This window comes from Amycolatopsis sp. N2S4-7 (assembly GCF_058119595.1).
This window is the reverse complement of record NZ_CP172299.1, coordinates 2665903-2779332: the sequence shown is the minus strand read 5'-3', so window position 1 is coordinate 2779332 and position 113430 is coordinate 2665903. Positions and strand designations below refer to the sequence as shown.

The 113430-nt window shown below is 70.9% G+C and carries 108 protein-coding genes and 5 pseudogenes (2 of these 113 cut by a window edge); 66 read left to right on the top strand and 47 right to left on the bottom strand.

What is annotated here, in order from left to right:
• On the top strand, positions 1–2028 hold the 3' portion of the coding sequence (locus tag ACH54P_RS12860) for an AfsR/SARP family transcriptional regulator (RefSeq protein ID WP_489912605.1). 771 nt of this gene lie to the left of the window's left edge; the window shows 2028 of its 2799 coding nt (coding positions 772–2799); its start codon lies beyond the left edge, outside the window; the stop codon is at positions 2026–2028.
• A gap of 320 nt (positions 2029–2348) precedes the next feature.
• On the top strand, positions 2349–3143 hold the full coding sequence (locus ACH54P_RS12855) for a hypothetical protein (RefSeq protein ID WP_489912604.1): 795 nt from the start codon (positions 2349–2351) through the stop codon (positions 3141–3143).
• Positions 3144–3151: 8 nt separating this feature from the next.
• Here ACH54P_RS12855 and ACH54P_RS12850 read toward each other — a convergent pair whose 3' ends face one another.
• The 5 genes from ACH54P_RS12850 to ACH54P_RS12830 all read right to left on the bottom strand — a co-directional run bounded on the left by ACH54P_RS12850 (position 3152) and on the right by ACH54P_RS12830 (position 7494).
• The gene (locus ACH54P_RS12850) at positions 3152–3529 is read right to left on the bottom strand and encodes a hypothetical protein (RefSeq protein WP_489912603.1); all 378 of its coding nucleotides are present in this window, start codon (positions 3527–3529) and stop codon (positions 3152–3154) included.
• Between the two features lie 70 nt (positions 3530–3599).
• Positions 3600–4016, bottom strand: a complete 417-nt coding sequence (locus ACH54P_RS12845) for a MarR family winged helix-turn-helix transcriptional regulator (RefSeq protein WP_489916408.1) — start codon at positions 4014–4016, stop codon at positions 3600–3602.
• A 42-nt stretch (positions 4017–4058) separates the two neighbouring features.
• Entirely contained in the window at positions 4059–5108 is a 1050-nt protein-coding gene (locus ACH54P_RS12840; RefSeq protein WP_489912602.1) for an LD-carboxypeptidase, read from the bottom strand.
• A gap of 407 nt (positions 5109–5515) precedes the next feature.
• The gene (locus ACH54P_RS12835; RefSeq protein ID WP_489912601.1) at positions 5516–6940 is read right to left on the bottom strand and encodes an amidase family protein; all 1425 of its coding nucleotides are present in this window, start codon (positions 6938–6940) and stop codon (positions 5516–5518) included.
• An 11-nt stretch (positions 6941–6951) separates the two neighbouring features.
• Positions 6952–7494 (bottom strand): DUF302 domain-containing protein, encoded by a 543-nt coding sequence (locus tag ACH54P_RS12830; protein WP_489912600.1) that lies wholly within the window; start codon positions 7492–7494, stop codon positions 6952–6954.
• 92 nt (positions 7495–7586) lie between these two features.
• Between ACH54P_RS12830 and ACH54P_RS12825 the strand changes: the two genes are divergently transcribed.
• A complete protein-coding gene (locus tag ACH54P_RS12825; RefSeq protein ID WP_489912599.1) occupies positions 7587–8195 on the top strand; it encodes a TetR/AcrR family transcriptional regulator in 609 nt (202 codons plus the stop codon).
• Positions 8196–10723: 2528 nt separating this feature from the next.
• Here the strand turns inward: ACH54P_RS12825 and ACH54P_RS12820 are convergent.
• Positions 10724–11410 (bottom strand): dienelactone hydrolase family protein, encoded by a 687-nt coding sequence (locus ACH54P_RS12820; protein WP_489912598.1) that lies wholly within the window; start codon positions 11408–11410, stop codon positions 10724–10726.
• Positions 11411–11631: 221 nt separating this feature from the next.
• Here ACH54P_RS12820 and ACH54P_RS12815 point away from each other — a divergent pair, with 221 nt between their 5' ends.
• The 8 genes from ACH54P_RS12815 to ACH54P_RS12780 all read left to right on the top strand — a co-directional run bounded on the left by ACH54P_RS12815 (position 11632) and on the right by ACH54P_RS12780 (position 16557).
• Positions 11632–11781 (top strand): hypothetical protein, encoded by a 150-nt coding sequence (locus ACH54P_RS12815; RefSeq protein WP_489912597.1) that lies wholly within the window; start codon positions 11632–11634, stop codon positions 11779–11781.
• Positions 11782–11895: 114 nt separating this feature from the next.
• Positions 11896–12417, top strand: a complete 522-nt coding sequence (locus tag ACH54P_RS12810; RefSeq protein WP_489912596.1) for an aldo/keto reductase — start codon at positions 11896–11898, stop codon at positions 12415–12417.
• 219 nt (positions 12418–12636) lie between these two features.
• Complete coding sequence (locus ACH54P_RS12805; protein WP_489912595.1) at positions 12637–13860, top strand: cytochrome P450; 1224 nt, start codon at positions 12637–12639, stop codon at positions 13858–13860.
• Between the two features lie 215 nt (positions 13861–14075).
• Positions 14076–14390 (top strand): STAS domain-containing protein, encoded by a 315-nt coding sequence (locus ACH54P_RS12800; protein WP_489912594.1) that lies wholly within the window; start codon positions 14076–14078, stop codon positions 14388–14390.
• On the top strand, positions 14387–15325 hold the full coding sequence (locus ACH54P_RS12795) for an anti-sigma factor RsbA family regulatory protein (RefSeq protein WP_489912593.1): 939 nt from the start codon (positions 14387–14389) through the stop codon (positions 15323–15325). Before ACH54P_RS12800 ends, ACH54P_RS12795 begins: the two co-directional genes overlap by 4 nt.
• Before the next feature lie 96 nt (positions 15326–15421).
• On the top strand, positions 15422–15862 hold the full coding sequence (locus ACH54P_RS12790) for an ATP-binding protein (protein WP_489912592.1): 441 nt from the start codon (positions 15422–15424) through the stop codon (positions 15860–15862).
• 116 nt (positions 15863–15978) lie between these two features.
• The gene (locus ACH54P_RS12785) at positions 15979–16137 is read left to right on the top strand and encodes a hypothetical protein (protein ID WP_489912591.1); all 159 of its coding nucleotides are present in this window, start codon (positions 15979–15981) and stop codon (positions 16135–16137) included.
• 192 nt (positions 16138–16329) lie between these two features.
• Complete coding sequence (locus ACH54P_RS12780) at positions 16330–16557, top strand: STAS domain-containing protein (RefSeq protein WP_489912590.1); 228 nt, start codon at positions 16330–16332, stop codon at positions 16555–16557.
• A gap of 24 nt (positions 16558–16581) precedes the next feature.
• On the opposite strand, the gene ACH54P_RS12775 is transcribed toward ACH54P_RS12780, so the two are convergent.
• Positions 16582–17577, bottom strand: coding sequence for an alpha/beta fold hydrolase (locus ACH54P_RS12775; protein WP_489912589.1), 996 nt, complete (start codon positions 17575–17577; stop codon positions 16582–16584).
• A gap of 166 nt (positions 17578–17743) precedes the next feature.
• Between ACH54P_RS12775 and ACH54P_RS12770 the strand changes: the two are divergent.
• Positions 17744–17964 (top strand): annotated as a pseudogene (locus tag ACH54P_RS12770) (SDR family NAD(P)-dependent oxidoreductase); the annotation flags it as partial.
• Between the two features lie 260 nt (positions 17965–18224).
• Here the strand turns inward: ACH54P_RS12770 and ACH54P_RS12765 are convergent.
• The gene (locus ACH54P_RS12765) at positions 18225–20369 is read right to left on the bottom strand and encodes an outer membrane protein assembly factor BamB family protein (RefSeq protein WP_489912588.1); all 2145 of its coding nucleotides are present in this window, start codon (positions 20367–20369) and stop codon (positions 18225–18227) included.
• Positions 20370–20615: 246 nt separating this feature from the next.
• Between ACH54P_RS12765 and ACH54P_RS12760 the strand changes: the two genes are divergently transcribed.
• The 5 genes from ACH54P_RS12760 (at position 20616) to ACH54P_RS12740 (ending at position 24700) form a co-directional block, all read left to right on the top strand.
• Complete coding sequence (locus ACH54P_RS12760; RefSeq protein ID WP_489912587.1) at positions 20616–20759, top strand: hypothetical protein; 144 nt, start codon at positions 20616–20618, stop codon at positions 20757–20759.
• Positions 20744–21433, top strand: a complete 690-nt coding sequence (pqqC, locus tag ACH54P_RS12755; protein WP_489912586.1) for a pyrroloquinoline-quinone synthase PqqC — start codon at positions 20744–20746, stop codon at positions 21431–21433. The genes ACH54P_RS12760 and pqqC overlap by 16 nt, the downstream gene beginning before the upstream one ends.
• Positions 21430–22815, top strand: coding sequence for a pyrroloquinoline quinone biosynthesis protein PqqE (gene pqqE / locus ACH54P_RS12750; RefSeq protein ID WP_489912585.1), 1386 nt, complete (start codon positions 21430–21432; stop codon positions 22813–22815). The genes pqqC and pqqE overlap by 4 nt, the downstream gene beginning before the upstream one ends.
• Positions 22812–23672: a pyrroloquinoline quinone biosynthesis protein PqqB gene (gene pqqB / locus ACH54P_RS12745; protein WP_489912584.1), complete on the top strand. Its 861-nt coding sequence runs from the start codon at positions 22812–22814 to the stop codon at positions 23670–23672. The genes pqqE and pqqB overlap by 4 nt, the downstream gene beginning before the upstream one ends.
• 62 nt (positions 23673–23734) lie before the next feature.
• On the top strand, positions 23735–24700 hold the full coding sequence (locus ACH54P_RS12740) for a ThuA domain-containing protein (RefSeq protein ID WP_489912583.1): 966 nt from the start codon (positions 23735–23737) through the stop codon (positions 24698–24700).
• Positions 24701–24762: 62 nt separating this feature from the next.
• Here the strand turns inward: ACH54P_RS12740 and ACH54P_RS12735 are convergent, their stop codons facing one another.
• The 8 genes from ACH54P_RS12735 to ACH54P_RS12700 all read right to left on the bottom strand — a co-directional run bounded on the left by ACH54P_RS12735 (position 24763) and on the right by ACH54P_RS12700 (position 34663).
• Entirely contained in the window at positions 24763–25161 is a 399-nt protein-coding gene (locus ACH54P_RS12735; protein WP_489912582.1) for a hypothetical protein, read from the bottom strand.
• 421 nt (positions 25162–25582) lie between these two features.
• Positions 25583–26575, bottom strand: a complete 993-nt coding sequence (locus ACH54P_RS12730) for an ArsR/SmtB family transcription factor (RefSeq protein WP_489912581.1) — start codon at positions 26573–26575, stop codon at positions 25583–25585.
• A gap of 161 nt (positions 26576–26736) precedes the next feature.
• A complete protein-coding gene (locus ACH54P_RS12725) occupies positions 26737–27462 on the bottom strand; it encodes an ABC transporter ATP-binding protein (RefSeq protein WP_489912580.1) in 726 nt (241 codons plus the stop codon).
• The gene (locus ACH54P_RS12720) at positions 27459–29288 is read right to left on the bottom strand and encodes a branched-chain amino acid ABC transporter ATP-binding protein/permease (RefSeq protein ID WP_489912579.1); all 1830 of its coding nucleotides are present in this window, start codon (positions 29286–29288) and stop codon (positions 27459–27461) included. The genes ACH54P_RS12725 and ACH54P_RS12720 overlap by 4 nt, the downstream gene beginning before the upstream one ends.
• Positions 29285–30154 (bottom strand): branched-chain amino acid ABC transporter permease, encoded by an 870-nt coding sequence (locus ACH54P_RS12715; RefSeq protein WP_364515908.1) that lies wholly within the window; start codon positions 30152–30154, stop codon positions 29285–29287. The genes ACH54P_RS12720 and ACH54P_RS12715 overlap by 4 nt, the downstream gene beginning before the upstream one ends.
• A 58-nt stretch (positions 30155–30212) precedes the next feature.
• On the bottom strand, positions 30213–31370 hold the full coding sequence (locus ACH54P_RS12710) for an ABC transporter substrate-binding protein (protein WP_489912578.1): 1158 nt from the start codon (positions 31368–31370) through the stop codon (positions 30213–30215).
• Between the two features lie 32 nt (positions 31371–31402).
• Positions 31403–33148, bottom strand: a complete 1746-nt coding sequence (locus tag ACH54P_RS12705) for a thiamine pyrophosphate-binding protein (protein ID WP_489912577.1) — start codon at positions 33146–33148, stop codon at positions 31403–31405.
• 36 nt (positions 33149–33184) lie between these two features.
• Positions 33185–34663 (bottom strand): aldehyde dehydrogenase family protein, encoded by a 1479-nt coding sequence (locus ACH54P_RS12700; RefSeq protein WP_489912576.1) that lies wholly within the window; start codon positions 34661–34663, stop codon positions 33185–33187.
• Between the two features lie 163 nt (positions 34664–34826).
• Here ACH54P_RS12700 and ACH54P_RS12695 point away from each other — a divergent pair, with 163 nt between their 5' ends.
• The 5 genes from ACH54P_RS12695 to ACH54P_RS12675 all read left to right on the top strand — a co-directional run bounded on the left by ACH54P_RS12695 (position 34827) and on the right by ACH54P_RS12675 (position 40764).
• Positions 34827–35612: an IclR family transcriptional regulator gene (locus ACH54P_RS12695; RefSeq protein WP_489912575.1), complete on the top strand. Its 786-nt coding sequence runs from the start codon at positions 34827–34829 to the stop codon at positions 35610–35612.
• Positions 35613–35649: 37 nt separating this feature from the next.
• The gene (locus ACH54P_RS12690; RefSeq protein ID WP_489912574.1) at positions 35650–36879 is read left to right on the top strand and encodes a CaiB/BaiF CoA transferase family protein; all 1230 of its coding nucleotides are present in this window, start codon (positions 35650–35652) and stop codon (positions 36877–36879) included.
• A 2-nt stretch (positions 36880–36881) separates the two neighbouring features.
• Positions 36882–37682, top strand: coding sequence for a citryl-CoA lyase (locus ACH54P_RS12685; protein WP_489912573.1), 801 nt, complete (start codon positions 36882–36884; stop codon positions 37680–37682).
• Positions 37679–39352: an FAD-dependent oxidoreductase gene (locus tag ACH54P_RS12680; protein WP_489912572.1), complete on the top strand. Its 1674-nt coding sequence runs from the start codon at positions 37679–37681 to the stop codon at positions 39350–39352. Before ACH54P_RS12685 ends, ACH54P_RS12680 begins: the two co-directional genes overlap by 4 nt.
• A 140-nt stretch (positions 39353–39492) precedes the next feature.
• Positions 39493–40764 carry an FAD-dependent oxidoreductase gene (locus tag ACH54P_RS12675; RefSeq protein WP_489912571.1) on the top strand — a complete coding sequence of 424 codons (1272 nt, stop codon included), beginning with the start codon at positions 39493–39495 and terminating at the stop codon, positions 40762–40764.
• 15 nt (positions 40765–40779) lie between these two features.
• Here ACH54P_RS12675 and ACH54P_RS12670 read toward each other — a convergent pair.
• A pseudogene (locus tag ACH54P_RS12670) lies at positions 40780–41538 on the bottom strand (sugar phosphate isomerase/epimerase family protein); the annotation flags it as partial.
• Between the two features lie 102 nt (positions 41539–41640).
• Positions 41641–43416: pseudogene (locus ACH54P_RS12665) on the bottom strand (bifunctional sugar phosphate isomerase/epimerase/4-hydroxyphenylpyruvate dioxygenase family protein); the annotation flags it as partial.
• Positions 43417–43574: 158 nt separating this feature from the next.
• Here ACH54P_RS12665 and ACH54P_RS12660 point away from each other — a divergent pair.
• From ACH54P_RS12660 to ACH54P_RS12640, 5 genes are all read left to right on the top strand, one after another.
• Positions 43575–43928 carry a hypothetical protein gene (locus tag ACH54P_RS12660; protein ID WP_489912570.1) on the top strand — a complete coding sequence of 118 codons (354 nt, stop codon included), beginning with the start codon at positions 43575–43577 and terminating at the stop codon, positions 43926–43928.
• Positions 43929–44371: 443 nt separating this feature from the next.
• Entirely contained in the window at positions 44372–45799 is a 1428-nt protein-coding gene (locus ACH54P_RS12655) for an alpha/beta hydrolase domain-containing protein (RefSeq protein WP_489912569.1), read from the top strand.
• Positions 45796–47265, top strand: coding sequence for an alpha/beta hydrolase domain-containing protein (locus ACH54P_RS12650; RefSeq protein ID WP_489912568.1), 1470 nt, complete (start codon positions 45796–45798; stop codon positions 47263–47265). The genes ACH54P_RS12655 and ACH54P_RS12650 overlap by 4 nt, the downstream gene beginning before the upstream one ends.
• A 375-nt stretch (positions 47266–47640) precedes the next feature.
• On the top strand, positions 47641–48996 hold the full coding sequence (locus tag ACH54P_RS12645; RefSeq protein ID WP_489912567.1) for an MFS transporter: 1356 nt from the start codon (positions 47641–47643) through the stop codon (positions 48994–48996).
• Positions 48993–49748 carry an N-acyl homoserine lactonase family protein gene (locus tag ACH54P_RS12640; protein WP_489912566.1) on the top strand — a complete coding sequence of 252 codons (756 nt, stop codon included), beginning with the start codon at positions 48993–48995 and terminating at the stop codon, positions 49746–49748. Before ACH54P_RS12645 ends, ACH54P_RS12640 begins: the two co-directional genes overlap by 4 nt.
• A 2-nt stretch (positions 49749–49750) precedes the next feature.
• On the opposite strand, the gene ACH54P_RS12635 is transcribed toward ACH54P_RS12640, so the two are convergent.
• Complete coding sequence (locus ACH54P_RS12635) at positions 49751–50413, bottom strand: TetR/AcrR family transcriptional regulator (RefSeq protein ID WP_489912565.1); 663 nt, start codon at positions 50411–50413, stop codon at positions 49751–49753.
• Between the two features lie 152 nt (positions 50414–50565).
• On the opposite strand from ACH54P_RS12635, the gene ACH54P_RS12630 reads away from it, so the two are divergent.
• Both ACH54P_RS12630 and ACH54P_RS12625 read left to right on the top strand, forming a co-directional pair.
• The gene (locus tag ACH54P_RS12630) at positions 50566–51471 is read left to right on the top strand and encodes a shikimate dehydrogenase (RefSeq protein ID WP_489916406.1); all 906 of its coding nucleotides are present in this window, start codon (positions 50566–50568) and stop codon (positions 51469–51471) included.
• Positions 51458–53296 carry a bifunctional sugar phosphate isomerase/epimerase/4-hydroxyphenylpyruvate dioxygenase family protein gene (locus ACH54P_RS12625; protein WP_489912564.1) on the top strand — a complete coding sequence of 613 codons (1839 nt, stop codon included), beginning with the start codon at positions 51458–51460 and terminating at the stop codon, positions 53294–53296. Before ACH54P_RS12630 ends, ACH54P_RS12625 begins: the two co-directional genes overlap by 14 nt.
• 10 nt (positions 53297–53306) lie before the next feature.
• Here ACH54P_RS12625 and ACH54P_RS12620 read toward each other — a convergent pair whose 3' ends face one another.
• The 4 genes from ACH54P_RS12620 to ACH54P_RS12605 all read right to left on the bottom strand — a co-directional run bounded on the left by ACH54P_RS12620 (position 53307) and on the right by ACH54P_RS12605 (position 58762).
• Positions 53307–54140: an amidohydrolase family protein gene (locus tag ACH54P_RS12620; protein WP_489912563.1), complete on the bottom strand. Its 834-nt coding sequence runs from the start codon at positions 54138–54140 to the stop codon at positions 53307–53309.
• A gap of 386 nt (positions 54141–54526) precedes the next feature.
• Complete coding sequence (locus ACH54P_RS12615) at positions 54527–55450, bottom strand: hydroxymethylglutaryl-CoA lyase (RefSeq protein ID WP_489912562.1); 924 nt, start codon at positions 55448–55450, stop codon at positions 54527–54529.
• Between the two features lies 1 nt (position 55451).
• Complete coding sequence (locus ACH54P_RS12610; RefSeq protein WP_489912561.1) at positions 55452–57095, bottom strand: AMP-binding protein; 1644 nt, start codon at positions 57093–57095, stop codon at positions 55452–55454.
• Complete coding sequence (locus tag ACH54P_RS12605; protein ID WP_489912560.1) at positions 57092–58762, bottom strand: CocE/NonD family hydrolase; 1671 nt, start codon at positions 58760–58762, stop codon at positions 57092–57094. Before ACH54P_RS12605 ends, ACH54P_RS12610 begins: the two co-directional genes overlap by 4 nt.
• Positions 58763–58909: 147 nt before the next feature.
• Here ACH54P_RS12605 and ACH54P_RS12600 point away from each other — a divergent pair, with 147 nt between their 5' ends.
• Together ACH54P_RS12600 and ACH54P_RS12595 are read left to right on the top strand one after the other, a co-directional pair.
• Positions 58910–60013, top strand: a complete 1104-nt coding sequence (locus ACH54P_RS12600) for a GAF domain-containing sensor histidine kinase (protein ID WP_489912559.1) — start codon at positions 58910–58912, stop codon at positions 60011–60013.
• A 26-nt stretch (positions 60014–60039) separates the two neighbouring features.
• Positions 60040–60612: a LuxR C-terminal-related transcriptional regulator gene (locus tag ACH54P_RS12595; RefSeq protein WP_489912558.1), complete on the top strand. Its 573-nt coding sequence runs from the start codon at positions 60040–60042 to the stop codon at positions 60610–60612.
• A gap of 110 nt (positions 60613–60722) precedes the next feature.
• On the opposite strand, the gene ACH54P_RS12590 is transcribed toward ACH54P_RS12595, so the two are convergent.
• Complete coding sequence (locus ACH54P_RS12590) at positions 60723–62150, bottom strand: M1 family metallopeptidase (RefSeq protein ID WP_489912557.1); 1428 nt, start codon at positions 62148–62150, stop codon at positions 60723–60725.
• 426 nt (positions 62151–62576) lie between these two features.
• Here ACH54P_RS12590 and ACH54P_RS12585 point away from each other — a divergent pair.
• Positions 62577–63388 (top strand): annotated as a pseudogene (locus tag ACH54P_RS12585) (integrase core domain-containing protein).
• On the opposite strand, the gene ACH54P_RS12580 reads toward ACH54P_RS12585, so the two are convergent.
• The 3 genes from ACH54P_RS12580 to nhaA form a co-directional block, all read right to left on the bottom strand.
• Positions 63385–64305: an NADP-dependent oxidoreductase gene (locus ACH54P_RS12580; protein WP_489912556.1), complete on the bottom strand. Its 921-nt coding sequence runs from the start codon at positions 64303–64305 to the stop codon at positions 63385–63387. The pseudogene ACH54P_RS12585 and the gene ACH54P_RS12580 sit on opposite strands and share 4 nt — an antisense overlap.
• Positions 64306–64430: 125 nt before the next feature.
• The gene (gene pdxR, locus ACH54P_RS12575) at positions 64431–65840 is read right to left on the bottom strand and encodes a MocR-like pyridoxine biosynthesis transcription factor PdxR (protein WP_489912555.1); all 1410 of its coding nucleotides are present in this window, start codon (positions 65838–65840) and stop codon (positions 64431–64433) included.
• A 31-nt stretch (positions 65841–65871) separates the two neighbouring features.
• Complete coding sequence (nhaA, locus tag ACH54P_RS12570) at positions 65872–67284, bottom strand: Na+/H+ antiporter NhaA (protein WP_489912554.1); 1413 nt, start codon at positions 67282–67284, stop codon at positions 65872–65874.
• Between the two features lie 82 nt (positions 67285–67366).
• Here nhaA and ACH54P_RS12565 point away from each other — a divergent pair, with 82 nt between their 5' ends.
• The 7 genes from ACH54P_RS12565 (at position 67367) to ACH54P_RS12535 (ending at position 72627) form a co-directional block, all read left to right on the top strand.
• On the top strand, positions 67367–67870 hold the full coding sequence (locus ACH54P_RS12565) for a DsbA family protein (protein WP_489912553.1): 504 nt from the start codon (positions 67367–67369) through the stop codon (positions 67868–67870).
• A gap of 171 nt (positions 67871–68041) precedes the next feature.
• A complete protein-coding gene (locus ACH54P_RS12560) occupies positions 68042–68476 on the top strand; it encodes a hypothetical protein (RefSeq protein ID WP_489912552.1) in 435 nt (144 codons plus the stop codon).
• Position 68477: 1 nt separating this feature from the next.
• Positions 68478–68819: a GNAT family N-acetyltransferase gene (locus tag ACH54P_RS12555; protein ID WP_489912551.1), complete on the top strand. Its 342-nt coding sequence runs from the start codon at positions 68478–68480 to the stop codon at positions 68817–68819.
• A gap of 10 nt (positions 68820–68829) precedes the next feature.
• Positions 68830–69447, top strand: a complete 618-nt coding sequence (locus tag ACH54P_RS12550; RefSeq protein ID WP_489912550.1) for a GNAT family N-acetyltransferase — start codon at positions 68830–68832, stop codon at positions 69445–69447.
• A gap of 44 nt (positions 69448–69491) precedes the next feature.
• A complete protein-coding gene (locus ACH54P_RS12545; protein WP_489912549.1) occupies positions 69492–70358 on the top strand; it encodes an aldo/keto reductase in 867 nt (288 codons plus the stop codon).
• A 39-nt stretch (positions 70359–70397) separates the two neighbouring features.
• Positions 70398–71807 (top strand): MFS transporter, encoded by a 1410-nt coding sequence (locus ACH54P_RS12540; protein WP_489912548.1) that lies wholly within the window; start codon positions 70398–70400, stop codon positions 71805–71807.
• 172 nt (positions 71808–71979) lie between these two features.
• Positions 71980–72627: a sigma-70 family RNA polymerase sigma factor gene (locus ACH54P_RS12535; protein WP_489912547.1), complete on the top strand. Its 648-nt coding sequence runs from the start codon at positions 71980–71982 to the stop codon at positions 72625–72627.
• 32 nt (positions 72628–72659) lie between these two features.
• Here the strand turns inward: ACH54P_RS12535 and ACH54P_RS12530 are convergent, their stop codons facing one another.
• Entirely contained in the window at positions 72660–73604 is a 945-nt protein-coding gene (locus tag ACH54P_RS12530; protein ID WP_489912546.1) for an NADP-dependent oxidoreductase, read from the bottom strand.
• Positions 73605–73697: 93 nt separating this feature from the next.
• Here ACH54P_RS12530 and ACH54P_RS12525 point away from each other — a divergent pair, with 93 nt between their 5' ends.
• On the top strand, positions 73698–74093 hold the full coding sequence (locus tag ACH54P_RS12525) for an MmcQ/YjbR family DNA-binding protein (RefSeq protein ID WP_489912545.1): 396 nt from the start codon (positions 73698–73700) through the stop codon (positions 74091–74093).
• A 25-nt stretch (positions 74094–74118) separates the two neighbouring features.
• On the opposite strand, the gene ACH54P_RS12520 is transcribed toward ACH54P_RS12525, so the two are convergent.
• On the bottom strand, positions 74119–74865 hold the full coding sequence (locus tag ACH54P_RS12520) for an SDR family oxidoreductase (RefSeq protein ID WP_489912544.1): 747 nt from the start codon (positions 74863–74865) through the stop codon (positions 74119–74121).
• 102 nt (positions 74866–74967) lie between these two features.
• Between ACH54P_RS12520 and ACH54P_RS12515 the strand changes: the two genes are divergently transcribed.
• A complete protein-coding gene (locus ACH54P_RS12515; RefSeq protein ID WP_489912543.1) occupies positions 74968–75324 on the top strand; it encodes a hypothetical protein in 357 nt (118 codons plus the stop codon).
• Between the two features lie 66 nt (positions 75325–75390).
• The gene (locus ACH54P_RS12510) at positions 75391–76590 is read left to right on the top strand and encodes an MFS transporter (RefSeq protein WP_489912542.1); all 1200 of its coding nucleotides are present in this window, start codon (positions 75391–75393) and stop codon (positions 76588–76590) included.
• Positions 76591–76598: 8 nt separating this feature from the next.
• Here ACH54P_RS12510 and ACH54P_RS12505 read toward each other — a convergent pair whose 3' ends face one another.
• Together ACH54P_RS12505 and ACH54P_RS12500 are read right to left on the bottom strand one after the other, a co-directional pair.
• Positions 76599–76847 (bottom strand): hypothetical protein, encoded by a 249-nt coding sequence (locus ACH54P_RS12505; protein WP_489912541.1) that lies wholly within the window; start codon positions 76845–76847, stop codon positions 76599–76601.
• A gap of 23 nt (positions 76848–76870) precedes the next feature.
• Positions 76871–77512, bottom strand: coding sequence for a DNA glycosylase family protein (locus tag ACH54P_RS12500; RefSeq protein ID WP_489912540.1), 642 nt, complete (start codon positions 77510–77512; stop codon positions 76871–76873).
• 118 nt (positions 77513–77630) lie between these two features.
• Between ACH54P_RS12500 and ACH54P_RS12495 the strand changes: the two genes are divergently transcribed.
• The 3 genes from ACH54P_RS12495 to ACH54P_RS12485 are packed head-to-tail and all read left to right on the top strand — an operon-like array spanning position 77631 to position 79688.
• Positions 77631–78152 carry a carboxymuconolactone decarboxylase family protein gene (locus ACH54P_RS12495; RefSeq protein WP_489912539.1) on the top strand — a complete coding sequence of 174 codons (522 nt, stop codon included), beginning with the start codon at positions 77631–77633 and terminating at the stop codon, positions 78150–78152.
• A gap of 55 nt (positions 78153–78207) precedes the next feature.
• A complete protein-coding gene (locus tag ACH54P_RS12490) occupies positions 78208–79002 on the top strand; it encodes an isocitrate lyase/PEP mutase family protein (protein WP_489912538.1) in 795 nt (264 codons plus the stop codon).
• Positions 79003–79040: 38 nt separating this feature from the next.
• Positions 79041–79688, top strand: coding sequence for a nitroreductase family protein (locus ACH54P_RS12485; protein WP_489912537.1), 648 nt, complete (start codon positions 79041–79043; stop codon positions 79686–79688).
• A 56-nt stretch (positions 79689–79744) separates the two neighbouring features.
• On the opposite strand, the gene ACH54P_RS12480 is transcribed toward ACH54P_RS12485, so the two are convergent.
• The 3 genes from ACH54P_RS12480 to ACH54P_RS12470 form a co-directional block, all read right to left on the bottom strand.
• Complete coding sequence (locus ACH54P_RS12480; protein ID WP_489912536.1) at positions 79745–80134, bottom strand: GNAT family N-acetyltransferase; 390 nt, start codon at positions 80132–80134, stop codon at positions 79745–79747.
• A gap of 46 nt (positions 80135–80180) precedes the next feature.
• Positions 80181–80831 carry a TetR/AcrR family transcriptional regulator gene (locus tag ACH54P_RS12475; protein WP_489912535.1) on the bottom strand — a complete coding sequence of 217 codons (651 nt, stop codon included), beginning with the start codon at positions 80829–80831 and terminating at the stop codon, positions 80181–80183.
• 90 nt (positions 80832–80921) lie between these two features.
• Complete coding sequence (locus ACH54P_RS12470; RefSeq protein ID WP_489912534.1) at positions 80922–81551, bottom strand: TetR/AcrR family transcriptional regulator; 630 nt, start codon at positions 81549–81551, stop codon at positions 80922–80924.
• Positions 81552–82185: 634 nt separating this feature from the next.
• On the opposite strand from ACH54P_RS12470, the gene ACH54P_RS12465 reads away from it, so the two are divergent.
• The 8 genes from ACH54P_RS12465 (at position 82186) to ctaD (ending at position 90910) form a co-directional block, all read left to right on the top strand.
• Entirely contained in the window at positions 82186–82800 is a 615-nt protein-coding gene (locus ACH54P_RS12465) for a TetR/AcrR family transcriptional regulator (RefSeq protein WP_489912533.1), read from the top strand.
• Between the two features lie 123 nt (positions 82801–82923).
• Positions 82924–83859, top strand: coding sequence for an NADP-dependent oxidoreductase (locus tag ACH54P_RS12460; RefSeq protein ID WP_489912532.1), 936 nt, complete (start codon positions 82924–82926; stop codon positions 83857–83859).
• 377 nt (positions 83860–84236) lie between these two features.
• The gene (gene qcrB / locus ACH54P_RS12455) at positions 84237–85808 is read left to right on the top strand and encodes a cytochrome bc1 complex cytochrome b subunit (protein ID WP_489912531.1); all 1572 of its coding nucleotides are present in this window, start codon (positions 84237–84239) and stop codon (positions 85806–85808) included.
• On the top strand, positions 85805–86902 hold the full coding sequence (tal, locus tag ACH54P_RS12450) for a transaldolase (RefSeq protein WP_489912530.1): 1098 nt from the start codon (positions 85805–85807) through the stop codon (positions 86900–86902). The genes qcrB and tal overlap by 4 nt, the downstream gene beginning before the upstream one ends.
• 10 nt (positions 86903–86912) lie before the next feature.
• Complete coding sequence (locus ACH54P_RS12445; protein WP_489912529.1) at positions 86913–87242, top strand: hypothetical protein; 330 nt, start codon at positions 86913–86915, stop codon at positions 87240–87242.
• Between the two features lie 55 nt (positions 87243–87297).
• On the top strand, positions 87298–87777 hold the full coding sequence (locus tag ACH54P_RS12440; protein WP_489912528.1) for a hypothetical protein: 480 nt from the start codon (positions 87298–87300) through the stop codon (positions 87775–87777).
• 11 nt (positions 87778–87788) lie between these two features.
• The gene (locus tag ACH54P_RS12435; protein ID WP_489912527.1) at positions 87789–89135 is read left to right on the top strand and encodes an NAD(P)/FAD-dependent oxidoreductase; all 1347 of its coding nucleotides are present in this window, start codon (positions 87789–87791) and stop codon (positions 89133–89135) included.
• On the top strand, positions 89132–90910 hold the full coding sequence (gene ctaD, locus ACH54P_RS12430; protein WP_489912526.1) for an aa3-type cytochrome oxidase subunit I: 1779 nt from the start codon (positions 89132–89134) through the stop codon (positions 90908–90910). The genes ACH54P_RS12435 and ctaD overlap by 4 nt, the downstream gene beginning before the upstream one ends.
• A 10-nt stretch (positions 90911–90920) precedes the next feature.
• Here ctaD and ACH54P_RS12425 read toward each other — a convergent pair whose 3' ends face one another.
• On the bottom strand, positions 90921–91154 hold the full coding sequence (locus ACH54P_RS12425; RefSeq protein ID WP_489912525.1) for a hypothetical protein: 234 nt from the start codon (positions 91152–91154) through the stop codon (positions 90921–90923).
• 103 nt (positions 91155–91257) lie between these two features.
• On the opposite strand from ACH54P_RS12425, the gene ACH54P_RS12420 reads away from it, so the two are divergent.
• Positions 91258–91929: a CGNR zinc finger domain-containing protein gene (locus ACH54P_RS12420; protein WP_489912524.1), complete on the top strand. Its 672-nt coding sequence runs from the start codon at positions 91258–91260 to the stop codon at positions 91927–91929.
• Here the strand turns inward: ACH54P_RS12420 and ACH54P_RS12415 are convergent.
• From ACH54P_RS12415 to mshC, 3 genes are all read right to left on the bottom strand, one after another.
• Positions 91896–92369, bottom strand: a complete 474-nt coding sequence (locus ACH54P_RS12415; RefSeq protein WP_489912523.1) for a DUF6292 family protein — start codon at positions 92367–92369, stop codon at positions 91896–91898. The genes ACH54P_RS12420 and ACH54P_RS12415 overlap by 34 nt on opposite strands.
• Entirely contained in the window at positions 92330–92557 is a 228-nt protein-coding gene (locus ACH54P_RS12410) for a hypothetical protein (protein ID WP_489912522.1), read from the bottom strand. The genes ACH54P_RS12415 and ACH54P_RS12410 overlap by 40 nt, the downstream gene beginning before the upstream one ends.
• A gap of 123 nt (positions 92558–92680) precedes the next feature.
• Complete coding sequence (gene mshC / locus ACH54P_RS12405) at positions 92681–93931, bottom strand: cysteine--1-D-myo-inosityl 2-amino-2-deoxy-alpha-D-glucopyranoside ligase (protein WP_489912521.1); 1251 nt, start codon at positions 93929–93931, stop codon at positions 92681–92683.
• A gap of 117 nt (positions 93932–94048) precedes the next feature.
• Between mshC and ACH54P_RS12400 the strand changes: the two genes are divergently transcribed.
• Both ACH54P_RS12400 and ACH54P_RS12395 read left to right on the top strand, forming a co-directional pair.
• Complete coding sequence (locus ACH54P_RS12400; RefSeq protein WP_489912520.1) at positions 94049–94639, top strand: uracil-DNA glycosylase family protein; 591 nt, start codon at positions 94049–94051, stop codon at positions 94637–94639.
• A gap of 99 nt (positions 94640–94738) precedes the next feature.
• On the top strand, positions 94739–95365 hold the full coding sequence (locus ACH54P_RS12395) for a TetR/AcrR family transcriptional regulator (protein ID WP_489912519.1): 627 nt from the start codon (positions 94739–94741) through the stop codon (positions 95363–95365).
• A gap of 25 nt (positions 95366–95390) precedes the next feature.
• Here ACH54P_RS12395 and ACH54P_RS12390 read toward each other — a convergent pair whose 3' ends face one another.
• Positions 95391–95951, bottom strand: coding sequence for an MOSC domain-containing protein (locus ACH54P_RS12390; protein ID WP_489912518.1), 561 nt, complete (start codon positions 95949–95951; stop codon positions 95391–95393).
• Between the two features lie 52 nt (positions 95952–96003).
• On the bottom strand, positions 96004–96471 hold the full coding sequence (gene msrB, locus ACH54P_RS12385; protein ID WP_489912517.1) for a peptide-methionine (R)-S-oxide reductase MsrB: 468 nt from the start codon (positions 96469–96471) through the stop codon (positions 96004–96006).
• Positions 96472–96736: 265 nt separating this feature from the next.
• Here msrB and ACH54P_RS12380 point away from each other — a divergent pair, with 265 nt between their 5' ends.
• From ACH54P_RS12380 to ACH54P_RS12365, 4 genes are read left to right on the top strand one after another with little or no spacing between them, the layout of a single operon-like run.
• A complete protein-coding gene (locus tag ACH54P_RS12380) occupies positions 96737–97171 on the top strand; it encodes a DUF5709 domain-containing protein (protein WP_489912516.1) in 435 nt (144 codons plus the stop codon).
• Between the two features lie 28 nt (positions 97172–97199).
• A complete protein-coding gene (locus tag ACH54P_RS12375; RefSeq protein WP_489912515.1) occupies positions 97200–97808 on the top strand; it encodes a sulfite oxidase-like oxidoreductase in 609 nt (202 codons plus the stop codon).
• A complete protein-coding gene (locus tag ACH54P_RS12370) occupies positions 97808–98506 on the top strand; it encodes an FAD-binding oxidoreductase (protein WP_489912514.1) in 699 nt (232 codons plus the stop codon). The genes ACH54P_RS12375 and ACH54P_RS12370 overlap by 1 nt, the downstream gene beginning before the upstream one ends.
• Positions 98507–98553: 47 nt before the next feature.
• Positions 98554–99471: an NADP-dependent oxidoreductase gene (locus ACH54P_RS12365; protein WP_489912513.1), complete on the top strand. Its 918-nt coding sequence runs from the start codon at positions 98554–98556 to the stop codon at positions 99469–99471.
• A 54-nt stretch (positions 99472–99525) separates the two neighbouring features.
• Here the strand turns inward: ACH54P_RS12365 and ACH54P_RS12360 are convergent, their stop codons facing one another.
• On the bottom strand, positions 99526–100134 hold the full coding sequence (locus tag ACH54P_RS12360) for a TetR/AcrR family transcriptional regulator (RefSeq protein WP_489912512.1): 609 nt from the start codon (positions 100132–100134) through the stop codon (positions 99526–99528).
• A gap of 145 nt (positions 100135–100279) precedes the next feature.
• Here ACH54P_RS12360 and ACH54P_RS12355 point away from each other — a divergent pair, with 145 nt between their 5' ends.
• Complete coding sequence (locus tag ACH54P_RS12355) at positions 100280–100411, top strand: hypothetical protein (protein WP_489912511.1); 132 nt, start codon at positions 100280–100282, stop codon at positions 100409–100411.
• 591 nt (positions 100412–101002) lie between these two features.
• Here the strand turns inward: ACH54P_RS12355 and ACH54P_RS12350 are convergent.
• On the bottom strand, positions 101003–102190 hold the full coding sequence (locus ACH54P_RS12350; RefSeq protein ID WP_489912510.1) for an oxygenase MpaB family protein: 1188 nt from the start codon (positions 102188–102190) through the stop codon (positions 101003–101005).
• A gap of 248 nt (positions 102191–102438) precedes the next feature.
• Here ACH54P_RS12350 and ACH54P_RS12345 point away from each other — a divergent pair, with 248 nt between their 5' ends.
• On the top strand, positions 102439–104736 hold the full coding sequence (locus ACH54P_RS12345; RefSeq protein WP_489912509.1) for an Orn/Lys/Arg family decarboxylase: 2298 nt from the start codon (positions 102439–102441) through the stop codon (positions 104734–104736).
• Between the two features lie 176 nt (positions 104737–104912).
• On the opposite strand, the gene ACH54P_RS12340 is transcribed toward ACH54P_RS12345, so the two are convergent.
• Positions 104913–105803: an AraC family transcriptional regulator gene (locus ACH54P_RS12340; RefSeq protein WP_489912508.1), complete on the bottom strand. Its 891-nt coding sequence runs from the start codon at positions 105801–105803 to the stop codon at positions 104913–104915.
• A gap of 181 nt (positions 105804–105984) precedes the next feature.
• On the opposite strand from ACH54P_RS12340, the gene ACH54P_RS12335 reads away from it, so the two are divergent.
• Together ACH54P_RS12335 and ACH54P_RS12330 are read left to right on the top strand one after the other, a co-directional pair.
• The gene (locus tag ACH54P_RS12335) at positions 105985–107058 is read left to right on the top strand and encodes an aldo/keto reductase (protein WP_489912507.1); all 1074 of its coding nucleotides are present in this window, start codon (positions 105985–105987) and stop codon (positions 107056–107058) included.
• A 177-nt stretch (positions 107059–107235) separates the two neighbouring features.
• Positions 107236–108897 (top strand): CocE/NonD family hydrolase, encoded by a 1662-nt coding sequence (locus tag ACH54P_RS12330; protein WP_489912506.1) that lies wholly within the window; start codon positions 107236–107238, stop codon positions 108895–108897.
• A gap of 524 nt (positions 108898–109421) precedes the next feature.
• Here the strand turns inward: ACH54P_RS12330 and ACH54P_RS12325 are convergent.
• On the bottom strand, positions 109422–110156 hold the full coding sequence (locus tag ACH54P_RS12325; protein WP_489912505.1) for an SDR family oxidoreductase: 735 nt from the start codon (positions 110154–110156) through the stop codon (positions 109422–109424).
• Between the two features lie 90 nt (positions 110157–110246).
• Between ACH54P_RS12325 and ACH54P_RS12320 the strand changes: the two genes are divergently transcribed.
• The gene (locus ACH54P_RS12320; protein WP_489912504.1) at positions 110247–111095 is read left to right on the top strand and encodes a LysR family transcriptional regulator; all 849 of its coding nucleotides are present in this window, start codon (positions 110247–110249) and stop codon (positions 111093–111095) included.
• Positions 111096–111123: 28 nt separating this feature from the next.
• On the opposite strand, the gene ACH54P_RS12315 is transcribed toward ACH54P_RS12320, so the two are convergent.
• From ACH54P_RS12315 to ACH54P_RS12305, 3 genes and pseudogenes are all read right to left on the bottom strand, one after another.
• Positions 111124–112485 (bottom strand): FAD-dependent monooxygenase, encoded by a 1362-nt coding sequence (locus ACH54P_RS12315; protein WP_489912503.1) that lies wholly within the window; start codon positions 112483–112485, stop codon positions 111124–111126.
• A gap of 33 nt (positions 112486–112518) precedes the next feature.
• Positions 112519–112986, bottom strand: coding sequence for an alpha/beta fold hydrolase (locus ACH54P_RS12310; protein ID WP_489912502.1), 468 nt, complete (start codon positions 112984–112986; stop codon positions 112519–112521).
• 85 nt (positions 112987–113071) lie between these two features.
• Positions 113072–113239, bottom strand: a pseudogene (locus ACH54P_RS12305) (alpha/beta fold hydrolase); the annotation flags it as partial.
• Between ACH54P_RS12305 and ACH54P_RS12300 the strand changes: the two are divergent.
• Positions 113193–113430: the 5' portion of a TetR/AcrR family transcriptional regulator gene (locus ACH54P_RS12300; protein WP_489912501.1), read on the top strand. Its footprint extends 314 nt past the window's final position; 238 of the gene's 552 nt are visible here — the first part of the coding sequence; its start codon is at positions 113193–113195; its stop codon lies beyond the right edge, outside the window. The pseudogene ACH54P_RS12305 and the gene ACH54P_RS12300 overlap by 47 nt on opposite strands.

Below are 113430 nucleotides of genomic sequence, written 5' to 3'. Positions count from 1 at the left end.
CGTCAGCTGCCTGCGGTACCCGCAACGTTTGTCGGCCGCGCTCACGAACTGGAGTGCCTCGACGCGGCCTTGGCCATTCCGAGGCCAGGCGGCGGCGTGGCCGTGGCGGCGATCGCCGGCGCCGGCGGGATCGGGAAAACCTGGCTGGCGCTGCACTGGGCCCGGCGCCGGCTGGACCGGTTCCCGGACGGGCAGCTGTTCGTGGACCTGCGGGGTTTCGGCCCGGACGAGCCGATGGAGCCGGCGGTCGCCGTGCGCGGCTTCCTCGCCGCCCTGGGCGTCGATCCCGCCGCGATGCCGGTCGACGACCACGCGCAGGCCGCGCTCTTCCGCAGTCTGGTTGCGGGCAAACGGATGCTGATCGTGCTGGACAACGCCGTCGACGCGGCCCGGACCGCCCCGCTGCTGCCCGGCGGCGAGTCGTGCACGGTGCTGGTGACCAGCCGCAACCGGTTGCCCGGCCTGCTCACCGGGCACGACGCGCGGCACCTGCCGCTGGACGTGCTGTCCGGCACCGAGTCCCGCGCCCTGCTGGCCGCGAAACTCGGCGCGGCCCGGACCGCGGCCGAGCCGGACCCGGTCGCCGCCCTTGCCGGGATGTGCGGCGGTTTCCCGCTGGCCCTGACCATCGTCGCCGGGCACGCCCAGACGCGGCCCCGCCTGCGGCTGGCCGCCCTCGCCACGGAACTGCGGGATCACGGCCTGAAGGCGCTGGACAGCGGCGACGCCATCGCGAGCCTGCCCACCGTGCTGTCCTGGTCCCACCGGTCCCTGACCTCCGGCCAGGTCACGCTCTTCGCCCTGCTGGGCATCGCTCCCGGGCCCGGCACCGGCCTGCCGGGCGCCGCTAGCCTGGCCGGGGAGTCCCTCGACGACACCAGGACACTCCTGCGCGCTCTGGAACAGGCGTCACTGGTCGATCCGGACGCAGACGGCCGCTACACGATGCACGACCTCGTCCGCCGCCACGCCGCCGAGACGGCCGAGACCCTGCCCGCGTCGTCACGAACGGCGGCCCTGCGCCGGATCGTGGACTTCTCCCTGCACACCGCCCACTCCGCCGACCGCCTCCTGAATCCGCACACACCCCTCGTGCGGCTCGGCCCGCCCACCCCCGGCACCCGGCCGCACCCGCTGCCCGACGTGCCCGCGGCGCTCGCCTGGCTGGACGTCGAACACCCCACGTTGCTGGCCGCCCAGCGGATCGCGGCCACCCACGGGTGGCACGCGATCGTGTGGCAGCTCGCGTGGACGTTGACGACCTACCACCTGCGCCGGGGGCTGCACCGCGACGCCTTCGCCGTGTGGCGGGCCGCGCTCGACGCCGCCGAGCACCTGCCCGATCCCGCGGCCCGCATCCGCGCCCGCCGGCTGTTCGGGTACAGCTGCTCGCGGCTGGACCGGCATGACACGGCGGTCGACCACCTGCTGCAGGCCCTCGCCGAAGCCGAACACCACCACGAGCGCGTCGAAGCGGCGCACACCCATCACCTGCTCACCCGGGTCCTGGGCCGCCTGGGGGAGCACCGGCGCGCGCTCGGGCACGCGGAGCAGGCGCTGGCGGAGTTCCGGGCGCTCGGCTTCCCGGTGTGGGAGGCGGAGTCGCTCAACGCCGCGGCCTGGTGCGCGGCGCTCACCGGCGACACCGACACGGCTCACGCCCGCAGCGAAGCCGCGCTGACCCTGTTCCGGCAGCACCGGGCCTGCGAAGGCGAAGCGTCCAGTTTGTACAGTTCCGGGTTCATCGCGCACCGCGACGGCCGCCACCGGCAGGCGATCCACTCCTACCGGCAGGCTCTCGCCCTGCTACGCGAGCTGGGCAACACCTACGGAGCAGCGGAGACCGCCGATCACCTCGGGCAGTCCTGCGCCGCGCTCGGTGAGCTCGAGCAGGCTCGCGCGGCGTGGCGGGAAGCCCGGAGGCTCTACCGGGAACTCGAGCGCCCGGACGCCGCCGACCGGGTGGATCGGCGGCTCGCCGGATTGCGGTCCGACCGCGATGGCGTGGTCGCCGTGCAGCGCACATGAGCGCTCCCGAGGCCGGGCTCAGCTGCGGTGGACCGGGTACGTGCAGCCGGACGCAGAGCGGAGCGCAGACAACCCCCTGGCGATAGCGCATGACGAGCGCGCCCTTTCCGCAGGGCGCCTCACGACGATTGGTCCGGCTCGGCGGCCGCGGACCAGCGAGCAGTCCGTTCTCGCCGCCGTCGTCGGCTCGGTGGCGTTTCACCGTGCTGCGTTGCTGCGCGAGGGGGCTCGACGAGGCCAGTGCCATCGCGATGGTCGACAACGTGCTTCTGACGGCGCTGGGCGTCGGCTGCCCGTGACTGCGGGGCGATACTGGCCGGGTGGACTTGACCGGATGGGTGCTGCGCGACGGGGTCCTCGCCCGGGCCGCCGGCCGCGTCCTGGTGATCGACGGGACGGTGTGGTTCGAACGGCCCCTTCTGCGGGCTTTGCCACTGATCCACCCGCGACGAGCGCCCGGTGCGGGCCCGCACGCCCTGCGCGCGCACGGCGTCGATGTGGATCGCCTCGACCGGCGCGAGGACCATCCCGGTGGCGTGATCGAGGGCTGGGCCACGCTGACCGCGGCGTGGCGCCACGGTGAGTTGCACACGCGCGCCCAAGATCCGATGCCGGCCACGGACGTCGAGCGGACCAGATGGACCAGCCCGCCCTGCTCGCCTCCCGCGGCCGGCTGGCCGGTCGTCCCCGTCGTGGGCTCCATGACGGTGGCCGACCTCCCTGCGCCTCCGCCGCGGCGGGAGGAATGGGCGGAGCTGACGATCACGCAGATCACGCAGTTCCATCCCCGGCCGGCGCAGCCGGTCTTGGTGGTGGCCGCAGAAGACCCCGAGCGTGCCGAGCGGGCTTTGCGTCCCCTCTTCGGTGCGGCTCTGTGCGTCGTCGCCAGCCGATATCGACGGCGCGACATCGACGCGGTGCAGGACCGGCTGCGGCAGGAGTTGTCGGCACGTCGCTGGCGGATGACCTCGACCGGCCGATCGGCGAGCGAAGAGGGACAGCCCATCGTGACGGCTCAGTTCGCCTGGATCGACCCCGAAGTCGCGCAGTGGGCGGCGACCGTGCCTGAGGGGCTGCTCGATGCGGATGTGTGGCTGACACCCACCACGCTGTGACGCGGTCGTCAGCCGAAGAACCGGCGGGCTGTCCTGGGTAGCCAGCGCAAGGCGACGACGATGATCTGTGCGGCGCCGACGATCGGGATGATGGCGTGGAACATCGGCGAGGACGACCATGACACGACGCTGAACACCGTGGACAGCAGCTGGGAGACTGCGGCGAGGCGACGCGTCCACGGCCGCGCCGTGGCCAGCTTCCACGCCAGCAGCGCGCACAGCACCAGCAGGACGCCGTGGAAAACCGCCGCGGAAGTCAGGGCGACGCCGGCCGACCGCGCGACCTCGGCCGGACCGAAACCGGGATGCTGGGCTGCTATCGGGTGGCCCAGGGTGCTCTGGTCGGCACCCATCACCACGGGGACGACCAGGTGGCTGATGGCCACCGCGGTCAGCAGTACCCGCGCCGATCGGACGGGGGCGGGGCCCCCGATGCCCTGGCAGGCCGTTCCATACCTAGCCTTCCTCACGGGGTTCTGCCGGACGACGCGCGCGTAGCCACCTGGGACCGGACCCAGGCCGGGACTGGCCCCCGGGTGCGTCGCCGCGTTGTGTCCAGGCCTGGTTGAGCCGGGTGATCAGGGCCAGCGCGGTGGCGACGTCCGCGTCCGGCCAGTCGCGGATGGTGTCCGCGAACACGGCGGCGCCGGCCTGGATGGTGGCGTCGATATCCGCGCGGCCGTCTTCGGTCTGCCGCACGAGAAACGTCCGGGAGTCGTGTGGATCGGGTTCCACGGTGAGCTGCCCCGCGCGCTCCAGCGCGGCGAGGTGGCGACTGGTCGCGGACGCGGTGAGACCGAGCTCGGCGGCGATCGTGCCCGGGCGGACGGGCCCGAGTGCGGCCACGGTCCCCAGCACCCGGACCCGGGTCAGGTCCAGGTGCCGGGAAATCCGGCGGCGGGCGCCCGAGTCCTGTCACGCGTAGTCGGCGAAGATCCGGCGTTCGGTGCCGTCGACGGTGATGGTGCCGCCGTGCGGGAGCATCCATTGCGGCCTGGTATGGCCGAAAGGAACGCCGACGCAGACGACTGCCTCCGGCTTGTAACGGCTCACCACCTCGACCACCGCATCACGTTGTTCGGCGCGTAGCCGTGTCCGGTCCTGGTGGCCCGGCCGGCGGATGAAATCGGACACCGGCGGCCGGGCCACCAGGACCGCCTCCACCGCGTCGAGAATTCCACGTTCGCCGAGCGAGCGGACGATCCATCCGACGTTGCGCGCGGGGAGGAGTTCCTCGGAGGTTTCGATGATGAGCACGCCACCCTGGAGGACTTGCGGCGGGAACGGGAATCGCCCTGCGGTCAGGATCCACTCGATCACCTCGAGGCAGCCGCCCCAGGCCTGGCCGGTCACCGATCGGGCCGGCCCGTGCCAACTCCAGGGCTCGGTTGTCTCGCGTTCGCCGAAGGAGTCCAAGGCGCGCGGATCGGCCCAGTCGATGCCGACGTCCTCGGACTCGCCCGGATCGGTGATCTCGAGTTGCCCACCGGTCAGCAGGGCCGCCCGCAGCGACCGGGCGTGGATGTCGTCCACGGCAGGTCCGGGACCGAGGTGGACCTGAGACGAGCCGCCGTAGAAGCTCGCGATGCCGTTTGCCCAGAGCCAGTGGTGCAGGTTGGTGTTGTCACTGGTCCCCAGGAACGGCTTGGGGTCCGCCCGGGCGAGGTCGGCGACCAGGTGCGGGATCACCGTGATCTGATCCTCGCCGCCGACGACGGCGAGGATCCCGCGGATCTGCGGGTCCGCGAAGGCGGCATTGATGTCCGCCGCGCGCGCCGCGGGTGTCGCTGCGACGTCCCGCGTCGTCGGGTACTCGACCGGGATGAGACCGGTCACCTCGGTGAGCCGACGCATCGCCTGCTCATGCACCTCGGGAAAGGCACCGGCGGCCGCAAACGACGGCGAGAGGACCGCAATGCGGTTTCCCGGCCGGGCCTTCGGAGGATGCACAAGATCAAGCGCCATGCTCGCGATCCAAACACCTCACCAGTGGGTGCGCAGCCCTTTCCCGCCGACCGCGGGGGACCGCATCACCGAAGCCCGGATGAACGGCCGGCTCGGTGAGGTGGACGGTCAGCCTGCACACCGCTACCGCCAAGCTCACCGACCTCGACCGCGCGATCGTGCGCGCCCGCGCCGGCGGGCCGGTCGGACGGCGCGCCAGGACGACTGCGGCAGTGCAATGCTCATCAGGCATGAGAGAACTGTTACGTCATGCACACAACATCGGCCGCAGAGCAGCCTCCGCAACAACGCTCGACCAATCGGGTGAGATCGACGGTCAAGGCACCCACAACAGCAGGATGAGCCGAGGTAGCGTCCCGGCAACGCCAGGCTGAGCCAGTCCGTGTCCGGCAGTGCTGGGCGCTGCCTCACGCGGGCGCGGGGAGGATGCCGAAGGCGGCCTGCGCTCGACGGGCCAGGTCGAGCAGCGCACGGTCCTGGCCGGGTGCGCCGTCGAACTCGATGCCGATCGGGAGGCCGTTGCCGCCCAGTCCGACCGGGATGCTGATGCCTGGCAGGCCTGCGCCGCTGGCGGGAACCGTGTTCTTCGCGAGGAACAGGTCATTGACCTCCGCACCCGCGACCGTGAACTTCTTCTGCTGGTCGATCCGTGGAGCGGGGCAGGGCGTCGTGGGGAAGACCAGCGCGTCGAACCCCTTTCGGGTGAACACCTCGGCGAACCTGCGCTGCAGCTCCGGGCGGTCGGCCGACAGCATCGCATCGTAGTCTGCTCGAGCCAGGAAACCCGTCCCGGTCGGCAGGACCAGGTGGCTCCACACCTCCCGGAGCTCCGGCTCGAGTTCGTCGTAGATCTGGTCGAAGGAAACCGGGAAGTCGTTGTCGTGGAGGAACTCCGACACCGCGTCTTTCGTCTCGCGGAAGAAGGTGCTCCACGTCATCCGGTCCGCGAGCGCGGAAAAGTCGTCGCCGAGGTCGATCTCGGCGATTTCGGCACCCGCGTCCCGCAAGCGCCGGAGTGCTTCCTTGAAATGGGTTTCCGTTTCCGGGTCGACCAGCTCGAGGTACTGCCTGGGCGCGTAGGCGAACCGCGCTCCCTTCAGATCGGAGCGAGCCGAAGGAGGAGGACCCATTTCCTTCGTGACGATCCGATCGATCAGCGCGCAGTCTTCGACGGTGCGCGCCAGGATGCCCGCCGTGTCGAGCGTTCGCGCGATCGGTGCGACCCCACCGCCCGGCCAGCGTCCCGTGGTCGGCTTGAAGCCCACTACGCCGCACAGGGACGCGGGCACCCTGATCGAACCGACCGTGTCACCGCCGAACGCGGCGGGCACGATCCGTGCGGACACCGCCGCCGCGGAGCCGCTCGAGGACCCTCCCGGAACGTGGTCGTGGCCGTAGGGGTTCTTCACCTGTCCGTAGCGCCGGTTGCTTCCGGTCAGCCCGAAGGACATTTCGACGAGGTTGTTCTTGCCGAAGACGATGCCGCCGGCGTCCTTGACCGCGCTCACCACCTCGGCGTCTTGACCCGGCTCGAAATCCGCCAGGGTTTTCACGCCCAGCGTGGTGCGCAGGCCACGCGTCGCGTAGCTGTCCTTCACCCCGAGCGGGACACCGAGGAGCGGGCCGTCGTGACCCGCGGCGCGCGCCTTGTCCGCGTCGGCGGCCGCGGCCAGCACGGCGGATTCGTCGATCGTGATGAACGAGTTCAGATCGGTGTTTTCCCGAGCCTGCCGGAGAAGCGCGGAAGTGTACGACTCGGACGTGATGTCGCCGTCGCGGATCGCGGCGGCCGCCGCCGCGACGCCGAGCTCGGCCGGTTTTCCGTCTGCCACGGGGTACCTCTCTAGTCCTGGGGAACGCTTGCGGTGAGGGCGGCGGGCACCGGGACGTCCAGCACACGCAGGAGGTTGACGACCTTGCGGTCCAGTTCCAGCCCGACGGACGTGATTTCGGGATTGCCGAAGCTGGCGAAGCGGCTGCTGGGCCGGTCGATGGAGAATCGTGTGACGCCGTTGTGGTCTTCGTGGATCGCCGTGCGCAAGGGGGCGTAGAGCATGACGGCCGGGTCGTGCCGGTACATGCGTTCGGCGATGGTGTGGTTTCCCATCAGGTAGGTGGCACAGGAGCCGCGATGGCCCGCGAGGCGCATGAGTCCCGCGACATCCGTGCTCCAGAACCGCAGGAACCCGTGCGGTGCGCTCTCCGCCGCGTCGGCGAGTACGGCGTCCCAGCTCACGTGCCCGGCGCGGAGTTGCGCCATCCGCTCGAGGTCCACCGCCGGCACGGCGGCCTCGTAGCGCGCCCGGAATTCGTCGAAGGGCGCCTGTGTGTCGATCGACCACCGGACCACCTCATGGCGGATCTCGGCGAAGTTCTGGGTGGGCATGGGCCGTCCTCTTTCACTCGAAGTACAACGATCGCTGTACTTGAACGTAGCAGGTGCGTCCGCGGAAGTAAAACGATCGATATACTTGGGTCATGGAGACGAGTGAAGCGACGGTCGGCGCTACCCGCGGGGGACGCGGGGCGCGAGAGCGCATCCTGCGCGCGGCAGTCGAGCTGTTCGCCAGTGAAGGCATCCACGCCACCGGCGTCGCCAAACTGACTGACCTCGCGCACGTGTCGACGCGGACCTTCTACCAGCACTTCCCCAGCAAGGAAGCCCTGGTCAGCGCGTACCTGCAGCGCATCGAGTCCGACGGGGCGATCCTCGGCGAAGCCGTTCTGGAGCGTCGCGACCTGAACGCCCGGGAGCGTCTCCTGCGACTATTCGCCGAACGCCCGGCCGGGTCACCCCCGGCGAAAGTCGTGCGCGGCTGCCCGATGCACAACGCTGCCGTCGAATCGGCCGGGACGCTGCCCGAAGCATCGGCAGCGGTCGAGCGGCACAAGCGTGAGTTCATCGCGCGCCTGGTCGAAACCGCCGCCGAGGCGGGCGCGCCCCGGCCCGAGGCGCTCGGACGACAGCTCGCCGTGCTGTTCGAGGGCGCCCGCGCGTTGTCCACCTCGCTCAACGACCTGCGCCCCCTTCAAGACGCCGAAGAGCTGGCGAAAACCCTGATCGAGGGCACGACCACGCCCGGGTGACATCGACCCCAGATCAGCTCGCGAAATAAGCGGCCTCGCGGCCGCCGGAGAGCTGTGCGCTCACCTGTCCGGCCGCCGGCTCGGGGGGCATATCTGCCGGTCAAGGCCTATCGCCTGTTTCCGGCCGGCGCGGTGTTGAACGTGGGTTCGTCGGTGGATCAGCCGCGGCGCGTGCCGCGAGTCCAGTGTCGAACGAACTGCCTCCGCCGTTAAGGCGAGTCGTGCACGCACGTCAGTCAGCTGATCTTCGCCGCCGATGATGTCCTCGACCGCGTGCACCAGCACGGCGATTTCCTCGCCCACTTTGAGGACACCAGGGCGCCGCTGCCGGTCCGGTAACGGCGCTCCGGCCGCGGTGGCTGGCGAGCGGCCGTGCGAGAACGTAGGGCTCGGCGGCAAACCGGGGGCGTTCTGCCGCCGAGCCGAACCGCTGTGATCGGGACGGTCGGGGGCCTCAGCATCAGACAAGAGGCCCGGTCGCGACCAGCCCCGTCACGATCGGACCTGGTAGTGATCGAGTCCGGCTTCGTTCTTGGCCTGCTGGCCTGATCGACGAAGAACGCCGGCTGCGCACGGCCGCCCCCACCAACGGCGGTCTGACGCCGGAGGAGCGCACCCGGCTCAAGGAGCTCGAACGACGGCTGGACGCGGCCGTCGAGCAACTGCACCGCCGTAAGCCCTCTCCGTCTTCGACGACGACTGACGCGGGCGGCGCTTGCCTGACCATCCGGCTGGCCGTCGCTAGTTCCACCGGGAATCTCTACACGTCACCCAGAGGGAAGTCTCCACCGGTCACCGGGTATGCCCACAACGTGTATCCAGCCCGACCGAACAGCCTTAGCGGGCGCCGCGAACGTCGTTTGCTGGTGGGATACTGGAACTCTTGGGTCGCCTCGGACCAGTGGTATCCGGTTTCGATCGTGACGTCGTAGGTGCCTGCTTGCAGCCTGTTCAACGTTGCCCGGTGTTCCGGTCGAATGCGGACGACGAGGTATGGCACGCTCTCGCCCGTAGCTACCCGTTCTCCGTAGTGGGATAGCGTGCAGACTGTCTCCTGGGAGCCTGCCCAGATCAGCAATCGTTGATCGCCCGAGGCAGACGGATACATGATCACCGAGCAGCCGTTAGCTTTGAACTCTGCCTCGGAGCGGGGGCGGCGCGAGGAATGCGGTGGAGCGGACATCGCACCCAGGCTCCGATCAAGTTTACTGCCGCGGTGTACCAGGAACCCGCCGGCGAAGACGCCCAACACGGCAATGGGGAAAACGACTAGCCAAGGGTTCATCGGCCCTCACGACTCCTGCCGAACTTCGCCTCACTCACGGTAGCGGTCCGTCGCCTGTCGGCCGGCTTGACCGGCCCGCCACTCGGCTATCCACCATGCGTTCGACACCATCGCCCGCGCGCTGCGCCCCGCCCTGGCCGGCCGCGCCTTCTTCTCCGACGAGGAGTTGGCGGGCTGGTGTGTATCTCTGGTCCGAAAGTTCTTGACCATTCAGGTTGCAGACGAGTTCCTTCCGTAAGTGCCATAGATTTGGTCCTCCGCATAAGGCGCCCTGGTTGTCATAGCCGCAACATCGGCGATGTTTCCAGCGATGAAAGAAGTGCGACTCGCAACCGAGTGCAAGAAATTCGGTTCCTCTCCTTGGCTTCATTGTTGACGTCATGTGTTTAATTGCGCGGAGACCATATCTGGTGTAGCTCGGGAGGGGTCCCGAGGCCGTAACGTCAGGTCCACATGACGGCGACCGGCGCCCCCATGGGACGCACTACGGGCGCTGGCAGCCTGGAACGTGCATTACAACTGACGTGGTGACATGAGCCCGGGCCTCGGTGCTGCAGTCTGAGGTCAAGGGATCGTGGCCGGGTTCGCGCGACCACAACCTGCCACCGAAGGTTGGCTCAATGGTGCTTGCGCCCGTCGCGATCCCGCTGCGCGGAGTGGCTCGAGAGAGCTCTGCAACGCCGGACGTCAGTGTGCCCTCCTCGCTTCTTTTCGTTTCAGCACGGGGAAATCTGGTGCACATGGAGCACGACGTGGCCATCGGTATCGACCCGCACAAGACCGGCTGGTACGCAGTCGTGATCGACAACCGACGCCAGCTGCTCGGGCGAACTCCGGGTGCGCGGCAAGCCGCGCCGGCTACCGTGAACTGGATCGTTCGGCCCGGCGATGGCCGGGATCCGCTGGGCGATCGAAGGCAGCAACGGACCGGGCCGGCCGCTGCCTCAGCGAGGATCGACGACATCACCGTCCTGGACGTGCCGTCCAAACTCAGCAGCCGGGTGCGTCAACTGGCCACCGGGCACGGTCGTAAGACCGACCAGGTTGACGCCGCTCGGTCGCGGTCGCCGCTCTCACCGGCGCCGACCGACAGCATTCACCGAGCTCGAGCTTGCGGGCCTGGAAGTGCTGCCGGGACTCACGCCACTCCGCCTCGGTAGGTTCCCGATATTCGGTTTCCGGGCGGATCGCCACTGTCAGTGCCCGACGTCGACCAGACCAGGCACCATCGTGTTTGCCTGGGTCATACCCCGAGGTCCTCCGTCAGGGGCAGGCACTCGGCGAGCAGGTCGACGACGTCGCGCCAGGCTCGCTGTGCGTGCTGTGGGTGGTAGCCGACGCCGGGGACCGTGGGGTGGTCGACCGGCGGGTGGTGGAAGGCGTGCAAGGCGCCGCCGTAGACCGTGAGGCGCCAGTCGACGCCCGCGGCCTGCATCTCGGCGGTGAACGCGTTCCGTTGCGCGGGTGGCATGATCGGGTCTTCCGACCCGACCCCGGCCCACACCGGGCAGCGAATGCGCGCCGCCTCGCCCGGTCGGCCCGTGGTGGTTGCGTTGACTGTCCCGATCGCGCGCAGGTTGACGCCGTCGCGCCCGAGTTCCAGCGCGATGGCGCCCCCGGTGCCGTAGCCGACGGCGGCAATCCGGTCGGGGTCGGTCCGCGGTTCGGTGCGCAACACGTCGAGCGCCGCGTGGCCGATGCCTCGCATCCGGTCGGGGTCGGCGAGCAGCGGCATGCACCGGGCCAGCATCTCCTCGGGGGCGCCGAGATAGCGCCCACCGTGAAGGTCGAAGGCCAGTGCTACATATCCCAGCTCGGCGAGAGCATCGGCCCTGCGGCGCTCGACGTCGCTGAGCCCCATGCCCTCTGGTCCGAGCAGCACCGCGGGCCGGCGCTCGACGCCGGCCGGGAGCGCGAGGTGCCCGATCATCGTCAAACCGTCGGCCGGGTACTCGACCGTACGCGTCGTAATCGTTGTCATGAGCCTGGACTGTAGTGATCGTCGAGCCCGGTCCGGCCGGTGTTCTGCTGCTGGCAGAACAGCCCGGGTCTCCCAATACGGCGAGGGTTCCCAAGAGCCGCCACAAACCCCGTCCCACGGCAGCACTATCGGATCACCTGCCGGCGGGGGGACGCGGGGGCCGATCCGGGTTGCTGAACACCGCGCACCGGCTCGGCATGGCGCTGGGGCTCGGCATCCTGGTCACGCCCGCCGCGACCGGGCAGATCGCCGCGCAGGTGGGCGCCGCGCTCGGCGGCCCGCGATCCTGCTCGCGCTCGGCGTGGTCGCCGCGCTGGTGACCACGCTTCCCACCCGCGCCGCGACACGCCGGCGAGTCGACGAAGCGGCCCTTGTCCGACCGCAAAGAAGCAACGCGAGTACCTCCCTCACCTACGACCTCTTACGGTGGCGAGATGAGCGCGAACCTGACCTTGAACAACGGCGTCGAGATGCCCGCGCGCTGGGTTTCGGTGTCTTCCAGACACCGCCGGCCGAGACCACGGCGGCGGTCGAAGCGGCGCTGCGCACGCGGCTACCGGCACATCGACACCGCGGCCGCCTACGCCGGGAAATGGGGCGTCGAGCAGATCGACCTGCTGATCCTGCATCAGGCGCTGCCGTCGCGATTCGACCTGACGCTGGACGCCTATCGAGCCCTCGAACAGCTCCTGGCCGACAGCCGGGTCCGCATCGCCGAGGCACACGGGAAGTCGCCGGGCCGGGTCATGCTCCGCTGGGGCCTGCAGCAAGGACGCTCGGTCATCCCGAAGCCGACCCGTCCGGAACGGATCGCGGAGAACTTCGCCGTGTTCGACTTCGACCTGACCGCCGGCGAGATCGCGGCCATCGACGCGCTCGACACCGGCGTGCGCGGCGGACCCGAGCCCGAGGCGATCACGTTGGAGACGTTCGGCCGGGAGATCCCGGAAGCCTGACCGTCCTCATTGGATAAAGACGGGTCCGCCAGGGATGAGCGGCACCGCTTGGCCTCGGCGTGAACACGGTCGTGGAGCTCCAGGTCGCCGAACATGGGGCGGGTCTTGCCGCGTCGCCCGGCCCCCTGCCATCCGGGTGAAGCCGGGGCCCGGGCCCTGCCGCGGCCCGGGGCGGGGGAGAAGACTGCGGAAACCGTTTCGCCCTTGGAGGGAGCGCCCATGTCCGCAGCTGCCGACGAAGCCTTGCTGTCCCTGTCCACCCTGGCCGGGCTTGCCGATCCGTACCCGGTCTACGCGAAGCTCCGCGAAGAGGCACCGGTCTTCCGCAGCGAGGTCTTCGGTGGCTGGGTGCTCAGCCGGTTCGCCGACTGCCAGCGGGTTCTCGCCGACGGTGAGATCTTCCTGGTGCTGGACGCGCGGTGGCGCGACCGGCACACGCCGGGCTGGCGCGACAATCCCGCGATGGCGCTGCTGGCCGCCCTCCTGCCGTGGAAGAACCCGCCGGAACACACGCGCGAGCGCCGCCTGCTCATGCGGGACTTCACCGTCCGGCGCGTCCAGGCGCTGGAGCCCGCGGTCCGCCGGGCCACCGACCGGCTGCTGGACCGCTTCGCCGACGCCACGGCGGACGGGACCGCCGTCGAGTTCGTCGGCACGGTGCTCTACCCGCTCGGGATGGCCGTGATCGGCGATCTGGTCGGCGTGCCCGAAGCCGACCACGACCGGCTCCGCCGCGTCACCGATCTGATCGGCAAGCAGGTCGACCCGGCGATGTCGGCGGACCTGCGCGCCGAGGTCGACGCGGCCGCCGTCGAATTCCGCGCCTACTTCACGGACCTGATCGCGCAGCGGCGCGCGGAACCCCGTGAAGATCTCACCTCCGCGCTGTTGGCCCGGCCCACCGCCGACGCGGAGCTGATGTCCGAGGAAGACGTGCTCAATTCACTCGTCGTGTTGTTCGGCGGCGGCTACGAGACCACCGCGGGTGCGCTGGGCAACGGGATCCACGCGCTGCTGACCCAAGCGGAGCAGTTCGCCCTGCTCGCGGGTGCGCCGAAGCTGGCGGCCGGGGCGGCCGAGGAGGTGCTGCGGTGGGACGGGGCCGCCCAGATGAGCCAGCGCGCGGCCGTCCGGCCGGCTGTGCTCGGCGGGGTGGAGATCCCGGCCGGGGACGTGATCGTGGTGCTCAACGGAGCGGCGAACCGTGACCCCGCGCGCTTCCCGGAGCCGGACCGGTTCGACATCACCCGGGACACCGGCGGGGGCCTGTTCTTCGGACACGGCCTGCACCTGTGCCTCGGCGCGGCACTGGCGCGACTCGAGATGACCGTGCTGCTCGAACAGCTCGGTAGCCGCTTTCCGGCGTTGCGGATCGAGGGTGAGGTGCGGCGCCGTCCGAATCCGGCGCTGCGCGGGATGGCGGCCCTGCCGCTCACCCGGTAACGCGGTGCCACGCCTGCGGTCGGACCTCGCCGCCGGACGTGACCGGTTGCCAGGTGCCGGCCGACTCCAGCGCTCGCGCGCGGGGGAGACGTTGCGCGGAGCTGTGGATCGCAGAACGGTCGTCCGACCCGTTGCTGCTGGTCCAGGCCGTGGCGGGCTTCGGCCGGCGGCGGGGGTGGACTGCCGGTGCCGGAAGCTCGTCGTAGGCTGGCCGGGTGACTGATTCGCATCGCAGCCAGTTGCAGGTGGTCCGGCTGCCGGGTCGTGGTGGGGTGGGGGTGATCGGCGATGTCGATCTGAGCACCCGCGAGATCTGGCAGCGCGCCCTGGAGGCGGCGACCGCGACCGGGTCGGCTACCCGGCTTGACCTGTCCCGGCTGTCGTTCATCGATGCCCGCGGCACCGCCATGCTGGTCGCCGCGGCGCCGCTCACGCTCGCCCACCCCCCGGCGATCCTCCGTAGGATGTTGACACTGCTGTACCCCGCCGCGCCGGCGCAGATCGCGATCGAAGAACTGGAAGTCTCATGAGCACGCCCGTCGAGACACGCGGTCGCGAGCCGTTCGTCCATCCGGCCCTCTTCTACCGGGACGCCGACGAGTACCTCGCCGGGACCGTCCCGTTCATCCGGTCCGGCTTGGCCGCGGGCGAGCCGGTCGCCGCCTCGGTCCCCGAGGCCAACCTCGCCCTGCTGCGCGCCGGACTCGGCGCCGACGCCGACCAGGTCCTGCTGATGGACATGGGCGTCGCCGGACGCAACCCCGGCCGGATCATCCCCGGGGTGCTGCGCGCCTTCGCCGACACCCACCCCGACCGGCACGTCCGCATCATCGGCGAACCGATCTGGCCGAGCCGCAGCGACGACGAGTACCCCGCCTGTGTCCAGCACGAAGCCCTGATCAACCTGGCGTTCACCGGCCGGGACGTCACCATCCTCTGTCCGTACGACACCCAGAACCTTCCCTCGGTGGTGCTGGCCGATGCCGAGGCGACCCATCCGCTGCTCATCGACGGCGACGGTGAGCGAGCCAGTACCGCCTACGACCCCGAGGCGATCATCTCCGGCTACAACCAGCCGCTCCCCGAACCCGCCGGTGCCGCCGAACTCACCGTCGATACCACCAATCTCGCCCAGGCCCGAAGCCTCGTCCGCACTCATGCCCACCGGGCGGGCCTGTCCGGGGACAGGGTCGCCGACGTGGAACTGGTGGTCACCGAACTGGTCACCAACAGCATCGACCACGGCGGCGGCGCCGGCCGGTTGCAGATCTGGACGGCCGACGGGCAGCTCGTGTGCCAGGTGCACGACCAGGGCACCCTGACCGACCCGCTGGCCGGGCGGCACCCGGTCCCACCGGATGCCCACCGCAACCGCGGCCTGCTGCTGGTCAACCACATGTCCGACCTGGTCCGCCGCCACACCGGCACCGCCGGCACCACCACCCGCGTCCACTTCCGGCTGTGACCGCGGGCCGGGTGGCCAGGGCAGGTGAGTGGTTTGTGCGGCGGTTCGCGGGGTACGCGCGCTTGGTGAGTGACATCGTCCCGGAAGGTCCGGCCCGTGCGTGGTAGTCACGCGGGCGGGACCACCGAGCCCTGGGTCATCGACCTGCGGGGGACCGATCCGTCCGCACTGGCCGGGGTTCGCCGGTGGACCGCCCGGACACTGCCGCACCTCGGCACCGACCACCTGAACGACGCGCTGGTGGTGATCAACGAACTGGTCGCCAACGCCTACCGCCACGGTGGTGGGCCGATTCGTGCCCGGATCACCGCTTTGACCACGCCGTGCCGGGTGGTCATCGAAGTCGACGACCACTCCTCGGTTCACCCGCTCGGTTCCCTACCCGGCCCGGGCGTCGACAGCGCATCCGGCCTCGGCGTTTCCCTGATCCAGGCGCTCACCGACACCTGGGGCGTGCACGAAAACCCGGACTCCGACGGCAAGACGGTCTGGGCGCGGCTTTCCTGCGGCAACCGGACCCGAGCACTCTGCGGCTGACAACGCTGTGCGGCGCGGTCTGCTGCCGGGCGTGAGCAGGTCACGTTGGCCGAACGGCCGTTTGCCCTCGGGAAGAGCGGGTATCACTGCTCGAACGGCTGATTGCGGAGGCTGAAATGGTGGTCCTGGTCATCGTTCTGCTGGTGTTGTGGCTGATCGCCGCAGTCATCGGGTTCGCGTTCAAGGGACTGATCTGGCTGGCTGTCGTGGGCATCGTGCTGTTCATCGGCACCGCTGCGATCGGCTTCGTCCGACGCAAGGCCCTCCGGCGTTGACGGGTTCGCCCGCGGGGGAGACCGGCCGGCCGCCGAGGCTCTCCTGCGGCCTCGGCCCCGTATCAGCGGCTCCTGAGCGCATTCGCATCCTGCACCAGCGCGCCGCCGGTCGCGGCGAGCTGCTTGCTGGAGGAACCCCGAGCGCCGCGGCACCGGCGCCCGCGGGAGCTGAACCGGTTCACGTGCTCCCGGATGACTGCAGCGGGACGCCACCGTTCACCGCGGCCGGCGAAATCGACGTATCCGACGACGCACGCCCTCAGCGAGGCACTCGCCGACGCGATCGTGCGGACGGCGCCACGGCTCGTCGCGGACCTCACCCCGACCGCGTTCCTCGCCTGCGCCGGCCTGTCCGTCCTCGTGGCCGCGCGCCACTTGGCCGGTGCGGGGATCCGGCTGGTCGTGGTGGCCGGGCGGTGAACGGAGGAAACCGATCGGGCGGCGTCACGCGTCCTGACGGTCGCCGGTCCGCAGCCACGCGAGGAGCGTCTCGTAGACGCCGGCGTCGGAGAGCAGGCTGAAGTGGTTGAGGCCGCCGAGCCAGACCAGGTCGGCTTCTTCGGTCAGGTCATCGGCTGTCACGGGTGGCACGAGGAGATCGCCGACGAGGCGGCCCCACGTGCTTCCTTCGGTGCGGGAGAGCGTGGCGGAGACGAACAGGCGGCGGACGCCGGCCCGGTGCGTGTGGGGCACGTAGCCGTGGGCGAGGTCTTGGATGCCGTCGCTGCGTGCCGAGAGGAGGCGGGTCAGGGGACTCGTCAGCGGTGACTTGCCGAGCAGTCCCGCGAGCTGGGCGACGCGTCGTTCCAGCGGCGCGCCGCGGTGCGGAGTGCCCAGGCACACCAGCCGGGTCACCCGGGAAAGCCACGGCGCGTCGCGTTCTTCTGCCTGGTACAGCGCACTACGGGCCACCAACCCACCCATCGAGTGTCCGATGAGGACGATGTCGGTGACGGGCACCGGCCACGCGGCGATCAACCGGGACAGCAGGGCGACGAGGTCGGTGCCGTTTTCGGAGATGTGCCGTCCCGAGTTGTACCGCAGGTACACGGGGCTGGCGCCGAGGTCATCCGCCAGGCGGGCGCCGAAGTCGACGGCCGCCGTGGTGCCGCGGAACCAGCAGCGTTCGGTTTCGACCAGGCCGTGGAGGAAGATCACGAGGCTGCCGGTCGTCTCGGGGAAGGCGCCGGCGAGGGACCGGCGGTCGAGACCGACCGGTCTTCGCGCGGACCGGACGGTCATCTCGCGGCCGGTCGTGGACAGGCTGGTGCCGAACATCCCGTGGGCGACGCCCGTGGCGTAGTGCCCGGGGGCGGATTCCAGGACCGAGGTGGCCCAGAAGTCCCGCGTGAGCAGGCCGGGCAGCTGCGCCGCCGCCCGGGCCAGTGCGCCCCAGCCGCCCATCGGCTCGGTCAGCGCCGAGGTTGCCGTCTTCGTCATTCTTGCTTCTTTCGTGCTTCGCCACCGCAGGACCGGCTGACCTCGGGCGGCGAATACCCGCCGGCAAGCCCGCTACGCCGAGAAAGCGGGGCGGCCGAGGTGACCTCCGACGCAGAACGGCCGACGCCGGTCCTGTCCAAAGCCGGTCCGCTACATGATCAACGGCATGAGTGAACGGACGATCGCGCTGGTGACCGGCGCGAACAAAGGAATCGGCTACGAGATCGCGGCGAGCCCGGGAACCCGAGGCCGGCGAATCGTGCGGGCGCGAGGGATCGACAACGCCGCGACACCGCAGTGGCGAAGCTGCGCGCGGCCGGGTCGGATGCGTTCGGCGTGCCGCTCGACGTCGACGACGACGCGAGTGCCGCCGCCGCCGCCGAGATCAGCCAGCCGAGTATGCCGAGTAGTGTGCATGACGATGCCGGCGGGGAATATCATCTGTCACCGGATGCGATGGGGGACTGTCGGGCATCTGCGGAGGCGATCGCGGTGAATCTGGCCACCGCCGTCGACCTCCCTTGGCTGGCGGCCGTCAAGGAGCACCCGTTGTGGTGGGTAGCCGGGGCAACAGTGGCGGTCGCCGTCAGAACTTCGGCCGCGAGATCCCGGAGGTCTGACGACGCCCCGCTCTGAGCAGTCCGGTTTCAGGTCACCACGATCTTGCCCGTGTTCTGCGGGAAGATCGGGTCGTTGTAGAAGAACTCGCCCTTCTTCGTGAAGGTGTGCTTGAAGGACTGTCCCGGCATCAGGGTGCCGCTGTCGAACTCGTACTCGAAGAACGAGACCGCGCCGTGGGCGAACGCGTTGCCCTGCGGGTTGACGAACGTGATCTCCGTGCCCACCGGGACCGTCAGGTTCTGCGGTGCCATCGCCGTCTGCGCCACCGTGTTCTCCGTTGCGCCGGGTGCTCCGGCGGTGGCGTCCCAGACCCGGCCCAAGGTGACCGTGTTCTTCGCCGCCGCCGCGGTGACGGCGGCCGCGCGGATCTGGTTGCGCTTCGACGGGGGAGTGGGCGCCGGTGCGGGAGCCACCTTGCCGCCGAGCTTGAACGCCCAGAGGTGGTCGCCCTTCGGGATGTCCGGGTAGGGCAGGCCGTTGCCGCCGGCGAACACCGCGAGGTACTGCTCGCCGTCGATCTCGTAGCTGATCGGGCTGGTGTGGACGCCGGCGCCGCACTGGAAGCGCCACAGTTCGCGTCCGTCGGTGTCGCTCATGGCCAGGAGGTTCCCGTCCGGGCCGCCTTGGAACATGACGCCGCCGTCGGTGGTCAGGATGCCGTTGCCGTGGGCCAGGGACCACTCGCTGTCCTTGCTCCACACCAGCTTGTTCGTGCGGGGGTCGACGGCGGCGAGTCCGCCGGCGAAGTACTCGCCGTACGGACGCGCGGTGTTGACCCGGCCGCCGATGGTGTTGGAGTAGGCGGAGTTGATGAGACCGTAGCCGACGTACACCCAGCCGGTGTTGGGGTTGAACGAGACGTGCGACCAGTCCGCGCCACCACCCGCGCCGGGGAAGATGATCGTCGCGCGGTCCCAGTGCGTCGCGAACAGGCCTCCGGTGGGGTAGAAGGGCACCGGGCGGGTCGAGTTGTCCAGCCGGGGCTCCTGCGGGACGAACGGGTCGCCCTCGGGGAACGGCTGGGTCGGCGACGTCTTGTGCCGGGGGTCCTGCGGCACCGGACGCTCGGTGACGCCTTGGATCGGCTTGCCGTTGGTGCGGTCGAGGATGTAGTACATCCCGACCTTGCTGCCGTAGACGACGACCTTGCGCAGCTTGCCGTCGATGCGCAGGTCGATCAGGACCGGCGCCATGACGTTGTCGTAGTCCCAGATGTCGTGGTGCACGGACTGGAAGTGCCAGCGCCGCTTGCCGGTCTTCGCGTCGATCGCGACGATCGTGTTGGCGAAGAGGTTGTCGCCGCCGCGCGTGGAGCCGTTGGTGCGCGGGTAGGGGTTGCCGAAGGTCCAGTAGACGAGCCCCAGTTCCGGATCGACCGCGGGATGGATCCACGGCACGGCGCCGCCGGTCTTCCAGGACTCGCCTTCCCACGTGTCGTGGCCGAACTCGCCCGGGCCGGGCACGGCCCAGAAGGTCCAGGCGATCTTGCCGGTGGCGGCGTCGAGGGCGTAGGCCCGGCCGCGGGCGCCGGCGGTGCTGCCCTGCATGCCGACGTAGATGAGCCCGTCGGAGTAGACGACCGCGCCGGCGAGACTGCCGATGCTGCCGCCGCACTGGCCGTTCGCCGGGTCGCACGGCTCGGGCGTGCCCTGCGACGCGTCTTCGGTCAGCAGCTGGGTCTTCCAGACGACCGCGCCGGTCCTCTGGTCGAGCGCGTACAGGAAGTTCGCGCCCGAGGTCGAGAACACCTTGCCCTGGCCCAGGGCCACGCCGCGCATGTTGGTCGTTTCCGTGCCGACGTTGGTCTTCCAGCGCACCGCACCGGTCCGGCCGTCGACGGCGAAGACGTTCTGCTGGGTGGTCTGGACGTAGAGGACGCCGTTCTGCGCGACGATCGTGCTCTGCTGGGCCCGCGACGTGTCCCCGCCTTCGAGGTTGACGTGCCAGGCGCCGCCGAGCCGGTTCACCGTCTGCCGGTTGATCTGGTGCAGCGGCGTGTGGTTCTGGTTGCCGAGGTCCCCGCCCACCTTGGTGAAGTCCCGCCCCGGCTTGCCGAACGCGTCCGGCTGGCGCGGGGTGTCCACCGTGGCCGCAGCGGCGGGACGGGCCCCGAGCACGGTCCCCGCCACGGCGGCTCCCGTCGCACCGGTCAGGAATTTGCGTCGATCCATGGGTTGAGCCCTCTCTTCGTTGAGGAAAGCGCGCGCTGCGACGAGATGATCCAAAGGAGTGGAAGGTCCATCTAGTGGTACTCTCGGACCGCTCGACGGTTGAGTTTAGAACCGGGTCGCGCGAGTCACAAGAGGATTCGCCTCTTGTTCGGCGCGCGCCGCGCGAGGTACTGTCGCGGAACGCTAGGCGGACCGATAGAACCGCTCTGCGGACCGTAGTTCCGTGACTCGAAGAGGAGTGCCGGTATGCCTTCTGCTGTGGAAACCGTTGTGGTGCAGGGAGACGAGCGCGTCCTCCCGTTGTGGTCGGAACCGGCGGTCGAGTGCTACGAGACCCGTCCTGAGATCACCGCGTACGCCGGCGAGAGCGGGCCGTGGCGGGCCCGCTGAGCCGGGCGGAGCTGTCCGACGCCCTGCTCCGCCTCGAGAAGCGCTACTGGGCTCACCACCCGTTCCACCTCCGGCTGCACGAAGGTGGCTGCACCCCGGCGGACCTGCGCCGGTGGGTGGCCAACCGCTGGTACTACCAGAAGTGCCTGCCGCAGAAGAACGCCGCGATCATCGCGGCGTGCCCGCTGCCCGAGGTCCGCCGCGCGTGGGTGGACCGCATCGTCTTCCACGACGGCGCGAACCCGGGTGAAGGCGGGATGGAACAGTGGCTGAGCCTGGCGGAAGCGGTGGGGCTGAGCAGGGCGGAGGTCCTCGACGAGCGGCACGTGCTGCCCGGCGTGCGGTTCGCCGTCGACGGGTACCTGCACTTCTGCCGCACCCAGCCGTGGATCGAAAGCGTCGCGGCCGCGTGCACCGAGCTGTTCTCACCGGGGCACATGACCGACCGCGTGAACGCGTGGCGGGAGCACTACGACTGGATCCGGCCGGAGGGCTTCGCCTATTTCGACCGCCGGATTCCCGCGGCCCGCGAAGACAGTGCCTTGACGCTGCGGCTCGTGCTCGACCACTGCGTCACCGCGGACCAGCAGGAAGCGGCGATCCGGGCGTTGAACTTCAAGTGCGACGTGCTCTGGGCCGTGCTCGACGCGGTGGACTACGCGGGGGCGTCATGACGGTGACCGCCGAGAGCCGCCTCGGGCTGCGCCGCGGCGTCCGGGTGGAGTTCGACGCCGTCCGCGGCCGCCCGGTGCTGCTGTTCCCCGAAGGGGTGCTGCTGCTCAACGAGACCGCGGTGGCCGTTCTGTCCCGGTGCGACACCCGCCGCTCGGTGACGGAGATCGTCGACGACCTCGCCACCGAGTACGCCGGCGTTTCCGCCGGCTCGGTGCTGCGGGCGCTGGCGGACTTCGAGAACCGCGGCCTGGTGGGCGAGGCGCCGGACGCCCGCCCGGCGACCGTCTCCCCGAAGTCGTCGGCGGTACCGGTGGAGCACCGCTCTCCGGTGCCCCTCGGCCTGCTCGCCGAACTCACCTACCGCTGTCCCCTGCAGTGCACGTACTGCTCGAACCCCCTCAACCTCGCCGGCTACCGGGACGAACTGGACACGGCCACCTGGCTGGACGTGCTCGCCCAGGCCCGGGACCTCGGCGTCCTGCAGCTGCACCTGTCCGGCGGCGAGCCCGGCCTGCGCCGCGACCTCGTCGACCTGGTCGCGGCCGCGCACCGGCTCGGCCTCTACACGAACCTGGTCACCAGCGGTATCTCGCTGAACGCGACGAGGATCGCCGGGCTCGCCGAGGCCGGTCTCGATCACTTCCAGCTGTCCCTCCAAGACGCCGAAGCGGCGCCCGCGGATCGGATCGCCGGGCGGGCGGCGCACGAGCGCAAGCTCGCCGTCGCCGACGCGGTCCGCGCCGCCGGGTTGCCGCTGACCATCAACGTGGTGCTGCACCGCGGCAACGTCGGGCACATCCCGGCGATCGCCGAGCTGGCGCATCGGCTCGGCGCGGACCGGCTGGAGCTGGCCCACACCCAGTTCTACGGGTGGGCGCTGCGCAATGGCGCCGCTCTCCTGCCCACGCGCGAGCAGGTCGACCAGGCCGCTCAGGACGTCGCCGGCGTCCGGGAGCGGTACGGCTACGAGATCGTGCACGTCGCCGCCGACTACTACGACCCGCGTCCCAAGCCGTGCAACTACGGCTGGGGTGCGCGGCAGCTGACCGTGACGCCCAACGGGCACGTGCTGCCGTGCTTGGCGGCGGAGACCTTGCCCAGGCTGGAAGTCCCGTCGGTGCGGTCGGACTCCCTCGAGCGGATCTGGTACGAGTCGCCGGCCTTCCGGAAGTTCCGGGGCACGGAGTGGCTGCCGGACCCGTGCGGGAGCTGCGCTCTGAAGGAAATCGACTTCGGGGGCTGCCGCTGCCAGGCTTACCAGCTGACCGGCGACGCGATGGTGACGGACCCCGTCTGCGACCTCTCGGAACACCACGACCTGGTGCTGGACAGCGTCGCAGGGCTGACGCCGGAGGCCGCCGTACCCCGGCGGATGTCATGAAGATCCGTTTCCTCGGCACGGCCGCCGGCGGGGGTGCGCCGCAGTGGAACTGCGGGTGCCGCGTCTGCGAGGCCGCTCGTGAAGCGGACGTCTCGCGAACCCAGGACGGCTTGGCCGTCAGCGGGGACGGCGACGCGTGGTACCTCGTCAACGCGTCCCCGGACCTGCGAGCGCAGCTGCCGGCCACCCCGGAGCTGCGTCCGCCCGCGGGCACCCGGGACGTCCCGATCCGCGGAGTTCTGTTCACCAGCGCCGAACTCGACCACACCCTGGGTCTGCTCGGCCTGCGTGAAGCAGCCGAACTGGACGTCTACGCGACCGCGTGGGTGCACGAAGCCCTCACGACCGCCTTCCCCCTGCAGACCGTCCTGTCCGGTTACACGCGGGTCCGGCGGCACGACATCCGGGACGGCGAACCGATCGAGCTGGCCGGTGGCCTCCGGGTGACGGCGACCGTCCTCAGCGCCAAACGCCCTCGGTACGCGAGTGCGCTGGAAGCGGGGGAATCGGTGTGCGCGTACCGGTTCGAGGCCGCCGACCGGTCCTTCGTCTACGCGCCCGGGCTCGCCGCCTGGAGCCCGGAGTTCGAGAAGGCGATCGCCGGTGCGGACGTCGTGGCCTTGGACGGCACCTTCCTCACCGAAGACGAGATGGGCGCGACCCGCCCGGCGTCGGGCATGGGCCACCTCGCCGTGCGCGAGCAGCTGCCGCTGATCCAGACCCACCCGGGGCCGCGGTACCTGTTCACCCACCTCAACAACACGAACCCGCTCGTTCTGCCGGACGCGCCGGCGCTGGCCGAAGTCACCGCCGCGGGTGCGGCCGTGGCGGCCGACGGCCTGCTGCTCGAGCTGTAGTTCCTCCTTCCCCCTCACAGACCCCGTGGCACCGCCGTGCCCGGAGAAAGGTCGGAACCACCATGAAGAGATCAACGACGTTGTTGACGATGTTCGGCAGCGCGGTGACCGCGGCGCTGACCACGGCCGCCGTCATCGGGATGCCCGCTTCGGCGAACGACGGGGGCCGGCAGGGCGCCCAGTCCCTCGGCAATCCCGACTACGGCGTCTGCCGCGGCCTCGACCCGCGCTGCTACCACGACTGGGGCAACTTCGACGTCAGCAAGGGCGTGAAGGTGCTCGTCTACTCGCGCACCGCCGGCCCGCGCCACGCGAACCTGGGGCCGGCGCTCGGCCCGGGCCTGAACCCGCCGCTGACCGCGGCGAACGTCGCGCAGAACGGGCTCATCGAGCTGGGCAGGAAGAACGGGTTCGCCGTCGACTGGACCGAAGACGTCACCCAGCTCGCCAGCCCGAGCACCCTGTTGAAGTACAACGCCGTGATCTTCATGAGCACCACCCGGGACGCGCTCGACGACGCGGCCCAGACTTCCCTGCGGCAGTACATCCGCGGCGGCGGTGGTTTCGTGGGGATCCACAACGCGTTCGGGACCGAGTACAACTGGCCGTGGTACGAGGGCCTGCTGGGCGGCGCGAACTACTACGACCACGGCCCCGCACAGCCTGGCGTGGTGCAGACGGTGGACCGCAACGACGTGTCCACGAAGGACCTGCCGAACCGGTGGGCCTTCACCGACGAGTGGTACAACCTGGTGCCGTTCCCCAGCAACGTGCGGTTCCTGGCGAAGGTGGACGAGAAGACGCTCGCGAAGGGCGTGGAGGGCTCGATGGGTCACCCGGGTCACGGGAACGACCACCCCGTCGCTTGGTGCCAGTACTACGACGGCGGCCGGTCCTGGGTGACCACGCTCGGCCACGAGAGCTGGGCGTTCACCAACACGTCCACTTCGGACGGCGCGGCGTACTTCCAGACGCTGGTCGCGAACGGCATCAAGTCCGCCGCCGGCGCGGCACCGTTCTGCCGCTGATCCCGCGGAAGCCGGACGCCCGGCCGGGTGGTTCCCGGCCGGGCGTCCAGGCGGCCGTCGGCTCAGCAGAGCACGTAGTGGATGCTGATCTGCGTCGAGGTCGTCCCCGACGGCGCGTTCAGCGTGAACGACCGGGACGCGCCCTTCGGGCCGATCGAGGCGCTGTCGCTCACCCCGCCGTTGCTCCAGTGCGAGCGGACGTACGGGCACCGGCCGTCGGCCTTGTCGTCGGTCACCTTCCCGCTCACGGTCGTGTAGTTGTTGCACCACGTCCCCGACGCGTGCCCTTCGGGGATCTGGACCGTCCAGTTCTCACAGGGAAGTGCCCGCGCCTGCGCGCTCTGGGACGGTCTCGCGACGTCCGTGGTGTTCACGGCCCCCGCCACAGGAGCGCCCAGCACCAGCAGCCCCGACGCGCCGATCGCCGCCGCGCCGACTGCCCCCCACTTCGGCAACCTCATCTCACCCTCCATTCGCATGGTCTTTCCGGACCAGGAGATCCGGGGGAGACTCTGGCACCTCGGCAACCGGTGGGAGGCCTCCTTCGAACTCGCTCGAAACACTCCCGGCGGGCCAGGCGTCCCCGGAGGTGAGCACGATGGCGGCGATGCCGAGTTCGGCCTGGTAGGAGGCGGCGCGTTTGGCGTAGCGGGTGGCCAGGTCACGGATATTGTTCGAGCCGGTTGAAGCAGCGTTCGACCACGTTGCGCTGCTTGGAGACCTCGGCATTGAACGCGGGTGGTCGCCCGCCGCGGGCGTCCTGGTCCAAGGCGGGCGACGCTGATGCCATCCTGCAGCGGCAGCATCACCTGCCGGTGATCCCGCCACCGTCGCCCACCGCCCTGCTGCGGCGGCAGCAGCGGCTCGAAACACTCCCGGCGGCTAGACGTCCCCGGAGGTGAGCACCGCCAGCCCGAGCGGGGTGATGAGGTGGGTCGCGAGGTTCTCGTGCCGGTCGGTCGTGATGAGCCCCGCGTCGCGCAGGACGTTCGTGTGGTGGCTGACGGTCGCCGGGGCGACCCCGGCCTGCCGGGCCAGCCGGCAGGTGGTCGCGCCGGTGACGGCGGAGCGCAGGATCGCGGCCCGCGTGGGTCCCAGCAGCGCGCCCACGTGGTCGCCGCCGTGCCGGCTCGCCAGGAGCCGCGCCCCGGCGTCGATCGGGAACACCAGGACCGGCGGCAGCCGCGGGTCGGCCAGCGCGACCGGGTGGTGCACCCCGAAGTAGCTGGGGATGAGCGCCAGCCCACGGCCTTTCAGGTGCAGGTCGCGCTCGACCGGGTAGTCGACGGTGAGCACCGGCGGCCGCCAGCTCGTGGCCGGGCCGAGCCAGCGCAGGAGGCTTTCCGGACCGTCCCGCAGGTACCGCTGGACGCCGCCGGCGCACGCGATGCGCGCGGCGTCGGCCATCACCGGGAGATCCGGTTCGAGCAGGGCCCCGAAGTACACGTGCAACGCCCGGCGCAGGTGCCGCACCGCGGCGGTCTTCCCGTCGGCGAGTTCGTCCAGCCACCTCGCGGCCGGTGCGTCGGCGGGCCGGATCCGGCCGATCTCCGCACGCATCCGCCGTCGGGGAGCGGACGACACCGCCTCGGCTCCTTCTCGAATGTCGCGCACTTCTTCGGCGGGAGTGAGGAAGTCCGGGAAGTAGGCCGCGTGGGGTGCCACCGTCGTCACCGTGTGCACGGCGAGCCGGACTGCTCGCCCTTCGCGCACGCGCTCACGAACCCGGCGGCGCCACAGGTTCAGCGGCAACCCGCCGTCGCCGTGCTGCAAGACCTGGGCGCTGCCGACGACCTCCCACAGGAGGTCGATCTCCGGTTTCAAGCGCGTCCGCGCGAGATCGGCATCGGTGAAGTGGATTCGCAACTGCGGCACGTCGTCCCCCCGGACCCTCTGTGACCACGAAGCACCTGTGTGTCCAGGTGTTCGCGGCCCGGCGCGCAAGTACCGGGCGGGCCCCGGCATCAGCCGATAGGAGTAGGCGGCACGGAAACGCCCGGCCGGGGAATCCATGGCCGGGCGTTTCGAGGCAACCGCTACAGCCCGAGGTAGATCTGCCGGACCAGCGGATCGTGCGCCAGCTCGGCGGAGCTGCCGGTCATCGCGATCCGCCCGTTCTCCATGACCACGCACGTCTCCGTGGCCTCGAACGTCAGCTTCGCGTTCTGCTCCACCAGCAGCAGTCCCAGTCCCGACGCGGACAGCCGCTGCAGCGTGCCGAGGATCTCCTCCACCAGCTTCGGCGACAGGCCCATCGACGGTTCGTCCAGCAGCACCAGCCGGGGCTCGGACATCAGGGCACGCCCGATGGCGAGCATCTGCTGCTGGCCCCCGGACAGCGCCCCCGCCAAGCGGTGTTGCATCTCGCCGAGGACCGGGAACATCTCGTAGACCTCGGCCAGCTTCTCCTGCGTCTTGCCCTTCCACGACCGCAGGTACGCGCCGAGCAGCAGGTTCTTCTCCACCGTCAGTCCGGTGAACACGTGCCGGCCTTCGGGGACGTAGCCGATGCCGTGGCGCACGATGTCCTTCGGCTTCACCTTGGTCAGGTCGTGGTCACCGAGGCGGAGCGTGCCCACCTTGCGGGGAACCAGCCCCATCAAGGCCTTCAACGTCGACGTCTTGCCGGCGCCGTTCGCCCCGATGATGCCCAGGCAGCGGCCGGCGCCGACGGTGAACGACACGGAGTTGACCGCCTGGACCCCGCCGTAGTGCACGGCGAGGTCCTCCACGACCAGGTCGCCTCGGGTCGAGGGGTTCACGGCAGCGCCTCCGTCTCCACGGCTTCCACGACCTCGGCCGTGCTGAACGAGTCGCCGAGGTAGGCCTCGATGACCTCCGGCCGGACAGCGACCTCCGCGGGCGTGCCTTCGGCGATCACCCGGCCGCTCGCCAGCACCGTGACCCGGTCGCACAGCGACATGACCAGGCCCATGTTGTGCTCGATCAGCACCACCGTCACGCCGCTGTCGCGAATGGACCGCACGATCTCCTGCAGCTGCCCGACCTCCTGGCCGTTGAGGCCCGCGGCGGGCTCGTCCAGCAGCAGCAGACTGGGCTCGGCCGCCATCGCCCGGGCCAGTTCGACCCGCCGCTGGATGCCGTACGGCAGCGAGCGAGGGGCGGCGTCGGCGAAGTCCGTCAGGCCGAAGCGATCCAGCAGCTCCGCCGCGGCGCGTCGCAGCCGCCGTTCGTGGCGCCAGATGCCGATCGGCCACACCACGTACTGCCACGCCGAGCGCATCGGCGTGCGGTCGAGGGCGACCAGGAGGTTCTCCTCGACCGTCATCTGCCCGAACAGCCGCAGGTTCTGGAACGTCCGCGACATGCCTTGCTGGGACAGCTGGTGCGGGCGTTGCCCGATCAGCTGCCTGCCGCTGAAGCTCGCCGTCCCGCCGCCGGTGGTGTAGATCCCGCTGATCACGTTGAACAGCGTGGTCTTCCCGGAGCCGTTGGGCCCGACGATGCCGCGGATCTCGCCGGGCGCGACCGACAGCGTCACGCCGTCGAGGGCCCGGAGACCCTTGAACTGCTTGGTGATCCCGGAGATCTCGAGGGAGCCGGCGGCCACCTCGCCGGTGGAGGGCTCGTACGGGCGGAACTCCCGCAAGACGCCCGCCTGCCGGTGCCGGCGGCGTTGCACCGCGGTCCGGATCCGCTGGGGGAGGCCGGCCAGTCCGGTGGGCGCGAACACGACCATCAGCACCACTACGGACCCGTAGCCGAGCTGCGCGTAGACGGAGAAGTCGACCAGCGCCTCGCGCACCAGGGAGAGCGCGACCGCGCCGATCACGCAGCCGACGATGCTCTGCCGTCCGCCGATGATGACCATCGCCAGCAGGAGGAACATGTTGGCCACGCTGAACGATTCGGGCGCGATGTAGTGGATCAGCCCGGCGTACAGGACACCCGCGGCACCACCGTAGACGCTGGCGGTGAGGAACGCCGTCATGCGCAGCAGCGACACCGGAGCGCCGACCGCGCCGGCGGCGAGCGAGTCGTCGCGCATCGCCCGCAGCCGCCGGCCGAGCGCGGTGCGGACGAGGAACACGGCGAACGCGATGGCGAGCCCGAAGACGATCAGCTCGAAGTAGTAGTACAGGTACTCGTTGGTCAGGTCGATGCCGAACAGCGGCGGGGCCGGGATCCCGTTGATGCCCGACGCGCCACCGGCGATCTGGGCGTTGGTGACCCAGTTGGTGAACGCCAACGCCAGGCCGAGGGTCACGATGCCGAGGTAGTGCGACTGGACCCGCAGGGCCGGGATGCCGACGAAGAGCCCGGCCAGCGCGGTGGCCAGCATCGCGAGCACGGCCGAAACCCAGAAGCCGAGCCCGGACGTCGTCGTGAAGATGGCCAGGGCGTAGGAGCCGATGCCGAAGAAGGCGACCTGGGCGAGGTTGATCTGCCCGGCCACGCCCATCGCGAGCCCGAGGCCGACGGCCAGGAGCGCGAACACCACCGCGATGTTGACGACGTGGATGCCGTAGGTGTCCAGCCCGTAGGGCAGGAACCAGGCGGCGACCGCGATCGCGGCGACGGAGATCACCTTGACCGCGGTGGATCTGGTACCCAGCAGCGTGCTCATGCCCGGTTCACCGTCCGTTCGCCGAAGAACCCGGTCGGCCGGATCATGATGATGACCGTGAAGGCCAGGAACACCACCAGGTCCGAATAGCCCTGGAACTGCCCGGAGGCGTACGAGTCGAGCAAGCCGATGGCGAGCCCGCCCGCGATCGCGCCGCCGATGTTGCCGAAGCCGCCGAGGATGGCCGCGGCGAATCCTTTGATGCCCAGGGTGCCGCCCAGGGTGGGGCTGACGTACAGCAGCGGGCCGACCAGCCCGCCGGCGAGGGCGGCGAGCCCCGCGCCGATCGCGAACGCGATGGCGTTGCTGCGCCCGACGTGGATGCCGACGGCCGTCGCGGCCTCGTGGTCCATGGCCACGGCCTGCATCGCGGCACCGCGCTTGGTGCGCTGCAGGAACAGCAGGAGCAGCACGGTGGCGACGGCGGCGATGCCGAGCACCACGAGGTTGTAGGTGCGGACGCGCACGCCGAACAGGTCGAGCGGTCCGGTCTCCACGGGGGTGGGCACCGCGTGCCCGGTCGCCCCCCAGATGATGGTGGCCAGCGCTTCCAGGACCACGCCGAAGCCGATCGTGCCGATCAGCATGAGGTCGAAGTCCTTGTTCTCCAAGGGCCGCAGGACTCGCTCCATGACCAGCGCGATGAGCCCGGTGACCACCATCGCGACCACGATCGCGAGGATGAACGGGAGCCGTGAAGACATGTAGAACGTCGAAGCCGCGTACGCGCCGACCATGACCACCTGGCCGTGGGCGAAGTTCACCAGGCCCATGGTGCGGTAGACGATCGAGAAGCCCATTGCGACGAGGGCGTAGACGGCGCCGAAACTGAGCCCGCCGACGAGCGTCTGGAGCAGAACTTGCATGGGGGGTCCTTTCACCGGCGGGGGCCGCGCGGAAACCGCGCGGTCCCCCGGGGGCGAGTCAGCTGGCGGGCGCCGGGACGAGCTTGCCGCCGGTGATGACACCGATCGCCGTGGCGTGGATGCCGACGCCGGTCTGGTCGAACGTGAACGTGCCGAGCAGGCCGGGGTACTTGGTGCCGCGGATGGCGTCGGCCAGCTGCTGGCCCGTGGCGCCGCCCGAGCTCTGGAGCGCGGTGAGGAAGATGCCGGCGCCGTCGTAGGCCTTGGCCCCGTGCAGTTCCGCGTCTTCCTTGTAGGCGGTCTTGTAGGCCTGGGCGAACTGGCGGGCAGCATCGCTGGTTTCGTTGCTGAGGTAGGGGCTGCTCACGACGGTGCCTTCGGCGTTGCTCGCCCCGGCCGTGGTCAGGTACACGGTCGTGCCCATCGGGGCGGCGCCGGCGATGGTCGCGGTGATGCCGAGTTCACGGGCCTGCTTGACGATCAGCCCCGCCTCGACCTCTTCGGTCCCGACGAACAGCACCTGCGGGTTCTTCTGCCGGATGGAGGTCAGCGCGGCGCTGAAGTCCTTCTGGTCGGTGGTGACGACCTGGTCGTCGACCGGCCGGACGCCGCGGCCGGCCAGTGCTTTGCCGAACGCGTCGTGTTCGCCCTTGCCGTACGAGCCGTTGTTCGTGATGAACGCGATGTTCTTCTGGCCCTTCTGGTCCACCAGGTACTTCGCGAGCGTCTCGTCGTAGGTCGTGCTCGTCGGCCCGTTCAGGAACTGGAACGGGCTCTTCACCGCGATGATGGCCGGCGACTGCCCGGAGGTGATGCTCGGGATCTTCGCCTGCTGCAGGACGGGCGACATCGCGACGGTGACCGCGCTCTCCGCGGTGCCGATCATCGCGATGTAGCCCTCGCTGGAGATCTTGCGCGCCAGGTTGGTGCCGACGGTCGGGTCGCCGGCGTCGTCGAAGACGTCGAGCTGGATCTTGCGGCCGTTGACCCCGCCCTTGGCGTTCCACTGGTCCACGGCCAGTTTCGCGCCCTTGTACTCCCACGCGCCCAGCGAGCTGAGCTGCCCGCTCTGCGCGTTGACCACCGCGATCTTGATCGGGCCGCTGGTGTCCGAAGGGGACGACGTGGAGCTGCCGGGAGCGCTGCAGGCGGCCGCGGCGCCCGCGGCCAGCAGGGTCACCGAGGCGAGCAGTCGTCTGATTCCGGGTCGGTGCATGGGGGACACTCCGTTGTGTGCGGTGGCGGTGGTCATTCGAAGACGCCTTGGTAGATGTCGTTGATGTTCCAGTGCCCGGGCGTCGGCACGGGCTCGTTGACCATGGGGACGTCGAGCACGGCGGGGCGCCGGTTCGCGATCGCCTCGCGCAGTGCGGCGGCGAAGTCCTCGGGGCGTTCGACGGTGTAGCCGTCGGCGCCGCAGGATCGGCCGAAGGCCGCGAAGTCGGGGGAGAAGGGGTTGCCGTCTTGGTCGCGGAACTCGCAGCCGAAGCTCTGGCCGAAGTTGTGGGCCTGCAGGTCCGCGATGGTGCCGTGGGCCCGGTTGTTCATCACCACGAACAGCACGGGCAGGCCCTGCTCCACAGCCAGGGGCACGGCGGGTAGCTGGGCGCTCATCCCGCCGTCGCCGACGAGCGCGACGACGACGCGGCCGGGCTGCGCCAGCTGCACGCCGACCGCGGCGGCCGGGCCGAAGCCCATCGTGGACGCGCCGCCCGGGGTGATGAACCGGCCCTCTTCGGGCAGCTCGTAGCACTGGGCGACGCCGTTCTTGTTCCAGCCGACGTCGGTGACGAGCACGGCGTCGGCAGGGAGCGTCGTGCGCAGATCCTCCAGGATCCGTTCGGGGCGCAGCGGGAAGTCGGTGCTGCGGCCGCGTTCCTGGCTCGCCGAGAAGAGGCCCGCGCGGACGGTACCGATCTGCTCGCGGATGTCGGTCCGCTCGACGGGCTCGGCCACCAGCTCCTTGACGGCGGCCGCGATCGCGGGCACCGCGTGGTTCACGTCGGCGACCGCGCCGATCTCGACGGGGTAGTTGCGGCCGATCTCGGCCGCGTCGAGGTCGATCTGGATCAGCCGGCCCGGCGGGAACGCCCAGGTGTACTCGGAGTTCCACGAGCTGGCGTCGGTCTCGGCGAACCGCGTCGCGAGGGCCAGGACGACGTCGGCCTTGCGGGTGTACTCGTTGGTCAGCTCGAGCCCCCAGAACCCCGTCATGCCCATGACCAGGGGGTGGCGGTCGGGCAGGGTGCCCTTGGCCATCAGGGAGTGGGCCACCGGGATGTCGAGGTGCTCGATCAGGTCGAGCAGGGCTGCTCGTCCTTCCGGCGAACGGAGACCGCCGCCGAGGTAGACGAGCGGGTGTTCGGCCCCGGCCAGCGCCTGCGCGATCCGCCGGGCATCGGCGTCGGACAGCGCGGGCTTCGCCGTGTGCGCGACGAGCGGGTACTCGACGAGCGGGACTTCGCGGGAGAAGTGATCCATCGGGACGCTGAGCAGCACGGCGCCGGGGCGGCCCGAGGTCGCCGTCCAGAACGCGCGCTCGGTGAACCGGGCGAGGTCCTCGGCGCGGTGCACCTGCCAGGCCCGCTTGACGAACGGGCGGTAGATGGCGGTCTGGTCGGCGTCGGCGTGCAGGTTGACTTCCTGGTGCGGGTGCCGGCCGTGGTAGTAGGACGGGATGTCGCCGGAGATGGTGATCAGCGGCACCGAGTCGAACGCCGCGGTGGCCACGCCGGTGACCGCGTTCATCATGCCGGGGCCGACGTGCACGAGCAGGACGCCGGGCTTGCCGGTGGCGCGGGCGTAGCCGTCGGCGGCGTGCGCGGCGGCCTGCTCGTGGCGGGCCATCACGAACTTGATGCGGCTGCGGCCCAAGGCGTCCAGGAAGGCGATGTTGGTGTGCCCGCACAGGCCGAAGACGTACTCGACGCCGTAGGACTCGAGCTGGCGGACGAGCGCGTCGGCGGCGGTGATGGTCGGGGCGGGGTGGCTCATCGAAGTCGAACTCCTCTTATCGCTCGGCGGTTTCGGTCACTGCTCGCCCCAGATGGACAGGTTGCGCAGCACGAGGGTCTTGACGACGGTGTAGTCGTCGATCATGGGAGCGGGGGATTCGCGGCCGAAGCCGGAGTCCTTCACCCCGCCGAAGGGCACGTGGTCGAGGCGGAAGTTCGACGAGCCGTTGACGATCAGGCCGCCGACCTGCAGCTCGCGCCACGCCGTGAAGATCGCGCCCACGTCCTGGGTGAAGATCCCGGCCTGGAGGCCGAACCGGCTGGCGTTGCACGAGGCGATCACGGTGTCGAGGTTGTCGAACGGCAGCACGGTGACCAGCGCGCCGAACACCTCCTCGACGACGACGGCGGCGTCCGGGGCGGGGTCGGCGACGATGGTGGGATGCAGCGTCGCGCCGTCGCGGGTACCGCCCAGCAGCACCCGCGCGCCCCCGGCCGCGGCTTCGGCGGTCCACTTCTCGACGCGGGCCGCGGCGGCCTCGTCGACCATCGAGCCGACGTCCGTGGCCGGGTCGAGCGGATCGCCGACGCGGAGGCCCTCGACCTCGGCCCGGAACGCGGTCAGGAAGCCGTCGAACCGGCTGCGGTGCACGTAGACGCGCTGGACGGAGATGCAGCTCTGGCCGGAGTTGCTGTAGCCGGTGCGGGCGCAGGTGCGCGCGGCGAGCGCGATGTCGGCGTCCGCGCACACCAGCGTCGCGGCGTTCCCGCCGAGTTCGAGCACCAGCCGTTTCGCTCCGGCGGCGCGGGCGACCGCGTTGCCCGTCTCGGCGCTGCCGGTGAAGCTGATGACGGCGACCTCGCGGGCCGCGCACAGCGCGGCGCCGACGTCTCCGCCGCCGTGCAGCAACTGCACCGCTTCCGGCGGCATGCCCGCCTCCAGCAGCAGGGCCACGACGGCGGCGGTGGTGGCCGGCGCCTGGGGCGGGGCCTTGACGAGGGTGGTGTTCCCCGCGGCGAAGGAGGCGCCGAGCTTGTGGGCGAGGAGGTTCGCCGGGGCGTTGAACGGGGTGATCGCGAGGGCCACCCCGGCCGGCGCGCGGTAGGTCAGGGCCGTGTTGCCGATCCCGCGCGCCCAGCCGGCGACCGGCAGGTTGTCGCCGCCGATGTGGCGGGTTTCGGCGGCGCAGACGGCGAAGGTGTCGGCGACGCGGTCGAGTTCGCCCCGGCCGTCCTTGAGCGGCTTCCCGAGCTCGAGGGCGATCAGGCGGGCGATGGCGTCGCGGTGCTCACCGGCCAGCCGGGAGGCGCGTTCGAGGATCGCCGCGCGGGTGGCCGGGGCCAGGCGTCCGACGGCGGGGGCGGACGCGGCGGCGTACCGGACCGCGCGGGCCACCTGGCCCTCGTCCGCCGTGAACGCCGTGGACACCACTTTTCGCCGGTGGGGACCGACGCGCCCGGCGGCCGATCCGTCGCGGGACCACTGCCCGGCGACGAACGCGGCGGCCTCCACCGGGGTTTCGGATTTCGCGGCTTCGAGGATCTGCTCCAGCACCGCCACACTCCCTTGTGAACCATCAAACGGCACATCTGGACCGCTGTGCGGACTCCGTGTAACGTACGGTCAGCTACCTGCCGGTGGCAAGAGCGGGATCCGAAACTGTTGCGAACTGGTCCGCCGGCCGGGGACCCGCAACGCGACGAAGGGGTGTGCGGCGATGAAGGCTGACGGGGCCGAGGAGCGAGAGGGCTCGTCCGGCGAAGGGGGTGTGCGCAGTGTCCAGCGCGCGCTCGACATCCTCGGGTTGCTGACCGACGACCGGCCCACCGTGACGATCTCCGACATCGTGAAGGCGACGGGTCTCGCGAAGACGACGGCGATCCGGCTGGCGCAGACGCTGGAGCTCAACGGGCTGCTGTGGGCGACCAGCAAGGGCTACATGGCCGGGCCCGGGCTGTGGCGGTGGGCGCACCTCGCGCGGCAGAGCTGGGAGCTGCCGGCGGAGATGATGCAGCTGATGCGCGAACTCGGCGACCGGCAACGGGAGACGGTGAACCTCTACGTGCGGCGGGACATGTACCGGGTTTGCGTGGCGCAGCAGGAAAGCCCGCAGCCGCTGCGACACGTCGTGCGCGTCGGTGACGAGCTTCCGCTGTGGGGTGGTGCATCGTCGAAAGTCTTGCTCCGCGACGCTTCTCCTGCTTTGCTGAAGAGGATCGCGCGCAGTTCCCCGGCCGGTGCCGACTACGCGGACAGTATCCACAAAGGACTGACCGAGGCGGCGGACCAGGGGTACGCGGTGAGTCACGGCGAACGCGAAGCGGGTCTGTCGGCCGTGGCGGTCCCCGTGCTCGGCAAGAACGGTGCTGTCGCCGCCGCGTTGTCGTTGAGCGGCCCCACCGTCCGGTTCTCCGAGGACCGGATCGCCGAGTTCGTCGCCGACCTCACCGAGTCCGCAACGCGGATGAGCGAGCGGGGATTCGACCATCCGTTCGCCGGCTGACTCCGGCCGGGCTCGTCGCCAGGTGCAAGGAGAGGGAATGACGAAACGACCGCTTCGCGGGATCCGGGTGCTCGACCTGACCAACGTCCTGGCCGGACCGTACTGCAGTTACCAGCTGATGCTGTTCGGCGCCGAGGTGGTCAAGGTCGAGCTGCCGGGTTCGGGCGACCTCGCCCGGAACCTGGGACCGGACGCGGCCCTGAACCGGGCCGGGATCGGCACGTCGTTCCTGGCGCAGAACGCGGGCAAGAAGTCGATCGAACTGAACCTCAAGGACCCCGGCCAGCGCGACCTGTTCCAGGACCTGGTCCGCGGCGCGGACGTCGTCCTGGAGAACTACCGGGCCGGGGTGCTCGACCGGCTCGGCTTCGGCTGGGAAAGCCTGCGCGCGCTGAATCCCGGCCTGGTGTACTGCGCCATTTCCGGATTCGGCCAGAGCGGGCCGATGAGCCAGGCCCCGGCCTACGACCAGATCATCCAAGGCCTCTCCGGCATGATGAGCGTGACCGGCACGCCGGACACCGCTCCGCTGCGCGTGGGGTTCCCGGTCTCCGACACCGTCGGCGGGTTGATGGCCGCCCTCGCCATCTCGGCCGCCCTGGTCGGCCGGGACCGCACCGGTGAAGGGTCCTTTCTGGACCTGTCGATGCTCGAGGCGTCCATTTCGGCCATGGGCTGGGCGGTCTCGAACTACGTCATCAGCGGCGTCCCGCCGGTCCCGATGGGGCGCGACAACGCGACGGCGGCGCCCTCGGGCACGTTCTTCGCCGCGGACGGCCCGCTGAACATCGCGGCGAACCGGCAGGAGCAGTTCGTCACCCTCTGCTCGCTGCTCGGGCGACCCGAACTCGCCACCGACCCCCGCTTCGCCGACCGCGAGGACCGCAAGGCCCACCGCGCGGACCTCGACGCCGAGCTGAACGAGGCCCTGGGCGCGCGGCCCGCGCTCGAATGGGAAAAGCTGCTGTCCGCCGCGGGGGTGCCGGCGGCCCGGATCCTCACCGTGCCCCAGGCGCTGGAGTCCGAACAGCTCGCCCATCGCGGGTTCTTCACGGAGCTGCCGTTTCCCGGCGGGTCCGAGCGCATCCTGCGCGCCAGCGGTAACGGCGTCCTGCTGGACGGCGAACCGCTGCGGCCGAGCGGACGACCGCCCCTGCTCGGCGAACACAACGACGAAGCCGTGCTGCTGGCCCGCCGGTGGAACGCCGACCCGCCCATCCCGCGGCCCGCTCCGGAACGGTCGTTGGCGCCCGTGGACAAGGACTGAAAATGGACACCGGAACGACTGCCGTGGCCGACTGGTGGGCGAACGCGATCTGCCGCATGGAACCGGGCGTGGTCGAGCTGCGCGGAATCCCGGTGCAGGAGCTGATCGGCTCCCACGGTTTCGTCGCCACGATCTGGCTGATGGTGCGGGGAACGAGCCCGTCGGCCCGGGAAGCGGCGTTGCTCGAAGCCGCGATGGTGGCGTCGGTGGACCACGGTCCCCAAGCACCGTCCATCGCGATCGCGCGGATGACGGCGACCTGCGGGGTGGGCTTGAACAACGCGATGGCGTCCGGGGTCAACGCGCTGGGCGACTCCCACGGCGGCGCCGGGCAACAGTGCGTCGAACTGCTGTCGGCGATCGTCGAGCGGGAAGCCGCCGGTGATTCCCTCGAAGCCGCGACCGAAGCCGCCGTGACGGACTTCCGCACGCACAGCCGCTACCTGCCCGGTTTCGGTCACCGCTTCCACCCGCGTGACCCACGCCGGGATCCCTTGCTGGGGCTGGTCGACGAGGCCGTCGCCGACGGGGTCGTGGCGGGGAACCACCTGCGCGCGGCGCGTGCGGTGGAGGACCTGCTGAACCGGGGCCGGGCCAAGCCGATTCCGATGAACATCGACGGCGCCACCGCGGTGATCTACGCCGAGCTGGGCTTTCCGCCGCCGCTCGCGCGGGGGTTGTTCGTGCTCAGCCGCAGCGTCGGAATCCTGGCCCACGCCTGGGAGGAGACGACGCAGGGCCGGCGGAACAAGGGCCCGATGCCGACGTCGATCCTGCCGACCGTGCTGCCGGCCCAGGCGTGACCGGCCACGCCGTCGATCTGCTCGTCCTCGGCTCCGGCGCGGCCGGCCTCGCGGCGGCCGTCGCCGGGGCCGCCGAGGGACTTTCGGTGCTGGTGCTGGAGAAGACGGAGTGGCTCGGTGGCACGAGCGCCTACTCGGCCGGAACGTCCTGGATCCCGGGACACCGGCGCCAGCCCGACCCGGCCGCCGACCTCGCGGAGGCACGCCGGTACCTCGATGCGCTCGTCGGCGACCGGGCGCCCCGCGAACTGCGGGAGTCCTACCTGCGCCACGGGCCCGAGGCGATCGAGTACTTCGAACGGCTCGGGCTCCGGTTCCGGCATTCGGCGGGCGTCGTCGACTACCACCCGGAACTGCCCGGCTCGGGAGTCGGCCGGGCGCTGGAACCGCACACGTTCGACGCCCGGCGGCTCGCCGGTTTCGGCCGGGTCCGGTGGCCGATCCCGGAGTTCGCGTTGTTCGGCGGGACGCTCATGGTCCGCCGGCGCGAGGCCGACCGGCTGCTGAAGGTGTTCGACGGCTCGGTTCGCGCGACGGCTCTGGCCCTCCGCCTCGGCGCGAGGTGGGTGTTCGATCGCCTCCGCCACCCTCGCGGGACACGCCTGACGATGGGCAACGCGCTCGTCGCCGCCCTCTACGACCAGCTCACGCGCCGCTCCGGCGACGTCTGGTTCACCGCGCGCACGACCGAGCTGACGACCGATGCCTCGGGCCGGGTGACGGGTGCGGTCGTGTCCCACCGAGGGCGGCTGGTGCACGTCACGGCTCGCCGCGGCGTCGTCCTCGCCGGCGGCGGGTTCCCGGCGAACCCGGAGCTGCGCGCCGAGCACCTGCCGTCGCCGACGCCGCAGTTCACGCCGGCCGCCGAAGGCGCCACGGGCGACACCATCGCGTTGGCCCGGTCGGTCGGCGGCGTCCTGGCCGAGCCGCGCGACGACAACGCGTTGTGGTTCCCGAGTTCGCTCGGGCGTCGAGCGAACGGTTCCACGGCGGTTTTCCCGCACATCTGGGACCGGGCCAAGCCGGGCATCGTGGCCGTGAACGCGGCAGGCCGGCGGTTCGTCGACGAGTCGGTGTCCTACCACCGTTTCGTCCGGGCGATGTACGCCGCGGCGGACGCGATCCCGGCGTGGCTGATCCTCGACGCGCACACGCTGAAGCGGTACGGGCTGGGCATGATCCGTCCCCACGTCCGCGAGGGTGTTCTCCGCCGGTACCTCGAGGACGGCTATCTCCACGTCGGGCAGACGGTCGAAGAACTCGCCGGGGCGATCCGCGTCGACCCGGACGGTCTGAAGAGGACGGTCGTTGCGGCGAACCACTCCGCCCGCACGGGGGTCGACGAGGAGCTCGGCAAGGGAGAGAGCCCCTACGGCCGTCAGTACGGTGATCAGGCGCACCGTCCCAACGTGAACCTCGGGGCCATCGAGAAGCCGCCGTTCTACGCGATCGCCGTGGTCCCCACCCCGTTGGCGACCGCGTTGGGTCTCCGCATCGACGCGAACGCCCAAGTCCTCGCCGGGGACGACAATCCGGTGCGAGGGTTGTACGCCTGCGGCAACGACGCGGCGTCGATGACCGCCTCGGAGTACCCCGGGGCGGGGTGCCAGATCGGAGCCGGGCTGGTCTTCGGTTACCTGGCCGCGCAGCGGGCCCGCTTGGAACGTTAGTGCGGCAAGGCTGCCCTGAATACTCTCGTCCGTGCCGCGCGGCCGAGTGTGCCCGCCGTCAGGTGTAGAAGGGGGAGGGGTGCGGCCGGGGACCGGGGCCGCCGGCGCGACCGCGGTGGTCGACGGGGGAACGGGGCACTGTGGAGCGGACGACTTGTTGCGTCGTGGGCGGCGGCCCGGCGGGCATGGTGCTGGGACTGCTGCTCGCAAGGGCCGGAGTCGAGGTCACGGTGCTGGAGAAGCACGAGGACTTCCTGCACGACTTCCGCGGCGACACCGTGCACCCGGCGACCCTGCAGCTGCTCGACGAGCTGGGGCTGGGGGAGCGGTTCGCGCGGCTGCCCCAGACCCGGATCACCGACGTGGTCCTGCCCGACGGAGACGGCGGCGTCCGGCGGATCGGTGATTTCGGTGCGTTGCGCAGGTGGGGAGTGCGGCATCCGTACGTGGCGATCGTTCCCCAGTGGGACCTGCTGAACCTGCTCGCCGACGCCGCGCGGGCGGAGCCGGCGTTCCGGCTCGAAATGGGGGCCGCGGTGACCTCGCTGATCCACGAGCGCGGCCGGGTCGCCGGGGTCCGCTACCGCACGAGCGGGCCCGGCGGCGGAGAGGCCGAAGGCGAGATCCGGGCCGACCTCACGGTGGCGGGCAACGGCCGGAATTCGGTACTGCCCGCGGCGGCCGGGTTGGGCGTGACCGAGTTCGACGTTCCGTTCGACACCTGGTGGTTCCGCCTCTCGCGTCGTGCAGGCGAGCAGGTCGACCAGCTGACCCGGCGGCCAGGCCGGGGACGGTTCGCGATCGTCATCCCCCGGGAGGGCTACTTCCAGATCGGCTATGTCGCCCGCAAGGGCACCGACAGCGGGCTGCGTGCTCGCGGCATCGCCGCGTTCCGGCGTGACGTGGCCGAACTCCTCCCGGAGTACGCCGACCGAGTCGGCGAGCTGGTCTCGATGGACGACGTCAAACTCCTCGATGTCCGGCTCAACCGGCTGCGCCGATGGCACGTCGAGGGCTTGCTGTGCATCGGGGACGCCGCGCACGCCATGTCGCCGGTCGGGGGCGTGGGCATCAACCTCGCCGTCCAGGACGCCGTCGCGACCGCGACCCTGCTGGCCGGGCGGCTACAGCGGGGTGCGGTGCGCGGGGCCGACCTCGCCAAGGTACGGCGGCGCCGGTTGCCGTCGCTGCTGCTGGTGCAAGCCCTGCAGCGGCTCATGCACACGGACCTCGCCGGCCCGATCGTGTCCGGGAGGCGAGCAGGCCCGCCGGGCTGGATCATGACCGCGGCGCGGTGGTTGCCGGTCGTGCGAACCTTCGCGGTGTATCTGATCGGCGTGGGGCTGCGACCGGAGCGAGCTCCGGCGTCCGCCCGGCGCGGCGTCACGCCGGAAGACCGGTTTGCCGCCTGACACAGGGAGAAGCCGTCAGGGTCGGAGTGTCGCCGGGCTGACCGCGTTGAGGTGGCGTCGGGTGGCTGAGAGGGCGAGGCGGGCGTGTTCGCTCGCGCCGACCTGGGCGACGAGCATGGCGCGGGGGATTTCCAGGGTGTACGGGATTCCGGGTGGGAGTGCGGCGAGGATGCCGGGCACGTCGAGCCCGCCTTCGCCGGGGAACAGGCGCTCGAAGCGGGCGGTGTAGATCAGCCCGGCGGTCGTGGCGGGGATTTCGCCGGGCGCGTCGCAGACGTGGGCGAAGTGGAACCACTCAGGCGGTAGCTCGCCGAGTTCGTCGATGCTGGAGCCGGAGCGGGCGAAGTGCAGCACGTCGATCAGGAGACCCGCGTTGGGCCGGCCGGCGGCGCGCAGGACGCGGACGGCCTCGGTCAGGTCGCCGGTTTCGGTCCAGGACGGGAACTCCAGGTCGAGGGACAGGCCGAGCGGACGGGCCAGGTCGCACAGCTCGGTGAAGTGGTCGACCTTGCGGACCGGATCGGGGTCGGGCAGTTGCGTGAGGACGTGCCGTGCGCCCAGCTCGGCGCCGGCTTCGAGGACGCGCAGGAAGTCGCGTGGCTTGTCGGCGGGGCCGATCCGGGCGAGCTCGATGTCGAGGACCTCGATCCCCGTGGCCGCCAGGCGTGCCTTCGTCGCGCGCATGAGCGCGGGATCGGTCGCCAGCGGGTAGTGCGGTTCCTCCCGGGTCACGCGGGTCAGGCGCAGGCCGACGTAGCGATAGCCGGCGTTCGCCGCCGCGGCCACGAGTTCGGGTGGGGACAGGCTCAGCGCGGTCAGGTGGGCCAGGGAGTAGTCGTGCCCGTGGTCGTGCGCGTCCGCCGTCTCCCGGAGAGCGCTCAGCCGGCTGCGGCGGTGCGCGGCCATGCGCACGGGGGTGTTGGCCGCGCCGTACCCGGCGTAGTCGTCGACGCGTTGCACCACTTCGAAGAACACCCGTGAGCCGACGATCTCGGTGTAGAAGTGGAGGTACTCGCCGTGCTCGTCGCGGTCGTAGAGGACGGAGTGCGCGCGCAGGGTGGCGAGCAGCTCGGCCGGCAGGGCGAGACGGGCGTCGAGGTCGTCGTAGTAGTTGTCCGGGATGCGCAGCACGCTTCCGCGGGCGGCCTTCGCGGCGGCGAAGATGTCGCGGGTGGTGAACGCGACGTGCTGGGGGTTGGGGACCGCGGGTGCCCAGTCGCCCCGGCGCAGTGGTGCGGTGTTGAGGGTGATCCGGACGTGGTGGGCCGGATCGCTCGCGGCCCGGCTGCGGATCAGTCCGAACGGCGCGGACAGCTCGACGGTGCGGTCCGGTTCGAGGCCGAGCACCGACCGGTAGAACAGCGAGCTCTGGTCGAAGTCGTCGACCGACTCGGTGAGTGAAACGTGGTCGGTCCCGGTCAGCAGGGCTGAAGGGATCGCGTTGCCGGTGGGGACGAAGTCGTCGGGCCAGCCGTCATTGCGGCAGAAGAAGATCTCCATGCCGTCGGGCGCGGCCACCGACGACAGGTCCGCCTCCTCGGGGCGGCGGGCCCGGGGCAGCACGGGCGCCAGGAGGCGCTCGGCCCGCCGGGCCGAACCGGCCGGGTCGCTGCTTTCCAGTGCCAGCGCGGAAATCATCGCCGTCCCCGGGGCGACCGTCCGTTGTGACCCGTGGTTCAGCAGGATCCTGGCCTCGCCCTGCTGCCACAGCTGGACGGGCTTGGAGCGGTGCTGCCCGGTGTGGGTGAACCCGAGCCTCGTCAGCGTGTGCGCCATCGCCGGGCCCGACACCTCGTCCACGGTGAGTTCGGTGAACACGTGCCCACCGAGCAGGGACGCCGGTGGAAGGCCGCTCATCACGACGGACTCCTGCATGGCGAGCAGCGAGCGCATCGCGTCGACGGCCGCGTGCCACGGGTCGGTCTGGCGGTAGACGTCGTTGAACACCTCGAGCGACAGCGGGCCCGCGTATCCGGTCGCGAGCACGTGGCCGGCGAAACCGGCGAGGTCGAACGAGCCCTGCCCGGGGAACGACCGGTGATGCCGGCTCCACTCCCGCACGTCCATGACGAGGGGCGGGGCGTCCGCGAGTTGCAGGTGGAAGATCTTCTCCGCGGGCACGACGCGGATTCCCGCGGGATCGCCGCCGCGGGAGAGCACGTGGAAGCTGTCCAGGCACAGACCCAGCGCGGGGTGGTCGGCACGGCGCACGATCCGCCAGGCGTGCTGGTAGGTGTTGACGAACCGGCCCCAGGCCAGTGCCTCGTAGGCGATCCGGAGCCCGCGGGCCGCGGCCTGGTCGGCGAGCAGGTGCAGCTGTTCGGCGGCGAGGTCGTCGTCGTCCACCGCGTCCGGTGACGTGGACGAGCAGACCAGCAAGGTTTCCGTGCCCAGTCGCTCGAGCACGTCGAACTTCCGCCCGGCGCGGCGGAGATTGGTGGCGAGCACGTCCGGCGCGACGGCCTCGAAGTCGTGGAACGGCTGGTACAGGTCGATCGACAGGCCGAGCCGGGCGCATTCCTGGCGTACCCGTCCCGGTGACCACGAGGACGTCACGAGGTCGTGTTCGAAGACTTCGATGCTGTGGAAGCCGGCCGCCGCGGCGGCGGACAGCTTGTCGTCGAGGGTGCCGGACAGGCAGGCCGTCGCGATGCCGAGGCGTCGTCGCGCGCCGGCGGTGCCGGAATCGGAAGACGAGGTCGCGCCGGGGCGCTCGACGGTGAGCATGGGCAGCCACCCTTCCTTGCGTGGTGAGGGAGTCGAAGTGACGCAGCATCCGCTCGACGTCCGGCTCGAGACCGGTGAACACGATGGCGTCGACCGCGGCCGGCGCTGCCGCGTCGGGGGAGGGCATCGAGGTGGGCCGGCACGAGCTGCTTGACCGGGTACGTGATGTCGAGCCCGTCGAACCCGGCCGGCCGGGCCGCGGCCACGACCTCACCGACCTCGCCGACCGGAACGTCGAGTTCGTTCAGGTCCAGCAGGCGGTACTGGTGGGCCGGCCCCAGCTTCCCGGCTTCACGCTCGTGCAGCGCCTGGCCCAGCGAGGTGCCGGCACCCGAACCGATGAGCCCGATGAGGAAACGGCCGTCCCGAGCTGTCACGCGGCCTCCTTGCCCGTGAACGTACTGGGTAGTTACTTATACGCTCCGGGGTCGGATTAGGGAAGGGTGTGGCGGCGGTAAGCGCTCAACCCGTTGCGGGCCAAGGAGGTCCGGTCGTCTCGCCGACTCCGCCGCGCGCGCCGGGCGACGCTCGCCGGCGTCGTCCCGGACGGCCTCCCGGCGCGTTGGGGCGATCGGGTGTATTGCGCCCGGGTGGGGCTTCGTCCTAGGGTTCGTCCCGTAAGGTGGTTCGTCAGGTCCGCCTAGCGGACCTTCGCCGAGTTGGGAGAGGCGGCGTCTCGACCGCCGGCCGGAAGCCGGTCATCGCTGCCATCGCCGGCGTGGCAGCGACCTTCCGCCGTGGGGACGGGGTGCCGGCGTGACGTATCCACAAAGGATCTTTCGGCGAGTCCTGCACCCGCACGTTCAGCACCCGGGGGGCGAGTACTTCTTCGACGCTCCAGCCGGCCCCCGGTCCATCGGCGAGATCGAGGTGTACCGAGATGCGCGTTTTCCTTGTCGTCGCGGCTCTTCTGGCCGGCATGGTGACCGGCCCGGCCGCGGCCACCGAACCGGCGCCCGCGAGCCCGTCGGCCGTGCCTTCGCCGGTGGTCACCGGCCCGATCCCGGCGAAGGCGAAACCCGGCGATCCCTCCCGCGACTACCCCTTCTTCGCCACCGACCAGAACCTCCGGGCGTACGGGTATGTCGAAGAGGAGTACTTCGTCGAAGGCACCGCCAACCGCTACACGACCCCGGACGGCGCCACGGGCACGGTTGTCGACGGCGGGCACGGGTACCGGACGAGGATCGTGGTCCGGCGCCCGGTCTCACCGAAGAAGTTCAACGGCACCGCCGTCGTCGAGTGGTACAACGTGACCAACACGTTCGACTACGAGGTCGTGTGGAGCCGCTCGTTCCGGCACCTGCTGGAAGCGGGCTACGTCTGGGTCGGCGTCAGTGCGCAGGGCACGGGTGTCCACTCCCCGCGCGGGCTCAAGGCGTGGAGCCCTGACCGGTACGGCTCGCTCGACCTGACCGACGGCGGCACGGTCACCGACGACGCGCTGTCCTACGACGTGTTCAGCCAGGCCGCCCAGGCTCTGCGGCACCCACGCGGCGTGAACCCGGTGCCGGGACTCGACGTGCGGACGTTGATCGCGACCGGCCAGTCGCAGTCGGCGTCCCGGCTGACCACGTACGCGAACTCCGTCCACCCGATCGCACCGGTGTACGACGCCATCGCGATCGTCGACGGCGGCGTCGCGGTGCGGCCGGACCTGGCCACCAAGGTGTTCAAGACCGCCGGCGAGTACGACGTGCTCGCCGGCCAGGCCGCTCGGCGCCAGCCGGACACCGACCGGTTCGTCTACTGGGAGATCGCGGGCGCGTCCCACTCCGACCGGCACGCCTACCTGGTGAACAACCCGATCCGGCTCCGCGACGCGGGAGTGTCGGGCCTGCCGGCCGGGCCGACGGCGCCCTGTGTGGCGCCGGCCCGCAGCAACGTGCCCTACGAGTACGTGCTCGACGCGATGTTCGACCACATCCTCCGCTGGGTCGCCCGCGGTACCCGGCCACCCGCCGCCCCGCGGATCGAGGTGACCGACACCTCGACCAGGCCGGCCACGGCGAACCGGGACGCCTACCAGATCATCGAGGGCGGCATCCGGCTCGCCGCGGTCGCCGCGCCGACCGAACGCAACACGGGCTGGAACACCGGCCTCACGCCCGACCGCGACAGCGCCTGCGCGCAGGGCGGCACCTGGATCCCGTTCGACGACACCACCTTGCGCGAGCTCTACCCGACCCACGCACAGTACGTCCGCGCGGTCCGCCAGGTCACGACCCAGAACGTCCGTGACGGCTTCCTCGTCCAGGCGGACGCCGACGCCACCATCCGCGCCGCCGAGAGGGCCGATGTGCCATGAGCCGCCGCAAGTACGGCCTCGGGCTGGCGATCCTCCTCGGGGTTGCCGGCGTCACGACGACTCCGGCCGCGGCCGGACCGACGGGTCCCGTCGCCGTGACCGGTCCGGTCCCGGTCACGGCCACTTCCCACCCGTTCAACACGTCCACTGTGGACTTGGCCGGGCACGGGTACGTCGAGCAGGAGTTCTTCCTCCGGGGGAAGGCCAATGTCTACGACTACGACGCCGCCGGCCGGGTCGTCGTCACCAGGAGCGGCGCCCCGTACGAGAACCGGATCATCGTGCGCCGCCCGGCGGACCGGCGCGACTTCAACGGCACGGTCGTGGTCGAGCTGATGAACATGACCAACCGCTGGGACCTGGACCGCATGTGGCTGACTTCCCACGACCAGTACCTGCGCGACGGTACCGCCTACGTCGGTGTCACCAGCGCACCGACCACAGTGGACGCGCTGCGGGCGTTCGACCCGCAACGCTACGCGGTGCTCTCCTGGGCCGATCCCACGCCGCCGGGTCAGCGGTGCGCCGGTACGGCGCTGAACTCCACGGCCACCACCGAGGGCGGTCTGATCTGGGACATCTTCACCCAGGTCGGCGCCGTGCTGAAAGGTCGCGACCGGGCCAACCCGATGGGCGGCTTGGACGTGCGGAAGGTGTACGCCACCGGCTATTCGCAGTCCGGCGCCTACCTGATCCGGTACCTCAACGCCATTCACCCGCGCGCCCAGGTCTACGACGGGTTCCTGGTCGGAGCCGCCGCGGGCGGACCCCGCCCCCTGGGCAAGTGCTCGGTCCCCGTTCCGGTGGCCGACCCCCGCAACGTCGTCCGTCCGACCGCGCAGCCGGTGATCCGAATCCAGACCGAGACCGACTTCTACTCCGACGGCGGCTATTCCCGCCGCCCGGACGCCGACTCGCGCGAGGACCGGTACCGGCTCTACGAGGTTCCCGGTTCCGCCCACGCGTACTCCTACACCGCCGGCTTCGCCCCGTCGCCGGAGGATCTGGCCAGAGCCGGGTTCACCTACAGCTACTACAACTGCACCGATCCCGGCCTGAGCACGGACTTCCCGGTGCACTACCTGTTCAACGCCGCCCAGGCGCAGCTGGATCGCTGGGCCCGGCACGGAACCGCGCCACCGCGGGCGGACCGGATCCGGGTCGACGCCGGCGGCCGGACCGTCACCGACCGGTTCGGCAACGCGCTCGGCGGTGTCCGCACCCCGTGGCTCGACGTCCCGATCGCGACCTACTACCCGACGAGCAGTCCGGCGGCGACCTGCGGCCTGCAGGGTCATCGGCTTCCCTTCGACCCGGCGCGGCTGAAGCTCGTCTACCCCGACCACGGCGCCTACGTCCGTCCGTTCACCGCCGAGACGGAACGCCTCGTCGACCAGGGCTGGCTGACGCGTCCGGACGCCGACGCGATCATCAACGTGGCGGCGAGCTCCAGCGTCCCCGGCTGACCCGGCAGCGGCGTCGGCGGCTGCGCCTGGCTGACGCGGCCGCCGGCGGCGGGGGACCGCGGCGCGGTCGTCCGCGCTCAGGCGGACGAGAATCGGCAGGTCCTCACCTGCGGCCGCGTCCGGGAGCGGGCCGACCAAGCCCGGCGCCTCGCCTCTCGCCGGCGAACGTCCTCCGCGCCCCACGCGGAAGCCGAGGACGCCCGGCGAGGGGCCGGCCACCTCGGGGAGGGCGCTGAGGCGAGCCGGCCGCCGAAAGGGGCAACTGGTACTTGACAAGCCCGCGGACGCCCTTCAGTCTCTCTAATTAACCGTACGGTACATACCTAACCGGTTAGTTCATTGGACTGCAAGGGCGCACCCGTGGAGGAGATTGACGTGACCGATCGTCCGGAGGGCGCGCCGAGCGCCCCGCCCGCGGGCAAGCCCGCCAAGGCGGCCTTGGCCGCGTGGATCGGCAGTGCGCTCGAGTACTACGACTTCTTCATCTACGGCACGGCGGCCGCGCTGGTCTTCAACAAGATCTTCTTCCCGGCCTCGTCGCCGGCGACCGGCACGCTGCTGGCGCTGTCGACCTTCGGGGTCGGCTACGTGTCGCGGCCGCTCGGGGCGCTGCTGCTGGGGCACCTCGGTGACAAGTTCGGCCGCAAGCGCGTCCTGCTGGCCACCCTGCTGCTGATGGGGCTGTCCACCGTGCTCGTCGGCTGCCTGCCGGGCTACGGCTCGCTGGGTGTGGCCGCGCCGATCCTGCTGGTCGTGCTGCGGTTGCTGCAGGGCCTGTCCGCCGGCGGTGAGCAGGCCAGCGCGAACTCCATGAGCCTCGAGCACGCCCCGGAACACCGGCGTGCCTACTACACGAGCTTCACCCTCAGTGGCACGCAAGCCGGGCAGATCCTGGCCACGGCCGTCTTCCTGCCGGTGGCCGCGCTGCCGCAGGAGGAGCTGCTGTCCTGGGGCTGGCGGGTCCCGTTCTGGCTCAGCGCCGTCGTGGTGCTGGTGGGTTACTACATCCGCCGTTCGCTGGAAGAGACGCCGGTGTTCCAGGAGGAGGTCGCGAGCGGCGAGGTCGCGAAGCTCCCCTTGGCCGTCCTGTTGCGGGACCATTGGGCCGACGTCCTGCGCGTGGTCGTGGCCGCGTTGATCGCTTCCGTGAGCACGATCTTCACCGTTTACGCGCTCAGCTACGCCGTGAACACGGTGGGGCTGAGCAGGACGCCCATGCTGTGGGTCGGCGTGCTGGCCAACGTCGCCGCCGTCGTCTCGATCCCGTTGTGGGCGAAGTTCTCCGACCGCTTCGGGCGCAAGCGGATCTTCATGGCCGGTTCGCTGGGCTGCGCCATCCTGATCTTCGCGTACCTCGGTGCCATCGCGGCCGGCAGCTACCTGTGGATCTTCGTCGTCGGCATCGGGATGTTCGGGATCGTCTACACCGCCACGAGTGCCGTGTGGCCGTCGTTCTACGGCGAGATGTTCCCCGCCCGGGTGCGCTTGTCGGGCACCGCGATCGGGACGCAGATCGGGTTCGCGATCAGCGGTTTCCTGCCCACGATCGCGGTCGGGATCACCGGGACGGGCCGGGGCGCGTGGCTGGGCGTCGCCGTCTTCACCGCCGCGCTGTGCCTGGTGAACGTGATCGCCGTGGCCACCGGGAAGGAGACCTACCGGGTGCCCACCGCGCGGCTCGGGCTCAAGGAGCCGGCACCGGACCGGAGCGAGGCCGGCGTCCCGCGGTGAGCGCGTTCGAGGTCTACGCGCTGTGCTACGGCCGGCGGACGGGGTACCGCGGTGAGCACTTCCTGGGGTACGGCCGGGATTCCGCGGAACCCCATCCCACCGCCTACTACGTCTGGCTGGCGGTCTCGCCGGAGCACACGGTGGTCGTCGACGCCGGCATCCGGCCGGGGAGGGCGCGGCAGCTGGACGGGCTCGACTACGTGGATCCCGTCCAGCTGCTCGTGGAGTTCGGCGTCGACCCGGAGGCGGTCGGGCACGTCGTCCTGACCCACCTGCATTACGACCACTGCGGCACGGTGGCCGGGTTCCCCGCCGCGCGGTTCGTGGTCCAGCAGTCCGAACTGGACTACTGGACCGGCCCGTGGGCCAAGCGGATCGAACGGGAACGGTGGCTGCTCGACGAAGCAGCCCTCGAGCACGTGCGGGCCGGGGCGGCCGACCTGGTCGACGGCGACGCCGAGGTCGTGCCCGGCTTGAGCGTCCACCTCGTCGGCGGCCACACCGCCGGGATGCAGGTCGTCCGCGTCGAAGCCGACGGCGGCGCGGTCGTGCTGGCTTCGGACGCCAGTCACTTCCACGAGAACATCGAGGACGACCGGCCGGCGCCGCTGCTGCACTCGATGACCGGGGTGTACGGCGCCTTCGACCGGGTCAAGGAGCTGGCCGGCGCCGGCTTGGTCATCCCGGGCCACGACCCGGAAGTCCTTGCGCGGTACCCGCCGGTCGCCGACCGGATCGTGCGGATCGCGTGACGTCAGCGCGTCGTCAGGTAGCTGACGAGCATGTCGGCGACCATGCGCCGGTGGTGGTCGCGGTACGCGGGATCGAGCATGTCGCGGTCGAAGATCGCGTTGAACGTGTGGCGGTTCGCCGTGCGGAACACGCAGAACGCGCTGATGGCCATGTGCACGTCGAGGGCGTCGACGTCGTCGCGGAACTGCCCGGCTTCGCGGCCGCGGGCGAGGATGCGGGTGAGCACGTCGAGCGCCGGGTTGGCCAGGTTGGACAGCGCCGTCGACCGGGCGATGTGCTCGGCGCGGTGGATGTTCTCGATGCTGACCAGCCGCACGAAGTCCGGGTGGGACTCGTGGTGGTCGAACGTGAGCCCGGCGAGCTGCCGGATCGCCTCGGCGGGGTCGAGGTGGTCGACGTCGAGGTTCTGCTCGAGCGAGCGGATGACCGTGTAGGCGCGTTCGAGCACCTCGACGAACAGCTGGTCCTTGTTGGTGAAGTAGTAGTAGATCATCCGCTTGGTGGTGCGGGTCTTCGCGGCGATCTCGTCGACGCGGGCACCGTCGAAACCCTTTTCGGCGAACTCGCGGGCGGCGGTGTCGAGGATCTCGGTGCGGGTCCGGTCGGCGTCGCGGATGCGTTCGGGTCCGCTGTTCGCCACTCCGTCCGACGTCGGTGCTGCCACGGACTTCCTTCCTCGCTTCAGCTGATGTGCCCACTGTAGGACGTCGCCGTGGATCCGAGGGGCTTCACGGAGGCGACGCCGTGGGGTACAAATAACGTACTAGTTCGTACATTACGGGGGTGCTCGTGACCTTGTCATCAGCCGCCGGGGCGATTCGCGCCCACGCGGCGCGGGCCACGCCGGGCACGGTGCTCACCGGGCTGATCGGCGCGGGCATCGGACCGTCGCTCAGCCCGCCGCTGCACGAGGCCGAGGCCCGCCGGCTCGGGCTGGAGCTGGTCTACGCCCGGTTCGACCTCGACGACCACGATGTCCCGGCCGCGGCCGTCGGTCCCATGCTGGACGCGGCTCGCGAAGCCGGGTACCGCGGGCTGAACATCACGCACCCGTGCAAGCAGGTGGTGCTCGAGCGCTTGGACGAGCTGTCTCCCGACGCGGCCGCGCTGGCCGCGGTCAACACCGTCGTGTTCGAAGGCGGCCGCGCGGTCGGGCACAACACCGACTGGTCCGGCTTCGCCCGAGGCCTGCGAACCGGACTGCCCGGGGTGGACCTCCGCGCTGTCGTGGTGCTCGGCGCGGGCGGGGCCGGCGCGGCGGTGACCCACGGCCTGCTCACGGCCGGCGCTGGCCGCGTCGAGGTCTTCGACCTCGACGCCGGCCGGGCCGCCGAGCTGGCCGGCGCTCTCGTCGGCCGGTTCGGGTCCGGCCGCGCATCGGCGGGAACGGACCTCGAGGCGGCGATCGCCGCGGCGGACGGGCTCGTGCACGCCACCCCGACCGGCATGGCCGCCCACCCGGGGCTGCCGCTCCCCGCCGGACTGCTGCGCCCGGACCTCTGGGTCGCCGAGGTGGTCTACCGGCCGCTCGAGACCGAGCTGGTCCGCACCGCCCGCGCGCTCGGGGCGCGCGTCCTCGACGGCGGCCGCATGGCGGTGTTCCAGGCCGCCGAGGCCTTCGGCCTCTTCACCGGCACCGAACCCGACGCCGCGCGGATGCTGGACCACTTCGCCACGCTCACGACTTCCCCGGAAAGGCAGCCCGCCGATGTCCTCGACTGAAGCCCGCCGTTCGATCGCCACCGTCTGCCTGTCCGGCACCTTGGAAGACAAGCTGACCGCGGCCGCCCGCGCCGGGTTCGACGGGGTGGAGATCTTCGAAAACGACCTCGTCGCCTCGTCGTGGTCGGCGAAGGAGATCAGCGAGCACTGCGCCGACCTCGGCTTGTCGATCGACCTGTACCAGCCGTTCCGCGACTTCGAAGCGGTGCCGCCGGACGTCCTCGCCCGCAACCTCCGGCGCGCGGAGCTGAAGTTCGATGTCATGGACCAGCTCGGCGCCGACACGATGCTGGTGTGCTCGTCGGTGTCGCCGGACGCGGTCGACGACGACGACCTCGCCGCCGAACAACTGCACCTGCTGGCCGAACGCGCCGCCGCCCGGGGCATCCGGATCGCCTACGAGGCCCTGGCGTGGGGCCGGTTCGTCAACACCTACGAGCACTCTTGGCGCATCGTGCGCCGCGCCGCCCACCCCGCGCTGGGGCTGTGCCTGGACAGCTTCCACATCCTGTCGCGCGGCAGCGATCCGGCCGCGATCCGCACGATCCCCGGCGAGAAGCTGTTCTTCCTGCAGCTGGCCGACGCGCCGCGGCTGCAGATGGACGTCCTGCAGTGGAGCAGGCACCACCGGCTCTTCCCCGGCCAGGGCGCGTTCGACCTGACCACGTTCACCCGGAACGTGCTCTCGGCCGGCTACCGCGGGCCGTTGTCGCTCGAGGTGTTCAACGACGTCTTCCGCCAGTCCGACCCCGGCCCGGCGGCCGTCGACGCGATGCGGTCCCTGCTCGGCCTGCAGGAGACGCTCGGGGTCGCGGACCTGCCGCCCGCCCCGGCACTGGCCGGCCACGCGTTCGTCGAGCTGGCGGTCGACAACGCGACCGAGCCGACGATGGCCGAGGCGTTGACCGGATTGGGTTTCACCGAGACGGGACACCACCGGTCCAAGCCGGTCCGGTTGTGGCAGCAGGGTGACGCGCGGATCCTGCTGAACAGCTCCGGTCCCGCCGTGGGCGCGTCGGTCGGCGCGGTCGCGGTCGAGAGCGCCGACCCGGTCGCCTCGGCCCGCCGCGCCCAGCGGCTGCTCGCGCCGATCCTGCCGCGCAGCCATCGTGCGGGCGAGGCGGACCTGTCGGCGATCGCCGCACCGGACGGGACGTCGGTGTTCTTCTGCCGCACCGGCGCCGATGTCGGGGACAGCTGGCTCGGCGACTTCACGGAGACCTCGCCGGCAGGCGGGGATGCCGGGGTGACGGGGATCGACCACTTGGCTCTGACCCAGCCGTTCGATCACTTCGACGAGGCGGCACTGTTCTACCGCGCGGTACTCGGTCTCGAGCCGGAGCCCGTGACGGAGTTCGCGGCGCCGTTCGGCCTGGTGCGCAGCCGGACGGTGGCCGATCCGTCCGGCCGCGTCCGCATCGCCCTCGAGTCGGCCCTGCTCCGGCGCGGAGACTGGGCGCCGGGCGTACGCGAGCCCCAGCGTGTCGCGTTGACCACCGGCGACGCGCTCGCGTCTGCGCGCCGGATGCGCGAGCGGGGAGCGCCGCTGCTCGAGATCCCCGGGAACTACTACGACAACCTCGACGCCCGGCTGGCCCCGGACCCCGAGCTGCTGACGGCGTTGCGGCAGCAGTCGGTGCTCTACGACCGCGACGAGCACGGCGAACTCCTGCACTTCTTCACGGTGGTCCTCGGCGGCCGCGTGTTTTTCGAGGTGGTGCAACGAATCGGCGGCTACGCCGGAGACGGCGCGGCGAACTCGCCGGTCCGGATGGCCGCGCACCGGCGGCAGCGTGCGGCCAAGGGCGTCGAGGAGTCCGCTTGACGGCGCCGGGTCAAAAGCCCAGCAAGTGGCGCGGAGTGGTGCCGAGGATCCGCCGACGGTCATCGCCGTCGGCGACGTGGCGGGCGAGAAGGTCGAGAAGCGGCGCGTAGTCGATGCGTTCCGGGGCGCGCAGGAAGGGCCAATCCGATCCCCACACGCAGTGGCCGGGACCGAATTCCTCGAGCAACGAGCGGACGAACGGTTCGACGTCGTCGTGGGGGTACGGCTCGCGGGATGTTTTGGCCAGCCCGGAAAGCTTGACGAACGCCCGTCCGGTCCTTCCCCAGCGCAGCAGTTCGCGGAATCCGGGGGCGTCGATTCCCGCGGCCGGGTCCGGCCGGCCGCAGTGGTCGACGAGGATGCGGACACCGGAGGACTCGAGCACCGGGGTGAGCTCGAGCAGCTGGTTCCCCGTCACCTGGACGTCGGCGATCATGTCGAGTGCGGCGAGGTCGCGCAGCAGCCGGCCGGCGTCCGCGTAGCGGTCGGTGCCCAGCAAAGCGGCGTTGAGGGTGATTCCGGCGATCCCGCGGGCCCGGAGTTCGGCGAGCTCGGCTCGGGAGGTGCCGGCCGGGACGACCGCCATGCCGCGGTACCGGCCGGCGCCCCGCTCGAGTGTGTCCAGCAGGCAGCGGTTGTCCTCGCCGTAGCCCGAGTTCGGGCCGACGAGGAGGGCGTTCGCGACGCCGTGCGCGTCGAGCAAGGCCGTGAGCCGTTCCGGGGTGCCGAGCTCCGGTCCGGCGGGGGAGTAGAAAGTGCCGGCCGCGTAGGGAAAGCGCACGGGGTCGAAGACGTGAACGTGACAGTCGACGACCATCGCCGGCTCGGCCGTGCCCGGTGCCATCGAGAAATGCCCCCTTGACGGTGCGCTGGTGCGCCTTTTCGGTTGGTTGCCGCACGTCGCCGTGGAGCCGTGCTGGTGGCGGGTGCGATCGTCAGCCTATCGAGCGTCCTCGCGCCTGCGCCGGACTGGCCGGACGACCCGGCCAGCTCGCACTTGTCCCTGACCCGGCGGCCGAGGAGCTCCGCGATCGGGGTCATGCGCAGCCCCTCTGCGAGTCCCCGGACGGCATGGCCAGGTGGACGCACGCCGCCGCGATGTCGTCCAGCCGGCCGGGCTTGCCCCCCGCGATGCGGGCGGGCGTCGATGTAGGCGTAAGCGGCCGGGTCGAGCGAGCAGCCCTCTCGCCCGCAATACGCGCGAGAGGGTTTGCCGGCCGGAAGCTGTCGTCATCCGGCGAGGGCGGTGACGGTGCAGGACGGGCTGGGGCGGCCGAGCCTTCCGGCGAGCCAGACGCTGGTGTCCACCATCTTGCGCAGGTCGATGCCGGTCTCGATGCCGAGGCCGTGCAGGTGCCAGAGCAGGTCCTCGGTGGCGAGGTTCCCGGTGGCGCTGCCGGCGTAGGGGCAGCCGCCCAGGCCGCCGGCGCCGGCGTCGATCGTGGTGACGCCGCGGCGGAGCGCGGCGAACGTGTTGGCCAGGGCTTGGCCGTAGGTGTCGTGGAAGTGCACGGCGATCGCGCCGACCGGGATTCCCGCGGCGGTCAGGGCGTCGAGCACGGCGCCGACCCGGCCGGGTGTCGCCACGCCGATGGTGTCGCCCAGGCTGAGTTCGGTGCAGCCGAGCGCCATCATCCGGGTGGCGACGTCGACGACGCGCTCGACCGGAACCGCACCTTCCCAAGGGTCGCCGAAGCACATGGAGAGGTAGCCGCGCACCCGCAGGTCCGCCTCGCGGGCGCGGGTCACCACGGGCGCGAACACCGCCAGCGATTCGTCCACCGTGCGGTTGAGGTTCCGCCGCGCGAACGTTTCGGTGACGCTGCCGAACACCGCGATGTCCCGCACGCCCCGGTCGAGCGCGCGATCGAGGCCACGCTCGTTGGGGACCAGGACCGGATACCGCACCCCGGGCACCGGGGTGATCGCGTCGAGCAGTTCGCCGGCGTCGGCCAGCTGAGGTACCCACTTCGCGGGCACGAAGCTGGTCGTCTCGATCAGGGTGTGCCCGGCGTCGGCCAGCCGCGCGACGAACTCGGCCTTGACCTCGACCGGCAGGACGACCGCCTCGTTCTGCAACCCGTCGCGCGGTCCGACCTCGCAGATCGTCACCCGCGCGGGCAACCCGTCGAGCGGCGTGGTGCCGAAGTCCATGTCACGCGTTCCGGACCGCGGCGGCCTCGCCCAGGTCGAGGACCTGGACGGACTTCTCGCGCATCTCGACCTTGCGGACCTTGCCGGTGACGGTCATCGGGAACTCGTCGACGACCAGGACGTAGCGCGGGATCTTGTAGTGCGCGAGCTTGCCGGTGGCGAAGGCGCGCAGGCTCTCGGCGGTCACCTCGCCCGCTCCGTCGCGGACCTTGACCCACGCGCAGAGCTCTTCGCCGTACTTGACGTCCGGGACGCCGATGACCTGGGCGTCGACGATGTCGGGGTGGGTGTAGAGGAACTCCTCGATTTCGCGGGGGTAGATGTTCTCCCCGCCGCGGATCACCATGTCCTTGATCCGGCCGGTGATGTTCACGTACCCGTCGGCGTCCATCACCGCGAGGTCGCCGGTGTGCATCCAGCGCGCGGCGTCGATCACCTCGGCGGTCTTCCCGGGGTCGTTCCAGTACCCCAGCATCACCGAGTACCCGCGGGTGCACAGCTCGCCGGCCTCGCCGCGCGGCACGGTCAGGCCGGTGCCGGGGTCGACCAGCTTGACCTCCAGGTGGGGGTGCACCCGCCCGACGGTCGAGACGCGCAGTTCGAGGGAGTCGTCGACGCGGGTCTGGGTCGAGACGGGGCTGGTTTCGGTCATGCCGTAGCAGATGGTGACCTGCTCCATGCCCATCCGGGACACGACCTGCTTCATCACCTCGACCGGGCACGGCGACCCGGCCATGATCCCGGTGCGCAGGCTCGAGAGGTCGTAGTCGGCGAAGTCCGGGTGGTTGAGTTCGGCGATGAACATCGTCGGCACCCCGTACAGCGACGTGCACCGCTCCTGCTGCACCGCTTCGAGGGTGGCTTTGGGGTCGAAGCCCGGCGCCGGGATGACCATCGTGGCGCCGTGGGAGGTGCAGGCCAGGTTGCCCATCACCATGCCGAAGCAGTGGTAGAACGGCACCGGGATGCAGACCCGGTCCTCGGCCGTGTAGCCGCAGAGCTCGCCGACGAAGTAGCCGTTGTTGAGGATGTTGTGGTGCGACAGGGTCGCGCCCTTCGGGAAGCCGGTCGTCCCCGAGGTGTACTGGATGTTGATCGGGTCGTCCGGTGACAGCGCCGCCTGCGCCGCCGCCAGCCGGGCCGTGTCCCCGCCTCGGCCGGCGTCCAGGAGTGCGTTCCATTCGCCGGAGCCGATCAGCGCCACCGAGCGCAGCTGGGGACAGTTCCCGCGGACTTCCTCGATCATCCCGGCGTAGTCCGACGTCTTGAACGCCCGTGCCGACACCAGGACCGAGATCCCGGCCTGCTTGAGCACGTATTCGAGTTCGTGCGTCCGGTAGCTCGGGTTGATGTTGACCAGGATGGCGCCGATCTTCGCCGTCGCGTACTGCAGCAGTGTCCACTCGGCCGTGTTCGGGGCCCAGATCCCGACCCGGTCACCCTTCACGACTCCGGTTTCGAGCAAACCCAGGGCGAGGACGTCGACGTCGGCGCGGAGCTGCGGGTAGGTCCACCGGCGGCCGGTCGGGACCTCGACCAGCGCCTCGCGGTCCGGGTTCGCGGCGACGGTGCGGTCGAAGTCGTCGCCGATGGTGTCGCCGAGCAAGGGCACGTCGGAAGTGCCGGAGGCGTAGCTGCCGTTCACGCTTGACCTTCCGCGGGAGCCGGGATCACGGGGAGCACGATGCGGGAGAGCCGGGCCGCGTCGTGGGCGATTTCCTGGTGGGCGGCTTGCGATCGCAGGCCGTCCCCGGTGTTGAGGTTGCGGTCCCAGCGCGGGAAGTTGCTGGACGTGACCTGCACGCGGATGCGGTGCCCGGCGCGGAACACGTAGCTGGTGGACCACAGGTCGACGACCTGTTCGGTGAACTCACCCGGCGTCGCCACCGCGCGGACGATGCCGTCGACGACGTTCCGGGAGACACCTTCGGCGTCGACGTCGCACAGGCGGACGACCCAGTCGGTCGTCGGGGCGTCGGTCGCCGCGGTGAGGTGGGCCCGGACCCGGCCGGTGACTTCGAGGTCTTCGGCGAGCGGGTCGCTCGTGTAGACCAGGACGTCCGGACGGGCTTCGACCTTGGCCTGGTCCAGGGGGCCGGGCGGGAACTCGTTCGACATCAGCAAGGCGCCACCGGTGGTCGGCACCGGGTCCGCGGGGTCGTAGGTGAACGCGCCGGTTCCTTCCCCGGCTTCCGGGGCGTCGAAGGAGAGCCGGTCACCGAAGCGCAGGAACAGGTCCGTGTCGGCGGCACGGGCGAGCGGCCACTCCTGCTCCTCACGCCACCGGTTGATCCCCATGACGAACAGCAGCACCGGCGGCAGCTCGGGCTGCGAAGGACCGTCGCCGAGGGAGAGCCACTGGCGGAACCAGCCGAGCTCGTGGTCGGCGAACCGGCCGCGGAAGCCGAGGAGCTCCGTGCTCGCGGCCATCCCGAAGTTGACGTCGCCGAGGTACCCCATCATGCCGGTGTGCGACCACGGGCCCATGACCAGCTTCGCCGGGCGGCCGGCGGCGCGCATGGCCGTGTGGTTGTCGAGGGTGCCCTGGCAGAAGATGTCGTACCAGCCGCCGGTGTTCAGGCTCGGCAGGTCCACTTCCGCCTGCCGGCCGGCGACGCGGCAGGCCGCGCTCCATTCCGGCTCCCGGCGGGCGCGCTCGAACCCGAGCTCGACGATCCCGTGCCGCTCGAAGACGGGGTGGTGGCCGGCGGGCAGCTCCCAGTACGTGGTGTCCGCGACCGCGTCGAGGTCCCCGACCAGCGCCATGAGCGCCTGGCCCTGGGCCATCGGATCGTCGGCGTGCCGGCGCAGCAACGTGTCGACGCCCTGCATGAGCGACCACGGAACCGTGATCCCGAGTTCCTGCGCCCCACCGCGGGCGAAGAGCCCGTCATCCGGCTCCGACCAGGTGACCATCGGCGAAATCGCCTTCAGCTCCGGCGGCTTGGCGAGCGCGGCCATCCACTGGGTGTTGCCCAGGTAGCTGGGCCCGAACATCCCGACGGACCCGTTCGAGCCCGGGAGCGCGGCGGCCCAGCGGACGGTGTCGTAGCCGTCGTCCATCTCGAACGTCCACGGCTCCCACTCGCCGTCGGAGGCGTAACGGCCCCGGGTGTCCTGGACGACGACGAGGAACCCCCGCCGCGCCTTGCCGACCGGGTCCATCACGGCGGCGAGCAACGGCAGGTTCTTGCCGTAGGGCAGCCGGGTCAGCAACACCGGCCACGGACCATCGGCCGAGGGCCGGTAGACGTCGGCGCGCAGCACGACGCCGTCGCGCATGGTGGCCGGCACGTCGTGTTCGATCGTCACGTCAAGCACAGGTCGCCTCGTTCCTCGCACCGATGGGAGCGACCGGACCCTGACAGACCGGCAACGGCCCCCGGCACACCCGAACGGGTGTAGCGGCGGGAGGAATCCGGCCGTGACAGACGCGGGTGCGAAGTGTTTGATGTGGACATGCGAGCGCACCCGCTCGTCGGGCTCGACGAGCACTACGCCGACCTGCTCGCGGCGCTGGACCGTGGCGAGGCGCTGCGGCGCGCCCTGGCGCTGCTCGCCGAAGGCTCGGAGGTCGCCTGGACGGCCCGCCCCGACGCGGACGGTGTGCTGACGCTCGACCAGGTCACCGGCGACTGGACCGGTGTGCTCCGCGCGCTGCGGGTGCCGCCCAACACGGGCCTGACCGGCAAGGTGTTCCAGGTCGGGCGCGCGGAATGGGTCGACGACTACTTCGGCAGCCAGGAAATCACCCACGACTTCGATCGCCACATGGCGACCGAAAAGGTGCGGCGGGTGCTGGCCGTCCCGCTGCTGCGCGACGGCGAACCGCTCGGCGTCCTCGCCCTCGCTCCCCGGGAGGACGGAACGTTCGGCGACCGGGACATCGAACGCGTTTCGGCGATCGCGGCCCAGGCGGCGCTGGCGGTTTCGGTTGCCGAACGCGCCCGGCTGAGCCGGGAGATCGCGGTCCACGAGGAACGCCGGCGGATGGCGGCCGACCTGCACGACAGCGTCGGCGCGCTGTTGTTCGCCATCGGCTCCGGCATGGCCGACCTCGCCGAAGCCACCCAAGCCGATCCCGAACTGCACGCCCGGCTCGACCGGCTGCGGGCGCAGGCCGCGGAAGCGACCACGGCACTGCGCGATTCGTTGCGCACGCTGCGCTCGTCGCCGGCCGCGCTCGCGCTCGGCGTCGCGCTGCGCGCCGACTGCGAGGCCTTCGCCGATCGCACCGGCTTGCCCGCGGAGCTCGTCATCCTGGACGAGGAACCGCCCGAGCTCGCACCGTCCCGATCGGACGTTCTCCTCACCGCGGTCCGCGAAGCGTTGCTGAACGTGGAAAAGCACGCTCACGCCGGCGCAGTCACGGTGTCGGTGCGGCGAAGCGATCCCTGGCTGACGATCGCCGTGCACGACGACGGCGTGGGACTCGGCTCGGACCACACGCCCGGCCTCGGTCTCACCAGCACCGCCGAAGCGCTTGCCCGGCTGGGTGGTTCCGTCCGGGTGGTGTCCGATCCGGACGGGGGCACGATCTGGCGGGCCCGGCTGCCGTGCTGACCCGCACCCAGACCCGCATCGTGATCGTGGACGACCATCCCGTCGTCCACGACGGCGTCGCCGCCCAGTTGCAGCGGTACCCGGACATGGTCGTCGTCGGCCACGCCGGCACCGGAGCCGAGGCCGTGCCGGTCTGCGCCGCGGAACGCCCCGACGTCGTGCTGCTCGACCTCCGGCTGCCCGACTGCCTGGCCGCCGACGTCGTGCCCGAGGTGCACCGGGTCAGCCCGGACAGCCGCATCCTGCTGTTCACCGCGTTCCCCGAGCACGCCGCCGTCGCGCCGACCCTGGCCGCCGGCGCCTGCGGGATCCTGGTGAAACACGCGGGCAGCACGGCGATCCGGGACGCCATCCGCAGCGTCGTCCGCACCGGGACCTTCAGGACCGGGGCGCCCGTGTCGTCCACCGCGCCGGTCACCGCCCGCGAGTACGACGTGCTCCGGCTCGTCGCGGCCGGGCACACCAATCCCGAGATCGGCGCCGAGCTGAACCTGTCGGTCAACACCGTGAAGACCTACCTGCGCACCGTGATGCACAAACTCGCCGCCCGCAACCGGGCTCAGCTCATCGCCAACGCCCGGGGCCAGGGCCTGCTCTGAAAGTGTCCCGTGTGGACTCCCCGATGGCCGCCGGGTGGGCGCCGGTCGTCACATCGGTCTCGACTCGACAGGATCACCGTCGTCCGTGAGCGCCGGCGCACCGGACACGGTCAGAGTGTGGGCTTGCCCGGCCGGTAGAGCCAGGTCTGGAAGAACGAGTCGAGGTCGCGGTGGGTCAGCCGCTCGACGAACTGGATGAATTGCCGCGTCGAAACGTTGCCGTACCGGTGAGCCGTCGGCCATTGCGTGAGCACCTGGAAGAAGGCGCGGTCGCCGATCTTCATGCGCAGCGCCTGCAGTGTCATCGCGCCGCGGTTGTAGACCAGATCGTCGAAGATGTGATCACGTCCGGGGTCGGCGACTTCGCCGCTCCAGTCCTTCTCGTCGGCGTAGGCCTTCGCGAAGGTTTGTTGCACGGGGACGTTGTCGAACTTCTCCTGGTAGAGCCACTCCGAGTAGGTCGCGAAGCCTTCGTTGAGCCAGATGTCCGACCAGTGCACCGGAGTGAGGCTGTCGCCGAACCACTGGTGGCCGAGTTCGTGGGCGAGCAGGTCGCCGTCGACGTTGCTGGTGCGCTGGTCGTAGACCGGCCGGCTCTGCGTCTCGAGGGCGTAGCCGACGCCGACGTCGGCGAGGACGCCGCCGGTCGAGTCGAACGGGTACTGCCCGTACATCGAGGATTCCCAGTGGACGATCTGCGCGGTGGTCTGGTTGAAAACCTTGCCCTGACCGGGCTTGGTGTCGATCGACTTGCCGATCGCGGTGATGTTCGGCAGGCCGTCGTCCGTCACGCCGCGGGTGACGTCGTAGCCGCCGATCGCGAGCATGCTCAGCTCGCTGGCCATCGGCCGGTTCATGGACCAGCGGAAGGTGGTCTGGTGATCGTGCGTGGTGGTGGGCCCGGGTTCGCCGTTGGCCAGCACGGTGAGTCCGGTGGGCACGGTGATCGTCTGGGTGTAGGTCGCTTTGTCGTCGGTGGTGTCGTTGACCGGGTAGTAGGTCGCCGCGCCGATCGGCTGGTTGAGCGCGACCGCACCGTCCTTGGTGGCGACCCAGCCGGAGACGCCCAGCGCGGGATCGTCGATCTTCTGCGGGACGCCGGCGTAGGTCACCGAGACGACGAACGCGCTGCCCTTCCGCAGCCCGTCCGGCGGGGTGATCACCAGCTCCTGGGCGCCGCTGCGGGTGAAGGCGGCGTTCCGGCCGTTCACCGAGAGCCTGCTGATCGTCAGCGGTCCCTGGAAATCCAGGTCGAAGCGGGAGAGATCCTGGGTGGCCGTGGCGAGAATCGTCGTGGTCGCGTTGATCGCCTGGGTTTCGGGGCTGAACGCCAGCCGGATGTCGTAGTGGCCGACGTCGTAGCCGCCGTTGCCCATGTCGGGGAAATAGGGATCCCCGGCCCCGGGCGCACCGGGGGAGTACCGCGGGGCTGGTGCCGGCGCCGCGGCCGCTGCCGTGCTCGTCGCGGCCAGCAGACCGGCGGACACCGCGCAGGAGACGATCAACAAGTGACGACGGTTGCGCTCGGCGCCTGGCATCGGTCCTCCTCGGCAATCATCGACGCTGAAGAGTAGGACCGATCCCGCACACGGATCAAGCCCGTTGCGGCGCCCGGGAGTCCGGTTCGGGCGCTTCGTGGCCGGTCGTACCACTCAGGTTTCGCGGAGCAGCCGGCGATCTGCGGACCGGGCGGTTCACGAGGCTGTTGTCGTAACCCGAAACCGAACCAGGCGTCCAAGCGACCCGGCCTGACGGTCCACCCCGCGCGATTGAGGCAGGCTGGCCGGGTCGGGATGTGCGCCGAGCCGGTCGGCCTGCTTCTTCCGATGACTGCGACGCCTAGGTGTGGTGTTCAGGGAGGTTGTCCGGGGTTGAGGCGGTAACGGCCTGTCGTGCAGACAGGCGAAGGCCTCCAGAGGTGAAGTGGAGCTGTCTAGGAACCGCTTCACCCACCGGAGGCCTTCGTGTCCCACCCTAACGCCACCCTGACCTCACGCACCCGGCTGCGGCTCGCCCGCCTGATCGTCGAACAGGGCTGGACCCGCACCGCAGCGGCGAAGATGTTCATGTCGTACCCAAGACCGCCGCGAAGTGGGCCCACCGCTACCGCGCCGAAGGCGTGGCCGGGATGGCTGATCGCAGCTGCCGTCCGCAGCGCAGCCCTGCCCGCACACCCGAGCACCTGGTGCGGGCGATTGTGCGGCTGCGCCGGCGCAAGCGGCTGGGCCCGGTCCAGATCGGCGGCCGGCTCGGCCTGCCCGCCTCCACGGTGCACGCGGTACTGGTGCGGTGCCGGATCAACCGCCTGTCCCGCATCGACCGGGTCACCGGCGAACCGCTGCGCCGCTACGAACACGACCACCCCGGATCGCTGCTCCACGTCGATGTCACCAAGTTCGGCACCATCCCGACGGCGGCGGCTGGCGCTACGTCGGCAAACAGCAAGTTCGCCGACCACGGCGTCACCGTCGAACGCGTGCTCTCGGACAACGGCGCCTGTTATCGCTCGTCGGCTTGGCGCGAAACCTGCGCCGAGCCGGGAATCACCCCGAAACGGACCCGGCCCTACCGGCCGCAGACCAACGGCAAGATCGAACGGTTCCACCGCACCCTGGCCGAGGGCTGGGCCTACGCCCCCTTCTATCGCAGCGAACACGACCGCCGGGCAGCACTGCCTAGGTGGCTGCACTTCTCCAATCATCACCGGCCCCACTCATCCACCGGAGGCAAGCCGCCTGTCACTCGGCTGACCAACCTCCCTGGACACCACGCCTAGGACTCGTCGACCACGACGATCGGTTTCCCGCCACCCTGCCGACCGGCGCCGAAAGCCTTCGGTGCCTCCTCCAGCGAATGGCGCGTTCCGACCAGCACGCGCAGGCTGCCTTCGCGCACGAGCGCGGCCAGTTGGGCGAGGCGGGCCCGGTCCGGTTCCACGACGAAGAAGACCGACCGCCCGTAACGCGGCTCGAACTCCGGCGGGGCGGCGATGGTGACCAGCGTGCCGCCCGCTCGCACCAGGCCGGCGGACCGCACGCCGATCTCCTCGCCGAACACGTCGAGCACCACGTCGACTTCGCCGACGTCTTCCAGCTTGTCGTGCTCCAGGTCGACGAACGCGTCGGCGCCCAGGTCCAGGGCGACGTCGCGGTTGCGGGCGCGGCCCGTGCCGATCACGGTCGCGCCCGCCCGCTTCGCCAGCTGCACGGCGATCGAGCCGACCCCACCGGCCGCGCCGTGGATCAGCACCGTCTGCCCCGCCTGGAGCCGGCCGTGGTCGAACAAGGCCTGCCACGCCGTCAGCCCGGAGATCGGCAACGCGGCGCCGACGGCGTGGTCGACGTCGGACGGCAGCGGTGCGAGGTTGCGGGCTTCGACGGCGGTGAACTCGGCGAGCGAGCCGTCGCGGGTCCAGTCGGCGAGCCCGAACACGCGTTGCCCGACCGTGAGGCCGGTGGTGCCGTAGCCGAGCTCGGTGACGACCCCCGACAGCTCGTGCCCGGGCACGCTCGGTGTCCGGTCGCGGCCCGCCCGGTCGGTCCAGGTGCCCGGCCACTCCAGCTCGCCGGGGGTGAAGCCTGCCGCGTGCACCCGCACGATGACGTCGTTCTCCGCGGCGTGCGGGGCCGGGCGGTCGGTCAGGGTCAGCCCTTCGACCCCGGCGGCGGGGTCCTTGACGATGATGGCTTTCATGCTGAGTCCTCGTGGTGAGCGGGCTACGGACGGCCGCGGGCGTTCGCCGGCCTGTCCGCGAGGCTAGCTCCGGTCCGGCGCGCCACCTGGGTCCACTTGGGGCGCGCGAGCAGGGACCAGTCGGCTCACGCGAGCGCGCGGACCAGCGCGTCGAGCACCCCGGACCACCCGCTCGGCGACGGCGCGGCGAACCCGATCACCACGCCGTCGCGGTCCGAGGCCGCGTCGGGATGCCGGAAGAAGTCCAGGGGTTCGACCGTCAGCCGCTCGGCGGCGATCCGCCGCACGAGTTCGGCGCCGGTGCGCCCGGGTTGTTCGAGCAGCACGTGCAGGCCGGCGGCCGTCCCCGCCACCCGCACGTCCGGCGCGTGCTCGGCGAGCGTCTCGGCCAGGTGCCGGCGCCGGCGGCGGTACTGCGCGCGCATCGCCCGGATGTGCCGGTCGTAGGCGCCCGACTCCACGAACTCGGTCATCGCCAGCTGGTTCACGAACCCGACGGTCTCCTCCGTTTCCCCCTTCTGGGCGACGATCGCGTCGACGAGGCGGTCCGGCACCACGAGCCAGCCGAGGCGCAGGCCCGGCGCGAGCGACTTGCTCGCGGTGCCCAGGTACAGCACGTGATCGCGGTCGAGGCCCTGCAGGGCGCCGACGGGGGACCGGTCGTAGCGGAACTCGCCGTCGTAGTCGTCTTCGATGACCAGCGCGCCGCGCCGGCGGGCCCACTCGACGATCGCCGCGCGCCGGTCGTACCGCAGCGCGACCCCCAGCGGGAACTGGTGTGACGGGGTGAGGAGCACGGCACCGATCGCGGGTAGCCCGTCCAGCACCGCCGGGTCGACGCCGTCGGCATCGACGGCGAGGGGAACGGTTTCGAGCCCGGCGTCGGCCAGCGTGCGGTGCTGGGACGGCAGGCCGAACTCCTCGACCGCCACCCGCGTCACCCCGGCCGCCGCGAGCGCGGCCGCGACGAGCCGCAGCCCTTCCGCGGCGCCACCGCACACGACGACGTTGCCGGCGTGCGCGCGCAGCCCGCGGGCCCGCGTGAGGTACCGGGCGAGTGTGTCGCGGAGTTCGCCGCGGCCGTGGGGGTCCGTGTAGCCGAACGCCTCGAACGGCGTGGTGCCGACCGTCTTCTTCACCGCGCGGATCCACTCGTCGCGGGGGAACGAGGACAGGTCCGGGTGCCCGGGCCGCAGGTCGTGCCCCGGCCGCGAGCGGGTGTCGGCCGGCCGCGGCCGTTCGCCGACGAATTCGGCCGCCTGTTCCGAAACTTTGGTGCCGGAACCCTGCAGCCCGGTGAGCCAGCCCTCGTTGATGAGTTCGGAGTAGACCCGGACCACGGTGTTGCGGGCGACCTGCAGGTCGGCGGCCAGGGCACGGCTCGACGGCAGCCGGGTCCCTGGCGCGAGCCGGCCGGCGCGGATCGCCTCGCGGACGGCGTCCACGAGGCTGGCCCGCACGTTCCCGTCGAGCCGCCCCAGGTGCAGGTCGAGGCCCGTCGTCCGGGGTCGGCGCTCGGCCGTTCGGTCGCTCACGGGTCAACGATAATGGCTGCTCACGATGCCGCTAGGCCAAGCTCGGGTCCAGCCACGGGCCTTCGGGCAGCGCCGGGAGCGCGAACTGCTCGTCGAAGGAGCAGAGGGGGAGCCGTTCGCCGAGGAACCGCAGCACGACGGACCCCAGGACCGCCGAGCAGAGGGAGCCGGCGAGGACGCCGACCTTGGCCTGCTGCTGAAGCCCGGGATCGGTGAACGCGAGATCGGTGATGAACAACGCGATCGTGAAGCCGATGCCGGCCAGCATCGCGCCGCCGACGAGGTGGCTGTAGCGAACGCGGCCGGGCAGCGTCGCGATGCCGGTCCGGAGCGCGATTCCCGCCGCCAGGGAGATACCGATCGTGTTGCCGGCGACCAGGCCGACCGCGACGCCGAGGGTGACCGTGGAGGACGTCGCTGTGCGCAACGCGTCGCCGTCGAGGTGCACTCCGGCGTTGGCCAAGCCGAACGCGGGGATGATCGCGAAGGCGCTGATCGGGTGCAGGATCGCCTGCAGGCGCTCGTTCGCCGAAAGGGTGGCTTTCATCGCGGTGGTGGCGAGCCGCACGCGCGTCGGGTCCGCGCGCTCGATCACGGCCCGCCCGTAGAGGCGGAGGCGTTCGCGGGCGTGGCCGTCGACCTCGCCGGCCGGCACGAGCAGACCGATGAGCACCCCGGCCAGGGTCGGATGGACGCCGGACGCGTCGACCGCCACCCACAACCCGGCGCCGACAACCAGGTACGGCGTCAGCCGCCACACGCCCAGCACCCGCAGGGCGAGCAGCGCCAGGACCAGCACCGCCGCCGCGGCGAGCGCCACGACGGACACGTGGTGCGTGTAGAACACGGCCATCACCGCGATCGCCCCGATGTCGTCGCCGATCGCCAGCGTGAGGAGGAAAAGCCGCAGCTGGTCGGGGCAGCGGGGCCCGAACAGCGCCAGGACGCCGATCAGGAACGCGGTGTCGCTCGACATCGGGATGCCCCAGCCGGCGGCGGCCGGGCCGGCACCGGTGAAAGCGAAGTAGATGATCGCGGGCAGGGCCAGCCCGCCGAGCGCGCCGCAGGCCGGGACGACGATCGAGCGCAGGTCGTGGAGCTCGCCGACGGACACCTCGCGGCTGATCTCCAAGCCCACCACGGCGAAGAACACGACCATGGCCACGTCGTTCACCCAGGCGCGAAGGTCCAGCGTGAAGTGCGCGCCGCCGGCTTCCACGCCCGCCTGGATTCCCCAGAACGCGTCGTAGTTCGCGCCCGCGGCGTTCGCCCACACGAGCGCGGCCGCCGTGGCGGCGAGGAGCAGGACCGCGCTGCCGGCTTCGGTCAGCAGGAACCGGCGCAACCCGGCGGTCACGTACGGCAGCGGGGTGCTCACGCGGCGGGTCATGGCCGGCAGCTGGGGGAGGAGTCCCTCCGTGAACCGGCTCGAGTCGGCTTTCACAGGCCGAGTATGCCTGACGGGCCACCGGGTAACGTCGGGTGCGCACTGTCCCGTTTGGACCCATTGTGCGGAGGGATCGCCTGTGACGACACCGAGTGAGGTCGATCCGGAGCGCCACGTGTACGGCAATCCCGCGGCTTCGGTGACCGTGGTGGAGTACGGGGACTTCGAGTGCCCGTACTGCGCGGCGGCGGCACCCGAGCTGCGCAAGCTGGTCGACGGCTCGGACGGCACGATCCGGCTGGTGTTCCGCCACTTCCCGATCTTCACGATCCACCCGTACGCGCTCACCGCCGCGCTCGCCGCCGAGGCGTCGGGGGAGCTGTTCTGGGAGATGCACGACTTGCTGCTCACCCACCAGAGTGAGCTGAAGGACGTCCACCTGCGGGGCTACGCGGCGCGGATCGGGGCGGGCGAGGTCACCGGCGCCGCCGTGCAGCGGTTCCGGCCCGCCGTCGTGGCCGACTACACCTCCGGTGCCGAGCTGGGGGTCCGGGGCACCCCGGCGCTGTTCATCGACGGCCGTGTCTACCGGGGCCGGGTCAGCTTCCCGGCCCTCCGCTCGGCGGTGCGGCCGCAGTCCTGACCGGGCGTTTCACCCCGGCCGATGATGGACCTTTAAGTCCGATCTTCGTCGTGATCTGGCTTACCGCGGCCAAGGTTCCGACCCCAATACTGGACTATATGGTTCTCTTTGGGGCATGATGGGCGCCGGAGAACGAAGTCGTACCGAGCGATCGCGAGAAGGGCCACCACGGTGACTGAGCAGCTGGGTTTCGCGGCGAGGTCGGCGGCCGACGGGGCCTTGAAGCTGTCCTCGGCCGTCATGACCACCGACGGCGGCGACCCCCTGCTGCCGTGGGAACTCTCGATCAGCGCACAGGTGCTGGGCGAAACCGAGATCATGCTCGCCACGACCCACCGGCCGGGCGGGAGCACCGCGGACGGCCACCACGAACTCCACGTCAACGCGATCCTGCTGAGCATGATCCCGGACGTGATCCACCTCGCCGGGCGCGGTGCGCCCCGGAGCGGGTCCTGCACCCTGACGTTGACCTTCTCCGAGGGCGACGCCGCCCGGAGCGAGTGGACCACGACGTTCGAAGTGCCGAGTTCACCGCCCGGAGATTCGCCCTGGCACCTCACCGTGCCCTTCGGCCGAGGCGCCGAAAGAAAACCTCAGGAGAAGTGAAATGACCGCCGAGATGGACGTCCGGCGCAACGGCGACACCGGATCGTACGAAGCCGTGGTCGACGGACAGGTCGTCGGCATGATCGTGTACCACGTTCCGCGCGGTGCGCAGCGGGTGACGTTGAGCCACACGATCGTCGAACCCGGGTACCGGGGCCGGGGCATCGCGACGCGGCTGGTGAAGCACGCGTTGGACGACCTGCGCGCCCGAGAGCAGAAGCTCACCAACTACTGCACCTTCGTCGCCGACTACATCGCCGACCACCCCGAATACAAGGACCTGGTCGACGGCCGGTTCCCCGGGCGGGCGACGGTGCCCGAGCGCGCGCCACGCGATCACTGAGGAGGCGGAGTTGACCCGGGCATCGCATGCGGTCGAAATCGACGGACCGCTGATCCGGACCGCCCGCCTGCACCTGACCCCGTGGACCACCTCCGACGCCGAAGCGGCCCTGGGCATCTTCGGCGACGGGGAAGTGGCCCGGTGGCTGGCGCCGGCCATGGCGCGGGTTCCGGACCTGGCCGCCATGCGGCAGCTTCTCGACGGCTGGGTGCCGGCTGGTCCGGCCGCCGAGCCGCCGGCCGGCCGGTGGAAGGTCGCCGAACGCGCCGGCGGGCGGGTGGTGGGTGCGGTCTCGCTGCTGCCGCTGCCGCCCGACGACATCGACCTCGAGGTCGGCGTCCAGATCGCCCGAGCCTGGTGGGGCAACGGTTACGCCGGAGAAGCCGGCGACGCGGTCGCCCACTACGCGTTCGACGCCGGCGTGGACGAGATCTTCGCCGTCGCCCGCCCCGTGAACCGGCGCGCCGCGGCCGCCGCGCGCCGGATGGGCATGGAGTGGGTCGGGCAGACCGGCAAGTACTACGAAACGCGGCTCGATGTGTTCCGCCTCCGCCGGTACGACCTGGACGTACCGGCGCGCCTGGCGCCGCCGGACGCGGAGCCGCCGGGCGAGCTCACCGACATCTGATCCACGCCGACATCGACAGGCCACGCGCCGAAAGAGAAACGACCATGCCCGGAACCCTTCCCGACCGATGCGGTACCTACGCGATCGGCGGACACGAAATCACCCGGCTCGGGCTCGGGACCGCCCAGATGAGCGAGTCCGGCGTCTGGAGCCATCCCGAAGACGCCGCGGAAGCCAAGCGAGTTCTCCGGGAGGCGGTCGACCTCGGGGTGAACCTCATCGACGTCGCCGAGTCCTCCGGGCCCTTCGACTACGAGGAGCTCATCGCCCAGTCGCTGAGCCCGTTCCCCGATGACCTGCTGCTGATGATCAAAGGCGGCCTGCTCCGGACGCCCCAGGGGGAGTGGGAGCCGTTGCCGCGGCCTTCGTTCCTCCGCAAGCAGATCGAGACGCGGCTGTGGTACCTGAAGCTCGACCGCATCCCGCTGTTCCAGCTGCACGGGTTCAGCCCGCACGCGCCGATCGCCGACCAGCTCGGCCTGCTCACCGAGCTGCAACGCGAGGGGAAGATCGGGCGGATCGGGCTGGCGGAAGTGACTCCGGCCGAACTGCGGGAAGCCCGTGACCACGCCGACATCGCGACGGTCCAGGCCGAGTACAACCTCGTCAACCGCGCGGCCGACCCGCTCGTGGACTACGCGGAATCGGTGCACATCGGGTTCATCCCGTGGCTCCCGCTGGCGACCGGGGCACTGGCCGTCGAGGACGGCCCGGTGGCCGAGACGGCCCGGCAGCGCGGTGTCTCGCCGGCGCAGATCGCGCTGGCCTGGCTGTTGAACCGCTCGCCGGCGCTGCTCCCCACCCCCGGCACGCTGAGCGTCCGGCACCTGGAAGAGAACGTGGCCGCGGCCGACATCCGGCTGACGGCGGCCGAAGTCGCCGACCTCGACCGGGTGGTGCCCCGGCCGTAACGGGCGGCGGAAACCGCCAGCACGTGGAAGGTGCTCACCGTGGCCGCTTCGGAAGCCGTCCTGTCACGACCGGTGAGCTTTCCGGTGCGGTCCCGGCAAGGCCGGCGGATTCTGGTCGCGACGGTCCTCGGCGCCGGCATCGCGGGCATCGACGCGAGCGTCGTGACCGTCGCTCTGCCCGCCATCGGCCGGGACCTGGGCGCGAGCTTCGCGTCGCTGCAGTGGACGGTGACCGGGTACACCCTCAGCCTCGCCTCGCTCATCCTGCTCGCCGGCGGGCTGGGCGACCGGTACGGGCGCCGGCGGGTCTTTCTCGCCGGTGTCACGGTTTTCACCATCGCCTCGGTGCTGTGCGCGGCCGTGCCCGACGTGAGCACCCTTGCCGGGGCCCGAATCCTGCAAGGCGTCGGCGGGGCGTTGATGGCACCGGCGAGCATGGCCATCCTGCAGTCGACGATCGCGCCCGGCGACCGCCCGGTGGCGATCGGCACCTGGTCCGGGTTCGCCGGGATCGCGGGAGTGCTGGCGCCGTTCGCCGGCGGGTGGCTGTTGTCGCTGGGGTCGTGGCGCTGGATCTTCCTGATCAACGTGCCGGTGGCGGTCGTCGTGCTGGTGATCAGCCTGCGGCACTTGCCGGAGACCCGCGACGAAGGTTCGTCCGGAATGGACTGGGGTGGTTCGGCGCTGGCGTTCGTTTGCCTCGCGGCGGCGACGTACGCGTTGACCGTGCTGCCGGCCGACCCCGCGCGGCCGTGGGGCTGGGGAAGCGCGGTCGCCGCCGCCGGCGCGGGGGCCGGGTTCGCCTGGTACGAAAGGCGAACGACGTCACCGCTGCTGCCCGCGGCTTTCGTGAAGTCCAGGCCGTTCGTCGCCATCAACGTGCTCACGTTCGTCATCTACGGCGCGTTCGCCGTGTTCTCCATGATCTTCACGATCGCGCTCGAGACGGTCGCCGGGTACAGCCCCGCCGAGGCGGGCAGCACCATGGTGCCGGTCACGGTCCTGAGCCTCGCGCTGTCGAGGCTCAGCGGCAGGCTCGCGGCCCGGATCGGGCCCGGCCCGCAGCTGGCCGTCGGTCCCGTGCTGTGCGGCACGGCGGCGCTGCTGGCCTTGCGGGTCGGGCCGGAGACGGGGTACTGGAGCGTCGCGATCCCGCTCGAGTGCGTGTTCGGCCTCGGGACCGCGACGATGGTGGCACCGTTGACGTCCGTTGCCCTGTCGTCCCTGCCGGGCGGCCACGTCGGCGTCGCGTCCGCGGTCAACAACACCGTGGCGCGCACCGCCGGCTTGCTGGGGGTGGCGGGACTTCCCCCGCTGGTCGGGATCACCGGTGAGGCCTACACGCAGGCCGCGGTGTTCCTGCCCGGTTACCGGGTGGCGTGCGTGGTCTGCGCCGCCGCCATGTTCATCGCGGGCGCCCTCGCCGCGGCGGTGAGACGCCCGCCATAAACTGGACTTTTTAGTCCTGTTTTGTTAGGAAGGGTAGTAGCCCTCGGCGCCGGCCCGCTGGTTCGTGACGGTGCCGAAGATCGATCGTGGAGAGGGGAGGGGGCATGACGTCAGGTGTGTTCCACGTCCGGTCGAGACGCACCACCGGCACCGGGCCGAAACCCCGGTTCGCATGACCACCTCGGCAGTCGGCGGACGGGTCGTGGTCGACGGGCGGAGCTTCGACCCCGAGTCCGCCGCCTGGGTCCGGGAGCTCAGTCCGGGCAGCGCGGATTTCGAAGCCGCCTGCTGCCGGCTGTACGCGATGCTCTTCAAGATCGCGCGGCGGGAGACCGTGCGCAGGTCGCCGGCCCTGCGGCTGACCGGTCCGGAACTCGAGGACCTGGCCCACCAGGCCGCGGCCGACGCGCTCATGCGGATCACCCGCAAGATCGGCGAGTTCCGCGGTGACGCGCAGTTCAAGACCTGGGCGTTCAAGTTCGTGATCCTCGAGGTGTCGACGAAGGTCGGCCGGCACTTCTGGCGCGACCACCGCGTGTTCCCCGACGGGGGCGAGACCGACCGGGCCCCGGCCGCCGTCGGCGACGAACCGCTCCACCAGGTGGAGGCCAACGAGCTGCGGGCCGCCCTCGGCGACGCCATCGAAAACGCGCTGACCGAACGCCAGCGGGCCGTCTTCGTGGCGCTCGCCATCGACAACGTCCCGATGGACGCCCTCGCGGCCGAACTGGACACCAACCGCAACGCCATCTACAAGGCGATGTTCGACGCCCGGCGCAACATCCGCGCCCACCTCGTGGCCCACGACTTCATGTCCTGAACCGGATCCGCGCGGCGACGGCCGCGCTCCCGTTACGGGCGCACGCGGATGATCGTCTTTCCCTTCCGGCGTTCGGTCGGGTTGAAGGCGGCGACGGCGTCGTCGAGGGACGCGATGGTCCCGATGTGGGTCCGTACCCGCCCGTCGCGCACCCGCTGCACGATTTCCCCCAGCTGGATCCGGTCGGCCTCGACCACGAAATCGACTGTGCGGCCGTCGGCGGGCCGGACGTCGGGCGGACCGGCGATCGTGACCAGCGTTCCGCCGGCCCGGACCAGGCGCGCCGAGCGCGCCCCGAGGTCGCCGCCGAACACGTCGAACACCAGGTCCACGTCGCCGACGTCCTCGAGCTGGTCGTTCTCCAGGTCGACGAACTCGTTCGCCCCGAACTCCCGCGCGGTCCGGGCGTCGGCCGCGCGCCCGGTGCCGACGACGTAGGCGCCCGCCTCACGCGCGAGCTGCGTCGCCATCGAGCCGACGGCGCCGGCCGCGCCGTGCACGAGGACACGTTGTCCCGCCTCCAGGCGGCCGTGCACGAACAGACCCTGCCACGCGGTGAGGCCGGACATGACGACACCCGCGCCGGTGGTGAAGTCGACATCGCCGGGCAGCGGCGCCAGGTTGCGTGCCTCGACAACCGCGTACTCCGCCAGGGTTCCGTCGCGCGTCCAGTCCGTCAGGCCGAACACCCGCTGACCGACCGACAGTCCGGCGGCGCCGTAGCTCAGCGCGGAAACCACGCCGGCCACCTCGTGCCCGGGGATCGACGGCGTCCGGTCCCGCCCGCGGCGGTCGATCCACGTCGAGGGCCACGACAGCTCGTCCCAGGTGAACCCCGACGCGTGGACCTCGACAACCACGTCGCCGTAGTTCGCCCCGGAAAGATCGGCGAGCTTCGCCACGTCCGGATCGGGGCGCTCCGCCAGCGTCATCCCCGCCCTGCCCGCGGCCTCGTCCGTCACCACGATCGCCTTCATCCGGTGCCACTTCCCTTCGCGCTGGAGTTCGGTGCAGCAGCTACTATGGACGACTTGGTCCATTCAGGTCTACCCCCGAAGGAGTCGAACACCGTGGACGGACAGCAGCTGCAGCAGATCGCCGGTGACCGCGCCGCGGGTCTTCCGTACGCCGACCTCGAGCGTCGATCCGCGCCCGGCTGGGACCTCTACAAGGTGCGCGGCAAGGTCTTCCTGCTCATGACCGACCTGCCGGGACGCCCGGTCGTGATCCTGAAAGCCGACCCGGACCACGCCGCGGCGCTGCGCGAACGGCACTCGGACATCACCCCCGGCTATCACATGGACAAGAAGCACTGGATCACTTTGGAGGGTGGCGGCACCGTCGGCGAGGAGCTGGTGACCGAGCTCGTGCTCGACTCCTACCGGCTGGTGGTCGAGGGGCTGCCGCGGTCGCGGCGGCCGGTCGTCCCCGAACGCGACGCCCGGCCGTCGCCCGCCGAGACGTAGGTCGGCGCCCGTGGCGGCAGGCCGGTCAGATGGCCAACCCCGCGCCGCCGGACACCACGATCTCCTGGCCGGTCACGTACGCGGCCTCGTCCGAAGCCAGGAACGCGACGGTGCCGGCGATGTCCTCGGGCCGGGCGAGGCGGCCGAACGGGTTCTTCTCCGCCATCGCCGTCAGCGTCGCCGCGACGTCGTCGGTCTGCGTGCCGAGCGCGGTGCGCGTCATCGGGGTGTCGGTGAATCCCGGGCTCACCGCGTTGATCCGGATGCGGCGCGGGGCGAGCTCGAGGGCGAGGGTCGGGAGCATGGCCAGCATCGCTCCGTGGGACCCGGCCGCGACGCTGTTGCCGGTGAGGCTGCGGGTGGCTCCGATGCCGACGGTGACGATGACGGAAGCACCGCCGGACAGCAGCGGCAACGCCTTGGCGAGCGTGAAGAACTGGCCCTTGGTGTTGACGGCGAAGACCTCGTCGTACGCGGCTTCGTCGCAGTTTTCCAGGGTCATCGGAAGGCTGACGCCGGCGTTCAGGAACAGCGTTGTCAGGCTCCCGAACCGGGCGCCGACTTCGGCCATGACCGTGTCCGTGTCCGCGAGCGAGCGAGCGTCGGCCCGCAGGACCAGAACGTCCTCGGGCAGCTCCTCCCGGGCCCGGGCGACGCTTTCCGGACGTTGCCCGGTGACCGCGACGCGGTATCCGCGGCGGTGCAGGGCTTCGGCGGCCGCCCTTCCGATCCCGCTGGTGCCGCCCGTGATCAGGACCGTACGTGCCGACATGTGATCACTCCAGTGTGGTGGGTCGTCTTGCCGGGCATCATGCCGCAGAGAGGACTATCGAGTCCACTTGTCTGGGCGGGCCAGGTCTGCGACGCTGGAGGCGTGACCATGACTCGCACCGGCAAGCATGCGACCAAGGAACAACGTGCCGCCGCCGAGCGGATCGTCTCGGCCGACGAGCAGGCCCTGCGCGACGTCGGCTTATCGCACCGCAAGACCCGGAGGATCCGGGTGCTCGCCCAGCACGCGGACGACGGCCTGCTGGAGCCCGCCAGGCTCGCGGCGATGGCCGACGCCGAAGTCCAGGCCAAGCTCGGGGCCCTGCCGGGTCTCGGTCCCTCGTCGGCGCAGCGGTTCCTGGTGCGCTACCTGCGCAGGCCGGACGTCTTCCTGGCCGACGATCTCGCCGCGCGCCTCACGACGACGGACAGCCATAGCGGACTGTATAGTCCAACTTGAGATGGTGGTCCCGGAACGAGCCGCGCGGCCCGACCCGGTCGAGAAGGGCGTTACCCGATGCGAGACGTGGCACCGAGACCCGGCGTCGAACGGCTTTCCCCGGCTTTCCCGGCCGGGGTGGTGTCGCTCGTGGCGTCGTTCGCCGCGGTGGGCTCCACGATCCCGCTGTTCAACGTCTACCGGGCCGAGGAAGGCTTCACCAACGCCGACATCTCGATCACCGTCGTCGCCTACTCCGTCGCCACCCTCGGCACGTTGCTGGTGCTGGGCCGGGTCTCCGGCCACCTGGGACGGCGTCCCACCTCGATCGCGAGCCTCGGCCTGCTCCTGCTGGGCTGTGTGCTCCTGCTGAACGTGCACCACGTCGGCGTCCTGATCGCGGGGCGGCTCCTGATGGGCTTCGGTGCCGGCCTGGCCAGCAGCAGCCTCACGTCCTACATCGTCGATGCCGCACCGGCCAGACCGGCCTGGCTGGCTTCGGTCGCGTCGAGCCAGACGGTCATGCTCGGCCTCGCGGTCGGCGCCATCGGTTCCGGCGCGCTGGTGCAGTTCGGTCCCTGGCCGCGCGAGCTGATCTACCTCGTGGTGATCGGCCTGCTCCTGCTGTCGGCCGTGCTCATCTTCGTCAGCCCGGATACCGTGACCCCGGCGCCGGGCCTCTGGCGATCGCTGCGTCCCCGGGTCCGCGTTCCGGCCGGGGTCAAGCACCTGGTCCCCGTCGCGGCGGCGGTGTTGCTGGCGACCTGGGCGACCGGGGCGTTCTACCAGGCGTTCGTGCCGGCGCTCGTCGCAGACCAGCTCCACACGCGCAGCCCGCTCGCCCTCGGGCTGGTGTTCGCCGCCTACATGGGACCGAGTGCGATCGGCGCGCCGATCAGCGGCCGGTTCGCGCCCGCGGTGGCGCAGCGGGCCGGCATGCTCGGGTTCCTGGCCGGCATGATCGGCATCATCGCGGCGGTCACGACCGGCGCGCTGGTGCTGTTCTTCGCGGCGACCGTCGTCGCGGGGGCGAGCCAAGGCATCGCGATCAGCGCCGCCACTCGCGGCCTGCTGGCGGGCAGCGGCGTGGCCGACCGGGCCTCGATCTTCACGGTCGTCTACCTCTTCTCCTACTGCGGCGCGACGATTCCCGCCCTCGTCGCCGGCCGGCTTTCCACGACGTTCTCGCTCCCGCAGATCGCCGTCGGGTACGGCGCGCTCGCCCTCGTCGCCACCGTGTTCACCGTGGTCGCCGCCCGCGATCCGGAGGCCGGGCCGCGGCGCTGACGCGCTCGTCAGCCGAACGGCCGCGCGCGCGGTGCCCGGTGGCGGCGCCGCGGCGCCGCGCGGGGCGTGAGCTCGAGAACGCGGACCACCCGGTACCGGTGCGGCCGCCACGGCCGATAGAACGCTTCGACCTCTTCATCGGCCAGGGGGCGGCCGGCCAGCGCCAGGCCGGTCATCCGGCCGAGGCCGAAGTCGCCGAGCGGGAGCGCGTCGGCGTCGCCGAGCGCGCGGTGCCCGACCTGCGCCGCAGTCCACACCCCGACACCCGGCATCGCCGACATCAGCCGGTAGACCCGGGCGGGGTCGGCGGCGGCACGTTCGAGCTTGCCCGCGTGCCGGGCGGCGAGCCCGACGGTCTTCGAGCGCTGCAGGTCGACTCCGGCTCGCCGCCAGTCCCAGATCGGGATCTTCGCCCACACGCCGGGGGAGGCACGACCCGCATCGCCGCGGGAGCGGGGCCCGGCGCCGGGGTGCCGTGGGTGCGGAGCAGCCGGGCCCAGGCGGCCTGGGCGCCCAGGCTGACGCCCCGCTGCTCGAGGACCGCGGGCACGAACGCCTCGAACACGCGGCCCGTGCGGGGTACGCGCAGGCCCGGCAGCCGACGCCAGGCTCGTTCGAGAACGGGGTGGGCGGGCCGGAACTCCTCGGGGTGGTCGTGGGCACCCAGTTCGGCGGGGATGTTCTCGACGAGCTCGCCGGCGCCCGGGCCCCACGCGTCGACGTCCAGGTCGTCGGGGCGGTGTTGCCGGATCCGGTAGGTGACCGGTCCCGTCGAGGTCAAGGCCGTCCGCCACAGGCTGCCGTCGGCTTCCTCGCGGTGGGTGGGATCGTGCCGTCCGCGCCGCAGGCTCTTGAGCGTCAGCTTCGCGTCCACGGGGAAGGCCGGCTGCCAGTGCCGTGACCGGTCCGGCCGAGCATCCATGATCTTCTCCCTGGCCGGGCCTTCGGCTCAGCTGTGGACTATATAGTCCATAGTAAGCCGTAAGAGCCGGCGCCGGCCCGACGCTCAAGACTCACACACCATCGGAGGTTGATTCACCGTGTCACGATTGGCCGTTCCCGAGGACATCCCCGCCGGTTCGCGGCAGATCCTCGAAGGGGTTGGTGCGCAGCTCGGCTTCGTCCCGGAGATGTTCAAGGTCATCGCGTCGAACCCGGCCGTGCTCGAAGCCGTCACCACGTTGCAGGGCAAGCTGAGCCGGGTGCTGGACGCGCGGACCCGGCACAGCATCGCGCTGTCGGTGTCGGAAGCGAACGGCTGCGACTACTGCCTGGCCATGCACACGTACGTGTCGTCCGAGTTCGGCGGCATGTCGGACGAAGACATCGCCTTGGGCCGGACCGGCGGCTCGGTCGACCCCCAGCGTGCCGCGGCCGCCCGGTTCGCGCACCGGCTGGTGGACAGCCGCGGCCGGGTCGGCGACGAGGACCTGACCGAGGTGCGGGCGGCCGGGTACACCGACTCGCAGATCCTGGCGATCGTCGCGGTCGCGGTGCAGGCGTTGCTCACCAACTTCATCAACAACGTCAACCAGACCGGCATCGACATCCCCGCCGTCTGAGCGGCCGAACCAGGAAAGGTGCGAAATGCCGGGCTCCGCGCTCTATGAGCAATTCATGGCGCTGCACACCCGCGAAGGGGGCCTCGTTCTGCCGAACGCCTGGGACGGCCTCTCGGCTCTGCTCCTGGCCGACGCCGGTTTCGAGGCCGTCGCGACGTCGTCGGCAGCGCTCGCCGCCACGCTCGGCCGGTCCGACGGCAGGCACGAAGTCACCCGCGGCGAGCACCTCGAGCACGCCTGCCTGCTCGGCCGGCTCACCGGGCTGCCGGTGAACGGGGACTTCGAAGACGGCTACGGCGACAAGCCCGAAGCCGTCGCGGCGACCGTCGAAGCCGCCGTCGCGCACGGCTTGGCAGGCATCGGGATCGAAGACACCTCGGGCGACCACGGCCGGCCCATCCGCGGCTTCGACGAAGCCGTCGACCGCGTGCGCGGCGCCGTCGCCGCGGCGAAGCGGCGCATCGTCGTCACCGGCCGGACCGACAACTTCCTCCAGGGCCGGCCGGATCTCGATGACACGATCCGGCGCTTGACGGCCTTCGCCGAGGTCGGCGCGGACGTGGTGTTCGCGCCGTTCCCGCCCGACCTCGACGCACTCGGCGCGATCGTCGCGGCCGTCGCGCCGACGCCGGTCAACGTTCTCGTGTCTCCTTCGGACAAGGTGCTGACCGTCGCGGAACTGCGGCAGGCGGGCGTCAAGCGCATCAGCTTGGGCCCGTTCCTGTACGCCGGCGCGATGGCCGCACTGGAGCAAGCCACGAAGGCGCTCGTCGCGGGCGATCTCGCGGCCGCCACCGCGGGCATGAGCTTCGACCGGATCGGCGAGCTGATCGCCGGCGCCAAGCACTGACGTACCCACCCATCACTCGAAAGAAGAGGCAAACCGCCATGGATCTCGACAAGCTCATGAACCAGCACCTCACGAGGGCGTTCGACGGCAGCAGGACCATTCCGGAAGAATCCCTCCAGCAGCTGCTGCGGTTCATGCGGTCCGCGCCGACGTCGACGAACATCCAGCCCAACCACTTCTACGTCCTCGCGTCGGCCGAAGCCAAGCGGCAGCTCGCGGACAACCTGGGGGAGCGGTTCCAGGACAACAGCGGGAAGATCCTGAACTCGTCGCACAGCCTCATCCTCACCACCCGGGCGGACGTGCCGGACAGCCACCTCGACGAGGTGTTCGGCAAGGAAGACGCCGACGGCCGGTTCCCCGATCCGGCGAAGCGCGCGATGTGGCAGTACATGACGCGGGACTTCCTGAACCTGCGCAACTACGCGTACAAGGATCTCAACCACTGGATGGAAAAGCAGACGTACATGGTGATGGGGATGACCATGATGGCGGCCGTCGAACTCGGCTTCGACGCGACGCCGCTGGAAGGGTTCGACCCGACCAGCGTCGACAAGGCGTTCAAGATCCGCGAAACCGGGCACACCACGACCGTGCTGATGGCGCTCGGCTACCCCGACAGGGAAAAGGCTTACAAGGGCCCGATTTCGCGGTTCGACGCCGATCGGCTGTTCACCTTCATGTAGACCGGGGACACCCGGCTGCTCGACCTGCCCCGCAGGGGGAGCAGCCCGGCGCGGGCTCAGTCCAGAAAGCGGTCGTAGCTGATGAAACCGCGGGATACGGCCACCTTGTCGTAGAGGAGCCGGGCGCGTACGTTGTCCTGCTGGGTGAGCCAGTAAAGCCGCGCCGCGCCGTGGTCCCGGGCGACCTGGGCGACGTACTCGATCAGGCTCCGCCCGACGCCGCGCCCGCGTTCGGCTTCCTCCACGAACAAGTCCTGCAGGTAACACGACCGAGCCGCCCACGGGTTGGCATGGAACAGGTAATGCGCGAAGCCGACCGTTCGCCCGCTGTCGAGCCGGGCGGCGCAGCCGAACACGTCCTCGGCGCGGCGCAGCCGCCGCCACGTCCGCTCGTAACCCTCGTCCGGGACTTCGGTGCGGTAGAACTCCTTGTAGCCGCGCGCCAAGGTTTCCAGCGGGCCCGGTCACCCTCTTGAAGCGGACTGATTTCGATCATTCGTCCACTGTCGACAGAGAATGCGCGAAGGGCGGGAAATCGTCAGCCGGGGCGACCCGCAAATGCTCGAGCGACACATCGAGCACCGTCGCCAGCTGCCCGGGGTCACGCGTGGTCCGGGCGAGCAGGAACCCGCCCTGCAGTGCCCCCATGACGGCCGTGGCGATCGTGCGGGGGTCCACGCGGGAGTCCAGCTCCCCGCGCTCCTGGACGCGCCGGAAGGCCCCGGCGAGGAGGCCTTCCCACGCCGCGAACCCGGCGACCAGGGCGTGGTGCCCGCGGTCGTGGCGCCCGGCGAGCCCGCCGATGAGAGACCCGATCGGGCAACCGCCGACGCCACCGGTGACCTGGTTGTCCTCGACGAGCTTGTCGCGCCACGCCCGGAGGTCCGAGAGTGAGCGCACTCCTTCGAGCAGCGCCTTCTGGGCGGTCAGCACGCCGGCGACCTGCGCGTGCACCACGGCCTCGATGAGCGCCTCGTCGTTCTCGAAGACTCGCCGGAGCTGCGTCTCGGCGACGCCGCTCGCGGCTGCGACCTCGGCGAGGGTGATCTCACCCAGCGGGCGGTCGCGCAACAGGTCGATCGCCGCGGTCACGGCCGGCCGGCGCGCATCCTCGACGTGCCTCCCGGTCTGGTCACCCGACATGCCCCGAACACTAGCGGACGGGCGCGGCGCGGTACACCTCGACCTGGGCAGTTTTTGGACGCTATCGTCCACTGCGGCCGCGTGGAGCGGCTAGGTGGCCCGGAAGGTGCGGACGTGGTCGATCGCCAGGTCGAGGGTCTGCTTCATCGGCGCCGCCGACCGGGCCATCCGGGCGATGAGGTAGCCACCCTGCAGTGCGGCCACCAGGAACGTGGCGAGCTTCTCCGGGGTGGCGTCCGGCCGGAGCGCGCCGGAGGAGCGCATCCGGACCAGCGCCTCGGCCAGCAGTTCTTCCCAGATCTCGAAGTACTTCGCGAGCAGCACGCGGGCTTCTTCGTCCCGGTCGGCCAGCTCGGCGGCGAGTGAGCCGAGCGCGCAGCCGTGGGCGCCGTTCGGGAGGGCGGCGCGCCGGACGGTCGCGTCGCGCCAGCGTTCGAGGCCGCGGATCGAGTTCAGCCGCCGCAGCTGGTCCTCCTGCTGCCCGATGAGCTGCGTGCCCTGCGCCACCACGACCTCGCGCACGAGGGCGGTCTTGTCGGGGAAGTGGTGGTACAGCTGGGACTTGCTGGCGCTGCTGGCGGCCCGGACGTCGTCGAGCGTGGTCGCGGCCACCCCTTTGACCCGCATGAGGTCGACGGCCGCCTGCACGATGCGGGACCGGGTCGCCGCGCCACGCGCGGTCAGCCGGGTTGACTGCGTCGTGCCCTCCGGTGCGTCCACGGCCGTCAGGTTACCGCACCGGATGCCTTGAGCACGGTCAACATCTGGACCGCACGGTCCACGATGAGCCCACGTGGTGCAGCGGTGGGCAGGACTTACGGAAGCCGTACGACTGACTTCCCTGACAGGTGGACATGATCTGCATGGACGCTATGGTCCAGTATACGGTGAGTTTCATGGTGGATCCACCCCGACGTCGGCAGCGCGGACGTCGGGGAGCTCGTCGCGGAGGTGGTGCGCAGCCAGGTGCACGAGGTCTTCGCGGTCCCCGGGCACCGGCTGACGACCGCCGCCGGCCTCGACAACCTGTGCCGGTGGCGGGACGACGTCGTGGCCGCGTACCGCGCCACCCGGGTCCCGGCCGGATACCGCTGGGCATCGTCGTGCACGAGGCGACCGGACACGACGGCCGCGCCGGCCGGGCGCTCGCGGCGAACCTCGCCCCTGGCCGTCCGCGCTCGGGCACGCGTTCTCGCGGCTGCGCGATCGGGGAGCGCTCGCCCCGTGCGTGCCGCCGGCGGAGCCGGCGACCGCGGTCATGGGGGCGCGGCCGGACGAGGTGCTGGAGCCGTTCGCCATGATGCTGCGCCACGTCATGTCCGTCTTCGCAGGTCCGGTGGGGTAGCCTGACGGTGTGGCAGAACCGGAGCGCACGCGGTTGACGGCCCGGGGCGCGGCGACCCGAGCCCGGATCCTGGACGCGGCGGTCGAGCTGATGTCCGTGAAGGGCGCGACCGCGACCACGTTGGACGACGTGCGCGCGGCCAGCGGCACGAGCAAGTCGCAACTTTACCACCACTTCCCGGACAAGGACGCTTTGGTCCAAGAGGTCATCGGCCGCCGGGCGCAGGACCTGCTTTCCTGGCACGAAGGGCAGCTCAAGCGGCTGAACTCGATGCGCGGTCTGGAGCGGTGGCGGGACGCGGTCGTCCAGCACAACGCCCTGCACGACGGCGCCTACGGCTGTCCCCTCGGTTCGCTGGCGAGTGAACTCTCCGATCGCAACGAGCGAGCGCGCACGGAGCTGGCCGCGCATTTCGCGACGTGGGAAGGCCTGATCGCGGACGGCCTGGAACGGATGCGAGCCGCGGGCAAACTGAGGCCGGACGCCGACCCGCGGCGGCTCGCGGTCGGGCTGATGGGTGCGCTGCAGGGCGGGTACCTGCTCGCGCAGACCAAACAGGACGTCACCCCGATGAAAATCGCCCTGGACATGGCGCTCGACGGCATCCGGGCGTTCCAGGCCTGATCCCGGCCCCGGGCGTAAGACGACGCGCCCCTCGTACGCAGAAACAGTGTCCCACCCGGGACTGCCGCCGAACTCGGCGGCTCGCTCGATGTGAGGCGGAGAATCGTGGTGCTAGGCGCTGGAGTGCGGGAAATCGGTGGCCGGGTCGAGCTGCTCGACCTGCCGGAGCCGACCGGCCCGGGGCCGGGCGAAGTGGTGATCGACGTCGCGGCGGCCGGCGTCGGCAACTGGGACGACATCGTCCGTTCGGGCGGGTGGGACGTCGGGCTGACCCCGCCGATGGCGCTCGGCGTGGAGGTGGCCGGGACGGTGGTCGCGGTCGGTTCGAACGTGACGGGCTTCCGGCCGGGCGACGAAGTGCTCGGCCATCCGCTCCCGCTGCGTCACCAGGGCTGCTGGGCCGAGCGGGTGGTGGTCGACGCGGAACTGGTCGTGGCGAAACCCCCGGGCGTGCCGTGGGAGACGGCGGCGGCGTTCCCCGTGCCCGCCCTGACCGCCGAGCAAGTGCTCTCCGAGTCCCTTCGCGTCGCCGAGAACGAGACGCTGCTCGTCCACGGCGCGGGTGGGGCGACCGGTGGGCTGGCCGTGCGGCTCGCGGCCCTGCGCGGCGCCCGGGTGATCGCCACCGCCGGGCCCGCGAGCGCCGCTCGGGTGGCCCGGGCCGGCGCGGCCGAGGTCGTCGACTACCACGACCGGAGCTGGCCGGACCGGGTCCGCGAGTGGGCCGGCGGCGACGGCGTCGACACGGCCCTGAATGCCGTCGCCGGCGGCATTGCCGACACCCTCCTCACGGTGCGCGAAGGCGGCCGGCTGGCGACGATCACCAGCGACCCGCCGCCCGCCGCGCGGGGCATCAGCGTCGCGAACGTCTACGTGCGCCCGGACGCCGCCCAGCTCGCGAAGCTGAGCGCGCTGCTCGGCGAGGGCGAGCTGACCCTGCCGGTGGGCATCACCCTGCCGCTGGCCGAGGCGGCGGCCGCGCTCGAGCGCGCGGTCCGGGGCGCCAACGGCGGCCCGGTCGTCCTGCGCGCCGACCAGCAGCAGCCGTCGAAGAGCTGAGTCCGCCGTTCCACCACCCGACGGGACAGGAACCCGCACGAGAACGGCAAGGCACTGATCACCCGCGTGGCGCCCGGCGCCGCCGCGGCCGGAACGATCGACCTCACCGCGTCCGGCGACGGAAAGTTCCTGTACGCCCAGGGCGCGAAGAACGGGGAAGTCGCCACGTTCCGCATCGGCCACGACGGCGACCTGACGGCGGTCGGCGCGACCGCGGTGCCGGACGCGGCCGGCGTCCGCTTGGGAGCTGTTCTTCGACCTCGTTCTCCCTTCGGGTCACCGCGCCGATCCTCGCCGGGACGGTCGCCGTTCTCGTGTGGCGACGGCCTTTCCAGCTCGAGGAGTAAGACCGGGCCCGCCCGCGACACCAATGCAGCATGAGCTCACTGACCACGCCGACCAGGGGCACCGGCGCGCTCGAACGACGCCTCGGGGAGGTCGCCGACAACGCGGATCGGCGGTACCACCTGGCCAAGGGCCTGCGGCACCAGATGAACAAGGTGTTCCCGACCCACTGGTCCTTCCTCATCGGCGAGGTGGCGCTGTACAGCTTCCTCCTCGTCATCGCGACCGGCGTGTACCTGACGCTCTTCTTCGACCCCTCGATGCAGGAGGTCGTCTACCACGGCAGCTTCACCACCATGCAGGGCCTGGAGATGTCCCAGGCCTTCCGCACGACGCTGGACATCTCCTTCGACGTCCGCGGCGGGCTCTTCGTGCGGCAGCTGCACCACTGGGGTGCGCTGATCTTCATCGCCGCCTCCCTCCTGCACACCTTCCGGATCTTCTTCACCGGTGCCTTCCGGCGTCCGCGGGAGGCCAACTGGGTCATCGGGGTGCTGCTGCTCCTGATCAGCATGTTCGAGGGCTTCTTCGGCTACTCGCTCCCGGACGACCTGCTGTCCGGCACCGGTATCCGCGCGACGCTGTCGGGCATCGTGCTGTCGGTGCCCGTCGTCGGCACCTGGATCCACTGGGCGCTGTTCGGCGGGGAGTTCCCCGGCGACCGGATCATCCCGCGGCTCTACACCCTGCACATCCTGGTGCTGCCGGGCATCCTCCTCGCCCTCACCGGCGTGCACCTGGCGCTGGTGTGGTACCAGAAGCACACGCAGTTCCCGGGCGTGCGCCGCAAGGAGACCAACGTCGTCGGCATCCGGATCATGCCCGAGTTCGCCCTCCACGGCGGCGCGCTCGCCGTGCTCGTCACGGGCGTGATCGCCCTCATGGCAGGGCTGTTCCAGATCAATCCGGTGTGGAACTTCGGCCCGTACAACCCGGCGCAGGTGTCGGCCGGCTCGCAACCGGACTGGTACATGGCCTGGGCCGACGGCATGCTCCGGATCTGGCCCGCCTGGGAGGTCTACCTCGGGAAGTACACGATCCCGGCGGTGTTCTTCCCCGGCGCGGTCGGCATGCCGCTGCTCTTCAGCATCCTGATCCTCTATCCGTGGATCGAGCGGAAGCTCGCGAAGGACACCGGTCACCGCAACCTGCTCCAGCGGCCGCGCGACGCCCCGGTCCGCACCTCGCTGGGCATGATGGCGCTCGGCTTCCTCCTGGTCATCGAGCTGTCCGGCTTCAACGACATCATCGCCGACCGGTTCCGCATCTCGCTGAACGCGACCACGTGGGCGGGCCGCATCGGCGTGCTGCTCGTGCCGCCGATGGCCTACTACGTCACCTACCGGATCTGCCTGGGCCTGCAGCGGGCCGACCGCGAAGTGCTGGAACACGGCGTCGAGACCGGCATCATCAAACGCCTGCCGCACGGTGCGTTCATCGAAATCCACCAGCCCCTGGCCACCACCCCGCTCGACTACCAGGGCGCACCGGTGCCGAAGAAGATGAACAAGCTCGGGTCCGGCGGCCGGGCCGTGCCCGGTTCACTGTGGACACCGGACCCACCGGAGGAGACCGCGGCGCTGGAAAAGGAACAGACCAAGTGACCGAAGACAAGCCCGGCCGGCTCCGCGCGCTCAGCGACGCCGGCGTTTCCCTCTGGCTGGACGAACTCTCCCGCGACATCCTCGAGGACGGCGAGTTCGAACGCCTGGTGCGAGACTGCTCGGTCGTGGGCGTCACCACGAACCCGACGATCTTCGCGAACGCCGTCGCCCGCGGCAGCCGCTACGCGCTCCAGCTCAACCGCCTGGCCGCGAACGGGATCGACGTCGAGGAGGCCGTTCGCGCGGTGATGATCTGGGACGTCCAGCGCGCGGCGGACGTGCTCCGTCCGGTCTGGGAGAAGACCGGCGGCGTCGACGGCCGGGTGTCGCTGGAGGTCAGCCCCGGGCTCGCCGACGACACCGCCGCGACCATCGCGGAGGCCGGCCAGCTCTGGGAGCTCGTCGACCGGCCGAACCTCCTGGTCAAGATCCCGGCCACGCGGGCCGGTGTCCGAGCCGTCACCGGAGCCCTCGCCGCCGGGGTGAACGTGAACGTCACCCTGGTCTTCTCGGCGCGGCGGTGCGCCGAGGTCGGGGCCGCCTACGTCGACGGGCTCGAGCAGGCCCGGGAGAACGGCCACGACCTCGCGTCGATCCACTCCGTGTCCTCGCTGTTCGTGTCGAGAGTGGACACCGAGGTCGACAAGCGTCTGGACGCGAAGGGCGTCCGGGAGCTGCGGGGCCGCGCAGCCTTGGCCAACGCGCGGCTCGCTCACCAGGCCCTGGCGGAAGTGTGGGAAGGCGACCGGTGGCGGAGCCTGGCCGAGGACGGCGCCCGCCCGCAGCGGCTCCTGTGGGCCTCCACCGGGGTGAAGGATCCGTCCTTTCCGGACACCAAGTACATCACCGGGCTGGTCACGCCCGGAACCGTGTTCACGATGCCGCCCGCGACGCTCTCGGCGTTCGCCGACCACGGCGACGTCGCGGGGGACCAGGTCGCCAGGCGCGGCGAAGAGGCGGCGGCGGACGTCGCCGCCCTCGCCGCGGCCGGGATCGACCTCGATGACGTCGGCACCACGCTCGAGCAGGAGGGCGTCGCGAAGTTCGCGGCCAGCTGGGCCGCCCTGCACGCCTCGGTCGGCATCCGGCCCTGAAAGGAGTCCCATGCCCCGTTCACTGGAGTCACTCAGCCCCGTCGATGGCGAGCGAGTGGCCGCGAAGAACCTGGTCGCCGCCCTGACAGCCGGTCGGATCGTCTACGACGACGGCGCCGAGCAAGTCTTCGACGCCGACGGCGTCACCACCTACGTCGAGCGGGGCCACCCGACGCGCGGGGAGTGGTACGTCGACAGCCACGGCCGCTTCGCCTCGTTCTGGCCACCCGGCTACCGCGCCTCGTACGACTTGCGGTGGCTGGTCGAGGGCGGCTCGATCGCCGGCCTGCGCTTCACCCACACCGAAGACGGTTCGGAGTTCTCCGGCCGCTACGCCTGAAGCCGGGCCGCACGAACGGCGGTAAGAAGTCCGGCCGGCCCGGCGCCAAGCAACCATGACGAACGCAGTGAACGGCAAAGCGGTGCTCCACCTGCCCCGCTTGGTCGCGAAGGTGGACCGGGTGCTGGCGGCCGTGGTCACGGTGCAGGCCGTGCTCGTGCTGGCCGACTTCCTGCTGCTCGGGCTGCTCTCCGGAGGTGTCGCCCTGCTGGAAGGGGCGTGCCTCGCCGTGTTCGGCATCGCCGGTCCCGCGATCGGCATCACGCGCCACTTCCGGGTCGCGGCACGGGACGGAGCGGCTCTCGTCCTGGCCTCGGCCTCCGGCTCGCTGGTCCTGGGCGTGCTGTTCCACTTCGTCCTCGGTGGGCCCGCCCGCGTCCGCGTCGTCGTGCATTCCGGGGCGACCGTCCTGGCCCGGGTCTTCGAAGTCTCCGTGACGCTCCAGATGGCCGCGAGCGCGGTGGCACTGCTGGTCGCCGCGCTCGCCGTGCGCCGCCGGACGTCGATCTTGTCCCTCGGCCGGCTTCCCCGGTGAGGCGAGACGGTATGCGCAGGATCTTGATCGTCGGCGGCGGCTACGCGGGCTTCTACGCCGCCTGGAAGCTCGAGAAGAAGCTGCGGCGGGGACAGGCCGAAGTCACCGTGGTCGACCCGCGGCCGTACATGACCTACCAGCCGTTCCTGCCCGAGGTGGTGGCCGGCTCGATCGAGGCCCGGCACGCCGCGGTGTCGCTGCGCCGCCACCTGCACCGCACGCGCGTCATCGCCGGGACGGTCACCGCGATCGACCACGAGCACCGGGTGGTCACGGTCCGGCCCGCCGACGGCGACGCGTTCGAACTGGGCTACGACCTCGTGGTGGTCACCGCCGGCGCGGTCACCCGCAAGTTCCCGGTGCCCGGCATCGCGGAGCAGGCGATCGGGCTCAAGCACGTCGAGGAAGCGGTCGCGATCCGCGACCGGCTGCTCACGTCCTTCGACCGGGCGGCCACGCTCCCGCCGGGGCCGTCGCGGCAGAGGCTGCTCACCGTCACCTTCGTCGGCGGCGGCTTCTCCGGCGTCGAAGGCTTCGCCGAGCTGCTGTCGCTGGCGACGTCGCTGCTGCGGCGCTATCCCGAACTGGACCGCGGCGAGCTGCGGTTCCACCTGGTCGAGGCGTCCGGCCGGATCCTGCCCGAGGTGACCGGCTCGCCCGGCCGCTGGGTGGTGCGCTTCCTGCAACGGCGAGGTGGGCGGGTGCACTTGAACACCCAGGTCGAGTCGGCGACCGGTGGGCGAGTGGTGCTCTCCACCGGCGAGACGTTCGGCTCGGAGCTGATCGTGTGGACGGCGGGCAACGCGGCGAACCCGGTCGTGGGCAGGCACACCGACCTGCCGGTGGACGAACGCGGGTTCCTCGTCGTCCGGCCCGACCTCCGGGTCGGGACCGACCTCGAGCCGATCCCCGACGCGTGGGCCGCCGGGGACGACGCCGGGATCGAGGACCTCACCGCGCCGGTCCCGGGCACCCGCACGGTGCCCAACGCCCAGCACGCCGTCCGCCAGGGCAAGCTGCTCGCCCGCAACATCACCGCGACCCTGCACGGCGGAAAGCCGAAGAACTACCGGCACCGCAGCCTCGGCGCGGTGGCGACGCTCGGCATCGGGCACGGCATCTTCCAGTACCGGCGGCTGGTGCTCAAAGGGCCGCTGGCCTGGCTGCTCCACCGCGGCTACCACGTGCTGGCGATCCCCAGCTGGGAACGCAAGGTCCGCGTGCTGGCGATCTGGCTGACCGCCGGGTTGTCCGGCCGCGACATCGTCTCGCTGGCGTCGGTGCAGCAGCCGCGCACCGCGTTCGTCAACGGTGGGGAACCGCCGGAAAACTCGTTGCCCAGCTGGAGCAAACCATGAAGACCACCGCCCCCGTCCCCATCGTCACGCGGCCCTACCCCGTGCGCCGTTCCGTAAAGGGTTCGGCGTTGCTGCGGCTGATGCGCACCACGGACCACAAGCAGATCGGCGTGATGTACCTGGTCACGGCCTTCGCCTTCTTCATGATCGGCGGGGCGATGGCGATGCTGGTCCGCACCGAGCTCGCGCGGCCCGGCCTGCAGTTCCTCTCGCAGGAGCAGTACAACCAGCTGTTCACCATGCACGGCACGATCATGCTGCTGATGTACGCGACCCCGATCCTGTTCGGCTTCGCGAACTTCATCCTGCCGCTGCAGATCGGCTCGCCCGACGTCGCCTTCCCGCGGCTGAACGCGTTTTCGTACTGGCTCTACCTCTTCGGCAGCCTGACTGTCGTCTCGGGTTTCCTCACCCCCGGTGGCGCGGCGGAGTTCGGCTGGACGGGCTACACGCCGTTGTCCGAAGCCACGCACACTCCCGGCCCCGGCACCGACCTGTGGATCATGGGCCTGATCGTCAGCGGCCTCGGCACCATCCTCGGCGCCGTCAACATGATCACCACCGTGATCTCGCTGCGCGCGCCGGGCATGACGATGTACCGGATGCCGATCTTCACCTGGAACATCCTGGTGACGTCGATCCTGATCCTCGTCGCGTTCCCCATCCTCACCGCGGCGTTCTTCGGGCTGGAAGCCGACCGCCGGCTGGGCGCGCACGTGTTCGACCCCGCCAACGGAGGTGTGATCCTCTGGCAGCACCTGTTCTGGTTCTTCGGCCACCCCGAGGTGTACATCATCGCGCTGCCGTTCTTCGGCATCGTGTCGGAGATCTTCCCGGTCTTCAGCCGCAAACCGCTCTTCGGCTACAAGAGCCTGGTCTGGGCGACGCTGGCCATCGCCGCCCTCTCGTTTTCCGTCTGGGCGCACCACCTCTACGCCACCGGCGCCGTGCTGCTGCCGTTCTTCTCCTTCATGACGTTCCTGATCGCCGTCCCGACCGGCATCAAGTTCTTCAACTGGATCGGCACGATGTGGAAGGGCCAGCTGTCCTTCGAGACGCCGATGATCTTCTCGATGGGCTTCATCGTCACGTTCCTCTTCGGCGGCCTGACCGGCATCATGCTGGCCGCGCCGGCGATCGACTTCCACGTGTCGGACAGCTACTTCGTCGTCGCGCACTTCCACTACGTGCTCTACGGCACGATCGCCTTTGCGACCTTCGCCGGTATCTACTTCTGGTTCCCGAAGATCACCGGCCGGATGATGGACGAGAAGCTCGGCAAGTGGCACTTCTGGACCACGTTCATCGGCTTCCACATGACGTTCCTCGTCCAGCACTGGCTGGGCGCGGAGGGCATGCCGCGCCGGTACGCGGACTACCTGACCAGTGACGGCTTCACCACGCTGAACACGATCTCCACGATCGGTGCGTACATCCTCGGTGCCTCGACGCTGCCGTTCATCTGGAACGTCTTCAAGAGCTACCGCTACGGCGAGATCGTCACGGTGGACGACCCGTGGGGCTACGGCAACTCGCTCGAGTGGGTGACGTCCTGCCCGCCGCCGCGGCACAACTTCACCGAGCTGCCCCGGATCCGCTCCGAGCGCCCCGCGTTCGAGCTGCACTACCCGCACATGCTCGAGCGCATCCACAACGAGGGTGAGATCGGCTTCTTCGGGAAGCAGCGGGTCAACAGCCACGCGGCCCCGTCGCAGGTGCTCACCGAAGCGGTGATCCCGGGAGACCACTCCCAGGACAACGCCGGCGAGCAGTGACCTTGACCGGTCAGCGGAGCTCGTCGCCACCGCATTCGCGAATGGCGCGCACCAGGGCCTCGTGATCACGGGAGCAGGCCGGGCACGACTTCAGGTGCGCGGCCGGCCCGGGGAAAAGCCGTTCGGGGTGCTCACCGGCGGCGGCCGTTTCCGAGTAGGCGGGGAGCGCGTCGAGGGCGAGGTCGCACCCGATGTCCCGCGGATCGGTCCGGAGGAACTCGTCCAGTGCGTCCCAGTCGCTCATGCCCTGCCTCGGGAGTTTCGAGCCGCGGTCTTGGACGTTGGCACCTGATCTTCGACGGTTCTTACGCGCGGCAACACCCGGCTCATCGGAAGAAGGTGAAGAGATGCCGACGCCACGGCGCCACGTGCGGCTCGCCGGCGAGGAGCTGCCGGTCGACCTCATGAACACGGTGTGGTCGGGCCCCGGCGGCGTCACCGACGTCCTGGCCACCTCGGAGTCCTCGATGGACTGGATCCGGGAGATCGCGCCGAGGCTGGCTCAGCGGCCCCCGTCGTTCACGCATTGGCTGGCGTCGGCGACTCCGTTGAGCGCTCGCATGGCGGCCTACGACCTGCGGAGGCTGCGTGACGCGGTCCGCGGTCTGGCGGGTGAGCTGACGGAGGACCGGCGCCAGGGGATCCCGCCGGTGGTCGCGGATCGCGCCACGGCGCTGGAAGTCCTCAACGGCGCGGTCGCCGGGGCGCCCCACTGGCCGGCGTTGGTGTGGCGGCCGCGGTCCGAACCCGAGCTGGGCGTCCAGGGCGAGGTGCCGGGTGGGGTCGTGGCGGTCAGCCAGATCGCCCGGCAGGCGGTGGAGCTGTTCGGCGGCCGCGACCGGCAGCGCCTGCGTGCCTGTCCGGCGCCCGGCTGCTCCAACTACTTCCTCGACTTCGGTCGTCGCGGGCGGCGCACCTGGTGCTCGCCCTCGTGCGGTGCGCGTGTCCGGACCGCGCGGAAAGGCAACCCGGCTGACATCGCCGCTCACCGAGGCCACCGTCGGCCGTCGGGCCGGTAGCGCCGCAGCCCGTCCAGCAGCACCGCTTCGCCGTCACGCAGCACGGGAGCGACCGGCACGGCGGGTACGTCGCCGTACCGCACGGCGGCCAGGAACCGGGCCAGCCGCTGCGGCCCGGGCACCAGCTCGCCGCCGAGGTAGGCGACCACGAGCAGGTCCTGAGCGGAGTCGTGCTCGACCGCGGCCGACCAGCCGTGCCGCTCGTCCCAGAGCAGGGCGACGTCCCGGCCCGGATGCCGCGGCAACCGCGTGTCCAGCGCGATGTACGCGGACGCCGGGTTGCCGAAATCGGCCGTGCAGGACTCCGCCCCCACGCCGACGGCCGTGCTCACCGCCGCGAGGTAGGCCGGAAGGCGGTGGTGGAGGACGAGTTCCCGATCGTGCCCGTTCGGCAGGGAGATCACCGGCGTGACGTCGCGCTGTCGAGCGGGACATCCCACGCGGCGATCGTCGACGACGGGCAGGCGACGATCCGGAACCGGCCGCGGTACTGCGCGGTGCGAGCCGCGTCGTGGTGCTTCCGGAGGGCCAGTGCCGCGTTCAGGCCGAGTGCGGTGCAGCCGGTCAGGTCGACGGTGACGATCCCGCGGCAGACGGCCGTCGCGAAGTCGAGCTCGGTCACGAGCACGTCGTCCCCTCCCTGCGGGTGATCGCTGGTTGGCGGCCACCGGCGACCGACTCTTACCGCTGCCGCGAAGATTCCGGCCGGGCCTGCGCGGCAGGCGGCTCGCACCCGGTCATCGGCACGGTCTTACCCGGCGGTCTCCAGGGTGACCCCGAGGAGAGCGTCGACGGCGGTCCGGATCAAGGCGGGGGCGTCGGCATCCGTGCCCCGCTGCCGCAGCGCGTCCGCCACCCACGCGTCGACGGCCGCGAGCGCCGACGGGGTGTCCAGGTCGTCGGCGAGACGGTCCCGCAGGGTGGTGACCGTGCCCTCGGCCGCCGGGCCCGCGTGCGCCGACGTCGCCGCCCGCCAGCGCGCGAGCCGCTCCTGGGCCTGGTGCAGCAGCTCGTCGGTCCACGCGCGGTCGGTGCGGTAGTGCCCGGCGAACAGCGCGAGCCGCATCGCCGACGGGTCCACGCCGTCGGCCCGCAGCCGCGACACGAACACCAGGTTGCCCTTCGACTTCGACATCTTCTCGCCGTCCAGCGCGATCATCCCGGCGTGGACGTAGTGCCGGGCGAACGGATGGGCGCCCGCCCGGGCCTCCGCGTGCGCGGCGCTGTACTCGTGGTGGGGGAACACCAGGTCCGACCCGCCGCCCTGGACGTCGAACCCGAGGCCGAGCCGGTTGAGCGCGATCGCGCTGCACTGGACGTGCCAGCCGGGCCGCCCCGCGCCGAGCCCGGAGTCCCGCGACGGCTCGCCGGGCCGGGCGAGCCGCCACAGCAGCGCGTCGAGCGGGTCGCGCTTGCCCGGGCGGTCCGGGTCGCCGCCGCGCTCGGCGAAGAACCTCGCCATCGTCGCCTCGTCGTAGTTCGACTCGGCGCCGAACCGGCCGGTGTACGACCGGTCGAAGTAGACGTCCGGGTAGGCGGGGTCGTCGGCCCGGTAGGCCGAGCCGTTGGCGAGGAGCTCGGCGATCATCTCGGCGATCTCGGGAACGGCCTCCACGGCGCCGACGAACTCCCGCGGCGGCAGCACCCGCAGCGCCGCCATGTCCGCGCGGAACAGCGCGGTCTCGCGTCTGCCGAGCGCCTCCCAGTCTTCGTGGTCCCGCTCGGCGCGCTCCAGCAGGGGCTCGTCGATGTCGGTGACGTTCTGGACGTAGTGGACGTCGTGGCTGGCGTCGCGCCACAGCCGGTGGACGAGGTCGAACGCCAGGTACGTCGCCGCGTGCCCGAGGTGGGTCGCGTCGTAGGGCGTGATGCCGCAAACGTACATCTTCGCCACGGGGCCCGGTGCCGTCGCCCTGAGCCGGCCGGTGGCGGTGTCGTGAAGCCGCAACGGGGGCGGGGTTCCGGGAACGCGGGGCACGGCGGCCGAAGACCAAGTCTGCATGCCCCGACCCTAGGGGAGAACCGCCCCGGATGGACGAGATGGTCCACTTCGAGTATTGTCCCGCTCGGCTCGGGCGAGCCGCGCCCGACCTTCCCGACGACGAAACCCGGAGTGCAGTTGGCAGACGTTTTGCGCGCGGTCGTGGACGAGCTGACGTCGGACCCCTCCAACGCGTGGGCCCGGGACCTCGGCTACCGGCCCGTGTGGGCCGGGTCGCCGTCCGCGCGGATCGTGATCATCGGCCAGGCGCCGGGGTGGCGGGCCCAGGAGAGCGGGATCCCGTGGGACGACGCCAGCGGCGTGCGGCTGCGCTCGTGGCTCGGCGTCCGCGACGACGAGTTCTACGATCCCGGGCTGTTCGCCATCGTGCCGATGGACTTCTACTTCCCGGGCAAGGGCAAGACGGGCGACCTGCCCCCGCGCCGGGACTTCGCGCCGCGGTGGCATCCGCGGATCCTGGCGGGGCTGCCCGACGTCACCCTCCGCGTGCTCATCGGCACGTACGCGCAGCGGTTCCACCTCGCCGGCCGGGCCAAGGCGAACCTCACCGAGACCGTGCGGGCCTACGGCGAATACCTCCCCGCCGAGTTCCCGCTGGTGCACCCGTCACCGCTGAACTACCGCTGGCACGCCCGGAACACGTGGTTCGAGGCCGAGGTCGTCCCCGCGCTGGCCGGCCGGGTCGCGCTCGCGCTGGGCCGCGGCTGACGACGTCGGCAAGTGGTCCGTAAGGTCCGTCTTCGGCAGCGCAACGACCGCCGACCCGGGCTCGGCCGCCGAGCCGCGCCGGTGCGATAATGTGGTGCCGTGGTGGAACCGGAGAGCTCTGTGAGGCCGGTCCGGCGGACGGCGCGTGGTGAGGCGACCCGGGCGCGGATCCTGCGGGCCGCTGTCGACTTGATGACGGTGAAAGGGGTGGCCGCCACCACGCTCGACGACGTCCGCGCGGCGAGCAGCACCAGCAAGTCACAGCTCTACCACCACTACCCCGACAAGGACGCCCTGGTCCAGGACGTGATCGAGTACCAGGCCGAAGAGGTGCTGACCACCCAGGGGGAGCAGCTGCGGCGGCTCAATTCGATCCGCGGGCTGGAGCGCTGGCGGGACGCGATCGTCCAGCGCAGTGCGCTGCGCAACGGGGCTCACGGTTGCCGCCTGGGTTCGCTGGCGAGTGAGCTTTCGGATCAGAACGAGCGGGCGCGGTCGGCACTGGCGGGCCATTTCGAGACCTGGCGCGGTCTGATCACCGACGGCCTGCGGCGGATGCGGGACGCCGGGAAGCTGCGGCCCGACGCCGACCCCGAACGGCTCGCCATCGGCCTGATGGGCGCCCTGCAGGGCGGGTACCTGCTCGCGCAGACCGAGCACGACGTCAAGCCGATGCGCATCGCGCTCGACATGGCCATCGACCACATCCGCAGCTACCAGCCCTGAGCTCCGCGCCGCGGCGGCAGCTACGTCAGGCCACGGGGGAGCGCACCACGGTGAGGGTCGCGGGACCGGTCCGCAGGATTCCGTCATCGAGAGGGGCGCACCGCACGCCGCCGCGCCCGCGCAGCCCGCGGAACGCGCCGGGCGCCAGCACCACGTCCATCCAGGCGCACGGGTGAGCCGGGCGGCAGGCCTGGAACCGGACTTCGCCCGCCCCGGAGTCGAGGCCGAAGACCGCTCCGGTCCCGCCCCGCGGCGCGGCCAGCTCGTCGACGGGAAACCCGCGCACGACGATGTTGCGTCGCGGCAGGTGGGGCCCCGGCGCCGCGGCGAGGCCGAGGTCCCGGGCCAGAACGTCGAGCGACTCCGCGGCGAAGAGGGTGACGGCGGCCCGGCGGTGGGCGGGCTGGTTGAAGTACCGGTCCCCGACGAGCCCGAGCCCGGCGCGCACGGTCACCTCGTCGCGCTCGCCGGGTTCCGGGTCGGGCCGCGGACCGTCCGCGGGGCGGCCTTCGAAGGCGTGCGCGGGGGAGACCAGCAGCGCGACGATTTCCACCGGGGCCGAGATCGTGCCGGACGGTTCCGCCATGGCTCTCCTCGATCGCGCCGGCGCGCGAACCGGAGTTCGCGCGCCGGCGACCTCACTTGCCGTCGGTGTCGCTCGTGAACAGGGTGCGGTAGTCGCCGTAGCCCGCCGCTTCCAGGTCGTCGAGGTGGATGAACCGCAACGACGCGGAGTTGATGCAGTAGCGCATCCCGCCCTTGTCGAGCGGGCCGTCGTCGAAGACGTGGCCCAGGTGGCTGTCCCCGTGCAGCGAGCGGACCTCCGCCCGGATCATCCCGTGGCTGAAGTCTTCCCGCTCGACGACGTTCGATCTGACGATCGGCTTGGTGAAGCTCGGCCAGCCCGACCGGCTGTCGTACTTGTCGACCGAAGCGAACAACGGCTCGCCGGACACGACGTCGACGTAGATGCCCGGCTCGTGGTTGTCCCAGTACACGTTCGCGAACGGACGCTCCGTGCCGTCCTGCTGGGTCACGCGGTACTGCTCCGGATCCAGCCGCGACACGGCTTCCGGACTCTTGTGGTACTTGGCCTGCTGAGGCACAGCTCTCCCTTCCCCGCCTTGCGGCGAAGCCGGCGCACCAGGTGAAACGCACCTGGACGTGCAGAGGTACAGACGTGCGGCGCACCCGCGCTATTCCGCGGACGGCCGGTCGGCGCGGGCGCGTTCTTCTTTCGTAAGGACTGGGCGAACACGCCCACCTGAATGGACCGTGGGGTCCACCTCGGTGTCTTGTCGAAGATGGACTAAATGGTCCAGAGGGGCTAGGGTTGCCGAGAACGACGCGGCGGATCGAATGCGAGAACCCATGAGTGACGACTCCGACGAGTACGACGGCGGTTTCGACCTGGACAACGGTCTGCTGGAGCCCGAGGACAGCCTCGTGGACCGCGGAGTGGCGGACGTGCTGGACGAGGGCTACACCCCGCCGGACCACCCCATCGCCGTCTTCGACTGGGGCACGACGGCGCGGGAGGCCGCCGGCCACGAAGAGCTCGGCAAACGGCTCGCCCGGGAGCTGCCGGACGTCTTCGCCGTCGCGGACCGGGGCGACGGGCTCGGTGACGCGTCCGACACGGACGGCGAACTGTACGACGACCAGGTCGGCGTGGCGCGGGCCGGACGGCTGGTCGAGGACCCGGACGCGGACGAGGTGTACCCCTACCTGTTCGCCTCCGACGTGGGTTTGGACGGCGCCGCGGCGTCCGCCGAAGAAGCGGCCGTCCACATCGTCCCGGAATGACCGCGAAACACCAGAAAGGCAGAGACAGATGGTGATCACCAGAGGCTTCGTCGGGCGCGGGCGCGCCGGCCAGGACCCCCGGCTGCCACCCGGGCAGTACGACGCGGGCAACGATTGGCCGGTCCTGCACGCGGAAGCGACGCCGTCGATCGACACCGCGACGTGGACCTTCACCATCGACGGCCTCGTCGACACGCCGACCACCTGGACGTGGGACGAGATCCACGCGCTCCCGGGCGACCGTTACGAAGGCGCGATCCACTGCGTCACGACGTGGTCCAAGTTCGGCATGAGGTTCGACGGCGTCTCCATCGACACCCTGCTCGAAGTCACCGGGGTGCGCGACGACGCGGCCTACGTCCTGGCGCGGTCGCACACCGGCTACACGACCAACCTGCCGATCGAGGACGTGGTCGACGGCCGGGCCTGGGTGGTGTGGGACGTCGACGGCGCACCGCTGGACGACATCCACGGCGGCCCGGCCCGGCTGCTGGTGCCGCACCTGTACTTCTGGAAGAGCGCGAAATGGGTGTCCGGGCTGAAGTTCATGGCCGAGGACCAGCAGGGCTTCTGGGAACGCAACGGCTACCACGACCACGGCGACCCCTGGCTCGAGCAGCGTTACCAGGGCGACTGATGGCCACGGCTTCGTCCTGGCAGACCGGCGTCGTGACCGCGATCGGCGAGGAGACCCCGCACGCGAAGACGTTCCGGCTGCGGCTCGCCGAACCCCGGACGCACCGGGCCGGCCAGTTCTACGTCGTCCGGCTGACCGCCCCGGACGGCTACCACGCCCAGCGGGACTACTCGGTGGCCAGCGCGCCCGGCGGCGAGGACATCGAGCTCACGGTCGAGAAGCTGCCGGACGGCGAAGTGTCGGCGTTCCTGCACGACGTGGTCGAAGCCGGTGACACGCTGCAGGTCCGCGGCCCGATCGGCAGGTTCTTCTCCTGGGACGGCGCCGCGCCGATCCTGGGCGTCGCCGGGGGCTCCGGGGTGGTCCCGCTCATGTCCATGCTGCGGCTGGCCCGTGGCTCGGGCCGAGCCGGCCTGATGCGGTTGATCGTGTCCGTTCGATCACCCGAAGAGCTTTACTACGCGGACGAAATCACCGGTCCGGAGACCACGGTCGTCTACACCCGCCAAGGCCCCGCGGGCGGTGCCCGGCCCGTGGGCCGGCTCACGGCCGACGACCTCCGGCCGCTGGCCGAGGCGGACCGCGAGGTCTACGTTTGCGGTTCGCAAGGGTTCTGTGACGCGGCGACCGGTCTGCTCGCCGACGTCGGAGTCGAAGCGAAGCGGATCCGCGTGAGCCGGTTCGGGCCGACCGGCTGAGCCGGTCGTCGTCGTGGCTGTGACCAATGGATGCAGGAAGGTGCCGGATGAAGGCGATCGTGGTGACGGACCAGGCCGCGGGAACGGCCGGGATGACGGTGGCGGAGCGGCCGCGACCGGAGGCGGCGGGCAACGACGTCCTCGTCGAGGTGCACGCGTCGGGGTTCACCCCGGGTGAGCTGACGTGGCCCTCGGCCTGGGTCGACCGGCTCGGCCGCGACCGGACGCCGTCGGTGCCCGGGCACGAGCTGGCCGGCGTGGTCAGCGCGCTCGGGTACGGCACGCGGGGGCTGTCGGTGGGGCAGCGGGTGTTCGGCCTGACCGACTGGACCCGCGACGGCACGTTGGCGGAGTACGCGGCCGTCGAGGCGCGGAACCTCGCGCCGTTGCCGGGTGACGTCGACTTCACGGCCGGGGCGAGCCTGCCGATCTCGGGCCTGACCGCGTGGCAGGGGCTGTTCGTGCACGGCCGCGTCGAGGCGGGGCAGAGCGTCCTGGTGCACGGGGTGGCCGGTGGGGTCGGTTCGATGGTGGCGCAGCTCGCGCACGAGGCGGGCGCGTACGTCATCGGCACCGGGCGCGCCGCCGACCGTCAGGCGGCGCTCGGCTTCGGGGCGCGGGAGTTCGTCGACCTGGAGCACGACTCGCTGGAGGAGACCGGCGGGGTCGATCTGGTTTTCGACGTCTTCGGCGGGGACGTCCAGAAGCGGTCCGCGCGCCTGGTTCGCGCCGGGGGGACGCTGGTGACGATCGCCGGTCCGCCGGAGGCGCGGCCCGCCGACGGCTTGGCGGTCGACTTCGTCGTCGAAGCCGACCGCGCTCAGCTCGGCGAGATCGTCCGGCGGGTCCGCGAGGGCCGGCTGAAGACGAACATCGGCAAGGTTGCGAGCCTCGACGACGCCGTCGCCGCCTTCGACCCGGCGGAGCGGGTCAAGGGCAAGACGATCATCCGCGTTCGTCCGTAGCGGTCCGTCGCCGGCGGGCAGGGCGGCCCGCCCGAATGTGGACCACGTAGTCCATTACGTCGCGTGGGCACGGACCTGGTCGAACGCCATCTCCAGCGTCGCGCGCAATTGGTCGGCGTCCTGGGTGAGGTGCGCCAGCAGGTGACCTCCCTGCAGGGCGGCGATGAGGCCGATGGCGAGTTTCCCGGTGTCCGCGCCGCGGTCGAGTTCACCGGCGGCCTGGAGGCGCGACAAGGCTGAAGCCAGCAGTGTCTTCCACTGGGAGAACGCGTCCGCGAGCGCGCGGTGACCCCGATCGTGGCGGTCGGCGAGGAGGTGGATCAGCGAACCGAGCGCGCAGCCGCCTTCCGGCGTGGGCGGGTCGAGCAGCCACTGTTCCAGGTCGTCGAGGTGCTGTACGGCGTCCAGGCGCGGCCGCTGAGCCCGGACCACGGCGTCGAGCTGGGTCGACACGATTGCTTCCACGATCGCGTCGGGGTCCGGGAACGATTGCTCGAGTTCGGCTCGGCTCACCCCGGCGGCGGCTTGGATCCGCGCCGGGCTGAGCGAGCTGACGCCGTGGCGCACCAGGAGGGCGGTCGCCGCCGCTACGACGCGTGCCCGGGAATCCGGCTGCGAGGTGTCGAGACGCGGGCCGGGCCCGTCGTTCCAGTCGGCCGTCATGGCTTGCACAGTAGTCGTTCCGGCCCCGGCCGGGTGTATCCGCCCCCAGCCAAAGATGGACCGTTTGGTCCTTAGTTGAGGGTTTCGGCGTGCTCGATGGCCGCCGGGATCAGGGAGTGAACGGGGGCGGCCCGAACGACGGGGAGTGGCCGGCATCGCCAACCCGGCGAGCACGCTGCGGCGTTCCCGCAGGGGGCCGAAGTCGATCTGGCCGGCCGCGGCGGACGTCGCCGACGAGGTCGGCTTCTTCCACGACACGGTTGCCGAGTACAGCTGAGCCCGCGATGTCGCGGGCCTGGGGCCGGGAACGCAGCGCCGGCTTGTCGCTCCGGTGCTGGAGTTGTGCCGTCACTTCGACTGCGTGCCGTGGCGGCTGACCTCGCGGCAGCTGGATCGCCACTTCGCGGGGCCGGGCAAGCGCACCGGGCATCTCCGGTTCACCCGACTTCGCGATGGCGTCCCCCTGTACTGCTGGTTAGAGTTTCTTCACGACCAACGCAATTAACGGTTGGGAGGTCAGGTGGACGGTCACGTCGGCGACGTGCATGTCGGAACACGTGTCACCTACCGGACCCGGATGAACGACGTTGGTACTCCTGGCTCACACGTGACGGGAACCGTTTCCGGAGTCGCAGTCTTCGACCGTTACACGATGGAAACCTGGATACCCGTCCATCGTGACGGAACCTCTTCAGACATCGAACCCACTCTCATTCGGTGGGCGGCTATTGTGGAGATCGTGTCTTCGCCCTGACGGCAAAGCTTCGCCGTAGGGCGGTAATACGCGTCCGAGCGGGCCGCGCACGCCGGGTGCTCCACAGGTCGGCTTCACGATGCGGCGCGAGCCGCACGGCCCCTTTCTCCCTGCTTACCGGCCTTCCGGCTCAGCGCCTGAGGAAGGCGTTCGCCGGACGGGGCAGACACCGGCGGCGAGCCACTTCTCCCGCAGGCCTGCCGGGATGTTCAACGCGGTCGGCTGACCGTTGGTGAGGGTGCGCACGCTGCCGCCGAGCAGCAGGTCGCCTGCCTTGTCGAGCACCGCCGTGGCGGTCCGGCTGCGGTCTTCCGATCGTTCGAGCAGCCGCATCAAGCGCGTTCCGGCACCGACCACGCGGCTCCAGCCCCGGGAGCGCGGCACTTCGAGCCAGCCGGCGACCTCCGGGGTGACGACCTGGCGGACGACCGCGGCGGCCACCCCGTCGAACGCCTTGCCGGGGATCATGCCCTCGTACAGCCGCAGCAGGTTGCGGGTGAGCTCGATCCCTTCGGCGGACGGCCCATAGGTCGCCTCGACGACTTCCGCGTTCAGCTCCCGGGCCCCGGCCAGCGTCTCCGGCATGGCGCCGGCCGGGATGCCGAGCATCGCACCCGTCACGCGCCAGACGTAGTAGTAGTCCTCCGCCTCGCGTTCGGTCACGGAGATCCCGATGCGGCGCATGCCGTCGATGACCTGGACCGAGAAGATGAGCAGCGCCCCCAGCATGTCCTGCTGGCACAGCGGCACCCCGTCCGCCGCCGCGTCCCACTCGCCGGAGCGGGTGATGAAGTACCGGACGGCGGCGTGGATGAGCCGTGTCTTCTGGATCGTCGGCACGAAGGCGCCGCCGGAGCCGAACGGCGCGGGACCCATCATGTTCAGCACGAACTGCGAGGTTTCCGACAACCGCCGGTGCGGCTGGTTGAGCCGGTGCGTCAACGCCAGCACCCGCGACGGTCGCGGCTGCGCGTAGCAGTTCACCATCGCCCCGAACGACAGCACCGACGCGACGTGCACCCCGTCGTCGACGAAGAACTCGTACGCGTCCGCGACCCGATCGAGGTCCGCCCACTCCGGTGGGAGGTCCGTGGCGACGAGGTAGCGGCGCACCGACTCCGGCAGGTGCTCGGGAATGGGCTGGTCGTTGTCCCGGAAATGCGCCAGGACCTCGTTGACCACCCCGGTCTTCCCGCTGGACACCAGATCCGCGATCACGGCGTCGGCGAGCGGGTCACCGTGGAACTTCAGCTCTTCGAAAGCGGGCGATCCGGCCGCTGTGGATTTTGGGGTTTCCAGCACCCGCTGATTCTCGGCGGGACGGAAATGCGCGACTAGCGCCATCCGGGGCCCACCGGGGCCACGAACCAGTGACGGTCCCGATCACATTCCGTCGACTAACTCGGACGAGGAAAAAACCGGTCACCGGGAGCCACAATCACCCGGCTTCTCCTCAAAAGAGGTACGCGGAAGCAAGCCTTCGGCCGATCGACGCCCTAGCCGGACACCGCTATATCTGGGTGAGCGCAGTTCGGCGGAGGGACTTCACTGTGGCTGGTTCGACGATTTTGCTGGCGCTGGACGACATCCCGCCGGACTCGGTGCTCGACGCCCAGCTGACGCGGATCTGCGAGCACCTCGCCGCGGACGGGCACGACGTCCTGCGTGCCGGTACCGACGACGACGCGCTCGCCCTCGTGCGGAGCCGGGCCGACCTCACCGCCGCCCTGGTGAGCTGGGACCTCCGCGACGAGGACCGGGAGGCGTCCGCCGAAGCCGTGCTGAACGCGCTGAGGGGCCGGTTCACCCGGCTCCCGGTCTTCCTGGTGACCACATCGACCTCGGTGGACGACCTGCCGTTGTGGGTTTCGGAAGTGATCTGCGGATACGTGTGGCTGCTGGAGGACACGCCGGGGTTCATCGCCGGCCGGATCGGCGTGGCGGCGCGGCGCTACCGCGACGAAATGCTGCCGCCGTTCTTCCGGGAACTGCGCCGCTTCGACGACACCCACGAATACTCCTGGCACACCCCCGCCCACGCCGGCGGCGTGGCGTTCCTGAAGTCCCCGGTCGGGCGGGCGTTGTTCGACTACTACGGCGAACGGCTGTTCCGCACCGACCTGTCCATTTCCGTGGCCGAACTCGGCTCGTTGTTCGAGCACACCGGCCCGATCGGCGACGCCGAGCGCAACGCCGCCCGCATTTTCGGCGCCGACCTGACCTACTTCGTGCTGCACGGCGATTCCACCGGCGACCGCATCGCGCTGCACGCGAGCATCGCCACCGACGAGCTGGTCCTCGTCGACCGCAACTGCCACAAGGCGATCTACCACGGGTTGACCTTGACCGGCGGCCGCCCCGTCTACCTCGTGCCCACCCGCAACGGCTACGGGCTGATGGGCCCGATCCCGCCCGCCGCGCTGAGTCGTGAATCGGTCGCCGGCCTCGTGCCGGGCAGCCCGCTCGCAGCCGAAGCCGCCACGCCGGACCCGGTGTACGCGGTGATCACCAACTCGACCTACGACGGCCTGTGCTACGACGCGGTTCGCGTCGCCGAGCTGCTGGGTGCCAGCGTGCCCCGGCTGCACCTGGACGAAGCGTGGTTCGCCTACGCCCGGTTCCACCCGCTCTACGCTCGCCGGTACGGCATGGCGGTGGACTCCGCCGCGGTGCCCGACGCCGTCCGGCCGACCGTCTTCAGCACCCAGTCCACCCACAAGCTGCTCGCCGCGATCTCCCAGAGCGCGATGCTGCACGTGAAGAACTCGCCCCGCTCGCCGGTCGAGCACCGGCAGTTCAACGAGACGTTCATGATGCACGCCACCACCTCGCCGCTGTACCCGATGATCGCCGGGCTCGACGTCGCCGCCGCCATGATGGACGGACCGGGCGGCCGGTGGCTGGTCGACGAGGCCGTCACCGAAGCCATCCAGTTCCGGCAGGCGGTGGCCCGCATCGGCCGCCGCATCGCCGCCGCCGGTGACCGCCCCGCCTGGTTCTTCGGCACCTGGCAGCCGGACGAGGTCGACAACCCACGAACCGGGCAGCGGTATCCCTTCGCGGACGCGCCGCTGGATCTGCTGCGCAGCGAACCCGCGTGCTGGAGCCTCGAGCCCGGCGCGGCCTGGCACGGGTTCCCGGACCTGGAAGAGGGCTACTGCCTGCTCGACCCGGTCAAGGTCAGCGTCACGTGCCCGGGCACCGACGCCCGCGGCACCGCGGCGGAGCAGGGCATCCCGGCGCGGATCCTCACCGCCTACCTCGAGACCCGGCGCATCGTCGTCGAGAAGACCGACGCCTACACCTGCTTGATCCTCTTCTCCATGGGCATCACCAAGGGCAAATGGGGCACCCTCATCGACGGGCTCCTCGACTTCAAGTCGCTCTACGACACCGGCGCGCGCCTCACCGACGTCCTCCCGGCACTGGTCGAAGACCACCCCAGCCGCTACGCCGGTCTCACGCTGCGGGACCTGTGCGACCAAATGCACGCACAGCTCCGCAAGAGCGACCTCATCCCGCTGCTCGACGCGGCGTTCACCCACCCACCGCGCCCCGAACTGACCCCCGCCCAGACCTACCAGCGGCTGCTGCGCGGCGGCACCGAACCCGTCCGCCTCGCCGAACTCGCCCACCGCACGGTCGCCACCCAGGTCGTCACCACCCCACCAGGCATCCCGGTCCTCATGCCCGGGGAGAACGCCGGCGGCCACGAGGAGCCGACCCTGCGCTACCTGCGCGCCCTCGAGGACTTCGACCGGCAGTTCCCCGGCTTCCCCAGCGAAACCCACGGCGTCACCAGGGATCGCGGCGGCGACTACTGGATCACCTGCCTCCGCACCGGGTGACAGTCACGGAAATCCACCCGCGAAGCCCCGGGCCGGGGAGCAGTTCGGGTCCGCTCGGGTATGCGCACGATCGCCGATGGCGGTTGTGGCGCGACAAGGCGGTCCCTGATGGACCATGAACGCGGCGGGGCGCGCAGGCGGTGCCCGGCTGGTTCGTGCGGCACCTGCCGGGTCGGCTATTCGCGGACGATCACCGCTGACTGGAGCCGGAGCGCGTCCTGCCCCGGTGGGGCGCCGAACATCCGCCGGTACTCGCGGCTGAACTGCGACGAACTGTCGTAACCGACCGCGTGGCCGATCGCCGCGACGTCGTGCGGTGCCGCGATGAGTTCCATCCTGGCCTTCTGCAGCCGGATCTGCTTCTGGTACTGGAGCGGGCTCATCGCGGTGACGGCGCGGAAGTGCCGGTTGAGGGAAGAGGTGCTGGTGCCGATGGCGGAGGCGAGTTCGTCGATGTGGATGACGCGGTCGTAGCGCGCGCGAACCCATTCGATCGCGCGCGCGACGAGCGCGAGCCGGCTGTCGGCCAGGCCCGCCTGCCTCATCAAAGCGGCGTGCGGACCGTTCAACAACCGCCAGTGGATTTCGCGCCGTACGCCGGCGCCCAGGACCTTCTGGTCGCGCGGGTCGTCGAACAGCCGGAGCAGCCGGACCAGCGAGTCGAGCAGCTCGTCGTCCGCGTCGCTGATCGCCATCCCCGATCCGTCGTGCGGGCCGGCCGCGACCGGGCCGCAGTCGATCAGCAGCTCCGCGATCGTCGCGGGCCGCAGGCGCAGGCCGAGCGTGAGGAACGGCCTGCGCGGGCTGGCTTCGATGATCTGGGAGATCAGCGGCAGGTCGACGGTGAAGACGGCGGCCTGGCCGGGGTGGTGCGCGAAGACGCGGTCGCCGAGCGCCGACCGCTTCGCGCCCTGCACGACGAGGACGAGCATGGGTTCGGTCACCGAGCTCATCGGTTCCGTGACGTGCGCGGCGGTGAACACCAGCACGTCGCCGAGCCAGGCCGGATGCAGGTCGTCGCCGGCCAACCGCGTGATGCGGCGTCCGAGCTCCGCGAGGTGACTCACCGGTCGAGTGAAGCACAGCCGCGGTGCGCCGGTCCATCCCCACGATCGGGGCGAAGTTGAGCGGATCGTGCATCGAGTCGAGCGCATCGATCTAGGTGATCGACGTCGGCGGGGGTTCACTGGCGGGAGCGGGGAAATGGCCTCGCCGGTGTCCCACCGTCCAGCATCGCGGAGGTCCACAGTGTCCCTCGACGACTACGTCACCCTCGGCCGATCAGGTCTTCGGGTCAGCCCACTCACCCTGGGCACGATGACGTTCGGAGAAGATTGGGGCTGGGGTGCGAGCCCGGACGAATCGAAGAAGATCCTCGAGGCCTATGTGGACCGCGGCGGCAACTCGATCGACACCGCGAACCTCTACACCAACGGCCACGCGGAACACATCATCGGGGAATTCCTCGCCGAGCGGCCGGGGCTGCGCGAGCGGCTCGTGCTCGCCACCAAGTTCTTCGGCAACCTGTACGAGAACGACCCGAACGGCGGCGGACCCAGCCGCAAGGCGATCGTGCAACAGCTCGAAAACTCGTTGCGCCGCCTCCGGACGGACTACGTCGACCTCTACTGGCTGCACAACTTCGACCCCGCCACGCCGGTCGAGGAGACCCTGCGCGCGCTCGACGACCTCGTCAGCGCGGGCAAGATCCGCTACGTCGGGTTCTCGGACGTCCCGGCTTGGGCGACCGCCGAAGCGGCCACGATCGCGCGGCTGCGTGGCTGGGCTCCGGTGATCGCCCTGCAGCTGGAGTACTCCCTGCTCGAACGGACCTCGGAGGGTGAGCTGATCCCGATGGCCCAGGCCATGGGCATGGGCGTGCTGCCGTGGTCGCCGCTGAAGGGCGGGTTCCTGTCCGGCAAGTACTCGAGCGCCACGAAGACCGGCGTCGACACCACGCGGGCGCGGATGCCCGGCGACGCCGAGCTGGTCGTGATCGACGCGCTCAACGCCGTCGCCGCGGAAGCCGGTGTCCCGGCTGCGCAAGCCGCCCTGTCCTGGGCTCTGGGGCGGCCCGGGATCAGCTCCGTGGTGATCGGTGCGCGCCGGATGAACCAGTTCGAGACGAACCTCGGTGCCTTGGCGGTGACGCTGGGCGAAGCCCACCGTGCCGCGCTGGACGAGGTGTCGGCTCCGAAGCTCAATTTCCCCGCCGAAAACAACGCGGTGCTGGCGCCGAGCCTGCAGTTCGCGGGAGCCACCGTCGACGGCCGCCCGTCGACGGTGTCTCCGTTGCTTCGCGCTGCCAAGACCCGTTACTGACCGCCGTGTCCGGTGGGAACGGGTCTTGGCGGCACGATTCGCAGGCAGGACGGCACTCGTCACCGGTGGTGGTTCGGACATCGGTCGCGCGATCGCGCTCGAGTTCGCGCCGCTGCGGATCCGGGCGACGCACTGCGCCCCCCCCCGGCCCGCCCCGACGAAGACCAAGGAGATCCCATGCGCAGCGGTAAGCCACTCGGAACTGTCCAACGCCTGGTGGGTGCGGCCGCCGGGCGGCTGTGGCGGCTCCCGGCCCGGCGCAACCCGGTACGGGTGGAGCGGAAGATCCCGGTGCTGATGCGGGACGGCGTCACCCTGCTCGCCGAGCACTACATCCCGGTGACCACCGAGCCCGTCCCGACCATCCTGGTCCGCTGCCCGTACGGCCGCGGATTCCCCTACGCGCTGCTGTCGGCTCAGCTCTACGCCGAACGCGGCTACCACGTCCTGTTCCAAAGCACGCGTGGCACCTTCGGCTCCGGGGGCACCTTCGTTCCCGGCGTCAACGAAGCCGACGACGCCCAGGACACCGTCGCGTGGCTCCGCACCCAGGACTGGTTCGACGGACGCCTCGCCACCGCCGGCGGCAGCTACCTGGGCTTCACGCAGTGGGCGCTGGCGATGGATCCGCCGCCCGAGCTGAAGGCGATGGTCGTCATGATCGGCGTGCACGACCTCGCCGACGCCGCCTACCAGCAGGGCCCGCTCGACCTCTTCACCATGCTCAGCTGGGCCGATCTCCTTTCCCACCAGGAAACCGCCGGCCCGGTCGCCGGTCTGATCCGGATGGTGCGCGCCGAACACCGGCTGCGCGGCGCACTGGACAGGCTGCCGCTGCGCGGCTCGATGAACGGCCTGGGCGGGAAGGGCGCGCCCTGGTACGACGACTGGATCGACCACCCCGACGTGCGCGATCCCTACTGGGAGCCGTTCCGGGTCACCGGCGCGCTGACGCGGACCACGGTCCCCACCCTGCTGATCGGTGGCTGGCACGACTACTTCCTCAACCAGACGCTGCAGCAGTACCGGACCCTGCGGGCGCGCGACGTCGAGGTCGCGCTGACCATCGGCCCGTGGACGCACCTCACCGTCGACAACAAGGTCTCGATGCCGCAGGCGATCTCGTGGCTGGACACCCACGTCGCGGGCCGCACCGCCGCGACCCGCAGTGCACCGGTCCAGGTGTTCGTCGGGGGCGCCGGGGAATGGCAGCGGCACCGGAGCTGGCCGCCCGAAGACACGACATCGACCCCGTGGTACCTGGGGGCGGCGCGGCAGCTCACCCCGGCGCCGCCCGCCGACGGTACGGGGACCACGCGGTTGCGCTACGACCCGGCGGATCCGACGCCGTCGGTCGGGGGACGGCTCATGGCTCCCAGCGGCGGAGCCCGGGACAACCGGAAGCTGGAGCAGCGCGCCGACGTGCTCACGTTCACGACCGCACCGCTGACCGCCTCCGTCGAAGTGCACGGGCAGCCGGTCGTGGAGCTGCACCTGGCGTCCGACCACGCCCACGCCGACCTCTTCGCGCGCGTCTGCGACGTCGATCCCGCGGGTCGTTCGATCAACGTCACCGACCGGATCATCCGGTGCGCCGAGGCGGACGCGACGCCCGGCGAAGTCCGCAGGGTCGCGATCACGCTCGACCCCACGGCACACCGGTTCGCGGCCGGGCACCGCATCCGGCTGCAGATCTCGGGCGGTGCGTTCCCGCGATTCGCCCGCAACCCCGGCACGGGGGAAGCCCCCGGGACGGCGACGGCGCTCAAGCCGGTGACGCACACCGTGCACCACAACGCGGCCGGCCCGTCGAACATCGCGCTGCCGGTGGTGAAGTAGCCGGCGCGGTCAGCCGCGGAGGAAGTCCAGCGCCTGCCGGACGAACAGCTCGTGGTCCAGGAACCCCGGCCCGGTCGGCAGGACCAGGCGGCTCCGCACGTCCCGCAGCCCACGTCCGGCTCAACGCCGACGGCACCGCCCTGGTCCAGTCCGCGACCAGCGACATGGGGCCCGGCACGTACACCTCCAGGTCGCCGCCGACGCTCTCGGCCTCACCATGGGCACCGTCCAGTTCCGGCTCGGCGACTCCCTCATGCCACCGACCCCGCCCCACGGCGGCTCCATGACCATGGCCAGCGTCGGCTCCGCATCACCGTCCGCAAAGGACGGATGCAGGCGAAGAACGATCCCACGCGCGGGGAAACCTGCCGCCAGGTGCTGAGCCGTGCCCGCCGCGAGCCTCGAAGTGATCGGTTCCTGGGCACCGCCGGAGCATCAACGCGACCGGACGACGCATTCGTGAGTTTCCGATCACCGCCGAGGCATTGCGGCGGTCGGCCACCACGCGGACGCGGCCGGCCGGGTCACCAGGGGATGGTGCCGTCGTCGTTGAAGAAGGAGCCGGTCGGTCCGCCGTCGGGCAGTGTGGCGAGACGAATCGCGGTGGCCGCGGCCTCTTGGGGCGGACGCCCTCGGAAGCCGGAGAAATCGGTCGCGACCAGGCCCGGGCAGGCGGCGTTGATGAGGATGTCCGTGCCGGTGAACTGTCGCGCGTACTGCACGGTGACGGCGTTGAGGTACGACTTCGTCGGCGCGTAGGCCGCCATGACCGGGCCGGCTTCGATGTCCGGGTCCGCCTGCAAGGTCACCGACCCGACGCTGCTGGAGATGTTGACGATCCGCGGCGACGCTGCGCGCCGCACGAACGGCAGCATCGCGTTGGTCACCCGGATCACTCCGTAGACGTTGGTCTCCACGACCTTGCGAACGACGTCGAGGTCGAGCGTGGCCGGATCCTGCGTCCATCCCGGTCCCATCTCTCCGGAGATGGCGGCGTTGTTGACCAGCGCGTCCAGGCGACCGCCCTGACGTTCGACAAGGACCGCGGCCTCGGTGACGCTGCGGTCACTGGTGACGTCCAGCGGGACCGCGAACGCGTCCACCCCGGCGGCGCGCAGCGTCTTCACGGCCGCCTCGCCCCGGGCCTCGTCGCGGGCACCCACCGCCACGCGGTAGCCCCTGGCACCCAGCCCTGCGGCGATCTCGTATCCGAGTCCTTTGTTCGCGCCGGTCACCAACGCGAGCTTCTTGTCGCTCATGACCTTGATCCTGCCCACCGGCGAGGGTCTCCCAACACCGATCAGGTGCGCTGTCATACCCGCCCGGTATCACCGCAGTATCGTGATGCGGTGGACACGCTGGAGACCCGCGAGCTGAGGTACTTCGTCACCGTCGCCGAGGAACTGCACTTCAGCCGGGCAGCCGAGCGCCTCGGCATCGCTCAGCCGCCCTTGTCCCGGGCGATCCAGCAGCTCGAACGGCGTCTCGGTGTCACCTTGCTCGAACGCAACCGCCGCGGCGTCACCCTCACCAACGCAGGCCGGGTACTGCTCGACGAGGCCCGGGCCATCCTCGAGGCAACCGCCGCGGCCGCCCGGCGCACCCGCCGCGCCGCGTCCTCCACGAGCCGCCTGACGCTGGCGACGAAGGCCGGCGCGAACCACGAGCTGTTGCGGATGCTTCTCGATGCCCACGCCGCCGAATCCGACGCAGCCGAGATCGAGGTGCTGCTGTGCGGAATGGGAGAACAGGCGCCGATGTTGCGAGACGGCCGCGCCGACGTGGCGCTCATGCAGCGACCCTTCCACGACCTCGCCGGGTTCGACACCGAAGACCTGCTCACCGAGGAGCAGGTCGCCATCCTGCCCGCGAGGCACCCCCTCGCCACGCGCACGTCTCTGACCATGGCTGACATCAGCGATCTGGCGGATCTGCCGATCGCCCGCTGGCCGTGCGACGACGGCGCTTACCCGCCCGGCCCGGGCCCCGAGATCCACGACCAGTCGCAGCTGGCGCAGCTGATCGCCCTCGGACACACCGTCGCCGTCACGAACGCCTCCGCCCGATCTTGGCTGTGGAGCGCACACGCCGCCGTTCCCCTGACCGGCGCACCTCCCGTCACCACCGTTCTCGCCTGGCCTGCGCACAGCCGCTCCATGGCCGTCGCCAGGCTCGTCCGGACGGCAGCCCACCTGTAGCCAAGATCCTTCAAGACTCCTCGCGCGATCAGTGCTCGTGGTGCCCGTGCGGGGGTCGAGCCGGGGGAAGCGTCGAACGCAGTGGTTGCGCGAGTGCCTGGACGACGGGTGCGGACAGCGCCGGCGTCGGTGCCGCTCGCACGCGGCGGGGGTTCGGCCGCCCTCGCCACCAGAAGGTGTACAACGGCGTCCGCTTCCAGTTGGCCGGGAGTACGGCCGTGTCTACCTCCCGGCTGGGCCCCGGACCACTCGGCAGCCGGGCCCCGGCGGGCGTGCTATCGGCCCGCCGCGACCGGCTGGAGCAGCGGTTCCGTGCCACGATCGCGTCCTGGGTGGGTGGCACGAGAAGCGTGCCACCACCCTCGACCGTGCCCTGGGCGAATTCGGCATAAGGCCGTTGGCGGGCCTCGTAGCGCCGGAACGCCGTGACGTGATCTCCCTCCGCGCGCTCGAGTTCCTCGGCGAGGAACTGGGCCCCGGTCATCGCCAGGGACGTGCCCCGCCCCGCAAGGGGGGATGCGCAGTGGGCGGCGTCGCCCACGAGCGCGACGCGGCCCCGGTGCCAGGCGGGCAGGTGGATCTGGCTGACCGAATCGAAGTAGAGGTCGGGATCGGCGCGCACCGCGTCGAGGATCGTCCCGACCTTCCACGAACGGCACTCGGCGAACTGGTCGAACAGGATCTTCTTCTGCGCTTCGACGTCGCGGTGGTCGTAGTCGAGGGGATGCGACGCGAACATCAGCAGACCGATGGCTTTGTCCTTGAACCGGGCGATGCCGGCCAGGTGCCCGGGGTAGCTGTACATGGGGTTGATCCGCTCGGCTTCGGCGTCGGCCTCGCCGGGCATGTCGGTGATGGCGACGTAGAGACCGAGATGCCGGAGCCAATCCCGCTCCGGACCGAACACGAGCCGCCGCACCGCCGAGTGCACACCGTCGGCGCCGAGGACGAGGTCGAAGCCTTCCGAGCTGCCGGAAGCGAAGCCGGCATCCACGCGGTCGTCGTGCTCGGCGATCGCGGTCACCGACTCGCTCAGGCGCAGCTCCACGGTTCCGGGCAGCGCGTCGGCCAGGATCCGGGCCAGATCCTCGCGGGCGATCTCGATGTCGTCGGGCGAATCGCCGATGTCGTCGGGCAACCGGCCGATGGCCGCGCCGTTCTCGTCGACGAAATGCACCTGCTCGGTCATGCGGATACGCGCGTCGCGGATCGCGGTCAGGATGCCCATCTTCTCGGCGACCTCGATCGCGTCGCCGCGGACGTCGATGGGCGAACCGTTGCCCCGGAGCCGATCGGCCCGCTCGACGATCGTGACCTGATGACCTCGCGTCCCGAGGTCGCGGCCGAGGGAGAGGCCGGCGACGCCCGCGCCGGAGACAAGTATTTTCATGCGTTCTCCACAAAAGCAACGATGAGTCAGGGACTATGACCGCGACGGGTGGGCGAGCACGAAATCGCGGAGCAGCCGGGCGGTTTCCCGGGCGAACTCCATCGTGATTCCGTGACGTGCCCCCGGAATCACCGCCGGCCTCGCCCCGGGGATCGCGTCGGCGATCTTCCGTCCGATCGCGGGCCCGGCCGCGGGATCGTCCTCGCCGTAGATGAGCAGGGTGGGCGCCGTGATCCCGGGCAGGTGTCCGGTGAGGTCGAAACCGGGGATCGCGGCCAGTCGCCGCGCATCCGCTTCCGGTGAGCGGTGGACCAATATCGACCGGAGTCCGGCCACCGGCTTTTCGTCCGCTTGCCCGCGTTCGGACAGGGCGAAGGCGAGCATCCGCTGATCGCGGTGCGACGGCGACAGCTCGACGATCTTGGACGCCACGGGTGCTTGCAGGGCCGAGGCGTCGGAGAAGGTGGCGCCGACCGTCAGCGACTGCACGACGTCGGGCACCGATACCGCGACCTGCAGGGCGATGAAGCCCGCCGAAGGAGGATCCGAAGAGGTGCGCTCGTTCGTATCCGAGTCCCCTGATGAGCGCGGCGCAGTCTTCGGCGAGGTCGGGGATGCCGTAGGGGGCGGGCGGGTTGACCGACGCTCCGGAATCGCGCTGGTCGTAGGCGATCGCCCGGACGCCGTCACCGAGCAGGGGCCGGAACGTGTCGTACTGGACGTGGGTGCTTTCGCCGCCGTGCAGCAGGATCATCGCCCGGAACGGCGTGGCCGGCCTGCGCTACGAGGAGATCGCCGAACTCGCCGGCGTCAACAAGAACAGCGTCTACCGCAACTGGCCGGACCGCGCCCGGCTGGTCAGCGACGCGCTGCTGCAGTACGCGGAGGAGTCCGCGCCTCTTCACGACTCCGGCGACCTTCGCCGCGATCTGGTCGACTTCTTGA

Coding starts and splice junctions, on each gene's coding strand:
- ACH54P_RS12690 (WP_489912574.1), top strand. CDS start 35,650: ATGACGAAACGACCGCTTCGCGGGATCCGGGTGCTCGACCTGACCAAC.
- ACH54P_RS12580 (WP_489912556.1), bottom strand. CDS start 64,305: ATGAAAGCCATCATCGTCAAGGACCCCGCCGCCGGGGTCGAAGGGCTG.
- ACH54P_RS12375 (WP_489912515.1), top strand. CDS start 97,200: ATGGTGATCACCAGAGGCTTCGTCGGGCGCGGGCGCGCCGGCCAGGAC.
- ACH54P_RS12830 (WP_489912600.1), bottom strand. CDS start 7,494: ATGCCCACCCAGAACTTCGCCGAGATCCGCCATGAGGTGGTCCGGTGG.
- ACH54P_RS12520 (WP_489912544.1), bottom strand. CDS start 74,865: ATGTCGGCACGTACGGTCCTGATCACGGGCGGCACCAGCGGGATCGGA.
- ACH54P_RS12820 (WP_489912598.1), bottom strand. CDS start 11,410: ATGATCGGGCACCTCGCGCTCCCGGCCGGCGTCGAGCGCCGGCCCGCG.
- ACH54P_RS12780 (WP_489912590.1), top strand. CDS start 16,330: ATGACTGCAGCGGGACGCCACCGTTCACCGCGGCCGGCGAAATCGACG.
- ACH54P_RS12715 (WP_364515908.1), bottom strand. CDS start 30,154: ATGCAAGTTCTGCTCCAGACGCTCGTCGGCGGGCTCAGTTTCGGCGCC.
- ACH54P_RS12425 (WP_489912525.1), bottom strand. CDS start 91,154: ATGAGCGACTGGGACGCACTGGACGAGTTCCTCCGGACCGATCCGCGG.
- ACH54P_RS12500 (WP_489912540.1), bottom strand. CDS start 77,512: ATGGATGCTCGGCCGGACCGGTCACGGCACTGGCAGCCGGCCTTCCCC.
- ACH54P_RS12545 (WP_489912549.1), top strand. CDS start 69,492: ATGCCCGGAACCCTTCCCGACCGATGCGGTACCTACGCGATCGGCGGA.
- ACH54P_RS12620 (WP_489912563.1), bottom strand. CDS start 54,140: ATGGCACCGGGCACGGCCGAGCCGGCGATGGTCGTCGACTGTCACGTT.
- ACH54P_RS12555 (WP_489912551.1), top strand. CDS start 68,478: ATGACCGCCGAGATGGACGTCCGGCGCAACGGCGACACCGGATCGTAC.
- pqqB (WP_489912584.1), top strand. CDS start 22,812: ATGAAGATCCGTTTCCTCGGCACGGCCGCCGGCGGGGGTGCGCCGCAG.
- ACH54P_RS12475 (WP_489912535.1), bottom strand. CDS start 80,831: ATGTCGGGTGACCAGACCGGGAGGCACGTCGAGGATGCGCGCCGGCCG.
- ctaD (WP_489912526.1), top strand. CDS start 89,132: ATGAAGACCACCGCCCCCGTCCCCATCGTCACGCGGCCCTACCCCGTG.
- ACH54P_RS12535 (WP_489912547.1), top strand. CDS start 71,980: ATGACCACCTCGGCAGTCGGCGGACGGGTCGTGGTCGACGGGCGGAGC.
- ACH54P_RS12325 (WP_489912505.1), bottom strand. CDS start 110,156: ATGAGCGACAAGAAGCTCGCGTTGGTGACCGGCGCGAACAAAGGACTC.
- ACH54P_RS12655 (WP_489912569.1), top strand. CDS start 44,372: ATGCGCGTTTTCCTTGTCGTCGCGGCTCTTCTGGCCGGCATGGTGACC.
- qcrB (WP_489912531.1), top strand. CDS start 84,237: ATGAGCTCACTGACCACGCCGACCAGGGGCACCGGCGCGCTCGAACGA.
- ACH54P_RS12695 (WP_489912575.1), top strand. CDS start 34,827: ATGAAGGCTGACGGGGCCGAGGAGCGAGAGGGCTCGTCCGGCGAAGGG.
- ACH54P_RS12485 (WP_489912537.1), top strand. CDS start 79,041: ATGGATCTCGACAAGCTCATGAACCAGCACCTCACGAGGGCGTTCGAC.
- ACH54P_RS12490 (WP_489912538.1), top strand. CDS start 78,208: ATGGCGCTGCACACCCGCGAAGGGGGCCTCGTTCTGCCGAACGCCTGG.
- ACH54P_RS12825 (WP_489912599.1), top strand. CDS start 7,587: ATGGAGACGAGTGAAGCGACGGTCGGCGCTACCCGCGGGGGACGCGGG.
- ACH54P_RS12380 (WP_489912516.1), top strand. CDS start 96,737: ATGAGTGACGACTCCGACGAGTACGACGGCGGTTTCGACCTGGACAAC.
- ACH54P_RS12805 (WP_489912595.1), top strand. CDS start 12,637: ATGTCCGCAGCTGCCGACGAAGCCTTGCTGTCCCTGTCCACCCTGGCC.
- ACH54P_RS12720 (WP_489912579.1), bottom strand. CDS start 29,288: ATGAGCACGCTGCTGGGTACCAGATCCACCGCGGTCAAGGTGATCTCC.
- ACH54P_RS12775 (WP_489912589.1), bottom strand. CDS start 17,577: ATGACGAAGACGGCAACCTCGGCGCTGACCGAGCCGATGGGCGGCTGG.
- ACH54P_RS12600 (WP_489912559.1), top strand. CDS start 58,910: ATGCGAGCGCACCCGCTCGTCGGGCTCGACGAGCACTACGCCGACCTG.
- ACH54P_RS12785 (WP_489912591.1), top strand. CDS start 15,979: ATGGTGGTCCTGGTCATCGTTCTGCTGGTGTTGTGGCTGATCGCCGCA.
- ACH54P_RS12625 (WP_489912564.1), top strand. CDS start 51,458: ATGTCCTCGACTGAAGCCCGCCGTTCGATCGCCACCGTCTGCCTGTCC.
- ACH54P_RS12365 (WP_489912513.1), top strand. CDS start 98,554: ATGAAGGCGATCGTGGTGACGGACCAGGCCGCGGGAACGGCCGGGATG.
- ACH54P_RS12530 (WP_489912546.1), bottom strand. CDS start 73,604: ATGAAGGCGATCGTGGTGACGGACGAGGCCGCGGGCAGGGCGGGGATG.
- ACH54P_RS12315 (WP_489912503.1), bottom strand. CDS start 112,485: ATGAAAATACTTGTCTCCGGCGCGGGCGTCGCCGGCCTCTCCCTCGGC.
- ACH54P_RS12615 (WP_489912562.1), bottom strand. CDS start 55,450: ATGGACTTCGGCACCACGCCGCTCGACGGGTTGCCCGCGCGGGTGACG.
- ACH54P_RS12420 (WP_489912524.1), top strand. CDS start 91,258: ATGCCGACGCCACGGCGCCACGTGCGGCTCGCCGGCGAGGAGCTGCCG.
- ACH54P_RS12440 (WP_489912528.1), top strand. CDS start 87,298: ATGACGAACGCAGTGAACGGCAAAGCGGTGCTCCACCTGCCCCGCTTG.
- ACH54P_RS12330 (WP_489912506.1), top strand. CDS start 107,236: ATGCGCAGCGGTAAGCCACTCGGAACTGTCCAACGCCTGGTGGGTGCG.
- ACH54P_RS12660 (WP_489912570.1), top strand. CDS start 43,575: ATGGCGTCGACCGCGGCCGGCGCTGCCGCGTCGGGGGAGGGCATCGAG.
- ACH54P_RS12705 (WP_489912577.1), bottom strand. CDS start 33,148: ATGAGCCACCCCGCCCCGACCATCACCGCCGCCGACGCGCTCGTCCGC.
- ACH54P_RS12735 (WP_489912582.1), bottom strand. CDS start 25,161: ATGAGGTTGCCGAAGTGGGGGGCAGTCGGCGCGGCGGCGATCGGCGCG.
- ACH54P_RS12360 (WP_489912512.1), bottom strand. CDS start 100,134: ATGACGGCCGACTGGAACGACGGGCCCGGCCCGCGTCTCGACACCTCG.
- ACH54P_RS12810 (WP_489912596.1), top strand. CDS start 11,896: ATGAGCGCGAACCTGACCTTGAACAACGGCGTCGAGATGCCCGCGCGC.
- ACH54P_RS12840 (WP_489912602.1), bottom strand. CDS start 5,108: ATGGCGCTTGATCTTGTGCATCCTCCGAAGGCCCGGCCGGGAAACCGC.
- ACH54P_RS12685 (WP_489912573.1), top strand. CDS start 36,882: ATGGACACCGGAACGACTGCCGTGGCCGACTGGTGGGCGAACGCGATC.
- ACH54P_RS12590 (WP_489912557.1), bottom strand. CDS start 62,150: ATGCCAGGCGCCGAGCGCAACCGTCGTCACTTGTTGATCGTCTCCTGC.
- ACH54P_RS12760 (WP_489912587.1), top strand. CDS start 20,616: ATGCCTTCTGCTGTGGAAACCGTTGTGGTGCAGGGAGACGAGCGCGTC.
- ACH54P_RS12765 (WP_489912588.1), bottom strand. CDS start 20,369: ATGGATCGACGCAAATTCCTGACCGGTGCGACGGGAGCCGCCGTGGCG.
- ACH54P_RS12710 (WP_489912578.1), bottom strand. CDS start 31,370: ATGCACCGACCCGGAATCAGACGACTGCTCGCCTCGGTGACCCTGCTG.
- pqqE (WP_489912585.1), top strand. CDS start 21,430: ATGACGGTGACCGCCGAGAGCCGCCTCGGGCTGCGCCGCGGCGTCCGG.
- ACH54P_RS12435 (WP_489912527.1), top strand. CDS start 87,789: ATGCGCAGGATCTTGATCGTCGGCGGCGGCTACGCGGGCTTCTACGCC.
- ACH54P_RS12795 (WP_489912593.1), top strand. CDS start 14,387: ATGAGCACGCCCGTCGAGACACGCGGTCGCGAGCCGTTCGTCCATCCG.
- ACH54P_RS12390 (WP_489912518.1), bottom strand. CDS start 95,951: ATGGCGGAACCGTCCGGCACGATCTCGGCCCCGGTGGAAATCGTCGCG.
- ACH54P_RS12740 (WP_489912583.1), top strand. CDS start 23,735: ATGAAGAGATCAACGACGTTGTTGACGATGTTCGGCAGCGCGGTGACC.
- ACH54P_RS12650 (WP_489912568.1), top strand. CDS start 45,796: ATGAGCCGCCGCAAGTACGGCCTCGGGCTGGCGATCCTCCTCGGGGTT.
- mshC (WP_489912521.1), bottom strand. CDS start 93,931: ATGCAGACTTGGTCTTCGGCCGCCGTGCCCCGCGTTCCCGGAACCCCG.
- ACH54P_RS12370 (WP_489912514.1), top strand. CDS start 97,808: ATGGCCACGGCTTCGTCCTGGCAGACCGGCGTCGTGACCGCGATCGGC.
- ACH54P_RS12445 (WP_489912529.1), top strand. CDS start 86,913: ATGCCCCGTTCACTGGAGTCACTCAGCCCCGTCGATGGCGAGCGAGTG.